The 115,343-nt window shown below is 58.9% G+C and carries 95 protein-coding genes and 1 riboswitch (2 of these 96 running past the window's edge); of the genes, 76 read left to right on the plus strand and 19 right to left on the minus strand.

Features of this window, described 5'->3' with window-relative positions:
• Window positions 1–171 carry the start of an Rne/Rng family ribonuclease gene (locus ACRRNM_RS01640; protein ID WP_435626511.1) on the minus strand. Its footprint begins 2,370 nt before the window's first position, so only the first 171 of its 2,541 coding nucleotides appear in the window; its start codon is at window positions 169–171; the stop codon falls past the left edge of the window.
• Window positions 172–628: 457 nt separating this feature from the next.
• On the opposite strand from ACRRNM_RS01640, the gene ACRRNM_RS01645 reads away from it, so the two are divergent.
• The 5 genes from ACRRNM_RS01645 (at window position 629) to ACRRNM_RS01665 (ending at window position 6,870) form a co-directional block, all read left to right on the plus strand.
• Window positions 629–1,570, plus strand: coding sequence for an RluA family pseudouridine synthase (locus ACRRNM_RS01645; RefSeq protein ID WP_435626512.1), 942 nt, complete (start codon window positions 629–631; stop codon window positions 1,568–1,570).
• A gap of 121 nt (window positions 1,571–1,691) precedes the next feature.
• Window positions 1,692–3,137 (plus strand): DEAD/DEAH box helicase, encoded by a 1,446-nt coding sequence (locus tag ACRRNM_RS01650; RefSeq protein WP_435626513.1) that lies wholly within the window; start codon window positions 1,692–1,694, stop codon window positions 3,135–3,137.
• A gap of 443 nt (window positions 3,138–3,580) precedes the next feature.
• Window positions 3,581–4,075, plus strand: coding sequence for a peptide-methionine (R)-S-oxide reductase MsrB (msrB, locus tag ACRRNM_RS01655; protein WP_435626514.1), 495 nt, complete (start codon window positions 3,581–3,583; stop codon window positions 4,073–4,075).
• Window positions 4,076–5,719: a cytochrome c biogenesis protein DipZ gene (locus tag ACRRNM_RS01660; protein ID WP_435626515.1), complete on the plus strand. Its 1,644-nt coding sequence runs from the start codon at window positions 4,076–4,078 to the stop codon at window positions 5,717–5,719.
• Between the two features lie 293 nt (window positions 5,720–6,012).
• Window positions 6,013–6,870 carry a putative phage abortive infection protein gene (locus ACRRNM_RS01665; RefSeq protein WP_435626516.1) on the plus strand — a complete coding sequence of 286 codons (858 nt, stop codon included), beginning with the start codon at window positions 6,013–6,015 and terminating at the stop codon, window positions 6,868–6,870.
• A 118-nt stretch (window positions 6,871–6,988) separates the two neighbouring features.
• On the opposite strand, the gene rlmM is transcribed toward ACRRNM_RS01665, so the two are convergent.
• Window positions 6,989–8,050, minus strand: a complete 1,062-nt coding sequence (gene rlmM, locus ACRRNM_RS01670; protein ID WP_435626517.1) for a 23S rRNA (cytidine(2498)-2'-O)-methyltransferase RlmM — start codon at window positions 8,048–8,050, stop codon at window positions 6,989–6,991.
• Between the two features lie 23 nt (window positions 8,051–8,073).
• On the opposite strand from rlmM, the gene ACRRNM_RS01675 reads away from it, so the two are divergent.
• Entirely contained in the window at window positions 8,074–8,211 is a 138-nt protein-coding gene (locus ACRRNM_RS01675; protein ID WP_435626518.1) for a hypothetical protein, read from the plus strand.
• A gap of 78 nt (window positions 8,212–8,289) precedes the next feature.
• On the opposite strand, the gene ACRRNM_RS01680 is transcribed toward ACRRNM_RS01675, so the two are convergent.
• On the minus strand, window positions 8,290–12,720 hold the full coding sequence (locus tag ACRRNM_RS01680; RefSeq protein ID WP_435626519.1) for an IPT/TIG domain-containing protein: 4,431 nt from the start codon (window positions 12,718–12,720) through the stop codon (window positions 8,290–8,292).
• Window positions 12,721–13,029: 309 nt separating this feature from the next.
• Here ACRRNM_RS01680 and ACRRNM_RS01685 point away from each other — a divergent pair, with 309 nt between their 5' ends.
• Together ACRRNM_RS01685 and ACRRNM_RS01690 are read left to right on the plus strand one after the other, a co-directional pair.
• Window positions 13,030–13,686 (plus strand): HAD-IIIA family hydrolase, encoded by a 657-nt coding sequence (locus ACRRNM_RS01685; protein WP_435626520.1) that lies wholly within the window; start codon window positions 13,030–13,032, stop codon window positions 13,684–13,686.
• A 21-nt stretch (window positions 13,687–13,707) separates the two neighbouring features.
• Complete coding sequence (locus ACRRNM_RS01690) at window positions 13,708–14,655, plus strand: S49 family peptidase (RefSeq protein ID WP_435626521.1); 948 nt, start codon at window positions 13,708–13,710, stop codon at window positions 14,653–14,655.
• Window positions 14,656–14,793: 138 nt separating this feature from the next.
• Here the strand turns inward: ACRRNM_RS01690 and ACRRNM_RS01695 are convergent, their stop codons facing one another.
• Together ACRRNM_RS01695 and ACRRNM_RS01700 are read right to left on the minus strand one after the other, a co-directional pair.
• Window positions 14,794–16,824, minus strand: coding sequence for a thioredoxin domain-containing protein (locus ACRRNM_RS01695; protein ID WP_435626522.1), 2,031 nt, complete (start codon window positions 16,822–16,824; stop codon window positions 14,794–14,796).
• A 25-nt stretch (window positions 16,825–16,849) separates the two neighbouring features.
• Window positions 16,850–17,461, minus strand: coding sequence for a GDSL-type esterase/lipase family protein (locus ACRRNM_RS01700; RefSeq protein WP_435626523.1), 612 nt, complete (start codon window positions 17,459–17,461; stop codon window positions 16,850–16,852).
• Between ACRRNM_RS01700 and ACRRNM_RS01705 the strand changes: the two genes are divergently transcribed.
• From ACRRNM_RS01705 to ACRRNM_RS01765, 13 genes are all read left to right on the plus strand, one after another.
• Window positions 17,460–18,125: an ABC transporter ATP-binding protein gene (locus tag ACRRNM_RS01705; RefSeq protein WP_435626524.1), complete on the plus strand. Its 666-nt coding sequence runs from the start codon at window positions 17,460–17,462 to the stop codon at window positions 18,123–18,125. The two genes, ACRRNM_RS01700 and ACRRNM_RS01705, sit on opposite strands and share 2 nt — an antisense overlap.
• 48 nt (window positions 18,126–18,173) lie before the next feature.
• Window positions 18,174–18,557 carry an endonuclease domain-containing protein gene (locus ACRRNM_RS01710; RefSeq protein WP_435626525.1) on the plus strand — a complete coding sequence of 128 codons (384 nt, stop codon included), beginning with the start codon at window positions 18,174–18,176 and terminating at the stop codon, window positions 18,555–18,557.
• Entirely contained in the window at window positions 18,554–21,034 is a 2,481-nt protein-coding gene (locus ACRRNM_RS01715) for an ABC transporter permease (RefSeq protein ID WP_435626526.1), read from the plus strand. Before ACRRNM_RS01710 ends, ACRRNM_RS01715 begins: the two co-directional genes overlap by 4 nt.
• A gap of 436 nt (window positions 21,035–21,470) precedes the next feature.
• Window positions 21,471–22,661, plus strand: a complete 1,191-nt coding sequence (locus ACRRNM_RS01720; RefSeq protein WP_435626527.1) for a type II secretion system F family protein — start codon at window positions 21,471–21,473, stop codon at window positions 22,659–22,661.
• Window positions 22,658–24,352, plus strand: a complete 1,695-nt coding sequence (locus ACRRNM_RS01725; protein WP_435626528.1) for a GspE/PulE family protein — start codon at window positions 22,658–22,660, stop codon at window positions 24,350–24,352. Before ACRRNM_RS01720 ends, ACRRNM_RS01725 begins: the two co-directional genes overlap by 4 nt.
• Complete coding sequence (locus tag ACRRNM_RS01730) at window positions 24,333–25,178, plus strand: hypothetical protein (RefSeq protein ID WP_435626529.1); 846 nt, start codon at window positions 24,333–24,335, stop codon at window positions 25,176–25,178. Before ACRRNM_RS01725 ends, ACRRNM_RS01730 begins: the two co-directional genes overlap by 20 nt.
• Before the next feature lie 4 nt (window positions 25,179–25,182).
• Window positions 25,183–25,701, plus strand: a complete 519-nt coding sequence (locus ACRRNM_RS01735) for a hypothetical protein (protein WP_435626530.1) — start codon at window positions 25,183–25,185, stop codon at window positions 25,699–25,701.
• Window positions 25,698–26,333 carry a GspMb/PilO family protein gene (locus ACRRNM_RS01740; RefSeq protein WP_435626531.1) on the plus strand — a complete coding sequence of 212 codons (636 nt, stop codon included), beginning with the start codon at window positions 25,698–25,700 and terminating at the stop codon, window positions 26,331–26,333. The genes ACRRNM_RS01735 and ACRRNM_RS01740 overlap by 4 nt, the downstream gene beginning before the upstream one ends.
• Window positions 26,330–26,905, plus strand: a complete 576-nt coding sequence (locus ACRRNM_RS01745) for a hypothetical protein (RefSeq protein WP_435626532.1) — start codon at window positions 26,330–26,332, stop codon at window positions 26,903–26,905. The genes ACRRNM_RS01740 and ACRRNM_RS01745 overlap by 4 nt, the downstream gene beginning before the upstream one ends.
• Window positions 26,902–29,250, plus strand: coding sequence for a secretin N-terminal domain-containing protein (locus tag ACRRNM_RS01750; protein WP_435626533.1), 2,349 nt, complete (start codon window positions 26,902–26,904; stop codon window positions 29,248–29,250). Before ACRRNM_RS01745 ends, ACRRNM_RS01750 begins: the two co-directional genes overlap by 4 nt.
• The gene (locus tag ACRRNM_RS01755; RefSeq protein ID WP_435626534.1) at window positions 29,247–29,729 is read left to right on the plus strand and encodes a type II secretion system protein; all 483 of its coding nucleotides are present in this window, start codon (window positions 29,247–29,249) and stop codon (window positions 29,727–29,729) included. Before ACRRNM_RS01750 ends, ACRRNM_RS01755 begins: the two co-directional genes overlap by 4 nt.
• A gap of 11 nt (window positions 29,730–29,740) precedes the next feature.
• A complete protein-coding gene (locus tag ACRRNM_RS01760) occupies window positions 29,741–30,121 on the plus strand; it encodes a type II secretion system protein (RefSeq protein WP_435626535.1) in 381 nt (126 codons plus the stop codon).
• Window positions 30,122–30,159: 38 nt separating this feature from the next.
• A complete protein-coding gene (locus ACRRNM_RS01765; protein ID WP_435626536.1) occupies window positions 30,160–30,657 on the plus strand; it encodes a type II secretion system protein in 498 nt (165 codons plus the stop codon).
• A gap of 38 nt (window positions 30,658–30,695) precedes the next feature.
• On the opposite strand, the gene ACRRNM_RS01770 is transcribed toward ACRRNM_RS01765, so the two are convergent.
• Window positions 30,696–31,811 (minus strand): hypothetical protein, encoded by a 1,116-nt coding sequence (locus ACRRNM_RS01770; RefSeq protein WP_435626537.1) that lies wholly within the window; start codon window positions 31,809–31,811, stop codon window positions 30,696–30,698.
• Between the two features lie 221 nt (window positions 31,812–32,032).
• Between ACRRNM_RS01770 and rpsB the strand changes: the two genes are divergently transcribed.
• The 17 genes from rpsB to ACRRNM_RS01855 all read left to right on the plus strand — a co-directional run bounded on the left by rpsB (window position 32,033) and on the right by ACRRNM_RS01855 (window position 49,605).
• On the plus strand, window positions 32,033–32,764 hold the full coding sequence (gene rpsB, locus ACRRNM_RS01775; RefSeq protein ID WP_435626538.1) for a 30S ribosomal protein S2: 732 nt from the start codon (window positions 32,033–32,035) through the stop codon (window positions 32,762–32,764).
• A gap of 89 nt (window positions 32,765–32,853) precedes the next feature.
• On the plus strand, window positions 32,854–33,753 hold the full coding sequence (gene tsf, locus ACRRNM_RS01780; RefSeq protein WP_435628622.1) for a translation elongation factor Ts: 900 nt from the start codon (window positions 32,854–32,856) through the stop codon (window positions 33,751–33,753).
• Window positions 33,754–33,758: 5 nt separating this feature from the next.
• Window positions 33,759–34,475 carry a UMP kinase gene (gene pyrH / locus ACRRNM_RS01785; RefSeq protein WP_435626539.1) on the plus strand — a complete coding sequence of 239 codons (717 nt, stop codon included), beginning with the start codon at window positions 33,759–33,761 and terminating at the stop codon, window positions 34,473–34,475.
• 50 nt (window positions 34,476–34,525) lie between these two features.
• Complete coding sequence (gene frr, locus ACRRNM_RS01790; RefSeq protein ID WP_435626540.1) at window positions 34,526–35,047, plus strand: ribosome recycling factor; 522 nt, start codon at window positions 34,526–34,528, stop codon at window positions 35,045–35,047.
• A 90-nt stretch (window positions 35,048–35,137) separates the two neighbouring features.
• Complete coding sequence (locus ACRRNM_RS01795) at window positions 35,138–35,908, plus strand: isoprenyl transferase (RefSeq protein ID WP_435626541.1); 771 nt, start codon at window positions 35,138–35,140, stop codon at window positions 35,906–35,908.
• Window positions 35,901–36,731, plus strand: a complete 831-nt coding sequence (locus ACRRNM_RS01800; RefSeq protein ID WP_435626542.1) for a phosphatidate cytidylyltransferase — start codon at window positions 35,901–35,903, stop codon at window positions 36,729–36,731. The genes ACRRNM_RS01795 and ACRRNM_RS01800 overlap by 8 nt, the downstream gene beginning before the upstream one ends.
• 155 nt (window positions 36,732–36,886) lie before the next feature.
• On the plus strand, window positions 36,887–38,062 hold the full coding sequence (gene ispC, locus ACRRNM_RS01805; RefSeq protein WP_435626543.1) for a 1-deoxy-D-xylulose-5-phosphate reductoisomerase: 1,176 nt from the start codon (window positions 36,887–36,889) through the stop codon (window positions 38,060–38,062).
• A complete protein-coding gene (gene rseP, locus ACRRNM_RS01810) occupies window positions 38,059–39,438 on the plus strand; it encodes an RIP metalloprotease RseP (RefSeq protein WP_435626544.1) in 1,380 nt (459 codons plus the stop codon). Before ispC ends, rseP begins: the two co-directional genes overlap by 4 nt.
• A 3-nt stretch (window positions 39,439–39,441) precedes the next feature.
• Window positions 39,442–41,715, plus strand: a complete 2,274-nt coding sequence (gene bamA, locus ACRRNM_RS01815; protein ID WP_435626545.1) for an outer membrane protein assembly factor BamA — start codon at window positions 39,442–39,444, stop codon at window positions 41,713–41,715.
• 93 nt (window positions 41,716–41,808) lie between these two features.
• Window positions 41,809–42,333: an OmpH family outer membrane protein gene (locus ACRRNM_RS01820; protein ID WP_435626546.1), complete on the plus strand. Its 525-nt coding sequence runs from the start codon at window positions 41,809–41,811 to the stop codon at window positions 42,331–42,333.
• Between the two features lie 17 nt (window positions 42,334–42,350).
• Window positions 42,351–43,397, plus strand: a complete 1,047-nt coding sequence (gene lpxD / locus ACRRNM_RS01825; RefSeq protein WP_435628623.1) for a UDP-3-O-(3-hydroxymyristoyl)glucosamine N-acyltransferase — start codon at window positions 42,351–42,353, stop codon at window positions 43,395–43,397.
• A gap of 13 nt (window positions 43,398–43,410) precedes the next feature.
• The gene (gene fabZ / locus ACRRNM_RS01830; RefSeq protein WP_435626547.1) at window positions 43,411–43,887 is read left to right on the plus strand and encodes a 3-hydroxyacyl-ACP dehydratase FabZ; all 477 of its coding nucleotides are present in this window, start codon (window positions 43,411–43,413) and stop codon (window positions 43,885–43,887) included.
• Window positions 43,888–43,909: 22 nt separating this feature from the next.
• On the plus strand, window positions 43,910–44,680 hold the full coding sequence (gene lpxA / locus ACRRNM_RS01835; protein ID WP_435626548.1) for an acyl-ACP--UDP-N-acetylglucosamine O-acyltransferase: 771 nt from the start codon (window positions 43,910–43,912) through the stop codon (window positions 44,678–44,680).
• Between the two features lie 38 nt (window positions 44,681–44,718).
• Window positions 44,719–45,870, plus strand: a complete 1,152-nt coding sequence (gene lpxB, locus ACRRNM_RS01840; protein ID WP_435626549.1) for a lipid-A-disaccharide synthase — start codon at window positions 44,719–44,721, stop codon at window positions 45,868–45,870.
• A complete protein-coding gene (rnhB, locus tag ACRRNM_RS01845; RefSeq protein WP_435626550.1) occupies window positions 45,867–46,436 on the plus strand; it encodes a ribonuclease HII in 570 nt (189 codons plus the stop codon). Before lpxB ends, rnhB begins: the two co-directional genes overlap by 4 nt.
• A 56-nt stretch (window positions 46,437–46,492) precedes the next feature.
• Window positions 46,493–46,948, plus strand: coding sequence for a DUF4149 domain-containing protein (locus ACRRNM_RS01850; protein ID WP_435626551.1), 456 nt, complete (start codon window positions 46,493–46,495; stop codon window positions 46,946–46,948).
• A 233-nt stretch (window positions 46,949–47,181) separates the two neighbouring features.
• Window positions 47,182–49,605 carry an alpha-amylase family glycosyl hydrolase gene (locus tag ACRRNM_RS01855; RefSeq protein WP_435626552.1) on the plus strand — a complete coding sequence of 808 codons (2,424 nt, stop codon included), beginning with the start codon at window positions 47,182–47,184 and terminating at the stop codon, window positions 49,603–49,605.
• A gap of 179 nt (window positions 49,606–49,784) precedes the next feature.
• On the opposite strand, the gene msrA is transcribed toward ACRRNM_RS01855, so the two are convergent.
• The 3 genes from msrA to smpB all read right to left on the minus strand — a co-directional run bounded on the left by msrA (window position 49,785) and on the right by smpB (window position 51,900).
• Entirely contained in the window at window positions 49,785–50,300 is a 516-nt protein-coding gene (gene msrA, locus ACRRNM_RS01860) for a peptide-methionine (S)-S-oxide reductase MsrA (protein WP_435626553.1), read from the minus strand.
• 140 nt (window positions 50,301–50,440) lie between these two features.
• The gene (locus tag ACRRNM_RS01865; RefSeq protein ID WP_435626554.1) at window positions 50,441–50,881 is read right to left on the minus strand and encodes a hypothetical protein; all 441 of its coding nucleotides are present in this window, start codon (window positions 50,879–50,881) and stop codon (window positions 50,441–50,443) included.
• A 569-nt stretch (window positions 50,882–51,450) separates the two neighbouring features.
• Window positions 51,451–51,900: an SsrA-binding protein SmpB gene (gene smpB, locus ACRRNM_RS01870; RefSeq protein ID WP_435626555.1), complete on the minus strand. Its 450-nt coding sequence runs from the start codon at window positions 51,898–51,900 to the stop codon at window positions 51,451–51,453.
• Between the two features lie 67 nt (window positions 51,901–51,967).
• Here smpB and ACRRNM_RS01875 point away from each other — a divergent pair, with 67 nt between their 5' ends.
• The 16 genes from ACRRNM_RS01875 to ACRRNM_RS01950 all read left to right on the plus strand — a co-directional run bounded on the left by ACRRNM_RS01875 (window position 51,968) and on the right by ACRRNM_RS01950 (window position 70,535).
• Window positions 51,968–52,405, plus strand: a complete 438-nt coding sequence (locus ACRRNM_RS01875; protein WP_435626556.1) for a type II toxin-antitoxin system RatA family toxin — start codon at window positions 51,968–51,970, stop codon at window positions 52,403–52,405.
• Complete coding sequence (locus ACRRNM_RS01880) at window positions 52,402–52,713, plus strand: RnfH family protein (protein WP_435626557.1); 312 nt, start codon at window positions 52,402–52,404, stop codon at window positions 52,711–52,713. The genes ACRRNM_RS01875 and ACRRNM_RS01880 overlap by 4 nt, the downstream gene beginning before the upstream one ends.
• Window positions 52,714–52,807: 94 nt before the next feature.
• Window positions 52,808–53,680: a 3',5'-nucleoside bisphosphate phosphatase gene (locus ACRRNM_RS01885; RefSeq protein WP_435626558.1), complete on the plus strand. Its 873-nt coding sequence runs from the start codon at window positions 52,808–52,810 to the stop codon at window positions 53,678–53,680.
• Window positions 53,680–54,309, plus strand: a complete 630-nt coding sequence (locus tag ACRRNM_RS01890) for an L-threonylcarbamoyladenylate synthase (RefSeq protein ID WP_435626559.1) — start codon at window positions 53,680–53,682, stop codon at window positions 54,307–54,309. Before ACRRNM_RS01885 ends, ACRRNM_RS01890 begins: the two co-directional genes overlap by 1 nt.
• A 166-nt stretch (window positions 54,310–54,475) precedes the next feature.
• Window positions 54,476–55,123: a site-2 protease family protein gene (locus ACRRNM_RS01895; RefSeq protein WP_435626560.1), complete on the plus strand. Its 648-nt coding sequence runs from the start codon at window positions 54,476–54,478 to the stop codon at window positions 55,121–55,123.
• A gap of 5 nt (window positions 55,124–55,128) precedes the next feature.
• A complete protein-coding gene (locus ACRRNM_RS01900) occupies window positions 55,129–56,331 on the plus strand; it encodes a tryptophan--tRNA ligase (protein WP_435626561.1) in 1,203 nt (400 codons plus the stop codon).
• Between the two features lie 6 nt (window positions 56,332–56,337).
• Window positions 56,338–57,144, plus strand: a complete 807-nt coding sequence (locus ACRRNM_RS01905; RefSeq protein WP_435626562.1) for a segregation and condensation protein A — start codon at window positions 56,338–56,340, stop codon at window positions 57,142–57,144.
• A 73-nt stretch (window positions 57,145–57,217) separates the two neighbouring features.
• On the plus strand, window positions 57,218–57,766 hold the full coding sequence (gene scpB / locus ACRRNM_RS01910) for an SMC-Scp complex subunit ScpB (RefSeq protein WP_435628624.1): 549 nt from the start codon (window positions 57,218–57,220) through the stop codon (window positions 57,764–57,766).
• 369 nt (window positions 57,767–58,135) lie between these two features.
• The gene (locus ACRRNM_RS01915; RefSeq protein WP_435626563.1) at window positions 58,136–59,383 is read left to right on the plus strand and encodes an ATP citrate lyase citrate-binding domain-containing protein; all 1,248 of its coding nucleotides are present in this window, start codon (window positions 58,136–58,138) and stop codon (window positions 59,381–59,383) included.
• Between the two features lie 103 nt (window positions 59,384–59,486).
• A complete protein-coding gene (locus ACRRNM_RS01920) occupies window positions 59,487–62,189 on the plus strand; it encodes a hypothetical protein (RefSeq protein ID WP_435626564.1) in 2,703 nt (900 codons plus the stop codon).
• Window positions 62,190–62,354: 165 nt separating this feature from the next.
• Window positions 62,355–64,295 (plus strand): aconitate hydratase, encoded by a 1,941-nt coding sequence (locus ACRRNM_RS01925; protein WP_435626565.1) that lies wholly within the window; start codon window positions 62,355–62,357, stop codon window positions 64,293–64,295.
• 82 nt (window positions 64,296–64,377) lie between these two features.
• On the plus strand, window positions 64,378–66,603 hold the full coding sequence (locus ACRRNM_RS01930; protein ID WP_435626566.1) for an NADP-dependent isocitrate dehydrogenase: 2,226 nt from the start codon (window positions 64,378–64,380) through the stop codon (window positions 66,601–66,603).
• Window positions 66,604–66,707: 104 nt separating this feature from the next.
• Window positions 66,708–67,868 carry an ADP-forming succinate--CoA ligase subunit beta gene (gene sucC, locus ACRRNM_RS01935; protein ID WP_435626567.1) on the plus strand — a complete coding sequence of 387 codons (1,161 nt, stop codon included), beginning with the start codon at window positions 66,708–66,710 and terminating at the stop codon, window positions 67,866–67,868.
• Between the two features lie 16 nt (window positions 67,869–67,884).
• Window positions 67,885–68,766, plus strand: coding sequence for a succinate--CoA ligase subunit alpha (gene sucD, locus ACRRNM_RS01940; RefSeq protein ID WP_435626568.1), 882 nt, complete (start codon window positions 67,885–67,887; stop codon window positions 68,764–68,766).
• A gap of 586 nt (window positions 68,767–69,352) precedes the next feature.
• On the plus strand, window positions 69,353–70,147 hold the full coding sequence (locus ACRRNM_RS01945; RefSeq protein ID WP_435626569.1) for a substrate-binding domain-containing protein: 795 nt from the start codon (window positions 69,353–69,355) through the stop codon (window positions 70,145–70,147).
• Between the two features lies 1 nt (window position 70,148).
• On the plus strand, window positions 70,149–70,535 hold the full coding sequence (locus ACRRNM_RS01950; RefSeq protein ID WP_435626570.1) for a c-type cytochrome: 387 nt from the start codon (window positions 70,149–70,151) through the stop codon (window positions 70,533–70,535).
• A gap of 156 nt (window positions 70,536–70,691) precedes the next feature.
• Here ACRRNM_RS01950 and ACRRNM_RS01955 read toward each other — a convergent pair whose 3' ends face one another.
• From ACRRNM_RS01955 to ACRRNM_RS01985, 7 genes are all read right to left on the minus strand, one after another.
• Window positions 70,692–72,338, minus strand: a complete 1,647-nt coding sequence (locus tag ACRRNM_RS01955; protein WP_435626571.1) for a hypothetical protein — start codon at window positions 72,336–72,338, stop codon at window positions 70,692–70,694.
• A 330-nt stretch (window positions 72,339–72,668) separates the two neighbouring features.
• Window positions 72,669–73,421: a metallophosphoesterase gene (locus ACRRNM_RS01960; protein WP_435626572.1), complete on the minus strand. Its 753-nt coding sequence runs from the start codon at window positions 73,419–73,421 to the stop codon at window positions 72,669–72,671.
• 76 nt (window positions 73,422–73,497) lie between these two features.
• Complete coding sequence (locus ACRRNM_RS01965; RefSeq protein ID WP_435626573.1) at window positions 73,498–74,094, minus strand: hypothetical protein; 597 nt, start codon at window positions 74,092–74,094, stop codon at window positions 73,498–73,500.
• Window positions 74,091–75,374 carry a Wadjet anti-phage system protein JetD domain-containing protein gene (locus ACRRNM_RS01970; protein ID WP_435626574.1) on the minus strand — a complete coding sequence of 428 codons (1,284 nt, stop codon included), beginning with the start codon at window positions 75,372–75,374 and terminating at the stop codon, window positions 74,091–74,093. Before ACRRNM_RS01970 ends, ACRRNM_RS01965 begins: the two co-directional genes overlap by 4 nt.
• Window positions 75,371–78,778 (minus strand): SbcC/MukB-like Walker B domain-containing protein, encoded by a 3,408-nt coding sequence (locus ACRRNM_RS01975; protein ID WP_435626575.1) that lies wholly within the window; start codon window positions 78,776–78,778, stop codon window positions 75,371–75,373. The genes ACRRNM_RS01970 and ACRRNM_RS01975 overlap by 4 nt, the downstream gene beginning before the upstream one ends.
• Window positions 78,765–79,421, minus strand: coding sequence for a DUF4194 domain-containing protein (locus ACRRNM_RS01980; protein ID WP_435626576.1), 657 nt, complete (start codon window positions 79,419–79,421; stop codon window positions 78,765–78,767). Before ACRRNM_RS01980 ends, ACRRNM_RS01975 begins: the two co-directional genes overlap by 14 nt.
• On the minus strand, window positions 79,411–80,844 hold the full coding sequence (locus ACRRNM_RS01985; protein ID WP_435626577.1) for a Wadjet anti-phage system protein JetA family protein: 1,434 nt from the start codon (window positions 80,842–80,844) through the stop codon (window positions 79,411–79,413). The genes ACRRNM_RS01980 and ACRRNM_RS01985 overlap by 11 nt, the downstream gene beginning before the upstream one ends.
• Before the next feature lie 76 nt (window positions 80,845–80,920).
• On the opposite strand from ACRRNM_RS01985, the gene ACRRNM_RS01990 reads away from it, so the two are divergent.
• The gene (locus ACRRNM_RS01990; protein ID WP_435626578.1) at window positions 80,921–81,742 is read left to right on the plus strand and encodes a WYL domain-containing protein; all 822 of its coding nucleotides are present in this window, start codon (window positions 80,921–80,923) and stop codon (window positions 81,740–81,742) included.
• 28 nt (window positions 81,743–81,770) lie between these two features.
• Here ACRRNM_RS01990 and ACRRNM_RS01995 read toward each other — a convergent pair whose 3' ends face one another.
• Window positions 81,771–82,889, minus strand: a complete 1,119-nt coding sequence (locus ACRRNM_RS01995; protein ID WP_435626579.1) for a DUF3800 domain-containing protein — start codon at window positions 82,887–82,889, stop codon at window positions 81,771–81,773.
• A 276-nt stretch (window positions 82,890–83,165) separates the two neighbouring features.
• On the opposite strand from ACRRNM_RS01995, the gene ACRRNM_RS02000 reads away from it, so the two are divergent.
• From ACRRNM_RS02000 to ACRRNM_RS02035, 8 genes are all read left to right on the plus strand, one after another.
• Window positions 83,166–83,381, plus strand: a complete 216-nt coding sequence (locus ACRRNM_RS02000) for a helix-turn-helix transcriptional regulator (RefSeq protein WP_435626580.1) — start codon at window positions 83,166–83,168, stop codon at window positions 83,379–83,381.
• Between the two features lie 341 nt (window positions 83,382–83,722).
• The gene (locus ACRRNM_RS02005; RefSeq protein ID WP_435626581.1) at window positions 83,723–86,368 is read left to right on the plus strand and encodes a Mu transposase C-terminal domain-containing protein; all 2,646 of its coding nucleotides are present in this window, start codon (window positions 83,723–83,725) and stop codon (window positions 86,366–86,368) included.
• Window positions 86,365–87,483, plus strand: coding sequence for an AAA family ATPase (locus tag ACRRNM_RS02010; protein ID WP_435626582.1), 1,119 nt, complete (start codon window positions 86,365–86,367; stop codon window positions 87,481–87,483). The genes ACRRNM_RS02005 and ACRRNM_RS02010 overlap by 4 nt, the downstream gene beginning before the upstream one ends.
• Window positions 87,480–88,853, plus strand: coding sequence for a TniQ family protein (locus tag ACRRNM_RS02015; RefSeq protein WP_435626583.1), 1,374 nt, complete (start codon window positions 87,480–87,482; stop codon window positions 88,851–88,853). Before ACRRNM_RS02010 ends, ACRRNM_RS02015 begins: the two co-directional genes overlap by 4 nt.
• A gap of 92 nt (window positions 88,854–88,945) precedes the next feature.
• Window positions 88,946–89,275, plus strand: a complete 330-nt coding sequence (locus ACRRNM_RS02020) for a DUF2604 domain-containing protein (protein WP_435626584.1) — start codon at window positions 88,946–88,948, stop codon at window positions 89,273–89,275.
• Complete coding sequence (locus ACRRNM_RS02025; protein ID WP_435626585.1) at window positions 89,272–89,838, plus strand: putative metal-binding protein; 567 nt, start codon at window positions 89,272–89,274, stop codon at window positions 89,836–89,838. Before ACRRNM_RS02020 ends, ACRRNM_RS02025 begins: the two co-directional genes overlap by 4 nt.
• A complete protein-coding gene (locus ACRRNM_RS02030) occupies window positions 89,835–90,335 on the plus strand; it encodes a Mov34/MPN/PAD-1 family protein (protein ID WP_435626586.1) in 501 nt (166 codons plus the stop codon). The genes ACRRNM_RS02025 and ACRRNM_RS02030 overlap by 4 nt, the downstream gene beginning before the upstream one ends.
• Window positions 90,322–91,863, plus strand: coding sequence for an E2 ligase fold family C protein (locus ACRRNM_RS02035; RefSeq protein ID WP_435626587.1), 1,542 nt, complete (start codon window positions 90,322–90,324; stop codon window positions 91,861–91,863). Before ACRRNM_RS02030 ends, ACRRNM_RS02035 begins: the two co-directional genes overlap by 14 nt.
• Before the next feature lie 346 nt (window positions 91,864–92,209).
• Here ACRRNM_RS02035 and ACRRNM_RS02040 read toward each other — a convergent pair whose 3' ends face one another.
• Entirely contained in the window at window positions 92,210–93,040 is an 831-nt protein-coding gene (locus ACRRNM_RS02040; RefSeq protein WP_435626588.1) for a hypothetical protein, read from the minus strand.
• A gap of 31 nt (window positions 93,041–93,071) precedes the next feature.
• Here ACRRNM_RS02040 and ACRRNM_RS02045 point away from each other — a divergent pair, with 31 nt between their 5' ends.
• The gene (locus ACRRNM_RS02045) at window positions 93,072–93,326 is read left to right on the plus strand and encodes a helix-turn-helix transcriptional regulator (protein ID WP_435626589.1); all 255 of its coding nucleotides are present in this window, start codon (window positions 93,072–93,074) and stop codon (window positions 93,324–93,326) included.
• Window positions 93,327–93,951: 625 nt separating this feature from the next.
• Here the strand turns inward: ACRRNM_RS02045 and ACRRNM_RS02050 are convergent.
• Window positions 93,952–95,178 (minus strand): IS256 family transposase, encoded by a 1,227-nt coding sequence (locus ACRRNM_RS02050; RefSeq protein WP_435626590.1) that lies wholly within the window; start codon window positions 95,176–95,178, stop codon window positions 93,952–93,954.
• A 164-nt stretch (window positions 95,179–95,342) separates the two neighbouring features.
• Here ACRRNM_RS02050 and ACRRNM_RS02055 point away from each other — a divergent pair, with 164 nt between their 5' ends.
• From ACRRNM_RS02055 to ACRRNM_RS02110, 12 genes are all read left to right on the plus strand, one after another.
• On the plus strand, window positions 95,343–97,187 hold the full coding sequence (locus tag ACRRNM_RS02055) for a peptidase domain-containing ABC transporter (protein ID WP_435626591.1): 1,845 nt from the start codon (window positions 95,343–95,345) through the stop codon (window positions 97,185–97,187).
• Window positions 97,188–97,451: 264 nt separating this feature from the next.
• Window positions 97,452–97,536, plus strand: a riboswitch (cyclic di-GMP riboswitch).
• A 193-nt stretch (window positions 97,537–97,729) separates the two neighbouring features.
• A complete protein-coding gene (locus ACRRNM_RS02060; RefSeq protein WP_435626592.1) occupies window positions 97,730–99,097 on the plus strand; it encodes an HlyD family type I secretion periplasmic adaptor subunit in 1,368 nt (455 codons plus the stop codon).
• 43 nt (window positions 99,098–99,140) lie between these two features.
• Entirely contained in the window at window positions 99,141–99,710 is a 570-nt protein-coding gene (locus tag ACRRNM_RS02065; protein ID WP_435626593.1) for a protein-lysine palmitoyltransferase, read from the plus strand.
• Window positions 99,711–99,732: 22 nt separating this feature from the next.
• Window positions 99,733–99,975, plus strand: coding sequence for an acyl carrier protein (locus ACRRNM_RS02070; RefSeq protein WP_435626594.1), 243 nt, complete (start codon window positions 99,733–99,735; stop codon window positions 99,973–99,975).
• Between the two features lie 6 nt (window positions 99,976–99,981).
• Window positions 99,982–101,226 (plus strand): beta-ketoacyl-[acyl-carrier-protein] synthase family protein, encoded by a 1,245-nt coding sequence (locus tag ACRRNM_RS02075; RefSeq protein WP_435626595.1) that lies wholly within the window; start codon window positions 99,982–99,984, stop codon window positions 101,224–101,226.
• A 17-nt stretch (window positions 101,227–101,243) separates the two neighbouring features.
• Window positions 101,244–101,750 carry an N-acetyltransferase family protein gene (locus ACRRNM_RS02080; protein WP_435626596.1) on the plus strand — a complete coding sequence of 169 codons (507 nt, stop codon included), beginning with the start codon at window positions 101,244–101,246 and terminating at the stop codon, window positions 101,748–101,750.
• Window positions 101,751–101,771: 21 nt separating this feature from the next.
• Complete coding sequence (locus tag ACRRNM_RS02085) at window positions 101,772–102,680, plus strand: transposase (protein ID WP_435626597.1); 909 nt, start codon at window positions 101,772–101,774, stop codon at window positions 102,678–102,680.
• A gap of 187 nt (window positions 102,681–102,867) precedes the next feature.
• Window positions 102,868–103,242 carry a cadherin-like domain-containing protein gene (locus ACRRNM_RS02090; RefSeq protein ID WP_435626598.1) on the plus strand — a complete coding sequence of 125 codons (375 nt, stop codon included), beginning with the start codon at window positions 102,868–102,870 and terminating at the stop codon, window positions 103,240–103,242.
• Window positions 103,239–103,817: a hypothetical protein gene (locus tag ACRRNM_RS02095; RefSeq protein WP_435626599.1), complete on the plus strand. Its 579-nt coding sequence runs from the start codon at window positions 103,239–103,241 to the stop codon at window positions 103,815–103,817. Before ACRRNM_RS02090 ends, ACRRNM_RS02095 begins: the two co-directional genes overlap by 4 nt.
• A 2,421-nt stretch (window positions 103,818–106,238) precedes the next feature.
• The gene (locus ACRRNM_RS02100) at window positions 106,239–106,964 is read left to right on the plus strand and encodes a cadherin-like domain-containing protein (RefSeq protein ID WP_435626600.1); all 726 of its coding nucleotides are present in this window, start codon (window positions 106,239–106,241) and stop codon (window positions 106,962–106,964) included.
• Window positions 106,961–107,857 (plus strand): hypothetical protein, encoded by an 897-nt coding sequence (locus ACRRNM_RS02105; RefSeq protein WP_435626601.1) that lies wholly within the window; start codon window positions 106,961–106,963, stop codon window positions 107,855–107,857. Before ACRRNM_RS02100 ends, ACRRNM_RS02105 begins: the two co-directional genes overlap by 4 nt.
• 1,087 nt (window positions 107,858–108,944) lie before the next feature.
• On the plus strand, window positions 108,945–115,343 hold the 5' portion of the coding sequence (locus ACRRNM_RS02110; RefSeq protein ID WP_435626602.1) for a beta strand repeat-containing protein. Its footprint extends 3,408 nt past the window's final position; only the first 6,399 of its 9,807 coding nucleotides appear in the window; the start codon lies at window positions 108,945–108,947; its stop codon lies off the right edge, out of view.

The raw sequence follows: 115,343 nt of genomic DNA on the forward strand, positions 1-115,343 counted from the left end.
GAAGCAGGCTTCGAGGCTGGGTTCGACGCGGGTGATGACCGCCTTGTAGATGTTGCTCTTACGCTGTTCCTTGCCGGCGGTTTCGATGTCGAGGTCGATGAGTTTCTGGCCGTCGACAATGGCGACGCGGAGTTCTTCCGGCTGCGTCGCATTGAATAGCATGCGTTTCATTTATAGTCTCCCGCGCTCTGACACGGGCGAGACCGGCTACACGCAATCAGGCGTGGGAGAGGAGCAATCGTGCAAACAGGTTGTGCAAACGGTTGGTCAAATCGGCTCTCTATCGGTAGCTAGTCTAAAAATCGTCTTCTGGAATTCCTGCATCGTCGGCGGGGGCATTGCCATACCGCACTGTTTCCGTTTCACCGGCCGTCGCAGAAGTTCCTCGGGTGAGGCAGCCAGGGCTGCATCACAAAATCCACAGGTGCTTTGAGCGCATAAATCAATTACTATCGCTGCTGGTTCCGGTGAGCGATATTAACCGGGCTGCGGCTGGAGGGGTGGCGGCGCATTGCGCCGTCGCTTGCGCCAGAAGTCTTCCTGGCGGGCCAGTTTCTATGGCGAAGGGACAATCAACATCCCGAACTTACCCAATTCCAAAACGCGCGAGTGACGAAGTATAAGCAAAATGAATGATTTAAGCAAAGGTTCTGTCGCTTTCCTTACGATAGACGAGAGCGGCGAGGACCAGCGCATCGATAATTTCCTGTTTCGCCACCTCAAGGGCGTGCCCAAGAGCCATGTCTACCGCATCCTGCGCGGCGGGGAAGTGCGGGTGAACAAAAAGCGCGTCGACCAGACCTACCGGCTGCAACTGGGCGACCAGTTGCGCATCCCGCCGATCCGCGTTGCGGAAAGACCGGAAGAGGCGTTCATCCCGGCGGTGGAATTCCCGGTGCTGTATGAGGACGACGCGCTGCTCGCGGTGAACAAGCCTTCCGGGGTGGCGGTGCACGGCGGCAGCGGGGTGAGCTTCGGCGTGATCGAGCAACTGCGCCGCGCCCGCCCGCAGGCCAAATTTCTGGAGCTGGTGCACCGCCTCGACCGCGAGACCTCCGGCGTGCTGCTGGTCGCGAAGAAACGCTCGGCGCTCACGGGGTTGCACGAGATCATGCGCGAGGGCAACAGCGACAAGCGTTACTTTGCGCTGGTGCTGGGGCAGTGGAGGAACGCGCGCCAGCACGTCAAGCTGCCGCTACACAAGTTCGATACCCCGCAGGGCGAGAAGCGCGTGATGGTCAGGGAGGACGGCCAGGCCGCGCATACCATCTTCACCCTGCAAAAAAGCTGGCCAGAATTTTCCTTACTGGAGGCTGAACTCAAGACCGGCCGCACCCATCAAATCCGCGTGCACCTCGCGCACTTGGGCTTCCCGATCGCCGGGGACGACAAATATGGCGACTTCGCGCGCAACAAGGAGTTGATGAAGCGGGGACTGAAGCGCATGTTCCTGCATGCGCATTCGATTTCGTTCAATCATCCGCTGACCGGCGAACCGCTGCAGATCACCGCACCGCTGCCGCCGGAACTGGAGAAGTTCATCGCGCGGCTGGATGGAGGTAAAGCTTAAACCCTCAAACTAACCACGAAGAGCACGAAGAAAAACAGTGTGTTACCTTCTTCGTGGCCTTCGTGTCTTCGTGGTGAGATGTTTTTGGGATGAATCAGGATTACCCGGCTAATGGGGTATAATGCCCGAGCTAAAACATGGGTTATTCACGTTTGTTTATTGTCATAGAGTAAAGATATTGAGCACTGTCAGTTTCACCGATCTGAACCTGGCGCCTGAAATCCTCAGGGCGCTGACCGAAGCCGGTTACACCACTCCCACCCCCATCCAGGCACAGGCCATCCCGATCGTGCTGGAAGGCCGCGACCTCATGGCCGGTGCGCAGACCGGCACCGGTAAGACTGCGGCCTTCGCGCTGCCCACGCTGCAGAAGCTGCTGCCGTTCGCCAGCACCAGCGCCTCGCCCGCGCGCCATCCGGTGCGCGCGCTGGTGCTCGCGCCGACGCGCGAGCTCGCGATCCAGGTGGAGGAAAACATCAAGGCCTATGCCAAGCACAGCCGCCTGCGCTCGCTGGTGGTATACGGCGGGGTGGACATCAAGACGCAGACGCCGCAACTGCGGGCGGGCGTGGAGATCCTGGTTGCGACACCGGGCCGCCTGCTCGATCACGTCGAGCAGAAATCGGTGCTGCTGAATCAGGTGCAGGTGCTGGTGCTGGATGAAGCGGACCGCATGCTCGACATGGGCTTCATGCCCGACCTGAAGCGTATCCTCGCGCTGCTGCCGAAACAGCGCCAGAGCCTGATGTTCTCGGCGACGTTCTCGGAAGAGATCAAGAAACTGGCGGCGGAATTCCTGTCCCACCCCCAACTCATCCAGGTCGCGCGCAGCAACGCCACCGCCGAGACCGTCACGCAGAAGGTCTATATGGTCGAGCAGGCGGACAAGCATGCCCTGCTCGCGCAACTGCTGCGCGGCAGCGATGCGCCGCAGGTGCTGGTGTTCACCAAAACCAAAATCACTGCCGGCCGTCTCGCGCGGCAATTGCAGCGCGACGGCTTTGCCGCCGATGCGATCCATGGCGACAAGAGCCAGCAGGAGCGCATCCAGGCGCTCGATGCCTTCAAGCAGGGCAGGGTCACCGTCCTGATTGGCACTGACGTGGCCGCACGCGGTTTGGACATCGACCAGTTGCCGATGGTCATCAACTACGAAATTCCCACCGCGCCCGAGGACTACGTCCACCGCATCGGCCGCACCGGCCGCGCGGGCGCTTCCGGTATCGCGATCTCGCTGGTGTCGCCGGAAGAGGAGAGGCACCTCAAGGAAATCGAGAAGCTGATCAAGCACGACATCCAGAAAGAAAATGCGGCCGTGCCGCATCGCGCGGCGAGATCGCCGAGAGCGCCGCGCGAGGAACATCGGGAGCGTGCGCCGCGCGGCGAACACCATGAACGTAGCCATGCGCCACGTACTGCCGCGCCGAAAAAAGCGAGCCACGATCCGTGGTTCGACAAGCCCTACGAACCGTCCGTCAGCGCTCTTCCTAAAGACAGCCAGCCGGAGCAGCCCGCCGACAAGCCGAAAAAGCAGGTCGCGGCGCTCCTGATGCGCCGCCCGGTCTAGGGAATCGAGGAATAAGTCCGTTCGCCCTGAGCTTGTCGAAGGGTGACTCGCATCCACGATGACACCGTGCTAACCCGCATATTTCATTGCTTTTCGTGGAATTCGACGAAAGCCTTGTGGATATTGGGATGTGCGCCTGTGACGTGAAATCCAATTTGGATTGCAGCCAAAATGGAAACGGATCGAACGTAGGAGCGCAACTTGTTGCGCGATAAGACTTCCGGGCAAATCGCTCGGCGAGCCGGGCTCCTACATGGAATGCCCCATGAAATATGCGGGCTAAGTCACTTGGAAACACCTCTTTGAGCAAGTCGTTGGGTTGCGCGGCAAGCCGCTGATCCAACCTGCGGCACTCCGATTCCTCTACAGTCTTCCCCCCAGATTCTTTATCCACCGCGAAGCCTATAATGGCCTCCTTCATTCAGCAGGATGGGAGGTGTGGCATGGACAGGCGCGCATTCATCACGCTGGCGGCTGGCAGTGCGGGGGCGCTGGCGATGTCGAGATTCCTCATGCCGGGGCAGGCCTTCGCCGCCGGACGCATCGACAAGATCGTCAGGAGCGATGCGGAATGGAAGAGGCTGCTCACCCCCGAGCAATACTACGTGCTGCGCCAGGAAGGCACCGAGCGGCCGCATTCCAGTCCGCTCGACCGCGAGAAGCGTAGCGGCATGTATCTTTGCGCCGGCTGCGACCTGCCGCTATTCCCCTCCAGATTCAAGTTCGACAGCGGCACCGGCTGGCCGAGTTTCTACGATGTGCTGCCCGGCGCCGTCGAGACCAGCATCGACTACCGGCTGGTCCTGCCGCGCACCGAATACCACTGCGCACGCTGCCACGGCCATCACGGCCACCTGTTCAACGACGGCCCGAAACCCACGGGGATGCGCTACTGCAACAACGGCGTGGCGCTGAAGTTCGTCCCGGACAAGGCCTGAATGAACGCGCTCGACGTGGGCCTCGCGTTCCTCGAAGGCCTCGCGCTGATCGTCTCGCCCTGCATCCTGCCGGTGCTGCCGCTGGTGCTGGCCACCTCGGCGGGTGGCGGCAGACGCAGGCCGTACGGCATCATCCTCGGTTTCGTGCTCGCGTTCACCCTGTTCGCCATCGTTGCGCGCAAGCTGGTTTCGCTGCTGGGTATCGATCTCGACCTCGTCAAGGACGCCTCGCTCGTGATGCTCGCGCTGCTCGGCCTGGTGCTGCTGTCATCTAGGCTCTCGGAAAAATTCGGCACGTTGACGCAGGGCATGGCGAGCTTTGGCAACGAGCTCGCCGCGAGGCAGGGCGAGGGCCTGCTCAACGGCATCTTCATCGGCGCGCTGATCGGCCTCGTGTGGACGCCCTGCGCGGGGCCGATCCTCGCCGCGGTGCTGGTGCAGGCGATCCGCCAGGAAGCGGATTTCGCGGGCAACCTCGTGATCTTCGCGTTCGGCATCGGCGCGGGCGTGCCGATGCTCCTCATCGCGCTGACCGGGAGAAAACTCATGGGCAAACTGGGATTCTTCGTCCGCCACACCGAGGCGGTGCGCCGCGGCTTCGGCGTGCTGATCCTGCTGTCGGTCGCATGGATCGCATCTGGCGCGAACATCGAGGCACTGTTCATGCCGAAGGCCAGGCCCGAGGTGTTGCGCGGCGAACTGGCGCTACGGGAAGGGCTGGGCAGGCCTTACCCCGCACCGGAATTCGCCGAGATCGAGACCTGGCTCAACTCGACGCCGCTCACGATGCAGGGGCTCAGGGGCAAGGTCGTGCTGATCGACTTCTGGACCTACTCCTGCATCAACTGCATCCGCACCCTGCCTTACCTCACCGACTGGGACCGCAAGTACCGCGACATGGGGCTGGTGATCGTCGGCGTGCATTCGCCGGAATTCGAGTTCGAGAAGAAGACCGACAACGTCGGGGCCGCGATCGCGCAGCACGGCATCCGCTATCCCGTCGCGCAGGACAACCGGCTCTCTACCTGGCTGAACTTCAACAACCGCTACTGGCCCGCGCACTACCTCATCGACCGGCAGGGGCAGGTGGTTTACACGCACTTCGGCGAGGGTAAGTACGACGTGACCGAGAACAACATCCGCTACCTGCTCGGCCTGAAGGAGAAGGGCCAGACCATAGCGGTGGAAGGCCCGACCTTCGCGCTCGGCCAGACGCCCGAGACCTACCTCGGCTACCTGCGCGCGGACAGCTTCGGCGGCAGGGAGCGCGTGGCGCGCGATGCGGAAGGCAGCTACCGCTTCCCCGCGTTCCTGCCGGAGCACCAGTGGGCGCTGAGCGGCAAGTGGAAGGTGGAGCGCGAGAGGATCGTCAGCGGAAAGGGTGGGGCGCTGCGCCTCAACTTCAAGGCGCGCAAGGCGTTCCTCGTGCTCGGTAGCGCCAGCGGCAAGCCGCTGCACGCGACCGTCACGCTTAACGGCGAGCCGGTGGGGAGCAATGCAGGCAAGGATGCGCCCGGCGGCGCGCTCACCGTCGAGCGCAACACGCTCTATGAACTGATCGACCAGAAGACGCCGAAGAACGGCCTGATCGAGATTCGCAGCGAGGAGCCGGGGCTGGAGGCGTATGCGTTTACGTTTGGATAAGAAGCTGCAAGAACTCTCGTGGTGATTAGGAGATAGCATGTTTATCAATAGGTCGGAATGTATAGATAATTCGGTCTATTGATTTGAGTGGGATGCTCGGGTAGGGTGCGTGGACTGCCAAACGACGTTCAACCAATGATAGTTTTCCGTCTAGGCTACTTCACGTTAGATGCACAAATATGCATATGTCACTCATTCACAAAAAACAGTCAGCTAAAAGCCCTACGCAAGCAAAGGGATGGTTTCATGAGCATTGGATTGAGATACTGATTCTTGCCGTCGGATTAATAGCGATGAACCTGATCTTCATCGCAGAGGCTTTTAGAGCTACTGATACAGTTAACCCGGAGGGTGCCGGGCAACTTGGTGATTTCGTAGGGGGCTATGTCGGTACCTTCTTCGCGTTGGCCAGTGTAGTGCTTTTGACATCAACACTTCGAAATCAACGCCGCTCTGCGCAGGTTCTCAACTTCGAAGCAAAGTACTTTGAGCTACTTCGTCTCCACCGCGATAACGTCGCAGAGTTGGAGGTTCAGGGCGTTGCTGGCCGCAAATTGTTCGTGGTTCTCGTACGTGAATTTCGATCAGCACTGGAGATAGTGAAGCAGATTTCAGGCAAAAACTCTCTACCGTTATCTCAGAAACAGCTTATGCACATTACCTACAACTGCTTGTTCTTCGGGACTGGCCCTAATTCAAGTCGCATGCTGAATCAATCCCTCTCTGACTTTCCATCCGGCTTTGCCTCAGACCTTATAACGAAACTGGATAGCCTAACAGTGAAACAATCCATTCAAAACGAAAAGAAACTGGCCTATGTTCCATTTGAGGGTCACCAGTCGCGTCTCGGCCATTACTACAGGCATCTGTATCAAGCTGTACGCTATGTCGATCAGCAGACCATAGATATCGATAAGTATCAGTACGTAAAAACCATCCGTGCTCAGCTATCAAACCACGAGCAGGCACTACTGCTTCTCAACTCGTTAACTCCAATTGGTAGTAACTGGTGGAGACAAGGATTTATAGAAAAATACAGAATGGTCCAGAACATCCCCAAAGACTTTTTTGATCCGAAGACAGAGCTTGATGTGTCGTCGCTCTTCCAAAGTGGTTACTTTGAGTGGGAGGAGAACGAAAGTGCAACCTAACTTGTGCTTTTAAGGGGGATGCGTCGTCGGCAAGCTCTGCATGCTGCCTCCGCACTTCTCAAGCTTTACGTTGTGCCTCTTGGTAGAGCTCGCAGGATAGGTTGAGCCACGCAAACCGTCATTTCTTAGTCCGTACCAGAAACACCGTTACTTCCTCGCGGTCGTGGTAGAGCTGTTTCGCACGCATCCGGTAGCTGATGCCTTCTTCGTCGAGCCTTGTGCGGATGCCGTTCAGCGCGGCATCAAGCGCGGCGAGGCGCTGTTTCATCGGCAGCTTGAGGTTGAAGATCGCGTGCCGCGTGAATCCCGCAACGAACCATGAGGCGATCAGGTCGGCGACCCTCGAAGGCTTCTCCACCATGTCGCACACCAGCCAGTCCACCGCCTTGCGCGGTGTGTATTTGAAACCGTCCTGCCGGAGGTGCTGCACCAGCGGGTGATTCGCGAGCACGCCCTTCATCGGGCCGTTGTCCACCGCGGCCACGCGCAGGCCGCGCTTCACCAGTTGCCAAGTCCAGCCGCCGGGTGCCGCGCCGAGATCGACCGCAGTCATGCCCTGTCGCAGCAGGCGCGACTGTTCGCTCTTGTCCATGAACACCTCGATGGCTTCGGCGAGTTTCAGCGTGGAGCGGCTCGGCGCTTCGGCGGGCATGCTTTGTCTCAGGATGCCCATCGGCCAGGGCGCGCCGTTGTATGGGTCGCTGCGGCCGATCAGCGCGGTGGATTTGTCGGGGAAAAAAATATGCAGACGGGCAGAGCGCGGATCATCCTGCAACAATTCCCGTTCGCGCAGCGCTTCCTCCAGCAGCGGCTGGAAGCGGCGCGTGAAGGCGGAGAGGGTCTTGCCCTCGTTGGTGTCCGGCACTTCCAGCCACAGCGCGCCGAAGGGGCCGGGCAGGCCGGCGAGGGCGTCGAGGATGGGCGTGAGGCGGTCGCGCTCCGGCAGTTCCTCGATGATGTAGTCCAGCCGGATCAACTGGCGCGCGAAGATCAGTTCGCGATAGCTTAATTGCTGTTCGTTCAGCGCGACCACGATGTAGCCGCTGTCGGCGACGATGGCGGGCTGTTCGGCGATGACAGGCTTCTGCTGGCGGGCCTGGCGCAGGGCTTCCTGCGCGCAATCCTGTTCGAAGCCGGGGCGGCAATAGAGCAGCCAATGAGTGAGCGGGATCGTTTGCATGACGGTGTTTTTTCAATCCAGGCATGAGCCTGGGCCAGGGCGATATTGCGGGTTGGTTGGGCTTTGGATCGGCAAAAGGGCTTTATCCGGGCCTCGCCGATGTGCTGGGCATTATCGCCGCATTCGGCAGCAATTGCACCCAGTGCCTCCTTGTTTTATGACCCTTCTTTAATAAATCGGGGCCGGGATATTCTCCCGGCCCCGATATTCGCATCATGGCTCCTTGTGCGGCCTGCTTCCTAGTGCTTCGGCATCGTGATGATGTTCCTGATCGCCGGAATCATCAGGATATTCGGCTGCGGGACCAGCACTTCATAGGCTCCCATCTCTGCAAACCCGTCAGCCACTATACGGCGGCTGTATTCCAGGTCGCGGAAGGGCGCGGATACCAGCGGCACTTTGTTGGATGCCGGCGAGCCACGGGTCAGATGCCAGTTGTAAACCATCGGGTTTGCGAATGCGGGATCGGCATTCATGTTCCCGGTGCGTGCAGCATAGCTGCCATCCGAGAGGTTGTTGTACTCGACCTTCGTGAAGCTCTCGGAGTTGTTCTGGCTGGCCCATTCCCCCTGGACCGCGGGGTTGTCCACATGCAGGTTGTCTTGGGTCCAGACATAATTCACGCCCATCAGATAGTTCTGGCCCGCGAACTCCTTGTTACGCCTGTGGTCGAGGCTGTAGTCAAGGCGCCAGTTGTTCCAGATGATGTTGTTGTAGACTTTTACATCGCTGAATGCGGGGTTCAGGTTCATATACTCGTGGCCGTGGCGCTCGGCGTCTATGGCGCCACCCCGCGGTTTGTTGGTGCCGGCCGCTACATTGCCCACGATGGTGTTGCTGTAGACCTCTGCCCTGAGCGTGTCATCGAAGGCAAGGGCGCCGCCGCGGGCGGTGTTTTCTCCCATGTCGTCGGCGATGTTCTCGGCAAAGAGGTTGTTGTATACCTTCACTGTCGAGGTGTTGTCGCCCACGTCTTCGAAGCTCACCGCGCCGCCGTCGTCTGCGGCGTAGTTGTGCATGAAGAGGTTGCCGGAGAGGTCTACCGCGCCACAGTCTTCGAAGAAGATGCCGCCGCCGTGGTCGTACGATTTGTTCTCCATGATTACGTTTCCGATTACATTCAGCATGTCTTTGGCCTCGTACAGCGACATGCCGCCACCGTAATCAGGAGATACGTTGTAGATGACAAGGTTGTTGTAGATATTGTAGGCAGTCTTGAGCGGCGGATTTGCATCGTCCATCACATGCTCGTTCGCGCCGTAGGGGATGGCTGGCCCGTACACGGGCTCGTCGTTGACGCTGATGCCGCCGCCGTATCCGCCTACTGCACCGTTGGCCGCGATGACGTTCGACCATATCCTGACTGCGTGGTTGGACTTGTGCAGCCAGATGCCGCCGCCATACTCGCCGCTGTTCCGGGTAATGATGGAGGTGTTGATGTCGAGGTTGGCGTTTCCGTAATCCCCGAAGATGCCGCCGCCGCTCTTGCCCTTGGTGGAACCGCCTTCGATGGTAAAGCCGCTGACCGTTACCCTGGATACTGCCCCAAGTTTCCCGCCGCGGCCGATGAAGACGACCGGGCCGCCGCGGCTCACTCCCTTGGGTGAAATCGTCAGGGGTCCGCTGCCATTGATGATGGTTTCGTGGGCTCCGTAGCCGATCAGGTTCACATCGTTCTTCCTGATCTGTATCCTTTCGTTGTAGGTTCCGGGGCGCACGAACACATATTTGGGACCTGTCACCACGGGCAGCTTGGCAAGTGCTTCGTTGATGGTGCGGTAAGGACTTCCCTGGCTGCCATTGCCCCCGCCAGTCGCTGCGGCATCGACAAATACCGATCTGACGCTCATGTTTTGCGTCATTTTTGCGCTATAGACGAGATCCGGGTACATCGCGTTCGAGATGCCGGTGGAGGTCGAGACTACAAGCGCTCCCATTATCGAATCGGCCGGGATGGTTACGACTATGGCGGTGTTGCTCCACGACTTGACTACAAGCTTCACGCCGGAGAGAGTCACTGTGGAGTAGCGCTGCTTGTCGCCGAAATTCATGCCGTCGATTCTCATAACCACCCCGGCAGGCGCAGTAGCTGTGGTAGTCGCAGCCAGGGCCAGCTGGATGCTTCCGGCATCTGTCATTGTTGCCGTATTGTTCAGGGCGAGCATGTTGAAGTAACCGCCTTGCACGACCGGCGCGGCCGGCGGCGGCGATAACGGCGTGATGCTGACGATCACAGGCTGGTTCTGCGGCGTGATCAGGTCGTTGCCGAGAGGCCCGCCCGGCATGGCCCCGCCGTCCAGCATGGCCATCGCAGTCGGGATGAGCGACCAGTCGGCCTCGAACTTGTTCTTGCCCTGGCCGAAGCTATAGGTCCAGGGAAGCGGGTCGAATTCGGGCCGGTAGCCGTTGTTCGGGAAAGCGGGGTCGTTGCCGACGAAGATATGCGTTCCCGGAGCCACGCGTATGCCGACCTCGGGCGTCTGCACGGGACAGCCGGGGGTTACGCCAGGCGTGCCGCAGGGGCATATCGTCGAACCGGCGTAGCACAACGGGCCGCCCATCTTCGCGGAACCGAGGAAGTAGCCGAGGTGGTCGTAGACGCCCAGCGGCGCGCCTTCGATGACGGCTTTCTCGTCGAACCAGATGCTCAGTGGGTTCGGGTCGAGGTTGAGGTCGTCGAATATGCCTCCCTCGATCTCTCCGGCCAGCGGCGCCTCGGTCTTGATGCCGAGGTCCGCCCTTGCGGAACTGCCGCCGGCCAATGCCACCGGTTTCACCCCGCCGGGCTCGACCGCCGAGAATCCGGCGGGCAGCACGGCCCTTACCTGGTAGCTTCCGGGGGCGAGTCCCCGGAACTCGTACTGGCCGGTCGTTTTGCCCATGAAGACCCCGCCAAATTCATCGACTGGCCATGTGTAGGGCTGCAGCCAGCCTTGTGCGATGAGATCGGCCTTGTCTATGCCGCCTGTCACCGTCGACGCCACAACGGTGCCGGCAGCATCGAGAAGCTCCACCGTTACCCCGCTGAAAGTCTTTTCTTCATTCTCGTCGTACAGCCCGTCGGCGCGCCACACCATCTTCCCCGACGCGTCGGGCTTGAGTTCCAGGTTGTCGTTGTGGACAAAGCCCCTTATGACCCCTTCGGTCGGGAGAATCGGCTGGAGCAGAAGGTCGGCCCGGTAATTCGCCGTATACCACTGCACGGTGCTCGAACTCATGTCGTAGCTTTGGTTTACCGGCCACATCATGAAGGCCCGGTATCCCGGAGGAGGCTCGACGCTCACCACGCCGAGCACCTCCACTTCAGGAAGCCTGTCAAAGGAATAGTTTCCGTTCGCATCCGTGACGGTCTCCTTCCAGACGCTGCCGTCCTCGATCCTCAGGGTGACTTTCGCACCGGGCACCGTAAGCCCGGTGGCCACATCGTAGACGGCGCCGGACAGCCTGGCGAACCAGCGCGGCAGATAGATATCCGCTCCGGTTACGGCTGCGCCGGGCGTCACAGTCGCCTGCGTTTCCTGCCAGATGTAGTCGAGCGGAAGGTCTATCGCGTATATCCGGTAGTTGCCCGGCGGGACGTTCGAGAAGGTGTATTCGCCTGTCACCGGGTCGGCCTCAGTCGTGGCGATCGGCTTTACGACACCGACGGTCTGGATGTTCGGGTAGAGCACCAGCAGCCCTTTGGGCACATAGAGATTCGGCGTGACGAATTGATCCTGCGGAGGCGGCGGATTGAAAGGCTCGATCAGGGGGAACCACGGACCGTCGGCGTCGAAGAGTCTTCCGGAAATCGAGCCGGCGTCGGCGCCGGCCGGAAGCGGCTGCTGCTTGTCGACGAACGCGAACCATGTCCAGTAGCCGCCGGCAGTTGTGCCGGGGTCGCCGGGATAAAGTGTTACCTCTTCAACGTTCGTTCCTTCCGTCGAAGATATCTGGTACCACTGAGTGCCGCCGGGTGCATTCACGAGCGTGCCTGTGGTCGGGTCGCTTATCTGTATCGGCCCCATCGTATCCACCGTCACCTCATAGTTCCCTGGTTCGAGGTTTCTGAAGTAATAGAGCCCGTTTATGTCCGGCCCCGCCCCGGCGGGCATATCCGCCATTGTCTGAGAGCCGCTTATGCCTTCTGCGACGACCACCCCCTTCTCGTTTTTAACGATGAACTTTACGCCCTTGAGGGCATAGTCCATCGGGTAGTCGTCTTCGCTGTTGACGTAATGATCCTTGAAGGCGTAGAGCAAAAGATTGGCCTTGGGAAGCGGCGCGGGCGGAAGATAGGCCTCCTGCGCTACCGCGACACCGTCGGAGGGGACATGGTATTCGCGGCTGGTTACGTCATGGCCGTCCGCCATGAACATGGCCAGATAGTTGCCAGGCCCCGGGACTGTCGCTGACCAGGTGTTGGCGCCCGGCGCGACCATTCCGTAAGCGACAAAGTCGCCGGTATCCAGATCCTGGACCATGACTTTGACCTGCCTCACCCCATCGTTGATTATCGGGGCGTTCCCGACCATCTTCGGGCTGCCATTCGGCAATCGTGCGCCGGTCCAGATGCCGCCGCCGATCGTGGAGGCGGCGAAGGCTGCTCCTGAAACCGCAATCATGAAGAAGACCGCGATAATCGAAAGCAGTCGAACCGCGCTGTTGGATAAAGCCATGGTATTTTTCATCGCATCCTCCCTACTTAAGGAATTGCCACAGGAATTCGGAAATTCATGGTCCATTTCTGACAAAAGACGGAACTTCCGGGGGATGGATTGTTAAACAATTGGCCGAGCGAATCAGTTGGGTGACAACCTTAAAGTGCTGAAGATTTCGCCTTTATTTTTGCAGTAAAGACGTAGCCGATCCGCATCGAAACCGTACAGGCTTACGGAACCCGCCGGTAGCGGGTTTTACGGTTACTGTTTCTTTTTACAATGAAAATGGCGAAGAGGATGGCGTGGTAATATCCGCGCCTCGTTTTTTTGGTGGCAGGCATGGCAAGGCGTTATGATCTGATCGTGTTCGACTGGGACGGCACGCTGATGAATTCGACGGCGGTGATCGCCGGTTCGATCCAGGCGGCGTGCCGCGACCTGGGGCTGACGGTTCCCGGCGACGAGGCGGCGCGCCACGTGATCGGACTCGGGCTGGAGCAGGCATTGCGCCATGCGGTGCCGGATGCGCCGGAGTCGATGTACGGGCCGCTGGTGGAGCGTTACCGCCATCATTTTCTGGCGCAGGATCGGACGATACCCTTGTTCGAGGGCGCGCGCGAGACGCTCGCGGAGCTGCACGAGGCGGGCTACCGGCTCGCGGTGGCGACCGGCAAGAGCCGTATGGGGCTGGAGCGGGTGCTGGAAGCCACCGGACTGGAAAAATACTTTCACGCCACGCGCACCGCGGACCAGACTTTCTCCAAGCCCCATCCGGCGATGCTGCTGGAACTGCTGGAGGAACTCGCGGTCGATGCCGGGCGCGCGCTGATGATCGGCGACACCACGCACGACATGCAGATGGCGCAGAATGCCGGGGTGGACGCGGTGGCGGTGGAATACGGCGCACACCCGCCGGAGCAGCTGCGGGAACTGAAGCCGCTCGCGCAGGTGAAGGATTTCGCGGAATTGCGCGCGTGGCTGAGGGCCAACGCTTAACAACTTATTGAAGGAAATGTAATGTCGGATCAAAACAACAACTGGGAACGCGGCGTGCTGGAGAAGCTCGCGATGTCGGCCGTTCAGGAGCAGCGCCGCGCGCGGCACTGGGGCATCTTCTTCAAGACGCTGACCTTCGGCTATCTGTTTCTCGTCCTGTTCCTGGTGATGGGCTGGGTCGGCAACTCGGAAAAGGCGCTGAGCACCGGCAAGCACACCGCGCTGGTCGACATGCAGGGCGTGATCTCGGTGGACAGCGCGGCGAGCGCCGACAACCTGATCCCCAGCCTGCAGGATGCGTTCGAGGACAAGAACACCCAGGGCGTGATCCTGCGCATCAACAGCCCCGGCGGCAGCCCGGTGCAGGCCGGGCAGATCAACGATGAAATCCGCCGCCTGCGCGCGAAACACCCGCAGATTCCGCTGTACGCGGTGGTCGAGGACATCTGCGCCTCCGGCGGCTACTACGTCGCGGTCGCGGCGGACAAAATCTACGTGGACAAGGCGAGCCTGATCGGCTCGGTCGGCGTGCTCATGGACGGTTTCGGCTTCACCGGCACGATGGAGAAGCTCGGCGTGGAGCGCCGCCTCATCACCGCCGGCGCCAACAAGGGCTTCCTCGACCCGTTCTCGCCCGCCAATCCGGCGCACCAGGCCTACGCCAAACAGATGATCGAGGAAATCCACCAGCAGTTCATCGACGTGGTGAAACAGGGCCGTGGCAAGCGCCTCAAGGAAACGCCGGACACCTTCAGCGGCCTCGTGTGGAACGGTCAGCGCGGCATCGAGATGGGGCTTGCGGACGGCATGGGCAGCGTGGAGTCGGTCGCGCGCGACGTCATCAAGGCGGAAAAAATCGTGGACTTCACGATGAAGGAAAACTTCGCCGACCGCCTGGCGAAGCGCTTCGGTGCGGGGGTCGCGAGTGCGATCGGGTTCTCGGCGCAGGGCGGCGCTTCGCTACGCTAATGTAGGTTGGGTTAGCGGCTTTATTGCGTAACCCAACAATCTACTGAAAGCAGCGCACTGGCGGATAAGGCGCGCCAACGTGTTGGGTTACGGTGCAGAAAACCGCGCCTAACCTGATCTACATCATCCTGGCATTCTTCAACGACCTGCCAGCTGATCAATCAACTCATCTAACTCCGTGATCGGTGGCAGGCATTGCGTGCCGCGGCACAGCCAAGCGGTGGTCTGCTCGGTGTGCGGCTTGTCGAGCGCCTCGGGCAGGCCGGCAACCTCCTCGCTTAGCGCCACAACCAGCATGTCAGGCAGATAGCGCGTCCGCAGCGCCGCCTGCCACGCCGCGGCCTCCTTGCCGCGCAGTACCAGCAGGCCGGGCGGTTGCAGGTACTCCGCAAGCGCGGCGCACAGGCTGCAGTGGTAACTCACGGCCTCGCGTATCGCCGGGAAAAACAGCATCAGGCAGCGCTCCGCCGCCGTGCGGTATTCTTCTTTTCCGGTCAGCAGCGCGAGGCGCAACAGAACCTGAGCGGCAATGCCGTTGCCGGAAGGCGTGGCGTCGTCCTGCCCCGTCTTGCTGCGCTGGATGAGCGCCTCGTGGTCGTGGCTGGTGAAGAAGAAGCCGCCGCGTTCCTTGTCCTCGAAGCGCGCCAGCAGCGCGTCGGCGAGCTGCGTCGCGAAGGCCAGTTCGCTGCTGCGAAACTCGGCCTGCAGCAATTCCAGTGCGGCGTTCAGCAGGAAGGCATGGTCGTCGAGGTAGGCGTTGAGGTGCGCCTTGCCGTCCTTGTATGTCGCCAGCAATTTTCCGTCGCGCCACAGGGTGTTGCGCACGAAATCCATCGCGTGCTGCGCCGAGTGCAGCCAGTCTTCGCGGCCGAACACGCGCGCGGCGCGCGCCATACCGGCGATCATCAGTCCGTTCCACGAGCTGAGGATTTTTTCGTCGCGGCCAGGGCGCACGCGCTTCTCGCGCGCGGCGAAAAGTTTTTCGCGCACGCTTGCGATCAGCGCCTCCGCCTGCTCGGTGGAGAGATGCAGGCGCTGCGCGATTGCCTCCAGCGGCTCCGCGACGCGCAAATGCCAGGCGTGCTGCTCGAAGTTGGGCGGGCCATCCAGTCCATAACGGGACGCGGCGACGGCGTACTCCTCGGCGCTCAGCAGGCCGCGGATTTTGTCGCGCCGCCACACGTAGAACTTGCCTTCCTCGTGTTCCGAGTCGGCATCGAGTGACGAGTAGTAGCCGCCTTCGGGTGACTGCATCTCGCGCATGGCCCAGGCAGCGGTCTGCTCCACCACCCGCGCGAACAACGGCTCGCGGTATTCCTGCCACGCGGCACTGTACAGGGCCAGCATCAGGCCGTTGTCGTAGAGCATCTTCTCGAAGTGCGGGATACTCCACTCGGCATCGACGCTGTAACGGCAGAAGCCGCCGCCGAGCTGGTCGTACACTCCGCCGTGCGCCATCTTCTGCAGCGTGTGGCGCACCATGTGCCGTGCGAACTCGTCGCCGCTCTCGTGCCCATTGCGCAGCAGCAGGTCGAGTTCCGCCGGGTGCAGGAACTTGGGCGCGTCGCCGAAGCCGCCGTTGATCTTGTCGAACTCTTCGCCGAGCTGGCTCAGCGCCTGTTCGATGGGGTCGCCGTTCAGCGGCGTTTCTCCGCCGCGTGCGGGCTGGAGGCTGGCGAGAGCCGCCGCGAGTTGCTTGCCCTGCGCCGCGAGTTCCGCGCGCTTGTCGCGGTATATCTGCGCGACGCGGCGCAGCACGTCGGCGAAGGAGGGCAGGTTGTAGCGCGCCTGTTTCGGGAAATAGGTGCCGCCGAAGAACGGCGTGCCGTCGGGCGCGAGGAACATGGTCAGCGGCCAGCCGCCGCCGCGCTGCATCAGCAGGTAGTGCGCATTCTGGTAAATCTGGTCGAGGTCGGGGCGCTCCTCGCGGTCCACCTTGATATTGACGAAGTGCTCGTTCATCAGCGCGGCCACCTCGGGGTCCTCGAACGACTCGTGCGCCATGACGTGGCACCAGTGGCAGGCCGAGTAGCCGATCGACAGCAGGATGGGCTTGTCCCGCTCGCGCGCGAGGCGCATCGTTTCCGGGTTCCACGCATGCCAGTCCACCGGATTGTTGGCGTGCTGCTGCAGATAGGGGCTGGTTTCAAGTGCCAACTGATTGCTCATCGGTTGCACCTCTCGGGTTGGTGGGTCAGCGTAGCAGCGGCTTGAGCTCCTTCAGCACGCTGCGCATCAACTGCGGCTGCGCTTCCTTCGTGGGGTGCAGATTGTCGGCCTGGAATTGCTGCGGCGCAATGCCCTCGAACAGGAACGGCAGCAGCCGGGTGCGGTATTTCTTCGCGAGCCTCGGGTACATCTTCGCGAACTGCGCGACATAGGGCTCGCCGTAGTTCGGCGGCAGCCTCATGCCGACCAGCAGCACCTTTGCGCGGGCGGCGCGCGCAGCTTCTATGATCCTGCCGAGGTTGGCCTCGATGTCCGCAATGCGGTAGCCGCGCAGCCCGTCGTTCGCGCCGAGCTCCGCGATCACGATGGCCGGGTGGTGCTCGCGCAGCGCTGCGGCGATGCGCTGCCGCCCGCCCTCAGTGGTCTCGCCGCTGATGCTCGCGTTCACCACGCGGTATTCCGGATGGCTGCGCGCCAGTTCCTCCTGCAAGAGGGCGGGCCAACTTTCCGCTACTGCGATGCCGTATCCGGCTGATAAACTGTCGCCGAACACCAGAATGTTTTTTGCGGCCTGGGCGGGAAGCGGCAGCCACAGCGCGGCAACCAGCAGAATAACTTTCAGGAATGGATTCTTCATGGCAGCGATTGTGCAGGCAGTTGAACTAACCAAGCAAGTGCTGAGCGGCGACCAGCCGCTGGTCATCCTGCGCGACGTGAGCTTTGCGGTCGAGGCGGGCGAGAGCCTCGCGATCGTAGGCAGCTCCGGCTCCGGCAAGTCTACGCTGCTCGGCCTGCTCGCCGGGCTGGACATGCCGAGCAGCGGCGGCGTGCGCCTCGGCGGCAAGGACTTGTTCGCGCTCGACGAGGACGGACGCGCGCGGCTGCGCGGCGAACTCGCGGGCTTCGTGTTCCAGTCCTTCCAGTTGCTGCCCGCGCTCAACGCGCTGGAGAACGTCATGCTGCCGCTGGAACTGCAGGGCAGGAGCGATGCGCGCGAACGCGCCGAGGTGTCGCTGCAGCAGGTCGGACTCTCCGCCCGCGCGCACCACCTGCCCAAGCACCTCTCCGGCGGCGAACAGCAGCGCGTCGCGCTCGCGCGCGCCTTTGTCACCCGACCGAAGGTGCTGTTCGCCGACGAACCCACCGGCAACCTCGACGCCGCCACCGGCGCGCAGGTTATAGCACTCATGCTGAAGCTCAACCGCGCGCAGGGCACGACCCTGATCCTCGTCACCCACGACGAGGCACTGGCGCGGCGCTGCGGGAGGCAGTTGCGGCTGGAGGCGGGGAGGGTGGTGTAATAATTTTCCCCTCTCACACTTGTGGGAGAGGGGCAGGGGAGAGGGTCGATGAGCCTGCTGGACAATGCAAAATCATTACGCCGCAACCTGACCGATGCCGAGCAGAGGCTCTGGTATCACCTGCGCGCGCATCGCTTCATGGGGCTGAAGTTCAAGCGGCAGAAGCCCATTGGCCGTTACGTGGTTGATTTTGTCTGTATCGAAAAAAAGCTGGTGATCGAACTGGATGGCGGACAGCATGCAGATTCGCTGAAGGCTGACGGAGAGCGGGATGCGTGGTTGCGCGGCCAGGGATATACGGTGCTGAGATTTTGGAACAACGAGTTGATGAATGAAATGGAGGGTGTGCTGGAGCGGATACGGCTGGCGCTCTTCAACGAAACCCTCTCCCCCATCCCCTCTCCCGTAAACGGGAGAGGGGAGCCAATATGAACCTCCTTCGCCTCTCCCTCAGCCTCCTGCGCCGCGACTGGCGCGCGGGGGAGTGGCGCGTGCTCTTGCTCGCGCTGGTGCTCGCGGTGGGCAGCCTCGCGACCGTGGGGCTGTTCGCCGACCGCGTGCGGCTCGCGTTGCAGCAGGAAGCGACCAGCCTGATCGGGGCGGACTTGCGCATCGTCTCGGCGCGCCCGTTGCCGCCCGCCTATCGCGCGATGGCCGAGACGCGCGGGCTGCGCACGACGGAGAGCCGTGCGTTCCTGAGCATGGTGGCGCATGGCGACGAGACGCTGCTCTCCGAGATCCAGGCGGTGGGAGCGGGTTATCCGCTGCGCGGCAGGATCGAGATCGACGACAGCAGCATGCATGTCGCGCAGGGTATTCCCGCGCGCGGCACGGTGTGGGTGGACGGCCGCCTGCTGCGCCGGCTCGACCTGCGCGTCGGCGACGAGGTCGGTATCGGCGCACAGCGCTTCACGGTGGCGGCGCGCATCGTGCGCGACATCGACCGCGCGGTTGGTTTCTACAGCTTCGCGCCGCGCGTGCTGATGAACGGTGACGACCTCGCCGCGACGGGTTTGCTGCAGGAAGGCAGCCGCATCACCTACCGCCTGCTGATCGCGGGCGACGCGCGGCAGGTCGAGGCCTTGCATGACGAGCTGAAGCCGAAACTTGCGAACGGCGAGAAGCTGGAAGGTGTGCGCGACGCGCGCCCCGAAATCCGCAGCGCGCTGGAGCGCGCCGAGAATTTCCTCGGCCTTGCCGCGCTGACAGCGGCGATCCTCGCGGGCGCGGCGATGGCGCTGGCGTCGCGGCGCTTCGTGCTGCGCCACCTGGACACCTGCGCGATGCTGCGCTGCCTCGGCGCAGAGCAGGGGCAGGTGCTGCGCCTGTTCCTGTTCCAGTTCCTGCTGCTAGGTCTCGTCGCGGTGCTGCTCGGCTGCGCGCTGGGCTATGTCACGCAGGCGGTGCTGATTTCCTTCATCGAGGCGATGCGCGATACGGAGCTGCCGCAGCCTTCGGTGCTGCCCGCGCTCAAGAGCGCGGCGAGCGGCTTCGCGCTGCTGCTCGGCTTCGCCTTCCTGCCGCTGCTGCAACTGCGCAGGGTGTCGCCGCTGCGCGTGCTGCGCCGCGAACTCGGCGCGCCGCAGGCGAATGCCTTGCTGGCCTACGGCCTCGCCGTGCTGGTGCTGGCGGGCTTGTTCCTGTGGCATTCCGGCTCGATCAAGCTGGGGTTCACCATGCTGGGCGGGCTGCTCGTGGGGCTGCTGTGCTTCGGCGTGCTGGCCTGGCTGCTGCTGCACGGGCTTGCGCGCTATTCGCTGCGCCTTCACGCGCAGTTGCGCCATGCGCTCAACAACCTCGCGCGGCACGGGCGCGACTCCGCGCTGCAGGTGGTGGCGCTCGGCCTGGGCGGCATGGCGCTGCTGCTGCTGACGCTGGTGCGCGGCGACCTGCTGCAGAGCTGGCAGGGCAATCTGCCGCCGGACGCACCGAACCGCTTCATCGTGAACATGCAGCCGGACCAGCGGCAGGCGGTGCAGGCGTTCTTCGCGCGCGCGCAATTGCCGCAGCCGCTGCTGCTGCCGATGGTGCGCGGCCGGCTGGTCGCGATCAACGCTGCACCCATCAGCGGCGACAGCTATCCCGACCCGCGCGCGCGCGACCTGGTGGAGCGCGAATTCAACCTCTCCTGGGCCGAGCAGATGCCGGAGTGGAACGAGCTGGTGAGCGGCAGCTGGTGGAGCGGTTCCGAATCGGGGCGGATGCAGCTTTCGGTCGAGGAGGGCATCGCCGAGCGGCTCGGCATCCGCCTCGGCGACGAGCTCACCTATGACGTGGCGGGAAGCCGCTTTACCGCACGCGTGGCCAACCTGCGCAAGGTGGAATGGGATTCGATGAAGGTGAATTTCTTTGTGATCGCCACGCCGGAGTTGTTGAAAAATTACCCGGCGAGCTACATCACCAGCTTCCATCTGCCGCCGGACAAGGTGCGCGTGGGCGACCAGCTTGCGCGCGAGTTTCCCAACCTGCTGGTGATCGACACCGGCGCGATGATCGATCAGGTGCGCGGCATCATGGGGCAGATTGCGCAGACCGCGAGCGTGATCTTCCTCTTCACCCTGCTGAGCGGCCTCGCGGTGCTGTATGCCGCGCTGCTTTCCACTCAGGACGAGCGTACCCACGAGGCGGCGATCCTGCGCACGCTGGGCGCGGACAGCCGCTACCTGCGCCGCTTGCACCTCGCGGAATTCGCCGCGCTGGGGCTGTTGAGCGGCCTCTTGGCCTCCGCAGGCGCGGTGCTGCTCGGCTGGGTGTTGGCGCGCTTCGTGCTGGAAATCCCCTATCACGCGAGCGTTGCCATCTGGCCGATCGGCTGCCTCGGCGGGATGCTGGCCGTGATGCTGCCGGGGTGGCTCGCGGTGCGGAAGCTCGCGCAGTTGCCACCGGCGAGAATATTGCTGAACGAGTAAGCCGCCAGCAATCGTTTCCGAAGCACGCAACGCCTCAGATACTCTCCGCAGCAATTTTCAAGACCGTTCCCCGGTAATTCCGGCTTCACCACGCAGGAAACCGATACACGCTTTCATCCGTCGAAAAAATACAGTCTTGCCCGCATCCGCAAATACAGTTGGCTGCCCAGAGTAAGCCTGCGCGCAAGGCGTTAAGGTAAGAACAGTTCTCAAATCTGAAATAAAAAAATGGATATTTACCCTGAGTTCAATCTGCGCCGTAATACCTTTGGCGCGCTCCTTCCTGCTCGAGCTGCCGATGGCAGCGGGGAGTATGGTCTCGCCTCGTGCGGGAGTGGCGGGGAACCGGCTAAAGTGTGGCCGGCATTGGACAATCCGCGGCGGTTGGCAAACCGGCAGCCGATTGAACGGCGGATGGCTCAATGGCGGGGTGTTTATGCAATATGAACTCAAGGTGTTGCGCGGCAACGCGGGGCTGATGGCGATCATGCTGGAAGCGGCGGATGCCGGCGATGCCGAAGCGCAGGCCAGAGCCCAGGGGTATACGGTCATTGCGGCCAGGGCAAGGCAGCGCTGGTTGTCGTTGTTGCCTTGGCAAAGGTCCGGTTTCCCCTTGGTGTTGTTCAGCCAGGAACTGGTGGCGCTGCTCGATGCCGGCCTGTCCCTGGTCGAATCGCTGGAGACCCTGACCGAGAAGGAAGTGCAGCCGGATATCAAGAAAACGCTGACGCAAATAATCTCGTCCCTGTATGAGGGGCATAGCCTGTCGTATGCACTGGAGCAGTCGCCGAAGGATTTTCCCGCGCTTTACGTGGCAACCGTGCGCGCCAGCGAAAAAACCGGCTCTCTCGCCGAAGTGCTGTCGCGCTATGTCGTTTACCAGAACCAGATGGAGGGGGTGAGGCGCAAGGTCGTCACCTCCTCGATTTATCCGGTAATCCTGGCTGCCGTGGGGGGGCTGGTGATGCTGTTTCTGATGGTGTTCGTCGTGCCCCGCTTCAGCCATATCTACGAAGATCTCGGCAGCGACCTGCCGTTCATGTCGCAGTTGCTGATGCTTTGGGGGCATTTCCTGGACGAGCATTGGAAGTTCTTCCTGGCGGCCGCAATCGCCCTGCCGGGCGGACTTCTCTTTGCCGCTACCCGCCCTGCCTTCAGGCAGTGGGCCGGGCGGAAGCTGTGGCAGCTCCCCGCGCTGGGCAAGCGGCTGCACCTTTACCAGATGGCACGTTTTTACCGCTCGCTCGGGATGCTGCTGCAGGGCGGGATGCCGATCATGGCGTCATTGCAACTGGTGGGCGGTCTTCTGCAGACGACGATGCGCGAACAACTGGCGCTGGCCTCGACGAGCATCAGGGAGGGCAGCTCCATCTCCCAAACCATGGATAAATACGGCCTGGCCACCCCCTTGGCGTCGCGCCTGCTGCGCGTGGGCGAGCGCACCGGCCGGATGGGCGAGATGATGGAGCGCATCGCGGCCTTTTATGAGGACGATACGGCACGCTGGGTCGAGCGGTTCGTCAAGATGTTCGAGCCTTTGCTGATGGCGTTCGTCGGGCTGGTCATCGGGGGCATCGTGGTGCTGATGTATTTCCCGATTTTTGAACTGGCGGGGAGCATTAAATGAACCAGGCTGCCTCATGCGATGCCGGACAGATATTCTCGCCGCAACGGGTGCGTGAAGCGCGCGCTGTTGCCGCGCAGGGCAGGCGCAGCATCGTGGAAGTACTGGAAGAACAGACCGGGCTGGACTCGCGGGGCTTTGCCTGGGCGCTGGGCAAAGCCCTCCATTACCCGGTATTCGGCATGGACGACCTGGGCAGGCTGGAGCCCGCATTCGATGCGCTGCCCTTTGCCGAGGCGCTGGAACGGGGATGCATCGCATTGCGCAGCGGCGAGGGGCGGCTGTTCGTCATCATGGGCGATCCGTTCAATGCTGGCCTGCAGGCATGGGCGGAGCAGCGCTTCCCCGCGAATTTCGTCTGGGGGCTTGCACATGGCGCGGACATCGCCGCATACCTCGCGCATTACGAGGAATCGCTGCATGCAATGGACAGCCTGCAGGCCGTGGCAGGAAAGATGGCGGCATTTGACGATAGCGTGGAGGAATTGTCGTTCAAGACCATCAGCGAGGACGTCAGCCCGGTCGTCAAGCTGGTTCACTCGACGGTGTACGACGCGCTGAAGGCCGAGGCCAGCGATATCCACCTGGAGACCGGCGCAGCGGGGCTCAACATCAAGTACCGCATCGACGGGGTGCTGACAGCGGTAGGCTCGGTGGCTGGGCTGGACATGGCCGAGCAGGTGATCTCGCGCATCAAGGTCATCTCCGGTCTCGATATCGCCGAACGGCGCATTCCGCAGGATGGCCGTTTCAAGGTGTCGATGCACCGGCGCGAGGTGGATCTGCGCGTTTCCATCATGCCCAGTATCTTCGGCGAGGATGCCGTGCTGCGCATCCTGGACAAGCAGACGCTGTCCGACCAGATGAAGGGCCTGCGCCTCGACTATCTGGGATTTGACGCGCCATCCATGGTCACGCTGCGCCGGCTCTCTAACGAACCCTACGGCATGGTGCTGGTCACCGGCCCGACCGGCAGCGGCAAGACGACGACGCTGTATGCCGCGATCTCGGAGATCAACCAGGGGCAGGACAAGATCATCACCATCGAGGACCCGGTCGAATACCAGTTGCCCGGCGTCCTGCAGATTCCCGTCAACGAGAAAAAAGGGCTCACCTTCGAGCGCGGCCTGCGTTCCATCCTGCGGCACGACCCGGACAAAATCATGGTCGGCGAAATACGCGATCCGGAAACCGCACAGATCGCCGTGCAATCGGCGCTGACCGGCCACCTGGTGTTTACCACCGTGCACGCCAACAACGTCTTCGACGTCATCGGCCGCTTCATGCACATGGGGGTCGATCCCTACAGTTTCGTCTCCGCCCTGAACGGCATCCTGGCCCAGCGCCTGGTGCGCGTGAACTGTGCGCACTGCGTGGCGGACGACCATCCGGACGAGGAGCTGATCAGGGAGTCTGGGGTCGGCCTGGCGGATGCAAAAAACGCGACATTTCGCGCCGGGCGCGGCTGCGGGCTGTGCCGCGGCACCGGCTATAAGGGGCGCAAAGCCATCGCCGAGATACTCTACCTGAACGATGAAATCCGCGAACTCATCATTGCCAGGCAGCCGATCCGGCTGGTGCGCGAGGCGGCCAGGCGAAACGGCACGCGCTTCCTGCGCGATGGCGCGCTGGGTATGGTGTTCAGGGGCGAAACAACATTGCAGGAGATCAACCGTGTCACTTTCGTTGCGTGACGAGTGCCGCATCGTGCTGCATCCGGACTGCGTGGTCCTGGCGCGGTTGCGGCGCGAGCTTACGCGCCTGGGGCTGAAGCGCCATGTGCTGGCGCAGCAGGTGGTTTCATGCAGTCCGCCGGGCGATGAGAATATTCCCTGGGGCGGTGCGCTCAAGGCCCTGGAGGCGGCTTTACCCGGATTTGCGGGTAACAAATCGTATGCCAAGGTGATCCTCTCCAATCACTTCATGCGCTATACCCTGGTGCCGTGGAGCGATGTCCTGAGCGATGAAACGGAGGAAATCGCCTATGCGCGGCATTCGTTCAATGAAATGTACGGCTGCGATGCCGGCGAATGGGAGCTGCGTATCAGCTCCGGCAGTTACGGAATGCCGCAATTGGCCTGTGCAGTTGATGCGCGGCTGCCGGAATCCCTGCGCAACTTGTTCGGGCGGGTGGGGATTGGGTTGAAGTCTATCCAGCCGCATTTAATGGTGGCATACAACGCCTGTCATGCCTCGCTCCATGACAAGTCCGCATGGCTGGCACTCGTGGAGGAGGGAAACCTGTGCCTGGCATTGTTGCAAAAAGGCAAATGGGCGTGGGTGCGGTCGATGAGAATAGGTCCGCATTGGCACAAGGAATTGCCATTTTTGCTGAATCGCGAGGCGCTGGTCTCCGACGTCGAAAGCAGCACGAACGAAGTGTTTCTCTGGGCTCCGGACTGCCGGGATGTATCGATTGCTTCAGGCGGGTGGTGGCAGATTCAGCCTATGCAGCCCGCGCGCATGCCCAGCATCGAACCGGCGCTCGACAGCTGCTTTGCCATGTATATGAGCGGGTGATGCGATGACCATGCTCCGCCTCGATTATCAGCAGAACCTGCCGTTCCCCTGGGTGGGGCCGGCATTGCTGGCGCTGACGCTGGTGGTCCTGACGCTGACGGTTGCCTATTACGTTGAATTGAACGGCAAGGCGATCAGCTGGGAAGACCGGCTGGATCAAATCGAGCGTGGCCAGGGCCGGTTATCACCGTCCGGCGGCCGCGAGGACGTGGTGCAGGAGGTGAAGCGCGCCAATGAGGTGTTGCGGCAACTCACCTTGCCGTGGGATGAACTGTTCAGGGCAGTGGATTCGGCTGCGGGCAAGGAGGTTGTGCTGCTGGCGATGGAGCCGGATGCGGAAAAACACATGGTAAAAATCAGCGGTGAAGCCAAGAACCTGGCGGCGCTGCTGAAGTACATCATGCAACTTGAGGAGCAGAGTGTATTCGGCCCGGTCTACCTGCAGAGCCATCAGGTTCAGCAGCAGAATCCGGACAGGCCTGTGCGCTTTTCGCTGCTTGCCGTGTGGCGGGAGAAGCCATGAGAGGCCTCGCCGGAAAATGGCTGGGAGATGCCATCGGCCGATATGCGCAGCACTTCGGCATCTCATCGGCGGTGCCGCTACGGGGGCGCCTGCGCTGGGCATCCCGGCGTTGGCTGCGCATCCTGGGTAGGTCAGGAGTGCTGGCCATCGGCATGTTGGTCGTCTTTCCGCCTTTCTATTTTTCGGCAATTTCCCCGGCGCAGGAGCGCCTGGATGCGGCGCGCAGCAGCGAACTTTCCCTGCGCGAGCGGATACTGCATGCCGGCAAGTCGCTTGACGGCGGCTGGCGCACGCCGGCCGAGCAGCTTACGGAGTTCTACCGTTTTTTTCCGGAAGAGCGCCATTCGCCGCAGTGGCTTGAGAGGCTGGCTGCACTGGCCGAAAAAAACGGGCTCAGCCTCAACGAGGGCGAATACAAGGTGGCGCGGGGCAAGGCGGGGCGGCTGATGCGCTTTCAGATCATCCTGCCGGTGAAGGGGGAATATCCGCGCATACGCAGCTTCCTTGCGGCGCTGCCCGCGGAGACTCCGATCATCGCCCTGGAGCATGTGCAGTTCAGCCGCCAGAACATCGGCGATTCGGCCGTGGAAGCCAGGATCAGTCTGGCGCTCTACCTGGAGCAGGCATCGTGAGGCTGCTGCCACCGCGCAATGCCGGCCGGTGGGCAGTGCTCGGCATTGCCTTCACGGCCATCGTCACGGCTGCCGCACCCGAGAAAAGCAGCGGCGCAGCGAGAACGGCGCAACCTGCGGCGCCGCTTCGGGTTAATGCTGCATCTTCTTCACCGGCGCTCGCCAAACGGCGGCTGCCGGAAACGGTTCATGTGGAGCTGGAGCGCTTGGCCCGGCCTCAATCCAAGCCGGATGCGGGATCGGGAGCCGAGCCGGAGCCGGTGATCGGCAATGCCTTCGTGGCCACTTCCTGGTATGTGCCGCCGCCACCGCCACCGCCACCGCCACCGCCACCGCCTCCGCCGCCGCCGGTGCCGACCGCGCCGCCCATGCCGTTTACCTATCTCGGCCGCTATGAGGATGCGCCGACGCTGCAGGTGATCCTGCTCAAGGGCGAACGCATGTATGTCGCCGCCGAAGGAGACGTGATCGAGGATACCTATCGCATCGAGCACCTGGCGCCTGGCACGGTGGAACTGAACTATATCCCGCTGGGCATCAAACAATCTCTCAGCACCGGCGAGGCATTATGAGAAACGCGATGTATTTCTTCCACCTTTATGGGGCGCACAACATGCATGGATTCTGGCTCGGTTTCAGGCGCAATGCCGCATTCCTTCTGCTTGTCGCTGCAACATTGGCTGGCTGTGCGGGGCAAAAGCTGCACCGCGAAGGAATGGCACTCATGGAAGAGGGGCGTGCGGAAGAGGGCTTGGCAAAGCTGGAGGAGGCCAGCAAGGCCGACCCGGACAACCTGTCCTACCGCATGGCCTGGATGCGCCACCGCGAGCAGACCTCCAATCGTCTGTTGGCGGCGGCGAGCAGTGAACGCGCCGCGGGACGCCTGGATACGGCGCAGGCAATTTACGAGCGCATACTCCGGATCGATCCGGGCAACGGCAAAGCCAGGCTGGGACTTGATGAACTGGCGATGGACCGTCGCCACGATGCGATCGTCGAGGAAGCGCGCAGCCTGCTCAAGAATGGCGATCCGGATGCCGCGCGGTCCGCGCTCAAGCCATTGCTCGCCGAGAACCCGAAGCACGGGCAGGCCTTGCTTCTGCAGCGCCAGATCGACGAGCAGATAGCCAAGGGGCTGATGGCGGAGCCTTCCCTCAGGGCGAAGTTCAAGAAGCCGGTCACCATGCAATTCCGCGATGCCAGCGTAAAGATGGTATTCGAGGCGCTGTCGCGCACCAGCGGCATCAACGTGCTGCTGGACAAGGACGTCAAGCCGGATATCAAGGCCTCGATTTTTGTCAGGGATGTTTCGGTGGAGGATGCGATCGACCTGATCCTCATGCAGAGCCAGCTGGAGAAAAAGATCATCAGCGACAACACGGTATTCATCTACCCGAATACGCCGACGAAGATGAAGGAATACCAGGATCTCAAGATCAGGAGCTTTCATCTCACCAACGCCGATCCCAAGCAGATGCTGACCATGCTCAAGACGCTGCTGAAAACCAAGGATATCTTCGTCCACGAGAAGACCAATTCGCTGGTGATGCGGGACACGCCGGAGGCCATCCGCCTGGCCGAGAAAATGGTTGCGGACCAAGATATCCCCGACCCGGAAGTCATGCTGGAAGTCGAGGTGATGGAGATCAGCCGCTCGCGGCTGTCCGAAATCGGCATCAAATATCCCAGCCAGGTCACCTTCACGGCGCGGGGTGCGGCGGCAGGCGCCGATACGCCGACCGTCAGGGAGCTGCGCCAGCTTAACGGCGCCAGCATCGTCACCAGCCCGGCGCTGAGCGTCACGCTCAACATGCTGCTCCAGGACGGCGACAGCAACCTGCTGGCCAGCCCGCGCATCCGGGCGCGCAACCGCGAGAAGGCCAAGATTATGATCGGGGACCGCGTGCCGGTGATCACCAATGCCGTGACGCCGGTTTCGACGGGGACGCCGGTGATCACCGGCAGCGTCCAGTACCTGGACGTGGGGCTGAAGCTGGAGGTCGAGCCGGAGATACACATGGACAACGAGGTTTCCATCAAGGTCGGGCTGGAGGTCAGCTCCATCGTCAAGGAAGTGCTGAATGCCGTGTCCGGGACGCTGGCTTACCAGGTCGGCACGCGCAACACCTCGACTACCCTGCGCCTCAAGGACGGGGAAACGCAGATTCTCGCCGGCCTGATCAACGACGAGGACCGGAATACCGCTAACAAGGTGCCGGGGGTGGGGGATTTGCCCCTGCTCGGGCGGCTCTTTTCGAGCCACAGGGACAACGGTACCAAAACGGAAATCGTACTTTCCATCACGCCGCGGGTCGTGGGCAGTCACCGGCTCCCCGATGCGCGCGAAGTGGAGTACTGGTCGGGCACCGAAGCCAGCCTGCGCAGCAGCCAGATGGTGATGAAGCCGCTCGGCGCCGTCGCAGTCGGCAATTCGGCGAGCGCACCTCCAGGGGCTGTTGTGGCGCGCCCGCAGCCGGCAGTTGTTCCCGGCAATGCGGCCATGGCAAGCAAGCCGCTGGTGCTTTCCTGGCAAGGGCCCAGCCAGGCCAAGGTCGGCGACAAGATCAGCCTGACGCTCAATACCCAATCGCCGCAGGGCGTGAACAGCCTCGGCTTCCTGGTGGAGTTTGACCCGGCCGTGCTGAAGGCTGCCGATGTCGCCGAAGGGGATTTCATGAAACAGAATAATTCGCCGTCGAATTTCACCAAGGTGATAGATCAGGAAGGCGGCCAGGTGCAGGTCGACCTGAAGGGCTCCGGCAATGGCGGCGGCAGCGTCATCACCCTGATGTTTGAAGTGACTGCCGCCGCGCCCCAGTCCCCGGTCACGGTCAGCAGCATCAGCCTGGCCGGCGCGGGCGGAGAGGCGCTCGCGGTTACCCCGCCCACACCGCATGTCATCGCGGTCGCGCAATGAAAATCTCGGCCACCAGGGGCTTCACTCTCATCGAGCTGGTAATCACGGTGGCGATCGTCGGCTTGCTGGCGACGGCGGTATTGCCGATGGCCGAGCTGGAAGTGCAGCGCAGCAAGGAGCATGAGCTGCGCCGGGCGTTGCGGGAAATTCGCACCGGGCTGGATGTCTACAAACAGGCGGTGAGCGAGGGGCGCATCATTCGCCCGGCGATAAGGTCTGGGTATCCCGTGTCATTGAAAGTGCTGGTGGAAGGCGAGGCCGACGCCGGCAGCCCGGACGGCAAGGGTAGAATCTATTTTTTGCGGCGCATCCCGCGCGACCCGATGGCTGGCGATCCGGGGAAAACGGACGAGGAAACCTGGGGCAAGCGCAGCTATGAAAGCAGCGCCGATGCTCCCGAGGAGGGGGAGGATATTTTCGACGTGTATTCCCTGTCTTCCGGAATCGGGCTGAATGGCATTCCCTACCGGGATTGGTAAGGAGCGGCGGAATGGGCAGGCATACGGAAAGAGGTTTCACCCTCATCGAGCTGCTGGTGGTCATGGCGATCATCGCGACGCTGCTGACTATCGCGGTGCCGCGCTATTTCCACAGCGTGGAAAAATCGAAGGAGGCCGTGCTGCACCAGAACCTCGCGCTGGCGCGGGAGGCGCTGGATAAATATTATGGCGACAACGGCAAGTATCCCGACAGCCTGGATGAATTGGTGAGCAAAAAATATCTGCGCAACCTGCCTTCCGATCCCATCACCGGAAATTCCGCGACGTGGCTCATCGTCCCGCCCGATACCCCGGAAAAAGGCGGAGTCTTCGACATAAAAAGCGGTGCGCCCGGAAGCGCGCGGGACGGTTCCGCGTACAGGGACTGGTGATGCGGCTTGTCCCGGACAAAAATAGCGTGGGAGGGAGGATGCGCCTTAGGCGACATGGCCGGGAGCGCGGGTTTACCTATTTCGGCCTGCTGGTTGTCGTTGCCATCATGGGAGTGATGCTGGCCGCATCCGGGGAGGTGTGGCATATCGCGCAGAAGCGCGACAGGGAGCAGGAGCTGCTGTTCGTCGGAAACCAGTTCCGGCAAGCCATCACCGAGTATTACGAGCATACGCCGGCGCAGGAACAGCGCTACCCGGCGAATCTTGAGGACCTGCTCGGGGATCCGCGCTATCCGTCGACGCAGCGCTACCTGCGCAAGATTTACCGCGACCCCGTCGGCGGCAGCGGGAAGTGGGGCTTGATCAAGGGGCCGGGCGGAGAGATTTACGGGGTGCGCAGCCTGTCCGAGGAAGAGCCGGTAAAAAAAAGCAACTTCAGCCTCGCCGACAAAAATTTCGAAGGCAAGACGAAATATGCGGACTGGGTGTTCGTGCACGCCCAAAGCCAGCAGCCCGCTACTCCATCGCAGCACTGACCCGCAGACGCCCTCCGCAGAAGTTTTGAGGGCAGCTTCTAGACGATCAGGTCTATCTGCTGCAGCGCCCCTGCGCTGCCGTCCTCGCGCAAATAGATGCCGCTGCCGCGCACCTGCCCCTGCAGGTCGTTTGAAGAATTTTTCAGATCGAACGGCGTGGCGATGTTGCCGAGGTAGAGCGCACCGACGTTGCGTTGCGCCAAGGTGCTCAGAATGTCTTTGCCGGCGGCATCCTTGCTCCATACCAGCAGTCTTGAGTACACGGCATCGTTCTCGTCGATCCAGTTGTTTTTGTCGCCATCATAGGCGGACAGGTCGGCAAAGCCGTTGCCGCTTTGCGTGCCGAACAGCTCGGAACCGTTGTCGATGATGCCGTTGCCGTTCCTGTCCAGTGCCAGGAAGCCGCTTCCGCCGCCGACAAAGGACATTTTCTCGGCCTTGCCGTCGCTGTCGAGGTCGAAGCCGAATTTCGTATCGGTCAGTTGCGCGGCGCTGCCGCTGAAATTGACAACCAGCGGGTCTTTCCTCACGCCGTCGCCTTCGCGCACGGATACGTTGTTTTCCCTGAAGAAATCGCGCTTCATCTCCAGCGAGAGCTGGAACCGGATATCCTTGCCGTCGGAGGTCCTGATGACGCCTTCGGCGGCGAAGGCGGTCCGTTCGGATTCGCGAACTGTCTCGTGCCGGTCATATTCCACTCCCCAGCCCTGGCGCAGGTCTTGAGCCGATTGCGCAGCTTCGGCCGTTTTTTGCGAGTGCGCTTGCGCGGCATCGCCCGGCTTCAATTCATTCGGATTGAACAACCTGACTTTTTGCCCGGTCAGCGACTCGATCAGGTTGATGAGGAGCTGCATCTTCGGGTCATTGCCGGCATGATCGCTTGCACCTTCCGCTTCGGCGGTGGCCTGGGCATCGGCGGAGGACTGCGTGTTTGCGGCAGGATTGGCGATGGCAACAGCTTGGGCAGCCGCCTGTCGGGCGGCATCGGAGATCGTCGCCACGGTCAACCGCGGGGTAGACCGGTTTTGCGCGGCATGGCCTTCAAAATCGGGGCGTTGCGGGCCGACCCAGGCGCGCAACGATTCTTCGACCGTGACCTGTCTTGAGTTTGTATGCTGGCTGGCGAGGCCGATAGTTGAGCTTTCGATCTTCATCAGATTGTTTTTCAATTTGCTGGAGTGTTTTATCGGCTTGGCTCCGGTAACCTTTAGTGGAATCTGCAAGCCGGAGAAAGTTGAGTGAACCGGCGCATTAGTGCTAGAATGCGCGCCGCTTCGGAATAGGCCGGAGCAAATTTCCCGCTCGCGCAAGTTGGGGTGCCCATATGGGTCAGGCTGGCGAGTGGTAGTTTATAACCCTTACGATTGGAGTAATCATGGCTGTAACTATGCGTCAAATGCTGGAGGCCGGTGTTCATTTCGGCCATCAAACCCGTTTCTGGAATCCCAAGATGGCACCGTACATCTTCGGTCATCGCAACAAGATCCATATCATCAACCTGGAAAAAACCGTCACGATGTTCGCCGAGGCGGAAAACTTCGTGCGCAAGCTGTCGGCGAAGAAGGGCACCATCCTGTTTGTGGCGACCAAGCGCCAGGCGCGCGACATCATCCAGGAAGAGGCGGTGCGTGCGGATTCGCCGTTCGTCAACTATCGCTGGCTGGGCGGCATGCTGACCAACCACAAGACCGTGCAGCAATCCATCAAGCGCCTGCGCGAACTGGAGGCGATGACGGCCGATGGCGCATCCGAGAAGCTATCCAAGAAAGAAGCGCTGATGATGAAGCGCGAACTGGAAAAATTGAACCGCAGCCTGGGCGGCATCAAGGACATGAACGGCCTGCCGGCAGCTCTGTTCGTGATCGACGTGGGCTACCAGAAGGGTGCCATCGTCGAAGCACAGAAGCTTGGCATCCCGGTGATCGGCATCGTCGATACCAATAACTCCCCGCTCGGCGTGGACTACGTCATTCCCGGCAACGACGACTCGACGCAGGCGATCCGCCTGTACGCGCGCGGCATCGCCGACGCGGTGCTGGAAGGCCGTGCGCAAGCCCTGAACGAACTGGTCGAGCAGGTTGCCGGAACCGAAGAACAAGCCGCCTGAGTTTCAACAAGGCGCGCCCCGGGTTTCAATCAGGCGCATAAAGGGGCGCAAGCCCCTTTTTTTATAAGTTTTTTTTATGGAGTTTGATGATGGCGGAAATTACTGCAGGCATGGTCAAGGAACTGCGCGAGGCGACCGGCCTCGGCATGATGGAATGCAAAAAGGCACTGGTTGAATCCAACGGCGATTTCAAGGTTGCGGAAGAGCAATTGCGTATCAAGAGCGGTGCGAAGGCGAGCAAGGCCGCATCGCGCGTGACTGCCGAAGGCATGGTCAGCACCTTCATCGCGGCGGACGGCAAGACCGGCTCCGTGGCAGAAGTGAACTGCGAAACCGACTTCGTAGCCAAGAACGACGACTTCAAGGCATTCGCGAAGAACGTCGCCGAGACGGTGGCGAAGAATAATCCTGCCGATATCGAGGCCTTGTCCGGCATGGCGATCGCCAACGGCTCCGGTAGTGTGGAAGAGACCCGCAAGGCGCTGGTGATGAAGCTCGGCGAGAACATTACCGTACGCCGCTTCGAGCGTTATGCGACCACCACCGGCAAGCTGTCCAGCTACCTGCACGGCAGCAAGATCGGCGTGCTGCTGAATTTCACCGGCGGCGACGAAGCGCTGGGGCGCGACCTCTGTATGCACATCGCGGCGAGCAAGCCGAAGTCGATCGACGCTTCCGGTGTGAACCCGGAGGATATCGCCACGGAACGCCGCATCGCCATCGAGAAGGCCAAGGAATCCGGCAAGCCGGAAGCGATGCTGGAGAAGATCGCCGAGGGCACGGTGCAGAAATTCCTAAAGGAAGTGACGCTGCTGGGCCAGGTGTTCGTCAAGGCGGAAGATGGCAAGCAGACCATTGAGCAATTGCTGAAAGGCAAGGGCGCATCGGTGACCGCGTTCCAGATGTTCGTGGTCGGCGAGGGCATCGAGAAGAAGGTCGAGGACTACGCGGCTGAAGTGGCCGCCGCAGCGGCTGCCGCCAAGAGTTAAGCGCCATGAAGCCGGCCTATAAACGCATTCTCCTCAAGTTGTCCGGCGAAGCCCTGATGGGCGACGACAGCTACGGCATCAACCGCGAGGTGATCGAGCGCATCGTGGCCGAGATTGCGGAAGTGGCCGGGCTGGGCGTGGAAGTGGCGATTGTGATCGGCGGCGGCAACATCTTCCGCGGCGTGGCTCCGGCCGCCGCGGGGATGGATCGCGCGACAGCCGATTACATGGGCATGCTGGCCACGGTGATGAACGCGATGGCGCTGCAGGACGCGATGAAGCGCGCCGGGCTGGATTGCCGCGTGCAGTCTGCGCTGAGCCTGGAGCAGGTCGCCGAACCGTTCATCCGCGGCAAGGCGCTGCGCTATCTGGAAGACGGCAAGGTGGTGATTTTCGCGGCCGGTATCGGCAGCCCGTTCTTTACCACCGATACCGCCGCCGCGTTGCGCGGTGTGGAAATGTCCGCCGACGTGGTGATCAAGGCCACCAAGGTGGACGGCATCTATACCGCCGACCCCAAGAAAGAACCCGATGCGGTACGTTACCGGAGCCTGAGTTTCGACGAGGCAATCGGCAAGAATCTCAAGGTGATGGATGCGACGGCGCTGACGCTGTGCCGCGACCAGAAGCTGCCGATCATCGTATTCAGCATCTTCAAGGCAGGCGCATTGAAGCGCGTGGTGATGGGCGAGGGTGAAGGGACGCTCGTGCGCGTCGATTAATTCAGGAGGCAGCTGTGATTGCAGAGATCAGAAAAACGACTGAACAGAAAATGCAGAAGTCGCTGGAGGCACTGAAGGCGGATCTGGGCAAGGTGCGCACCGGGCGCGCGCATACCGGTTTGCTGGATCACGTGATGGTCGATTACTACGGCAATCCGACGCCGATCAACCAGATCGCCAACGTCACGCTGGTCGATGCTCGTACCATCGGCGTGCAGCCTTGGGAAAAGAACATGGTTGGCCCGGTGGAGCGCGCGATCCGCGACTCCGATCTCGGCTTGAATCCGGCGAGCCAGGGCGAACTGATCCGCGTGCCGATGCCGATGCTGACCGAAGAACGTCGCCGCGACCTGATCAAGGTGATCAAGTCCGAAGGCGAGAATACCAAGATCGCGGTGCGTAACATCCGCCGCGATGCCAACAACCACCTCAAGGATGCGCTCAAGAAGAAAGAAATTGCCGAAGACGAAGAGCGCCGCATGCAGGACGATATACAGAAACTGACCGACCGCTACGTCGCCGAAATCGACAAGGCGCTGGCAGTCAAGGAAACCGACCTGATGGCGATCTGATAAGGATTGAGGATCGAGGATTGAGGGAAACCAGACGCCACGCCTCGAATCTTCAGTCCCTATCCTCAATCCTCGATCTTCCATCCTAAAATGGCGCTATTCCAGAGTTCCACCCGCATCATCCCCGACGTCCCTGCCGTCCCGCGCCATATCGCCATCATCATGGACGGCAACGGGCGCTGGGCCAAACAGCGTTTTTTGCCGCGCGTGATGGGGCATCAGCGCGGTGTGGAAGCGCTGCGCGAGGTGGTGCGCACCTGCCGCGAACTGGGCGTGGAGTACCTGACAGTGTTCGCGTTCAGCAGTGAAAACTGGCGGCGTCCCGCCGACGAGGTTTCCTTCTTGATGTCGCTGTTTCTGAAGATGCTGGAGCGTGAGGTCGCCAATCTGCACGAAAACAACATCCGCCTGAAAATCATCGGCGACCGCAGCCGCTTCGACGACAAACTCAAACAGGCCATGCAGCATGCCGAGCAACTCACCGCCAACAACAACGGCCTGACCCTGACCATCGCCGCCAATTACGGTGGGCGCTGGGACATGATGCAGGCGGTGCAGGCCATGCTCAGGGAACATCCGCAACTCGCGCAAGGTTTCACGGAAGAGGATATGTCTCCCTATCTCTCGATGAGCGACGCGCCCGAGCCGGACCTGTTCATCCGCACCGGCGGCGAGCAACGCATCAGCAATTTTATGCTCTGGCAGCTGGCTTATGCCGAGCTGTACTTCACCGATGTGTTGTGGCCGGCGTTCGGGCGCAATGAGCTGGAGGCGGCAATCGCCTCGTACCGGAAGCGCGAGCGGCGTTTTGGCCGCACCAGCGAACAGTTGCAGGGCTGGCAGGGAAAAGCGGATGCTTAAATCCCGCGTGATCACCGCCGTCATTTTGCTGGCATTGCTGCTGGGGGCGTTGTTCGCGCTGCCGCCATTCGCATGGGCGGTGCTGATCGTGGCGATGGTCATGCAGGGAATCGTCGAGTGGTCGCGCCTGTCCGGCTTGAGCGGCAGGCAGGCAAAAGTCTACTGGGGACTGACCCTGCTGCTGATGCTGGGGCTGTTGTGGGTGGATGCCGGCGCTGCCGAAGCGCAACGGCTTTATCTCCACCTCACAATCTATGCCGTAGCGGCCCTGCTGTGGCTGATCATCGTGCCGGCCTGGCTGATGGCAGGCTGGAAAGTCAGACAACCGCTGCTCATGGCGCTGACCGGATGGGCGGTGCTGGTTCCGACCGGTTGGGCGATGCTGGACTTGCGTGAAACGGTTCCGAGTCCCTGGATTTTGCTGTTCGTGATGGGCTTGGTGTGGGTGGCGGACATCGCGGCCTATTTTACCGGACGCAGATTCGGCAAAAACAAACTTGCGCCCAGCATCAGCCCCGGCAAGACCTGGGAAGGCGTGGCGGGTGCGTTGCTGGGCGTATCGGCCTATGTGGTGCTGGTATGGGGCTTCAGCCCCTATTTTGAGCATCGCGAAGTGCAGCCGATCCTGCTGCTGGCCGCCTGGTGGTGGACGGGGCTCGCGGTGATCGGCGATTTGTTCGAATCGGCAGTCAAGCGCCAGGCAGGCGTCAAGGACAGCGGCGCGTTGCTGCCGGGGCACGGCGGCTTGCTGGACCGTATCGATGCACTGACCTCGACGCTGCCGCTTGCCGCGATGGCGATGCTGTTGCAGAAACTGGGCTAAAAATTGCTGTGAAGGGCGTCTGCGGCGTTGCGCGGTACTCGCAATCCTCATGTACTTTATGTACATTCCGGTTGCTGCGTTCCGTGCGCCTTGCATCCATCCCTCCACAGCAATTTTAGGTCGCTTAGAGGGTTTCACTTTTCACTATTTCGATAATGCAAAATCTGGTCATTCTTGGTTCCACCGGCAGCATCGGCACCAGCACACTGGACGTGGTAGCGCGCCATCCGGATCGATTCCGGGTCGTTGCGCTGACTGCCAACTGTCAGGCCGACTTGTTGTTCCGGCAATGCGTGCAGTTCAAACCGCGCTATGCGGTCATGCTGGATGAGGATGCCGCCACAGGGTTGCGCGAGCGTGTGCGCGAAGCGGGGCTGGCTATCGAGGTGTTGAGCGGCACAGCGGCACTGGAGCAGGTCTGCGTGTTGCCGGAAACCGACACGGTGATGGCGGCGATCGTCGGTGCGGCAGGCTTGCGCCCGACGCTGGCAGCGGCGCATGCCGGCAAGAAAATCCTGCTGGCGAACAAGGAAACGCTTGTGATGGCGGGCAACGTGTTCATGGATGCGGTGCGCGCCAGCGGCTCGGCGCTGTTGCCCATTGACAGCGAGCACAACGCGATCTTCCAGGCGCTGCCGGGCGGCTATGACGGCAACCTGGCGCGCAACGGCGTGCGCCGCATCCTGCTCACCGCTTCCGGCGGGCCGTTCCGCAACACGCCGCTCAACGATTTGCAGCATGTCACGCCGGAGCAGGCATGCGCGCATCCGAACTGGAGCATGGGCAAGAAGATTTCGGTCGATTCGGCAAGCATGATGAACAAGGGGCTGGAGGTCATCGAGGCGCACTGGCTGTTCAACGCAGGTGCCGACGACATCCAGGTGGTGGTGCATCCGCAGAGCGTGGTTCATTCGCTGGTCGAATATGTGGACGGTTCGGTGCTGGCGCAACTCGGCAATCCGGACATGCGCACGCCGATCGCATATGGCCTCGCCTGGCCGGAGCGCATCGATTCCGGTGTGGCGCCGCTCGACCTGTTCAAGGTCGCGACGATGAATTTCGAGGCACCCGACTTCGGACGTTTCCCCTGCCTGGCATTGGCCTATCAGGCATTGCGAGTGGGCGGCACCGCCCCGGCGATGCTGAATGCCGCGAACGAGGTGGCGGTGGCAGCCTTCCTCGATAAGCGGATTTCCTTCCTGGCTATCCCGCGTGTCATCGAGGCAGTGCTGGACGCGCTGCCGGCCGGCAACGTCGGCAGCATCGACGACGTGCTGGGCGCGGATGCCGAAGCGCGCCGGGCCGCGCAACGGCAAATCGGGACAGCATGATTACCCTGTTCGCGTTCGTCGGTGCGATCGCGCTGTTGGTGGTGTTCCACGAGTTCGGGCATTTCTGGGTGGCGCGCCGCTGCGGGGTGAAGGTGCTGCGCTTCTCGGTCGGCTTCGGCAAGGTGATTTACAGCAGGCGTTTCGCGGGCCGCGATACCGAGTGGGTGATCTCCGCGATTCCACTGGGCGGTTACGTCAAGATGGTGGACGAGCGCGAGGGCGAAGTCGCCCCGGAAGACCTGCCCTATGCGTTCAACCGTCAGCCGGTATTGCGGCGCATGGCGATCGTCGCCGCCGGCCCGCTGTCGAATATCCTGCTGGCCATCGTGCTGTACTGGGCGATGTTCGTTTATGGCGTGCCGGGACTGAAGCCGATGGTGGGCGAGGTGCCACCGGGTTCTCCGGCTGCCATCGCGCAGTTGCATGAGGGTGAAACCATCCTCGGCATCAACGGCAAGGCAATTCCGAACTGGGAGGAGTTGCGCTGGATGCTGCTGGAGCTGACCCTTCGGCAGGACCCGGGGCAGGCGGCACAGAACGGCGAAGTGAGAATCGAGGCGCAGGATGCCAGTGGCGCAAGGATGTTTCACCTGCTGGATATCAGCAGCCTGGAAGCGAAGGACCTGGACGGCGAGTTTCTCGACAAGCTCGGGCTGCACCCCTACCGGCCGCCCATCCTGCCGGTTATCGGCAAGGTTGCAGAAAACAGCGTGGCACAACGCGCCGGCCTGCAGGAGGGGGATCATATCCTGCAGGCCAATGGCGTTGCGATGCGGCGCTGGAACGAGGTGGTGGAAGTGGTGCGCATGTATCCCGGCAAGACAGTACAGTTCGAAATTGGGCGCGGCGAAAAAATCATGGGCATAACGGTGGTGCCCCAGGCCGTTGCCGAATCCGGCAAGATGGTGGGCAAAATCGGCGCGGCGCCGCAGGTGGATAAGGCGGCATGGCAGGCGCTGCTCACCGAGGTAAGCTACGGCCCGTTGGAGGCATTCGAACGGTCCCTGCGCAAGACATGGGAAACTACCATCATCAACCTGAAAATGATGGGCAAGATGGTGCTGGGCGAGGTGTCGATGAAGAACATTAGCGGCCCGATCACCATCGCCGACTATGCCGGCCAGTCAGCAGAAATGGGCATGGCGGCCTACCTCGGTTTTCTGGCCTTGATCAGCATAAGCCTCGGGGTGCTGAATTTGCTGCCTATCCCCTTATTGGATGGGGGGCACTTGCTGTATTATGTCGCCGAATTGATTAAGGGGGGGCCGGTTTCCGAAGGGGCTTGGGAAATCGGTCAGAAAATCGGTATCGCGCTGCTCGGCATGCTGATGGTCTTTGCCATTTATAACGATATTTATCGCCTTATCGCAGGTTAGAAAATGAAATTAAGAAAACTGGCAGGGTTGATTTCCCTGCTCTGCATGTCCTCCGCTTGGGCAATCGAACCGTTCACAGTCAAGGATATCCGCGTCGAGGGTGTACAGCGTACCGAAGCCGGCACGGTGTTCAGCTACCTGCCGGTCAAGGTCGGCGATACCATGGACGACCAGCAGGCCGCCGCGGCGATCCGCGCGCTGTATGCCACCGGCTTCTTCAAGGATGTGCGCCTGGAAGTCGAGCAGGGCGTGTTGATCGTGCTGGTGCGCGAGCGCCCCTCGATTGCCAGCATCGAACTCAACGGCATTAAGGACTTTCCCAAGGACCAGCTCAAGGACAACATGAAATATGCCGGGCTGGCCGAGGCGCGCATTTTCGACAAGGGCGCACTGGACAAGGCGGTCCAGGAGTTGAAGCGCCAGTATGTGGCGCGCGGCAAATACGGCGTGAGCGTGTCGACGACCGTCACCGATCTGGAGCGCAACCGCGTCGGCATCGTGTTCAACGTGGTGGAAGGGGAAGTCTCCAAGATCAGGCAGATCAACCTGGTCGGGAACCGTGCCTACCAGGAAGAGGATTTGCTGGATTTAATGAAGCTCAGCACGCCGGACTGGCTGAGCTGGTTCAACAACAGAGACCAGTATTCCAAACAGAAACTATCGGCCGACATGGAAGCCATCCGCTCGTTCTATATGGATAATGGCTATCTGGAGTTCAGCATTGACTCCACGCAGGTTTCGATCACGCCGGACAAGAAGGACATCTACATCACCATCAACATCACCGAAGGCGAAAAATACACCGTCTCCAGGACGGGAATAGCCGGCAATACTCTGATCGCAAAGGAGGAAGTTGAAAAACTTGTTCAGGTAAAAACGGGCGATACCTTTTCGCGCAAGGCATTGACTGAAACCAGCAAGAAGATCAGCGAACGGCTGGGGCAGGATGGCTATGCCTTCGCCAACGTGAATGCGGTGCCTGAACTGGACAAGGAAAAGCACCAGGTGGCGTTCACTTTCGCGATCGATCCCGGGCAGCGCGTGTACATACGCCGCATCAATATCGCCGGCAATGACAAGACGCGCGATGAGGTACTCCGCCGCGAATTCCGCCAGGTCGAAGGTGCGTGGTTCGACATGGAGAAGATCAAGAAGTCCAAACAGCGCGTGGACAAGCTGAACTTCTTCGAGGAGGTCAACGTGGAGACCCCTCCGGTGCAGGGCACCAACGACCAGATGGATGTGGATGTTTCGGTGAAGGAGAAATCCACGGGCAACTTTTCGGTGGGGGCGGGTTACTCGAATGGCGAAGGTGTAACGCTGTCAGCCGGTGTGACGCAGGCCAACCTGTTCGGCAGCGGCAACCATATCTCGACGCAAATCAACACCAGCAAGGTCAACCAGGTTTATTCGCTCTCGTACACCAATCCCTATTTCACTGACGACGGCGTGAGCCGCGGCTTCGATGTATACAGGCGCACTACCGATTCGAGCAGCACGGCAGTCAGCGAATATTCTTCGCGCACCCTCGGTGGCGGGGTGCGCTTCGGTGTGCCGATAGGCGAGGATGAGTCGATCAGTTATGGTCTGGCTATTGAGCAAACAAATCTCTCCCTGACTACGTTGAGTACGGCTAGGCTTGCAAAATATGTGACTGATTTTGGCTCATCGAATACCAACCTCATCGGCACGATAGGATGGGGGCGCGACAGTCGCGATAGCGCGATCTATACTACCGAAGGCACTGTGCAGCATGCTTTCGCGGAAATTGCCCTGCCGGTATTCGATATGCGCTACTACAAGCTGAATTACCAGCATCAAAAGTATTTTCCGGTGAGCAGCGATATTACGCTGCTGCTGAACGGCGAAGCGGGCATCGCGGGAGGCTACGGTGGCAAACCGATGCCCTTCTTCAAGAATTTTTATGCCGGCGGTACCGGATCGGTGCGTGGATATGATTCCTACTCGCTCGGGCCGCGCGATTTCAACAATCAATCGTTGGGCGGCACGAAGCGCGTGGTCGGCAATGCGGAGTTGTTGATGCCGATTCCGGGAGTCAAGGAAAAATCGGTGCGTCTGAGCGGATTTGTCGATGCGGGTGCAGTCTATGGCCCCGGTGACCTGCCAGGCAGCGCCGGAATGCGCTATTCTACTGGGGCGGCATTTACCTGGCTGTCTCCGGTAGGGCCGATCAAATTCAGTTATGCTGTGCCGCTCAACAAGCAGCCGGAGGATAAATTGCAGAAGTTCCAGTTTAACCTGGGCTCGATGTTCTGATAGAACTACTAAGTATTGGCTAAGCCGGTAAAGAACGCTGGTAAGCCTCTGCTTATGATGAAACCGCTGATTATGATGCATAAGGAGTGAGCGATGAAGATGATGATGAAAGCTTGCATGCTGGCGGTATTGCTGGGTGTGGGAGCAGCGCAGGCCGCTGATTTCAGGGTGGGTGTCGTGGATACCGAGCGCGTGTTGCGCGAATCCGCGCCGGCGGTGAAGGCGGAAAAAAAGATTGAGAAGGAATTTTCGGGGCGCGACCAGGAAATCAAGAAGCTGATGAAACAGGCGAAGGAACTGCAAGCCCTGCTGGAGAAGGATGGCGGCAAGCTCACGGATGCCGATCACCGCAACAAGGAGCGCGAATTGACCGCCATGAACGTGAACCTGCAGCGCATGCAGCGCGAATTCCGCGAGGATCTGAACCTGCGCAAGAACGAAGAATTGGCCGTCGTGCTGGAGCAGGCCAACAAGGCGATTCAGGCGATTGCCGAGGCAGAAAATTTCGACCTGGTCCTGCAGGAAGCGGTATATCGCAACCCCAGAATAGACATCACCGACAAGGTAATCAAGCATCTCGCCGTCGAGAAGGCAGACGGCGGCAAGGAAAGTAAGTAAGCGGCGGGCGGATGGCTATTTCCTATCGGTTGGCCGATATTGCGGCGCAACTCGGCGGGCGCGTGCTGGGGGGGGGCGATGTGCGCATTTCCCAGATTGCCACGCTGGAGAGGGCGCGGCCTGACCAGATCAGCTTTCTCACCAACAGCAAATACCGCATGCAGCTTGCCGGCACCAAGGCCGGCGCGGTAATCCTCGGCGAGGCGGATGCGGAGGCGACCAGCCTACCGCGCATCGTTTCGGATAATCCCTACGCCTATTTCGCCAAGGTCTCGGCCTTGCTCAATCCTTTGCCTGAAGCCAGGCCTGGCGTGCATCCCGATGCGGTCGTCGGTGAGAGCGCGCAGATCGACCCGACGGCCAGCATCGCCGCGATGGCGGTGATCGGCGCGGGTGCGACGATAGGCGCGCATTCGATAATCGGCGAGGGCTGCTGTATTGGCGTGAATACTGTCATCGGCAGCCATGCCCGGCTGTATCCGGGCGTGGTGGTCTACCACGACTGCGTGATCGGCGATAACCTGATCGCGCACTCCGGCGCGGTGATCGGCTCGGACGGTTTCGGCATCGCGATGGACGAAGGCCGCTGGATCAAGATTCCGCAGATCGGCCGCGTGGTGATCGGCAACAATGTTGAGATCGGCGCGAACACCACCATAGACCGCGGCGCGCTGGATGATACGGTGATCGAGGACGGCGTGAAGCTGGACAACCAGATCCAGGTCGCGCACAACGTGCGCATCGGCGCGCATACAGCGATTGCCGGATGTGCCGGAATCGCCGGCAGCGCGGTAATCGGGCGCTATTGCCTGATCGGCGGCGGCGCGCGCATCCTGGGGCATTTGCAACTGGCCGACCACGTCGAGATCGCCGCGCACACGCTGGTCGGGAAATCCATCCGCGAAGCCGGTTCCTACGCGGCCATTTTTCCATTTGCCAGGACCGATGACTGGCGCAGGAATGCGGTGCATCTGCGGCACCTCGACGATCTGGCGAAGCGCATCAAGGCACTGGAACAAGAGATTGAGTCTCTGAAATTGAAACAGCAAAACGGGCATCATTAAAAAGGAAAGATTCATGAGCACACAATCCGAAAAACTTTTGGCCGGGCACCCGATGGACATCCACGCCATCCTCGAACATCTCCCGCACCGCTATCCCTTCCTGCTGGTGGATCGCGTGCTGTCGATCGAGCCTGGCAAGGACATCGTCGCGCTGAAGAACGTCACCATCAACGAGCCGTTCTTCCCCGGCCATTATCCGCACCATCCGGTGATGCCCGGCGTGCTGATCATCGAGGCGATGGCGCAGGTCGCCGCCTTGCTGTCGTTCAAGTCGATGGGCAGCAAGCCGGACGACAAGTCGGTGTACTACTTCGCCGGCATCGACGGCGCGCGCTTCAAGCGCCCGGTCGGCCCCGGCGACCAGTTGATCATCAAGGTGGCGCTGACGCGCAGCATGCGCGGCGTGTTCAAGTTTTCCGCTACCGCCGAGGTGGACGGCCAGCTTGCCGCCGAGGCGGAACTGATGTGCACCATGAAGTCGGTGCCGTGATTTTGTATTTTCAGAGGTATTCATGATTCACCAGACCGCCATAGTCCACCCCAACGCGAAACTTGCCGACGACGTCGAGGTAGGCGCGTATTCCATCATCGGCGAGCATGTCGAGATCGGTGCGGGCACGGTGATCGGCCCGCATGTGGTGATCAACGGCCATACGCGCATCGGCAAGCACAATCACATCTTCCAGTTCTGCTCGCTGGGCGAAATTCCGCAGGACAAGAAGTACGCCAATGAGCCGACGCGCCTGGAAATCGGCGACCACAACACGATCCGCGAGTTCTGCACCTTCAATCTCGGCACCGCGCAGGACGTCGGCGTGACGCGCGTCGGCAACCACAACTGGATCATGGCTTATGTGCATCTGGCGCATGACTGCCAGGTCGGCAACCACACCATTTTCGCCAATAACGCGCAACTGGCCGGACACGTCGAGGTCGGTGATTACGCGATCCTCGGCGGCTTCACCGTGGTGCACCAGTTCGTCAAAATCGGCGCGCACATCATCACCGGCATGGGCACGATCCTGCTGCAGGATGTGCCTCCCTACGTGCTGGCTTCCGGTAATCCCTGCGCGCCGCACGGCATCAACGCCGAAGGACTGAAGCGGCGCGGTTTCTCCAGCGCGTCCATCATGGCGATCAAGCGTGCCTACAAGGCGCTGTACAAGTCCGGCCTGAGCCTGGCCGAGGCGAAGGCCGCGATCGAGTCGCAAGCGGCGGAGCACGCCGAGTTGCAGCCGCTGGCGGAGTTCATTGCCAAATCGGAGCGCGGCATCGTGCGCTGATCCGGTTGCTCCCTAACTGGTCAATCAAGGGTTTCTTCATGCAGCAGAAAAAAATCATAATCGGCATCGTCGCGGGCGAGGCCTCTGGCGACATGCTCGGCAGCCACCTGATGGCGGCGCTGAAGGAAGCGCGCCCCGATGTGCAATTTGTCGGCATCGGCGGCCCGAAGATGCAATCCGCTGGAATGGAGGTGCTGTTCCCGATGGAAAAACTCGCAGTGCGTGGCTACGTCGAAGTGTTGCGCCATTACTTCGAGATCGTCGGCATCCGCCGCAAGCTGAAAAATCATTTCCTGGCCAACCGTCCGGACCTGTTCATCGCGGTGGATGCGCCGGATTTCAACCTCGACCTGGAGCTTACGCTCAAGAACGCAGGAATCCCCACCATCCACTACGTCAGCCCGTCGATCTGGGCGTGGCGCGGCGAGCGCGTCCACAAGATCAAGCGTGCCGTGTCGCACATGCTCGCGCTGTTTCCGCATGAGCCGAAGATTTACCGGGAGGTCGGCGTGCCAGTCGATTACGTCGGGCATCCTCTGGCCGACATGCTGCCGGATCAACCCAGGCGCACCGAAATGCGCGAAACGATGCGCATTCCGCTGCAAGCCAGGGTGTTCGCTTTCCTGCCCGGCAGCCGCCAGAGCGAAGTGAAGCATCTCGCGCGCACCTACATCGAGACCGCCAAGCTGATCCTGCAGCAGGTACCCGATGCGCGCTTCCTCGTGCCGCTGGTCAGCCGCGAAACGCGCGGTATCTTCGACCAGGCGCTCTACGATTGCGATGCGCAGCAACTGCCGATGACGCTGCTGTTCGGTCACGCGCAGGATGCGATGATCGTCGCCGACGGCGTGCTGGTCGCCTCCGGCACGGCCACGCTGGAGTGCGCGCTGCTCAAGCGGCCGATGGTCATCACCTACCGGATGCCGGCATTCTCCTGGTGGATGATCAAGCGCAAACGCTACCAGCCGTACTTCGGCCTGCCCAATATCCTGAGTGAACGCTTCGTGGTGCCGGAACTGATCCAGGAAGACGCCACGCCGGAGAATCTCGCGCAGGCGCTGCTCAACTTGGTCAACGACAAGGATGCCGTTGTGCAGCTCGAAGAAACGTTCCGCGCGCTGCACCAGACGCTGCGCCAGAACACCGCGCAGAAGGCCGCGGCGGCCATCCTGCCTTACCTTCCTGCATGAGCGGCGCGATCCTCATCTGCGGTGTCGATGAAGCCGGGCGCGGCCCGCTGGCCGGGCCGGTGAGCGCGGCGGCGGTGATCCTCGACGACGCGAACCCCATCGCGGGCCTGGCCGATTCCAAGAAACTCTCCGAGAAGCAGCGCGATCTGCTCGCTCCCGTCATCCGCGAACGCGCCTTGGCTTGGGCGGTGGCTTATGCCGAAGTGGAGGAGATCGACAGCCTCAACATCCTGCAGGCCACGCTGCTCGCGATGCGCCGCGCCGTGCTGGCGCTGCAGGTAGCGCCGCAGCAGGTGCTGGTGGATGGCCTGTATTGCCCGCAGACCGGCATTCTCAGCCAAGCCATCGTCAAGGGCGACGGCAAGGTTGCGGCGATCTCCGCCGCGTCCATCCTGGCGAAGACCGCGCGCGACGAACTGATGCTGCGACTGCACGAGCAGTATCCGCATTACGGCTTCGCCGAGCACAAGGGCTACCCCACCGCCGCGCACCTCGCCGCCTTGCGCGAACACGGCGTGTCGGCGGTGCACCGCAAGAGTTTCAGGCCGGTGCGCGAGCTTCTGTAGGAGGGCGGGACGCTTTTGAGGTATCGTACCGCTTAACCAATAATCGGCTGATATCGATGACCCTGTTCAAGCTCATCCATTTGCTCGCCGTCCTGATCTGGGTGGGCGGCATGTTCTTCGCGCATATGGTGCTGCGCCCCGCCGCCGCGGAAGTGCTCGATCAGCCGCAGCGCCTCAGGCTGCTGGAGGCGGTGTTCCGCCGTTTCTTCAACTGGGTATGGGGCGCGAGCGGCGCGATCCTGGTCACGGGCTTCTACCTGATGTACCTCTACGGCGGCTACGGCCACTCGGCGCGCCACGTCCACATCATGCTGGCCCTGGGGCTGGCGATGATGGCGATCTTCGGTTATATGTTCTTCGCTTGCTACGTGCCGTTCAGCCTGCATGTCGCCAAGCAGCGCTGGAAGGAAGCGGGAGAGGTCCTGGCCAGAATCCGCCGGCTGGTCGCGCTGAACCTGGCGCTGGGGCTGCTGACCATCTGCGTGGTGGCGGTCGGCATGGCGCGCGGCTGAGGCCATTCCCCCAGGCCTTCTACCCGTTTTCCCCGGCGATTCTACCTAGTTACCCTAATTAACTTGCAGCAGATGCGGGTATCTAATTGGCCTGCGGGAGAGGCCATTCCGGCATCCGATAAAACTTTCCGTTAAGCGCTTCCAGCCCTTCGCATGGGCTGCTTTCATGAGTTTCACGCCTCACGTGCGCAACGTCCCTAGACAACCACACGATACATCCGAAGGAGACGATCATGCTGGCAAGAAAGACAGTGGAATTCCAGTTCATCACCGGCCTGAAGCGGAAAATGTTCCGCAACACCCGCCTGTGCGGCAGCTGGGACAGCGAAGGCAGGTATTCCGACATCTGGTCCGAAACCGCGATGCAGGAAGGCATCGGCAAGGACGGATGCCCCGTTTTCAAGGCTTCCGTCACACTCGATCTTGCCGACCAGGACAAGGTGTTCAAATGGGGCGTGGTGCTCGACGGACCGCAGGGCGCCAACTTCTGGGGGATGCCGACCGAGGTGCAGGATACAACTTCCGCCGACCGGCATCGCGAGTTCCGGCTCTCCGGCGGTGCGGCGCGCCAGATGGAAAGCTACTACCTGACATACGGCCGTCGCCTCGGGGCCAACAAACACTATGCAGCCGGAAGCGCTTCCCCCAGCCTGCGTTTCGGTGTCTGGGCGCCCAACGCGCAAAAAGTGGAAGTCGTCTTCGGCAAGCCGGCCAGCGGCTACATCGCCGACGACGGCACCGGGATCGATCCGTCGCGGCCCGTTGCCGTTCTTTCCCGCACGGAAGACGGCATCTGGGAGGGCAGCCCGCCGGGGGATTTTGAATCCTTCAAGGGCCTGCCTTACATGTACCGCATCCTCAACGCCCAGGGGCAGACCGTTTACCGCACCGACATCTTTTCGCGCGGCCAGATCGGCAAGGGCCATATCGACCCTGCCGATCCCAAAACAGGCAAGTGGGACGGTACGGCGGAGATGCTGGACGGCACGGTGAGCTGCAGTCTGGTCATCGATCCCGACGTGGTGCGCCGCGATTTTGCCTCCACGCCTGCCGGGAAAAAACCGGATCTCATTCCTGCGACCGAATTCTGGTCGATGGAATTCACGCCCGGCCTGCCGGTGCCGAACTTCGTCGAGGATCTTGCCATCTACGAGCTGCATGTCGGCTCGCTCGGCTTCGGCAAGCCGGGGCCGGGCGACCTTGGCGACGCGATGGCCTTCCTCGATCACCTCGTCGATCTTGGCGTGAACGCCGTCGAGCTGCTGCCCATGGCGGAGTTCTCGGGCAATGTCGCCTGGGGCTACGGCGACACGCACCACATGTGCATCGAGGCCAGCGCCGGCGGGCGTGACAAGTACCGCCACTTCGTGCGCGAGTGCCACCGCCGCGGCATCGCGGTGACCCAGGACGTGGTCTACAACCACTACGACCTCAAGGCGGAGCGCGCCCAGTGGCAGTACGACTCGACCGCTCCCGAGCAGAACATCTACTACTGGTACGAAGGGCGCTCCGGCGATTACGCGTCACCGGAGGGCGGCTATCTCGACAACGGCTCCTCGGGCTACACCCCGCGCTTCTGCGAAGAGACCGTGCGCCAGCAGTTCATCAGCAGCGCCGCCTTCCTCGTCGAGGAGATGCATGTCGATGGCCTGCGTGTGGATCTGACCCAGGCGATCCACCGCGACAACCGCCTGCATGCGGACGGGCGCACCATCGGCAGCGCGAACATCTTCGGGCAGAAGCTGTTGCGCGAATTGAGCCGCACCCTGCACATGGTGCGGCCCACGGTGATGATGATCGCCGAGGACTACACAGGATGGAATGCCGTGACCAAGCTGCCGGCGCAGGGCGGCCTGGGCTTCAACGCCCGATGGGGCGCCGAGTTCTATCACAACCTGATCGGCGACTCCGCCTCGGCGGGTGGCAAGGCGCGCCTGCTCAAGCAGGCCGGATACGGCGGCAACGAGCCGCTCGAAATGGACTGGTTTGCCGGCGCGCTCTACGGCAGCCGCTACAACCAGGTCGTGTATCACGAGTCCCACGACGAGGCCGGCAACGACAGCGGCACCGAACGCACCATGGTGACCGCGATCGGCGAGGCCACCCTCGATGAGACGCGGCGTCCCTGGGCGGAGGCGCGCTCCCGCGTGGCCTCCGGCCTCTCCATGCTCTCGGCCGGCACGCCGATGTTCTTCATGGGGGAGGAGGTCGGCGCGCAGAAATCGTTCCGCTACGACAACTTCCTGCAAAGCCGCGAGGACATCGTCGGCGAGCGCATGAACGGCGGCAAGGCGATCTTCCGCTTCTACCAGGACCTGCTCACCCTCAGGCACCGCATGCGCCCGCTGCACAGCCACAACATCGACATCCTGCACGAATCGAACTCCGACCGGGTCGTCGCCTTCAAGCGCTGGAGCGGGGACGAGGAAGTCATCGTCGCTGCGAGTCTCAATAACCAGCCGTTCGCCGACGGCTACACCGTCGCGAAGGACGAGATGGCGATTCCCGATGGCGAGTGGAAGGAGATTTTCAACAGCGACTCCGCCTTTTACGGTGGGCATAACCTGGGCAACGACGGCGGCACGCTCCATTCTTCGCATGGCCGCCTGAGCATGAAGATTCCCGCGAACGGATTCGTGGTGCTCGCGAGGCAGTGATGTGACACTCACCCTCTCCCCACGTAGGAGCGCAACTTGTTGCGCGATAAGGCTTCCGGGCAAATCGCCCGGCGAGCCGGGCTCCTACATGGAATGCCATGAAATATGCGTGCTGGCAGTAGGTCGGGTTTCAACCCGACATGCCCGCTCCTATCGAAGCAGTCGGGCTTAAGCCCGACCTACTCCCCCAGATTCATGCGCCGGATGTAGTGGCAGGTATATCCCCGTGGATGCTTGACCAGATACTTCTGGTGGTATTCCTCGGCGCGCCAGAACTCCCGGAACGGCGCGACCTCGGTGACGATCCGCGCCTTCCATTCCCCCGAGCCTTCCACGGTGCGGATGACCTCCTCGGCGGTGCGCTTCTGCTCCTCGCCGACGTAGAAAATCGCCGAGCGGTACTGCGTGCCGAAGTCGTTGCCCTGCCGGTTCTTCGTGGTCGGGTCGTGCATGCGGAAAAACTCGAACAGCAGGTGGCGATAGCTGAGTTTCTGCGGGTCGAACACGATCTTGAGCGACTCCGCATGCCCGGTGCGTCCGGTCTTCACCTGCTCGTAGGTCGCATCGGGCGTGTCGCCGCCGGTGTAGCCGACCTCGGTCTCCAGCACGCCGGGAATCCGGCGCACCAGTTCCTCCATGCCCCAGAAGCAGCCTCCGGCGAGGTAGGCGGTCTGTCGGGTTTCGGTTGTGGTCATGGGCGCTCCTTGGGCGAGGGTGGAGGCGGAGAATAGCGCGAGGAGGAGGAGGAAGAGGGGGAGGGGAGGCAATTTGCTTTGCTTAACATAGAAGTGAGCGGCCTGCGCGGTTTTTCGCGCAGGTCCGGTTGGCCGCTAGGTTAGGTTGCTGCTTCCACATATGCCAAGAGAGCCTTAGCCGACTCAGTTGCTTGAGGAAGGCCCAGTGCAATGGTCATTGAGTCGGCCAATACACCAACTATCTGAGCTACTTTTTCCCCGAGGGTGGATTCTTTGATTACCTGAGCGTACTTCGGGTCGAAATACGCATGGCCGAAGAGTACTTCTATGGAATCAAAAATTCCGGCGGAGCCTGTCAGTTTGTATTCCTCGATTGCATTGATTAACTTCCTGATGTTTCGTGACAACGCAACCCGTATTTCCTTATCTATATCTTCAGAAGCAAGCAGTAAGTCGAGAACTTCAGTCAGTCCAGTTTTAGCTCCGTTTAGCACATCCTCGTCAAGAGGCTTTAGCTTGGACTTAACCTGTAAAAGTCTCGAATGAATTTTTAGATAATTTATCGAGTGATGGTCGATCATGTTAATAAACGTAGACCATGTTTGGTTCAAAACTTGACCATTGAATCCAGCTTGAACTTGCGAAACCCAATGGGACCACGTGTCAGGCTCGTCTGGATATGTAAAACGAATAGCGGAGACAGTAAGCGAAGGTAGTTCCATGACCTTGCCTATTCGAACAAATAGTTCCGGGCTCTCGGGCCGAACATTAAGCAGTTTGGACCATGCCTGTCGACAGTTTAGGTTTTGGTCAAGTCGCTTTCCTTCCTCCAGAAGAGTCAGAAGTCTGTAGGCGGGGTTATCAAAATCCATATTGGCTCCACTAGCGAATAATGTGAGTGTGTTGCGCTGCAACCTAACGTAAATTGGATGGCGAACCCGCCGTATATACTGGAACTGTTTGACGTATAAGCTGCCGCATTGATCGCATCTCCCTGATTGTTTGAGCCGGGCAAAACATAACACGGCATGGCCAATTCTCAAAGGTGGCCTCGCATTAGGCTCGCTCGCTCTTTTGTGGCTACGGCCGCCCTTCGGGCTTAACCTATGCAAGCACAGGTTAGCCTGCGCCGCAAGCGCGCAACCTTATGCTACCGGCGTTCTTTCTTCATAGCCTGAGCGGCTTCACGCTTGGCATCCTTTTCCTTTTCCGTGGCGCGCTTGTCATGCATCTTCTTGCCTTTCGCAAGGCCGATCTCGAGCTTGATGCGGCTGCCCTTGTAGTGCATGTCGAGCGGCATCAGGGTGTAGCCGGCGCGCTGCACCTTGCCGATGAGTTTGTCGATCTCGTGGGCGTGCAGCAGGAGCTTGCGCGTGCGCACGGGGTCGGGATGGATGTGGGTGGAGGCGTTGGCCAGCGGGCTGATGTGCGAGCCGAACAGGTAGAGCGCGCCGTCCTTGACCGTGATATAGGCCTCCTTGAGCTGCGCGCGCCCGGCGCGGATGGCCTTGACTTCCCAGCCTTCCAGCATGATGCCGGCCTCGTATTTTTCCTCGATGAAGAAATCGTGGAAGGCCTTTTTGTTCTGGATGATGCTCATTAGCAGGTGAGTTTTGCGGTGTGTTCGGCTATTCTACCAGCCTTTGGTTTTTCGACTTTGTGAAGCGATGGCATTCGTAGAAAAAATCGTGTTGGTTCCGCACAGCGCGGAGCAGATGTTCAACCTCGTGGACCGGGTGGAGGAGTACCCGGATTTCCTGCCGTGGTGCGGCGGCTCCAGCGTCACCGAGCTGGAGGGGACGACGGTGCATGCGACGGTGCATATCGATTACCACCATATCAAGCAGCACTTCACCACCGAGAACACGCGCACGCCGCCGCACCAGATTGACATGAAGCTGCAGGACGGGCCGTTCCGGCATCTGGACGGGCGCTGGCGCTTCATCCCGCTGAACGAGGCGGCCTGCAAGATAGAATTCCGCCTGCACTACGAGTTTTCGAGCAGGCTGCTGGAGAAGCTGGTCGGGCCGGTGTTTCATTACATCGCCAACTCCTTCGTGGACGCCTTCATTCACCGCGCGGAAAAAGTCTACGCCACGCCATGAGCGGCACGATCAACATCGAGGTGGTGTACGCCCTGCCCGACGAGCAGATACTGTTCCGCCAGCAACTGCCGGAAGGGGCGACGGTCGCAGAGGCCGTCAGGCTTTGCGGCATCTTCGAGAAGTATCCCGAGATCGACCTGGCCGGCAACAAGCTGGGCATCTTCGGCAAGCTGGCCAAGGCCGACACCGTGCTGCGCGACAGGGACCGCATCGAAATCTACCGCCCGCTGATCGCCGACCCCAAGGAGGTGCGCCGCAAGCGCGCCGAGGAGGGGAAGGTCATGAAGAAGGGCGGCGGGGATATATGACGTACACTCTCTCTCTCTTTTCCGTTCGTGGTGAGCCCTTCGACAAGCTCAGGGCGAACGGCGTTGTTATAGTTTTTCGGAACCGACTTCATTCATGCTAGATCACGACCTGCATTGCCACTCCCGCATCTCCGACGGCACGCTCTCCCCGGCCGAGGTCGTGGCGCGCGCGGCCGAGCGCGGCGTGAAGGTGCTCGCGCTGACCGACCACGACGACCTGGACGGGCTGGACGAGGCGCGCGCCGCCGCCGCAGAGCACGGCATGACCTTCATCAACGGCGTGGAGATTTCCGTAACCTGGCGTACCCACACCGTGCATGTCGTCGGCCTCGGCATCGACCCGGCGTACCCACCGCTGGTATCAGGCTTGCGCAGCGTGCGCAGCGGGCGCGGCGAGCGCGCCGCGCGCATGGCCGATGCGCTGGCGAAGGCAGGCATCGGCGGGACGCTGCAGGGCGCGTACCGCTATGCGGGCAACCCCAACATGATCGGGCGCACCCACTTCGCGCGCTACCTCGTCGAGGCCGGGCATTTCAAGGATGTGAAGAGCGTGTTCAACCGCTATCTCGCGAACGGCAAAACGGGTTATGTGCCGCACCGCTGGGCGGAGCTTTCCGATGCGGTGGGCTGGATACGCGGCAGCGGCGGCGTGGCAGTGCTCGCGCATCCCGGCCGCTACATGGCCGGGCGCCACAAGATGGGCAGGAAGACCATGCACGAATTGCTGACCGAATTCGTCGCGCGCGGCGGGCAGGCGATCGAGGTGGTGAGCGGCAGCCACACGCCCGAGCAGCACGCCGAGTTCGCGCGCTATGCCGCCGAGTTCGACCTGCTGTGTTCGTGTGGTTCGGATTTCCACGGCCCGGACGAGAGCTGGCGCGACATGGGGCGGCTGCCGGACTTCCCGCTGGGCTGCAGGCCGGTGTGGCAGCTCTGGGAGCGCGACGCCGTATCGAAGGTGGTCTGATGGCGCAATTTTTCACCATCCACCCGGACAACCCCAATTTGCGCCTGATCCGTCAGGCGGCGGCGATGCTGCGCGACGGCGCGGTGGTTGTGTACCCAACCGATTCCGGATACGCGCTGGGCTGCCATCTGGACGACAAGGACGCGGTGGCGCGCATCCGCCAGATACGCGGGCTGGACGACAAGCACTTCCTGACGCTGGCGTGCCGCGACCTCTCGGAGATCGCACGCTATGCGCGCGTGGACAACAGCAAGTTCCGTCTGCTGAAGAGCAACACGCCGGGCAGCTACACCTTCATCCTGGAGGCGACCAAGGAAGTGCCGAAGCGCCTGCAGCACCCCAAGCGCAGCACCATCGGCATCCGCATCCCCGATCATCCGGTGGCGCTGGCGTTGCTGGCGGAACTGGACGAACCCTTGCTGAGTTCCACGCTGATCCTGCCGGATGCCCATCATCCGCTGACCGATGTGGAAGAAATACGTGAACGTCTCGAGCAACTGGTCGAGCTGGTAATCGAGGGCGGAGCTGTGGGGCTGGAGCCGACCACCGTGATCGACCTGACCGGCGACGCGCCGGCATTGATAAGACAAGGGAAGGGCAGTATCGCGCCTTTCGGAATCGAGGAATAAAGGAAATGCTGAATAAATCCGTTCGCCCTGAGCCTGTCGAAGGGCGGGTTTGCACCCCATTGATTCTACATCGACCTCCGTCCATGGTTCGACAAGCTCACCACGAACGGAGGGCTTGTTCAGTGTTCTTCGTGCCCTTCGTGGTTCAATTACTGTTTTTAAGATAATGCAAACTGATCAACTGATTCAGACCATCTCTCTCGCCGCGATCCCGGTGCTGTTCGCGATCACGCTGCACGAGGCGGCGCACGGCTACGTGGCGCGCCATTTCGGCGACATGACCGCGCACCAGCAGGGGCGCATCTCGTTGAACCCGCTGCGCCACATCGATCCGGTCGGCACGGTGCTGTTCCCGCTGCTGACCCTGTGGCTGGGCGGCATCCTGTTCGGCTGGGCCAGGCCGGTGCCGGTCAACTTTGCCGCCTTGCGCCGCCCCAAGCAGGACATGCTCTGGGTGGCGCTTGCCGGACCCGCCACGAATTTATTCATGGCGCTCGGCTGGGCATTTCTCTATAAAATGGCGTGGCTGTTTCCGGACAGTTATTTTGCCGAGCCGCTGCTGGGCATGGCCGAGTGGGGGATTAAAATCAACGTCGTGCTGATGGTGCTGAACCTGCTGCCGCTGCCGCCGTTGGATGGGGGACGCGTCGCGGTCAGCCTGCTGCCGCACCGTCAGGCGTTCCAATTGGCTAAAATCGAACCCTACGGCATGTTCATCCTGATTTTTCTGGCGGTCACGCCGGTGCTGAGTCTGGTACTCTCGCCGCTGGTGAACCTGATGTATAAATTGATTACGTTTTTATTCGGGCTTTAGAAGATATGTTTGCTGATCGTGTTTTATCGGGAATGCGCCCCACCGGAAGTCTGCATCTGGGGCATTATCACGGGGTGCTGAAAAACTGGGTGCGGATGCAGCACGAGTACGAGTGCCTGTTTTTCGTGGCCGACTGGCATGCGCTGACTACGCATTACGACACGCCGCAGATCATTGAGCAAAGCGTGTGGGACATGGTGGTTGACTGGCTCGCGGCGGGGGTCGATCCCGCGCACGCCACGCTGTTCATCCAGTCGCGCGTGCCTGAGCATGCTGAGCTGCACCTGCTGCTCTCGATGATCACCCCGCTGGGCTGGCTGGAGCGCATGCCGACCTATAAGGATCAGCAGGAAAAACTATCCGAGAAAGACCTCTCCACCTACGGTTTCCTCGGCTATCCATTGCTGATGAGCTCGGACATCCTGATCTACCGCGCCACCCAGGTGCCGGTGGGCGAAGACCAGATCCCACATGTCGAATTCACGCGCGAGATCGCGCGGCGCTTCAACCACATCTACGGGCGCGAGCCGGGCTTCGAGGAGAAGGCCGAAGCGGCGGTGAAGAAACTCGGCAGCAGGAAGGCCAGGCTGTATGCCGAGCTGCGCACGCGCTTCCAGGAGCAGGGCGACGACGAGGCGCTGGAGTCCGCCAAGGCGCTGCTGGACGAGCAGCAGAGCCTCTCGCACGGCGACCGCGAGCGCCTGTTCGGCTACCTCGAAGGTGGCGGTAAGATGATCCTCTCCGAGCCGGAGGCGATGCTCACCGCCGCGTCGAAGATGCCGGGGCTGGACGGGCACAAGATGTCCAAGTCCTACGACAACACCATCACCCTGCGCGAGGACGAGGCGAGCGTGACCAAAAAAATACGCACCATGCCGACCGACCCGGCGCGCGTGCGCCGCACCGATCCGGGTACGCCGGAAAAATGTCCGGTGTGGGCGCTGCATCTGGTGTATTCCGACGAGGATACCAGGCAGTGGGTGCAGAAGGGCTGCACCACCGCAGGCATCGGCTGCATCGAATGCAAGCAGCCGGTGATCGACGGGGTGCTCACGGAGCAGCGCCCGATGCGCGAACGCGCGCAGCAGTACCTGGACGACCCGGCGTTGGTGAAGAACATCATCGCCGACGGCTGCGAGAAGGCGCGCAAACTGGCCTCCGAGACCATGCGCGACGTGCGTGAGGCGATGGGGTTGAGCTACGGTTAACAGACGATGAGCGAAGCGCAATTATTGCTGCATCCCGTCGCGCGCATCCACGGCGAACCGCTGCTGGAACTGCCGCAGGATCTGTACATCCCGCCGGATGCGCTGGAGTTGGTGCTGGAAAATTTCCAGGGGCCGCTGGACCTGCTGCTCTACCTGATCCGCAAGCACAACCTGGACGTGCTGGACATCCCGATGGCGGAGCTGACCAAGCAATACATGGGCTACATCGAGATGATGCAGCAGCACCGCTTGGAGCTGGCCGCCGAATACCTGCTGATGGCGGCGGTGCTGATCGAGATCAAGTCGCGCATGCTGCTGCCGCGCCCGCCCAAGGCCAGCGAGGATGAGGCGGAGGATCCGCGCGCCGAACTGATGCGCCGCCTGCTGGAATACGAGCAGGTGAAACTGGCCGCGCAGAAGCTCAACGAGCTGCCGCAGGCCGGGCGCGATTTCGAGATCGTGCAGGTGCTGATCGAGCGCACAGTGAAGGATCGCCTGCCGGCGGTCAGCGTGGAAGACCTGCGCCAGGCCTGGCTGGGTGTGCTGGCGCGCGCCAAGCTTCACACGCACCACAAGGTGCGCCGCGAACAACTGTCGGTGCGCGAACAGATGACGCATGTGCTGCGCTGCCTGCAGAGCGGCGAGTACGTCGAGTTCGACAAGCTGTTCGACGTGCAGGACGGCGTGGCAAAACTGGTGGTCACCTTCATCGCCATCCTCGAACTGTCCAAGGAATACCTGGTGGAAATACAGCAAAGCGAAACATTCGGGAGCATCTATGTCAGAACAAGCCGAGCCATTACCGCAGAGTGAAGCAACAGTGCCCATCGAAGCCGGGGCGATGCCGGACGAGGGAGCGATTCCCATCGACCTGTTCGGCGGCAAGATGGATACCGCGCAATTCAAGCAGATACTGGAAGCCGCGCTGCTGACCACTACGGAGCCCTTGCCGGTTGCGGAGCTGAAGAAGCTCAGCGACGTGTCGCTGGACAACAAACAGATGGAAGCGCTGCTCGAAGAGCTCGCGCAGGACTGGCAGGGGCGCGGCGTGGAACTGGGCCGCGTGGCCAGCGGCTGGCGCTTCTGCGCCAAACCGGAAATGCAGCAGTACCTCGACCGGCTCAACCCGCAAAAGCCGCCGCGCTACTCGCGCGCCGTGCTGGAGACGCTCGCCATCATTGCCTACCACCAGCCGGTCACGCGCGGCGACATCGAGGAAATCCGCGGCGTCGCAGTCTCCTCGCAGGTATTGAAGACGCTGGAGGCACGCGGCTGGGTGGAAGTGGTCGGCACGCGCGACACGCCGGGCAAGCCAGAACTGTTCGCCACCACCAGACAGATGCTCGATGACCTGAACCTGCGCGCCCTGCAGGAGCTTCCGGCGCTGGAGGAAATCGGCGCACTGCTGGAGCAGGAAACCGCCCCAGGGGCGTGATTTGCCGCGCCCCAAAAGGAGGGGGTAATGAACTCACGTTGTAATTGTGCTGGCTCGTCAATATGTTACAAAAAACGAGCGCCCTCGCCGACGAACAGTTCTATAACAGCCACCGAAAACAAGATTCAATGCGGCCCGGGCAGGTGCGCCCGCTGAAATCCCGGCCAGGATTACGTCTGTGCCAAGGGGCCGGTCTATTCTTGGGCGGAGTTAAAAAATCTGCCCGGAGAGTATTAACAAAACCGCAATTCCTGCTATCCTTCGCATCTCGAAAAATTCTCTCCCGGCGAAAAACCAACCGGAATCCAATTTTTTAATAATAGAGGTAAGGTAATTATGAATGTCAGTGGAATGCTCCACGGAGCGCCCATGCTTAAGATCGTCGATTTTCCGGCCTCCGAGGTGCTCGGCCCGGAAGCCAGCGAACACGATATACATAGCCTGATCGAGAAGTGCGGCTCGGTCTTCGTCAAGCCGATCTTTCGCGGCGGCATCGGCAAGAAGGGCAAGTCCGGCCTGATCGGCCGCGCCAAAGACCTGAAGTCGGCGCTGGCCGAAAAAGAGCGTTTGTATTTTGCCGAATACAAGGTCGGCGATGTCGTTTACAAGTCGCGCGGCGTCACCTTCGAAGGTGCGGTCCCGGCCCAGCATGAAATCTACTTTTCGATCACCGACTCGACCCGCTATCGCGCACCGGTGATGACACTGACTCATCACGGCGGTATGGACATCGAAGAGCTGGACAAGACCCAGATCATCGAAGTCCCGTTCGACCCGCTGACCGGCCTCAAGTCCTTCATCGTTTCCAATGCGCTGACCGACCTCGGCGCTCCCAAGGAAATCATTTCGCCGCTGGTGCAGCACCTGCCCAAACTGTGGGACCTGTATCACCACTACGGCATGTCCACGCTGGAGCTCAACCCGATCCGTATGATGCCGGGCAAGTCCGGCTCGCTGATTCCGGTGGCCTGCGACTTCAAGTGCGGTTTCGACCGCGACGACCCCCGCGTGAATCGCCTGACCCTGCCCGATGACCTGTTCGTCACCGAAGCCAACGACTTCGAGCAGGAGATCAACGAGTTGCGCACCTACCAGGGGCAGAGCGACGTTTACGTGATCAACGACAAGGGCACCATCCTTGCCCCTACCTTCGGCGGCGGCGCAAATTCGCTGGTCACCGAAGTGCTGGGCAACGACGCCATCATCTCTTCCGACTTCGGCGGCAACCCGCCCTACGAGAAGATGTACGACGTGATGCGCATATCCCTCAAGTACTATCTCAAGCAGACGAATGTGCTGTTCATCATCGGCGGCAAGGCCAACAACACCGACATCTTCGTCACCTTCCGCGCGATGGCGGATGCGTTGCGTGATTACTTCAGCGAGCGCGGCCCAACACCGCTGTATGTGGTGATCGGACGTGGCGGCCCGCAGGTGATCCGCGGCATGGGTGCGTTCAAGGATGTGCTCGATTCCTTGCGCATCCCCTACAAGATATTCGGGTTCGATTCCGCGATGACCGACGTGGTGAACTACGCGCAGGAAGCGGATCGCTGGATGAAGAGCGGCGGGCGTGCCGAAGTGGCGAAGCTGCTTGGTCTGCCAGCCGACGCCTGACCTGGTCGAGAGCCCCTATACATACAAGCAGACGGCCGCCGTGCGATAAATCGCCCGGTGGCCGTTCGGACGAAAAGTAACGAGTAATGAAAAGGTGATTGCAATGAGAAAGCCTGGTATCAAAGACTTCAAGTACTACGTTGGCATCCGCTCGCTGGCCGACATCGCCACGCGCGAAGACCGCATCTGCGTGCTGAACATCACGGGCAACGAATCCCGTGCCGTGACCCCGGTCAGCCATGCCTATTCCGGCGGCAACGTCGTGTTCGGCACCTCGCCCGGACGCCGCGGCCAGGTCGTGGAAACGCCCGCGGGCAACATCCCGGTGTACAACAACGTGCGCGAAGGCATGGAAGCCGGCCACAAGTTCAATGTCGGCGTGGTCTACCTGCCGCCCTCCGCAGTGCGCGACGGTGTGGCCGAACTGATCCGCATCAATCCCGATGTCGAAAAAGTCGTCATCATCACTGAAAAAATATCGGTGCATGATTCGCGCGAAATCCGCGCGCTCGGCCAGCAGCGCGGCGTGGACATCTTCGGCGGCAACTGCCTCGGCGTGGCCGACTCCTGGAATCAGGTGCGCATCGGCGGCGCGCTGGGCGGCGACAACCCCGGCGAGACCCTGCGCAAGGGCTCGATCGCCATTTTCTCCAACTCCGGCAACTTCACCACCACCATCGCCAACTACCTGTCCATCGGCGGTTGGGGCACCACGACGCTGATCTCCAGCGGCAAGGACATCTACATCAATTACGCAGCGCCCGAATTCGCCTACGCGATGTCCAACGACGAGCGCACCAAGGCGGCGGTGATGTACTCCGAGCCGGGCGGCTATTACGAACACGATGTCGCGTTCGACAAGCCGGTGGTCGCCTGCGTGGTGGGCCGCTGGAAAGCCACCCTGACCCGCGCCGTGGGCCACGCCGGCGCCATCGCCGGATCGGGCGACGACGCGCGCGCGAAAGAAAAATGGTTCATGGACAAGTTCGGCGTGAACGACCTGTACACCCCCGGCAATCCGGTGTGCTCGAAAAAAGGTGCAGTCGTCACCAACATCGCCCACATCCCTGAAGCGCTGACTGCGGTGATGAAACTGAACGGCATCGAGAAAGATTTCAAGCCGGAAGGCAATCTGGAACTGAAACCGTGGTTCGGCGACAATCAGGGCCTGAAGCTGCCCGCTGCGCTCGATATCCCCGTGGTCAAGGCCCTGGCACCGTATGACCTGCAGATCGCCGAGTTGCTCAAGAACGTCGGCGCGATTTTCCCGCGCCAGTCCATGAAGGACTGTTCGGGTTCTTCGGTGATGGATCCGAAGACGCAAGTCACCAAGGTCAACAACATCTCCATCCTCGACTGTTCCAAGCAGCCGCTGGAATCCAACCTGTGCCTGGCGCTGGTGCGCGAGCTCAACGACGAGAACGACAACGCGCTGTATAACCTCGCGGTCGCCGCGCACGTCAATCTGCACAATGATCCCATGTTGGCCGCTGCCGAAGCCTCGCGCGAGGCGGGCAATGCGCCCAACACCGCGATCAGCGCCGCAGTCGCCTTGCTCGGGCCGAAGCGCGTGGATGCTGCGCGCGCTGCCGCCGACTCCCTGACGGAAATCTTCGCGCACTCCGGCCTGTTGAAGGGCGACGACGAAGCCGCCAAGGTCAATCCGGCCGCAGCCACCGCAGAGCAACTCGCGACTCTGGTCGGCGACAAGGCCGACGCCAAGGCCGATTCCATGCTCAAGGCATTCGACAAGCGCGGCGCCAAGTCGGTGTTCGTGAAGTATCTGCGCTCGCTCAAGGGCCATCCCACCGCCGACGCAGTGCTGGCCGCACTGACCACCACCGTTGCCTGGGAGCCGCTGATGCGCAAGCGCATCTCCAAGCTGACCGTGCACAACATGCCCTGGTACACCAAGCTGTTCGGCATGATCATCGGCGCATCCACCGAAGCCAAGCACCACGCAGCCGGCAGCTTCTGCGGCGTGGACAACCAAGAAATCCTTGACTCCTGGACCGTCACGCAACTGGCCTATATCTCGCTGCTGGGCGAACGCCCAACCGCGGCCAGCCTGCTGCCGCTGCAAGTCATCCTGGGGCTCATCATCTCCAATGGTGTCGGCACGATTTCGTCGCAAGGCTGCAAGGGCGCGGTATCCGCCGACGGCCCGGAATCTCCGGAGCGCGTGCAGATCAACAAGGGCATGATCGGATTCCTGACTCATACCGGTTTCGCCCACGGCGGCAACGGCTATGAAGGCATCCAGTTCCTGATCGAGAATTTCAAGGACACCAAGCTGGCCGATGCGGGTGCGGCTAACCACGGCATCGACCTGAAGAAGATCACCACGGACTTCGCCATCGCCTTCAACAAGGAGAAGAAGCAGAGCAAGGCGCTGGGCACCGGCGTGCGCAACATCCCCGGCGTGAACCACCCGGTGTTCAAGGGCCTGCCCGTCAACAAGGATCCGCGCGAGACTTTCATCTCCGAATTCTTTGCTGAGCGCGGCGAGAAGAACGTGTTCCACGACTTCTACAAGACGCTGGTGCAGTCGCTGTACGACAACGGTGTCACCGCGAACGTGTTCTGCGTGAACATCGATGCGGTCATCGCCGCATCGCTGCTCAAGCTGCTGTGGCCGCGCTACCGCAATGGCCAGTTCAGCGAGAACCTGATGGAGATGGCGGCATTCACCGCCTTCCTGTTCGGGCGCATGGCTGGCTGCGCGGGCGAGATCGACGACCACATCAACCGTGGCCGCAACATGGACACGCGCACTCCGGCTTCGGCGTGCACGCATGTTTCCTAGGAGCGACAGCCACCGGTTTCCAGTTTTTGCGCAATTTTCCCGGAGCAGAACGCAAGAGGGGCGGAGCTAGAGTGCGGAGCCCCATCATTCCTGTTCGACTATCTCCGATGGGTTGCGTTGTTTTGCCATGAATGATTTTTAATTTAGCAATTATGGAGAGTATTTATGACCGCACTTAACGTTGCACAGAAAATCCTCCTGGCCAATGCGGCCGGGGGATTGAAGCAGCTTCCGGAGCAGGGGAAGCCGCTGGAGATCCAGTTCACCCATACCCTCTACCAGGACGCCACCGGCACCGCCGCCGCTCTGGCCTTCGAGAAGATGGGCGTGGACCGCGTGAAGACCACCTCGGTCATTGTGATCGATCACAAGACCATGCAGATCGGTTATGTCGACGGCGACGACCATCGCTATCTGGAAACCTTCTCCAAGAAATACGGCTGCTGGTTCTCGCGCGGCGGCCTCGGCATTTGCCATAGCGTGTTCCTCGAGGACTTCGCGACTCCCGGCAAGTCGGTGATCGGTTCAGACTCGCACACCACCAACGCCGGCGGCATGGGCATGCTGGCGATGGGTGCGGGCGGCACGGACGTGAGCTTCGCGATGGCCGGCACTTCCTACAAGATCGAGATGCCGAAAGTGGTGCAGGTGAATCTTACCGGCGCGCTGCATCCGGGCGTGCTCGCCAAGGACGTGATCCTGAACGTGCTCAAGGTCATCGGCATCAAGGGTAACAAGGACATCTGCCTGGAGTATACCGGGCCGGGCCTGAAGAGTCTGAACGTCACCGACCGCGCCACCATTTGCAACATGGGCACCGAGGGCGGCGTCGCCTTCTCGATCTTCCCGTCGGACGAAATCACCAAGGCCTATCTGGAAGGCCGCAATCGTGCCAAAGACTGGCAGCCGCTGGCCGCCGATGCGGGCGCGACCTATTCGCGTACCGTCGAGATCAATCTGTCCGACCTTGAACCGACCATCGCGCTGTATCCGCGCCTGAAGGGCATGGAGCCGGTCTCCAAGCATGCCGGCATGCCTATCGACGCGGTATTCATCGGCAGCTGCACCAACTCCAACTACGAGAACCTGGCACGCGTCGGCGAGATGCTGCGCGGCAAAAAGGTCAAGGTCGACACCGCCATCGCCCCGGGTTCGCAAGCCATTGCGCGCCAGCTCGCAGCGGCAGGCTACCTGGAAATTTTCTACGCCGCCGGTGTGCGCGTCCTGGAAAATGCCTGCTCCGCCTGTATCGGCCAGGGTTTTTCGCCACCCAGCAATGGTGTGATGCTCTCCACGGCCAACCGCAACTTCGAAGGCCGTTCCGGCACCGAGACTGCCGCAGTGCATCTGGTCAGCCCGGTCACTGCGATAGCCGGCGCGATAACGGGTGTTGTTACCGATCCGCGCACGCTGCTCAGCGGTGATCTCACCATCAAGTATGTTCCGCCGGTAGTCGACATAGGCGCCTACATCGCACCGCTGCCGCCCGCGGAAGCCGCCAAGGTGGTGATGCGTTACGGCCCGGATATCGCACCACTGCCGACGCTCGCGCCGCTGCCGGCCAAGCTGTCCGGCGAAATCCTGCTCAAGCTCGGCAACGAGATCACGACCGACCACATCCAGCCTGCCGGCAAATACCTGTCGTTGCGTTCCAACGCGGACGAATACGCCAGGCAGGCGACCTTCGTCCAGGTGGACAAGACCTTCAGCACCCGCGCTGCGGCGCTGCGCGATGCGGGCGGTCACGGCTTCATCGTCGCGGGCGACGGCTACGGCATGGGCAGCTCGCGCGAGCATGCCGGCCTGTGCCCGCGCATCCTCGGCATACGCGCCATCGTGGCCAAGGGCTTCGAGCGCATCCACCTCGCGAACCTCGCCAACTTCGGCATCGTGGCGCTGACCTTCGAGAACCCGGCCGACCTCGACCGGATTACACAGGGCGCGAAGGTGTCTCTCGATATGTCCGGCTTGGAAAGCGGCCAGCTCAAGCTGGCGGTGGAAGGCGTCGGCGATATTCCTCTGAAGCTTGCGCAGGGCAAGGAAGACATTCCGATGATCCGCGCCGGCGGCGCACTGTCCCTGTTTGCGAGCCAGCAGCAGGCCTGAGCCAGGATTGGTAGGTCGGGCTTTAGCCCGACCCGTCGGGTTGAACCCGACCTACGCTACTTAACTTGAAGAGGAAAAAATCATGACGACACCAAAAATCATCTGGACGAAAATCGATGAGGCGCCGGCACTGGCGACCTACTCGCTGCTGCCCATCGTGCAGGCATTCACCAAGCCTGCCGGCATCGAAGTCGAGGCGCGGGACATCTCGCTCGCAGGCCGTATTATCGCGAACTTTCCCGAGAACCTGACCGATGCGCAACGCATTCCCGATGAACTCACGGCCTTGGGCGAACTCACGCTGAAGCCGGAGGCCAACATCATCAAGCTGCCGAACGTCAGCGCCTCGGTGCCGCAGCTCAAGGCGGCGATCAAGGAACTGCAATCGCATGGCTACAAGGTTCCGGACTATCCGGAAAACCCGCAGAACGACGCCGAGAAAGAGATCAAGACACGCTACGGCAAGATACTTGGTAGCGCAGTGAATCCTGTATTGCGCGAAGGTAACTCCGATCGCCGCGCCGCCCTGTCGGTAAAGAATTTTGCACGCAAGAACCCGCACCGCATGGGCAAATGGGCTCCTGACTCCAAGACCCACGTCGCGCACATGACCGGTGGCGATTTCTATGGCAGCGAAAAATCCGTTACCGTTTCCGAAGCCGGCCCAGTGCGTATCGAGTTCGTCAGCGCGGACGGCAAGACCACGGTGCTGAAGGAAAAAACCACGCTGAAGGCGGGCGAGGTGATCGATGCATCCGCGATGAACTGCCGCGCGTTGCGCAAGTTCTACGCGGAGCAGATCGAGGAAGCGAAGAAGGAGCCGAACGTGCTGCTGTCGCTGCACCTGAAAGCCACCATGATGAAGATATCCGATCCCATCATGTTCGGCCATGCCGTCACGGTGTACTTCAAGGACGTGTTCGACAAGCACGCCGCGACGCTGAAGGAGTTGAACGTCAACGTCAACAACGGCTTCGGCGACCTGCTGGCAAAAATTGCCACGCTGCCGGACGCCAAGCGTGCCGAGATCGAGGCCGACATCCAGGCCTGTTTCAAGAAACAGCCGCAACTGGCGATGGTGAATTCCGATAAGGGCATCACCAACCTGCACGTGCCTTCCGACGTGATTATCGACGCTTCCATGCCGCCGATGATCCGCGACGGCGGCAAGATGTGGGGCGCCGACGGCAAGCCGTACGATACCAAGGCGATGATCCCGGACCGCAACTACGCGGGCGTTTTCCAGGCCGTCATCGACGACTGCAAGAAGAACGGCGCGCTCGACCCGGTGACAATGGGCTCCGTGCCGAACGTCGGCCTGATGGCGCAGAAGGCCGAGGAATATGGCTCGCACGACAAGACCTTCGAGGCAACCGGCAACGGCACGATCCGCGTCGTTGACGCGGCGGGCAAGACGCTGCTGGAGCAGAAGGTCGAGCAGGGCGACATCTTCCGCATGTGCCAGACCAAGGATGCGCCGATCCAGGACTGGGTCAAGCTCGCGGTGACGCGCGCACGCCTGTCCAATACCCCGGCGATCTTCTGGCTCGACAAGAACCGCGCACACGATGCGCAGATCATCGCCAAGGTCGAGAAGTATCTCAAGGATCACGACACCAAGGGTCTCGACATCAGCATCATGGAACCGGCTGCTGCCTGCCGTGCCACGCTGGAGCGCGCCCGCAAAGGCCTGGACACGATTTCCGTCACCGGCAACGTGCTGCGCGATTACCTCACCGACCTGTTCCCGATCCTCGAGCTGAACACCAGCGCGAAAATGCTGTCCATCGTGCCGCTGATGAACGGCGGCGGCCTGTTCGAAACTGGGGCGGGCGGCTCGGCTCCGAAGCATGTCCAGCAGTTCCAGGAAGAAGGCTACCTGCGCTGGGATTCGCTCGGCGAATTCCTCGCGCTCGCGGTTTCGTTGGAGCATCTGGCGCAGACCTTCAAGAACGCGAAGGCGCAGGTGCTGGCGGACACGTTGGATCAGGCGAACGGCAAGATTCTGGACAACAACAAGTCGCCGGCGCGCAAGGTGGGCGAGATTGACAACCGCGGCAGCCACTTCTACCTCGCCCTGTACTGGGCGCAGGCCTTGGCTGCACAGACCAAGGACAAGGAGCTGCAGGCGAAGTTTGCCACGCTGGCCAAGGCGCTGACCGAGAACGAGGCGAAGATCAACGCCGAGCTGATCGGTGCCCAGGGCAAGCCGGTGGACATGGGCGGTTATTACCATCCCGACTTTGCCAAGACCTCTGAGGCGATGCGCCCCAGCGCGACCTTCAACGCAGCGCTGGCCGCTCTGTAAAACGGGAGGAGAGACGGGGGAAGAGGGAAGGGTGTGCAATTTACCCTTCCCGCTTTCACCTTCTTAACGTGTTTTCAAATCGACAACGAATTTAGGGAATTTCCATGAACTTGCATGAATATCAGGCCAAGCAGGTGCTGCGCAAATACGGCATTGCCACCCCGCGCGGCGTGGCGATAGACAGCGCTGGGCAGGCGGACGGCGCGATGGCGGAACTGGGCGGCAGCGCCTGGGTGGTGAAGGCGCAGATCCACGCCGGCGGGCGCGGCAAGGCCGGCGGCGTGAAGCTGGTGCGCTCGCCCGAGGCTGCGAAGGAAGCGGTGAACGCACTGCTCGGTAAAGTGCTGGTGACCTACCAGAACGCACCCGAAGGGCAGATGGTGTCGCGCCTGCTGATCGAGGAGACGCTGCCGATCAAGCGCGAGCTCTACATCAGCCTGACGGTTGATCGCGAGACCGAGCGCGTTGCGCTGGTCGCGTCGAGCGAGGGCGGCATGGAGATCGAGGAAGTCGCCGAACACTCCCCGGAAAAAATCCTCAAGGAATTCTGCGACCCGCTGCTCGGCCTGCAGGACTTCCAGTGCCGCGCGCTGGCCTTCGGCCTCGGTCTGGAAGGCACGCAGATCGGCGAATTCGGCAAACTCGCCAAGGGTCTCTACAAGCTGTTCATCGAGAACGACCTCGCGATGGCCGAGATCAACCCGCTGATCGTGACCGAGACGGGCAGCCTCGTGGCGCTCGACTGCAAGATCGGCGTGGACGACAACGCGGTGTTCCGCCACAAGGACCTCGCCGCGATGAACGACAACAGCCAGATCGATCCGAAGGAAGTCGCCGCGAAGGAATGCGAGATCAGCTACATCGCGCTGTCCGGCAACATCGGCTGCATGGTGAACGGCGCAGGCCTCGCGATGGCGACCATGGACCTCGTCAAGCTGCACGGCGGCCAGCCCGCCAACTTCCTCGACGTCGGCGGCGGCGCCACGGCGGAAGTAGTGGCCAAGGCGTTCAAGATCATCCTCTCCGACAGCAACGTCAAGGCGGTACTGGTCAACATCTTCGGCGGCATCATGCGCTGCGACATCATCGCCGAGGGCATCATCGCCGCGGTCAAGGACGTCGGCGTCAAGGTGCCGGTGATCGTGCGCCTCGAAGGCACCAACGTCGAGCTCGGGCAGAAGATGCTGGCCGAGAGCGGCGTCGGCGTGATCTCCGCAACCGACATGACCGATGCGGCCAAGCGTGCCGTCGCGGCGGTCCAGTGATACAGGAAAAGACATCATGAGCGTTCTCGTAAACAAAAATACCAAGGTCCTGTGCCAGGGCTTCACCGGCAAGCACGGTACTTTCCACTCCGAACAGGCGATCGCCTATGGCACCCAAATGGTCGGCGGCGTGACGCCGGGCAAGGGCGGCCAGACGCACCTCGGCCTGCCGATCTTCAACACCATGCGCGACGCGGTGCGCGAGACCGGGGCGGATGCCACGATGATCTATGTGCCGCCCGGCTTCGCCGCCGACGGCATCATGGAAGCGGCCGATGCGGGCGTGAAGGTCATCGTCTGCATCACCGAGGGCATTCCCGTACTGGACATGCTGAATGCCAAGGCGGCGCTCAAGGCCAATGACGCGATCCTGATCGGCCCGAACTGCCCCGGCGTGATTACCCCGGGCGAGTGCAAGATCGGCATCATGCCGGGCTTCATCCACAAGAAGGGCAAGGTCGGCGTGGTGTCGCGCTCCGGCACGCTCACCTACGAAGCCGTGTTCCAGACCACCCGCCTCGGCCTCGGCCAGTCCACCTGCATCGGCATCGGCGGCGACCCGATCAAGGGGCTGGATTTCATCGATTGCCTGGAGATGTTCCAGAACGACCCCGCGACCGAGGCGATCATCATGGTCGGCGAGATCGGCGGCAACCGCGAAGAAGCGGCGGCGGAATACATCAAGGCGCACGTCACCAAGCCGGTAGCCGGCTATATCGCCGGACAGACCGCGCCCAAGGGCAAGCGCATGGGCCATGCCGGTGCGATCATCGCCGGTGGCAAGGGCTTGGCATCGGACAAGATCGCCGCACTCGAAGCGGCCGGCGTGGTGGTGTCAAAATCGCCTGCAGGCCTGGGCGAAGCGGTGGCCGAGGCGATTGCCAGAAAAGCCAGGTAGTGGCACAGGGCACGGCTTCCTCCTTGCGGGGGAAGCCGGACTCTTCCCAATCAAAGGGGCGCGATTCATCGCGCCCCTTTGTTTTCCTGTTCCTGCCGGTCAGCACAGGAAATACCTGCCATATGCCTTTACCGAATACGGTGTGCTGATGCTGGGCAATGTGCTCAAGTTTGAGCGCGCGGTCGAACTCCTGATCTCCTCATATTCCCGACAAAATCTCCTCCCTGTCTGCTAGACTTCGCCCCGCTGTCGCAGTGGTTTCCGGTTGGTTCGCCGTAACGCCGTTTTTGTCTTCCTGTGGGAGGCGACGGGTCTGACGGCCAGCGTGAAGCTGACCCGATTCTGCCGCGGCGGAATGTACCGTATCAAAGCGCTGCCAGTGCGCAGGTCTGCAGATCATCGAGGTGCGAGCTCCCGCCGTTTTCCGCCCACTACGCATTAGTGGCCAGCGGAGCTTTCCATTGCGCCAATTCCTTCCGGAATTCCGCGTGCGCGTTCCCTCATGCCTGTCTTTCCTTCCGCGATTTCTGGCCATGCCTTTTTGTGTCGGCTGGGATCGGGATAAGTTTTTTAAACAGGGATGATTATGAAAAAGTTTATATTTGCTGCGACGCTGTTTTTGTCGGTCGTGCCCGCGCAGGGCGTGATGGCCGCAGAGGCCGTTACCATCATGGGTGACCCCTGCACGGTGCCTTTGGCTAAAAAACTCGGAGCGGCATTTGCCAGGAAGACCGGGAAGAGCGTGGAAGTTCAGGGATCATCCTGCGGCTCGGGCATTTACAAGGCCAGCCATGGGGAAGTCGATATCGGGGTGAGCACCCATGAGGTGGTGCTTGAGTATCTTCCTGTGGGGACCCGCAATACCGTCATTGCGAGGGCGCCGACGGTAGTGGTGGTCAACCGGAGCAACCCCGTCAATGACCTGAAGCTGCAGCAGCTCAAGGATATCCTCGCCGGCAAGATCAAGAACTGGAAAGAGGTCGGCGGCAGCGACCTCGAAATAAAAAATGTCCTCCTGCAACCCTGCACGACCACGATTTTTGCCAAGAGGACAGCCCCATTCGGCAAGGACATCAAGCGGCTGGCGCCCGAGAAGCCGGGCGACCCCGTGGAGGGAACCAACAAGCTGGTCGAGGCAAACGAAGGAGCCATGGGGCTGCAGATTTACGGCTACGAAAGCGCCAACGTGAAGGTGCTGACGATAGACGGGAACCTGCCGGACGGCAAAACCTTCCCCTCGAAGTACGATTTCTACCAGAACTACAACGTTGTCACGGGGAAAGATGCGAACGGCGACGCCAGGGCCTTCGTCGATTTTGCCCTGAGCCTGGAAGGGCAGGAGATCGTGGAGTCGCTGAAACACATAAGGGTGAAAAACTAGTATGAAAAAAGTCGTTGCCACCTTATTGCTGCTGTGCGGCGCGGCCGGCGCGCAGGCCTCTTCCTTTGCGGACAGCGACGTGTGTCCGCCGATAGTGTCGTCCGCGCCGCAGGCGAGCTTCGTTGTGGATTTTTCGGGTGGAGACCCCGAGGCCGGGGCGAGGCTGTTCGACGAGTATAAGTGCAGCGGTTGCCACATCGACAAGGTGGGCGGGGATGGCAGCGCGATCTTCACGCGTCCCGACCGTATGGCGACCAAACCGGAGGAGCTGGTCAAACAGATGACCCAGTGCTCCGGCATCCTCGGCAAGACGCTCACCCCGCAGGAGCAGCAGCACCTCGGCGCGTATCTCGACCGGCGTTACTACAGGTTCGGGCAATCGAAGTAGGGCTGCGGCCACCCTCTGATGGAACAACTAGCCATTCGACTAAGCCCGCAAAGCGGGCAAGTCGATGGTTATCTCGCACGCGGGAGAGGGGATGCCTGCTTCCCTCTCACACTTGTGGGAGAGGGGTAGGGGAGAGGGCGAGTGTCTGGTATCCAATCACGACGCGCGCGCAGGATTGAGCCACTCGAAGCTCACCCGCTCGTAGTCCTCGCCCTCGGCCAGCAGGCCGGTGAGTTTGATGTCGCGGCTCTTCTCTCCCATCATCATTTCGAAGATGTGGTCCGGCGCGTAGCTGCCGGATGCCATGAGCATGGTGGCGTGCGCGTAGGAGTTGTTGGCGTCGGGCAGCAGGATGACGGGCAGGTAGTCGTACTCGAATGAGCCGGAGCTGCTCTCCCAGTTGGAGACCCTTTCGACGCCCTTGCCGAGCGCGCGCAGCCACACGGCCAGGGGTTTCTTGGCGAGGATTTCGATCCCTACATGCACGACCCCCTTGGCGTCGGTGTGAAAGCGCCGGATCATGCCGACCCACCATAGCGGGCCGTTTTGCGACTTGAGGCCGCAGAGCGCGCCGATCTTCACCCACGCGCCGGCGTTCTTCGGCAGGATGCCGCCGATCCCGTCGACGCTGATGTCCGAGACGGTCCAGGATTCGGCGCTGTACTGGATGTCCTCGACCTCGGCGAGGCCGATGTTCGAGCGCTCCTTCAGCGCGGCAGCATCCTTTTCGGAAAGGTTGGCCATGCGGTCGATGTCGATGCGCGTGACGAGCTGGCTGACCGCCCTGAAGTCGTGCACCACCCCGATGACGGCACTGATGCCCTTGCGTTCCTGGTGCCGGTGCGGGTGGTCCTTACCCCAGTAGAGTTGCAGGTGCTTGAGCACGGTGAGCTTGCCCTGCGGCGTGAACTCGCTGCCGAAGCGCATCTCCTGCTGGATCAGGCCGTGCTCGTTCTGCTCGATGATGCCCTCCAGCTTGGGAACCGCCCTGAGCGCCCCGAAGAAGCGCATGTCCGGCGTCGCCCGGAGCTTGTCGTCGACATGGCCGGGAGCGCCGGGTCTGGCGAGGTCGATGAAATGCATGCAGTCGGGGTCGGGCTCCGGCTTTAAATCGAAGGAGCTCACGAGGCGCCCGGCGATGCGGTAGCTGACCTCGATCTGGTCCGGCGCGAGCGTGTCGGGGGAGGATACATGGAGCATCAGCGCGCGCAGTAGCTCGCGCTGCGGGCTGGTGTGGATGGTCTGCCCGGCATAGGCGCGGGTCATTGTTTCGGCAACCTGGTTGGCCTCGGCGAAGCGGTAGCCACTGCACAACCGGTCCCAGACCGGCTGCTCGATATCCACGTAGCGCATCAGTTCCAGCTTCATCTGCTCGGCGACGGCGCGCAGCAGCCGGATGCAGACAACCGGCAGATTTTCCCTCATGTCCCAGGGCTTCTTCTCCGCCTGCTCGTAGCCGGAAAGGCACACGGCGTAGGCTTCGGCGAGAGCCTTCACGAAACCGTGGATTCCCTGCCACTGGTGCAGACCCTGGAAGTCCTGCAGATGCGGTGTGGCGAGGTACTGGCGCAGCAGCTCGGCGTACCGCGGTTGCCCAGTCTCGTCCAGCAGCATGACGATTTCGGTGCGGATTTCGGTGCGGAAGTCGGGAGTGTCCTTGACCGAGGCGAGCCAGGAGGTGACTTCGTCCAGAGCCTTGAAGTCGTCGTCCTTGGGCAGGCCAGCGAGCAGCTTCCTCGCTTCCTGAACGTCGAACATGGGGTGGTCTGGCCTCCCCTCGAAGATGCCGTGCAGAGAAAACATGATCCGGTTAGACCTCCAATTTGATGAAGCCTGGATGATGCGTGGAAAGCCTGCGGCAAAGCCGAATGCCGCGTGGACGATGATAGCGGAACGGCCGCTTTTAGATAAGGTGCGCGTGTCCCGCGAACCATAACATTTACCGCCCTTGGAATCGTAATCTTGCCTCCAAATGAGTTTTTACAGCGTCTTTGGGATTTCAGGCATGTCGCCCCAGAAGTATAACTTTGCCGAACGTCCCATTTTGGTAACAAAACCTTGCCAACGTACGAACAAGACGCGAATCAGTTCAGATTAACGTCGCCGCGAAAATTCGCCCCATCACCGCCTTGCTCATATTTCGATTATTAATCCGGGCTTGAAATCAAAGTTTTCTTGGCAGTTGTAAGTCACATATCCACGCGGATTGCAGATTACGCGAGTGCCGTTCACTTCATAGTCCAGGTTGTCATGGGTGTGGCCATGTACCCATAGATTCATCTTGCCAAACAGGTAATCCAACTCGGACGCGAAGCAGGCGGACAACAGGGCATCCTTGAAACGATCCACCACCGATTGCCTGCTTGGCAGGTGATGCGTCACCACAACCGTTTTACCATCGAAAGGTTCATCCAGCTTGGTCTTAAGCCACGCCAGCGACTGCTTGTGAAGCTCAATGGATCGTGCAGGGGTGAAGAGTGTTTTTTCGCCCTCCCGAATTACACGGAAATCATTCAAGCATAACTGCCCGTCACTCATCGCCGTGCTTTTCTTCGCCTCGCCGAACAACAGAAAATCTGTCCACAAGGTGCAGCCCAGGAAGCGCACATTGCCGATTACCAGCTCATCTTCATCGAGAAAATGCACGCCGTTTTTTTGTGCCGCAATCCGCATTCCAGCCAGAGTCTCAGGGCGGCGGTAGCCATAAAATTCATGGTTGCCTGGCACGTACACAATTTCCTTGTTTGGGAATGCCTCACACGCCCAATCAAAACCATTGCTGTCCTTGCCGACGTCGCCAGCCAAGATGATTATGTCTGCATCCGTTGCTGGTGGCTCGAACGTCGAAAATTCAAGGTGTAAATCGCTCAGGATATGTAGTTTCATCAATGTTCAATCAGCGAACTTTTAAACAAACAACAGCCGCCCATAAATGTTCGCCTTTCTGAAGAGCAGGCCATCATTACTCGAAATTGAAGCTGCTATACAGCGTAGCTTTTTCTTCGATTGTTGGCATATGTGGGATGATTAAGAATTTGGTGCCAGAGACTCCTTGAGTAAGCTCGATAAAGCGCTTTGTCATTCGGAGCGGGTCAGCAAAATATGATAACTCATGCTCTACGAAAAATTGTTGAGCATAATAGGCAGGATATGGATAAGTGGCACAGATGGCCGCTAATATATCAGGACCTACATCGATGATTTCACGCCCACCACCGCGCGATTTAAATACTTTAATGGTCTCTTCTTCACTTAGACAGTAGGCGATGGCATCAAGCTTGTGTAGTTCATGGAGTTTAGGATTTTTGGTGCTCAAGGCTCCAGGATCGTATCTTCCAAAAAGAGTATCGCCACTTCTAATGATCGCAACAGAATCAGTTGCATACATTGCCTCCAACTTTTTGTTGGAGGCAATTCGTGCAGCAGTGGTTTTTCCATACCCCTGAATCATCCAATTGTGATTGTTGATCAGGAATAGGTCTGCATAATAGATATTTTCAGGAGTATCTGAGCGGACGAGATGACTAAGTGGATGGTCCGGCGGAAAAGTGTTGTTCATTCAGTACCCTCAAGGACGTGAGTGTGAGTGGATGACTTGTCCATCGGAATACAGTTGGAGTCGGGCCATTCCACAGGCAATGACTCCTGTTCGATTGCCACTTTATTTTGAGATGCCCACTGGTTCTCAAGTATCCATCCCCATTTTTCGCAAATTTTCTCAATAGAGATCACCTCATGCTCGGTTAGTTCTCGACGGATGGCTTCGTCACCCTGCAACTTTTCACAAGTCAACTGCATTTTGTGAAGCTGTAGAGTTTTCCCTTCCTCTAAGCAGCACTGGGCGAGATGGCTGGCAATTCGGAACCCTCCGGCATCGATATCACCCCAGTGGAAAACAGAAGCCTTGGGGGGTAGCGATTTCAACAGTAGCTTGTAGATTCGCTTCCACGATGGGCTTGGCATACCTCCAGTGTAAAGCAATATTTTATTTTTCCTAGATTCTGTAATTGCCGCCATTTCGTGAAACGTGGTCAGATTCTCCACTGTCAGGAGAACAATACAATTTTCTGATATGGCAAATCCGCTTATGGCCTCCGGGGACATTCCTAAGTATGGGCGAACAATCTCGATTTCGGCATGTTCACCACAAAACTCGCTCAGTACCCTTATGCTTCCAGCAATAAGAAGGGTCGGGGGGAATTTGATGAGTCCGATTTCGCCAAATACTTCTTCTGGACTACGTTGTGGAGCGCGCAGGTCTCCCTGTAGTAGGGCATCGATCAAATACCAGAGGCCTTCAACACGCTTGCTATCGAATGTCAGCATCGTACTAAGTCGCCTGACTGGAACATCTAGGCTATTACTTTCCATGCAATACTTAACTACTCGTATGGAATCGATCCAGTCATTTATATCTGCCGTTGATGTGCCGCGTGGCTTCATGCCTCGGCGCCACAAGTCGATTACTTCCCGTAGTAGCGGAAATTGGTCAAAATATTCCGATAGCTTGCTTTGGGCATCAGACACGGCATCCCAACGAGGAACCACTCCTAAAAATTTTGCCAATTTGGCAGGATCGAGCAAGGTGAGGCGTTCTATTTGCCGCTTCTCACCGGCTTGGCGCTCCCAGTCTATCTTGATTACCCCATCGCGCTCAGCAAGCTCAAGTTCACCATGGCATGCCAACCTCGTCGCATGGGTTTCCAGTGCTAGGTAACGCGGAAATGATTTGTCCGATAATTTTATGGTGATAGACCGCCCAGTCTGCTCTTTGGCTGAAGCGTTCTCTGCGCTTCGAAGCAGTTTTTCTAGTGCCAGTCGCGCGACCGTACTCATCATTGCAAGCTAAGCTGCTCAACCATTTTTTCAACCAGAGCAGGGTTTCGTTCCGGCATATCGCTTTCCATCAGTTTTTTTGCCTTCTCCTTAATCACTGTCTCTTCAAAGAATACATCTGCTCCATACCGATCTAAATCGTAGTAGGAGTCCAGTATTGGAGTTAGCTTTCCAACATCGGCATCAGGTGCTGCCATTAATAACTGCAATCCCAGAGATTGCAAGAATTTCGCGGTCACAAAAGTATTCAGCGCATCAAATCCATGGAAGGCCTCATCGATGAGCATTAATGGAGCACCATCATATGGTTCGTTGGATTTAAGCCGGTAGGCATTGGCCAATGATGCCCCTGCAATAACATAGAACGGAACCAAATGCTCCCCATTGGAGCCAACGCCTAGCCGTTTGCTCAATGTGTCTGCTGGCTTCCCTCCGACCCATATTTCCAGATCAAAATTGAACAAGAGTCTGTAATCCTCTAGCGGATTATTTGCCTTGCCCTCACCGGTTTCGCAAGCATCCAGGAAGTTCAATAAGGTTCGTTGCACATCGTCTGCTGCCTCGAATAGGGGAGCTGTGCCGGTATCCACAAAGGCGCTACTAAGGATTAGGTCATAAAGCCCCTTGTATGCAAGGGCGGGCTTAGCTACGAACTTGTATTTCTCGCCACCTGTAAATTCTGGGCAGTCTTCTAGTACCTTATTCAGGTCGTTTATGTCATGCTCCACACGTTTGATGGCTTCACGCATCCGATAAGCTACATCTGCCCTGAACGACTGGTTAGCCGCATCCCTTGCGGTTTCTGCTTCGTTCTGATAATCGGCAAGCGTTGAACTCGTGAGCTTTTGTACGTGGCTTTTGACCCACGTCGAGGCTTTGCGCCAGTCACTTCGCTCATCAACTAGATTGATCGACATTTCATTTATGTAAGAGGTAAATTCAGAGCGCGCACTCGATTCTGCACTTATCAAGCGCTTGTTTGCAGTATCTTGCTCATTCACAAGATACTGTAAAGCTACTTCTGGCCTATCCGTTTCAGCAAGACTTAATGCACGTTCATACATCATGACTGCACGCTCACTGTCATAATCAATATCATTGCAGGCATTGAGGTGGAGATTTTGAATTCTCTTGAGTGCAGTACTGGCATGCTCCAGTGCTTCTTTTTTTATGTCTAATTCCTGCTTCTTTTTAACACTCCTCTCAAAGGCAGTCATCCTTTCTGATTTGGCATCTTCTGCTGCCTGCTTCGCCGCCGCTACGCGTTCCTTAAGCTTTAAGAGATAATCCGGTAATGCGGCGTCGTCTATTTCCTCTGTAGTGCTTAACTTGGCTTTGGCGGAATCAAATTCAGACAGGGCCAAGTTGTACTGCTCGAGGGTTATGTTCTTCAGGGCGCGACGAAGCTTCTCATCAGCATCTTTGCTTAGATCAAACAGCTTCTTGGTTTTTTCCACATCTGTGTTGGCGACTATTACTCCCTCTCTGAGCAATTCTTTGTCAGCGTTAGATACTTGGACTCCAAGCGCCCATCGTTCTGGCGAAATCAGCTTGATGCGACGAGTCCCTCCATTTGCACTAAGCATTCCGTCAACTGTTAATGCCCGGTCATGGTCTCTTAGCTCGTCCTCGGTTTGAACTTGTCGCATACGCCCAAGTATTCTGCGTAAATATGTCAGTGCAACCGGATCCTCACTATTTAGTAATGCTGCGACAGACTGTAAATCAACTTCCCGTCCCATATCGTTCTTTAAGTGTGCGGGCTGCACGACGGTTACGTCATATAGTGGTATGTTGAGCTTTCGCAATAAACGCACGGCATCATTTTCCAAGCCGGGTTTTACTACTATGGCGGAGCGGTTTTTGCCTAGGAAGGATTCAATAGCGGGCTGCCATCTGATGTCCTTTACCTTAACCAAGCTAGCTACCGTCCGGCTTTCAATGCCGTTTTCGCTGAATAAAGCCATTGCAATTGCGACATCCTCGTCCAAAATACGCATGCCCTGATCAGCTGCCTTAACCTTTTCGATGGCGGCCTTCAGCTTGCTTTCAGCTTCTTGATGAGACTCGCTATTCTTTTTATGTGCGTCTAGGATCGTCTCTTTAGATGATGCCAAGATACCTAATACCTCTTTGAGCTCCAGTAAAGAAGGATATTTACCAGCCGCAGCCTGATCATCCCATGCTCGGGAGAGCTTCCTTATGATATCTGCCTCTTCTTTTTCGCACTGCTTGAGTAATTCTGCCACGGCCCCCAATGCATCGCGAACATCTAGAATTAAGCGCGCGACAGCTTTGTTTTTCTCATCAAGAGTGGCCTGATATGCCGTGCGGAGTTTGCGAGTCTCTTCTGGCGCTTTGGATGCAGGATTGGCGTTGTACTCAAGGAAGAGTTCTTGAGAAATGGCCTCATGAGCTTTTTCTGTGCCCGCCATAGCCTCTAGTGAGGTATCCAGTTCACCAATTTCTGACTCCAATTCATATATGGACTGGTTTAGATATGCAACTTTGTTGTCCTCATTCTCCATTTGTAGTTGCAGCCTGACTGCATCAGCAATTGAGCGTGTGCGGTAGAGATTTGCAACTAAGTTAAACTTGGTATCAATGTCGTTTAACTGAACGATTTGCTTCTTTATTTCCTCGATTTGCCTAACCAGTTCCCGAACAGTCCTGATGTGCTTTAATGTCCCTTGTTTGTCGATAGGTTGTGCATCCACAAGGTAGCCGCGCAGATAGTCATTTACGCTAGTGATATCTTTAAGCTTTAGGCTTTGCGCTAGTGCGCGCAGGAACTTGGCACGATCAATTGTCCGCCCCTTATGCTGTAAAGCGTGCAATAGCTCATCAAGATATGTTTCCGGTTTTGTCGTAATTGTTGGCGTCCGGCCTGCCTGTTTGGAAAGTCTTCGTACCAATGCATCGAAGGTCTGCCAATCAAGAGGAGCTTTGTCCTCATCCCCCAGTGCGCCTAGGTGGTCATCTAGTTTGAGTTTTACTCCCGGTAGAATGTAGAGGCCAAGTGTTCTGTGAGAACTCTCAGTAACCAACGAATGAATGCATATACCGGCACTCACGCAATCCTCAGGGTTATCTCCTTCAAATACCATCGTAATGTACGATAACGCCTCGTCACGCTTTCTCGAGATTACTCCTCGGTCGCCGGTTCCAGAACGCATCATGCCAAGGGCATAGTCCCTGACTGAGCGGTGATCTTTGTGCACTGACTGGGTGTTAAAGTGCATGTGGTTACCATGACCGCCAACAAGAGCAACCTGTATGGCGTCGACTACTGAAGTTTTGCCGGCTCCATTGGGGCCTAGGAAGGCTGTTCCGCCAGCTCTCAGATTGAAAGTTTCATATTCCCAGAATGAATACTGCACTAAATGAAGTGAACTAAGCGTTTTCATCTGTTGCCTCCTCGTGTTCGGACTCTCCATCAGTAGCAGGTATCTGCTGTATCAACTCTGATTTAAGTTGGGCACCAAAGCGATTGATGGCATGCTCACTTAAAATATCCGCGATGGCAGGGAGGATGGTTATGGCGAATGGCTGCGGATCGCCATCCGGTGTGTCTTGCATTTTGGCGAGCCCCTTTTTTGATGCTGCCCTTACTAGTCCTCGAATAATATTCCCTTTGGCTTCCAGCTCTTTTCCGGTCATTGATCTGTAAGTCGAAATCAGCTCATCGATACTGATAACAGCATCGCCTTCATTGGTAAGATCTCCAACGCTTCCTTTCATATGGTAGAGCTGGCGCAACACCAATAGGAAATAGGTTTCTTGGGTATCGAGCGGAGTGTCCTTGACGGTTTCAGGAACAACGTAGCAATACTCTAATCTGTCGTTAAACCTGAGTCTCAATCCCATGAGGGAAACTGCCTCTTCAAAATCATCTCGGTATTCCGAGATGATCCTGTAGGACGTGGCATGGTTATGCTGCCTTGAATATAGGCACTGGTGAGACACCAATTGATACATAGCCTGCTTGAAATTGTCTGGGATATAAATCCCATTCGTGCGATCTGCAATTGAGCTCCAATTACTTGGCATCTTTGATCCTCCTTGTGATCTTAAAATGCGGGGTATTGAAATAAACGCCATCAACGCGGGGTTCGTTAGTCAGTTCTGCATCAAAGCCAAGATTGTGCATCAATGGATTCTTCGATACCGATGAGGGGCGCTTGGTTATAGCGCTTGCAAACCGGAGAAGGACGAGATATGCAACTGCATCCTCGACTGTCTTAATTGGGAGGTTCTCGGCAGTAATGGTTTCTCCCGGCTTGATATGTGTTTCTATATATCGCTTCATGGCCGCAGGGCTTGTCTGTCGATGTTGGAGCATGGCTTTGCGCAATAGACGCTTGGCTTTTTCATGTACCGTCATCTCTCGTTTCTTTAGTGCAGTCCGCACGGGCTTGGGCGGTGGGGAGGCAGGCATTCTCAGCCGCTCCTCGCTAAACAATGGATCAGGGCTAAGCAATTTGCCATGTAGCGGAATTTCCCGTTCCTCTGCCTTGATTACTGCATTGATCGTATCCGCAATGACTTCCTCAATGCGTTCGGAGGCTTTTAAGCGATAACCCATGTAGGCAATCGCCCGTTGCGTTGCGCTGTCGACAACCTGATCCATGCGCTCCAGGAATTTCTCTACATCTAGCAACTTTCTGAATCGTCGCACGTCCCGCTCAAGGCTTTCCTCCTCCTCGCCAGAAATAGCTCCAGGTAGCTCCGCATAACCTGACAATAGGGCCATTCGTGAGCCTTCATTAGTGGTTAGCTCACTTACCATTTCTATAATTTCATAGCGCAGGCGCAAGGGGTGATTCTCCGTGCGAAGCTGCTTGAAGTCGCGGACATACAACTCGCCAATATGCTCGCTGAAAAATCGGCGCACGAAATTTGGAGTGGTATCTTCCTGGATTAATTCTTTCATGAGATCACGAGCCCGAAGGGTGGTGGCGCTAAGAGAGTTAATGAGCTGCGCGGAAAGGTGGGCAGCGCTTGCAAAACCGCTGGCCTGGGCTTTAGGGTCCTGTATTGCTCCTTTAAGCTGGTTGTAAATGAGCAGGATATTTCCCCCCAGAAGTTGGGGACCTTCATTGGTAAATTGGCGAAGTAGGTCGAACAGGTGCGCAACCGATGGTCGCATGCTGACAAAATTTTTCAGGCCAACACTTTCTTCGATTAACCAACCAGTCTCAACCAAACGGTTAAGCAGCTGGTTGGCTTGGATGACTAGGGGGGTTGCAAGTGGAGAAGCTTCTTCCGACTCGTTTTCCCAGCCTGCATCTAACAAGAATCGTTCGATTTCTTTTATGACCTTTTCATGCAAATAGCCCTCAGCGTAGTCTGGAACTGCATCGGGGCCGAAATACTGGTCATAAAGACGGACAATCAGATTCCATGCACGCCGGTTATTCTTCCCCGTGAGTGCACTGAAAAGCCCTATTGGAATGCGATCGAATAGATTCATGGTCATCCTTCGAGGTAATTTATACTCCAATATAACTTAACTTGCAATATAAATTATTCTGGTGGATAATTCTTATATGGCCATAACTCTTTCAGACAGAATCTCCGATTTGGAATGTATCCTCAGCTGGGAAGGGGAGATCGACAACCAACGTATTCGTGAATTGCTTGGTGTAAAGCCAGTCTGGGCTAGTCGCTTGCTTGCTGAATTGTCAAATCATATGGGTAAGCGAGCTACTCGGGATACTTCCCATTCGCCGTTGCGGCTTGCGGCAAGCAATTCACGAAAACTTGTTCGTCACACGTTGGACGATTATCTGCGCATTATTGGTACCCATTCATCGAGTGGTAATTTTGTCGAGGATGCCAGGCTAGATTTATCCATCTCGCCTCCCAATATCTTCATTGCAATGATGCAGGCCATTAAAAATAATAATGGCGTTAGCATTGCCTATCGCTCAATGAGCGATCCGAATGGATCAGAGCGTTTAATATTCCCACATGCGATTATCAGAGCGCCTAGGCGATGGCACGTCCGTGCATGGTGTTCCAAGAGAGAGGAATTCCGCGATTTCACGCTAGGTCGAATTGTCTCCTGCGAGAGAGTAGATATTGTCTCCACAAATACTAGGCGCGATGACGAGGCATGGAACGAGATCATAAAGTTTTATGTACTTGCTCATCCTAGACTTTCGCCGGCACAGCAGGAAATGATTGCTGCTGAATATTTTCCGGGTGCCAGCGCACGTCAGCTAAGTGTAAGGCGATGTCTAGCAGCTTATATTATCCAGGACCTGCGTTTGGCGATTGACGAGGAAAAGCAACTGCCGCCTGAATATCAACTATATGTACCGGAGGCCAAAAAGCTGAAGTTATTATTTGAAGATAATAGGAAATAGCGGCAACGCAGATCAATTTTAACGCTGCTCAGGGGATGAATCTGGGAGCATCCTGGTCATGCAGGAATGCATTGTTTTTGAATATACAGTCCAAAGGGGCAATGGTATGACAGAAGCCATCGCTTACCGCATCGGAACGGTCAATCAGCTCTCTAAGCATGGCAAGGTTATGCCGTTGTAATGCAGTGAAATCGCTCTTACGGGCTTTTAGCGTCGCAAGCGAATTGTCTTGAACATAGTTGAAGTGCTTACCCATAAGTCCGGCCACTATATCGGATAACTGCACGCACACATTGTCCTTGGAATCGACAAATCTATAGGCTACACGTCGTTGGCCATCAAGTACCTCAACTGACTGTAATATTTTCTCGATGTTCGTTTCATGGTCGAACGTGTGTGAGGCGCTCTTGAATACATACACGCTGCGTAGAAAATGCATGCTGAAGTCTCGGATGAGCTCTCCTGGCTCATTGTCGTGCAGAAACACTAATTCATTCAGCCCGATCGCCTGACGCAATGTATGCTTAAGAAGTATAGTACCGTCGTTTCGGTTTTCAGGTGAGTGGCGAACCAAAAAATCAGAAACAGCCCCGAGAAACGCGCTGATCTTACTGCGATCCACGTTGGGATAGGTATACGAGTGCAGTAGGGACATGAACTCGGCCGGACTGCGCGATACCACGTCGTAAAGTTCTGACTTCAGATGGGTATGATATTCATTGATACCGAAGGCGTTGCCCGGCATGAGGGACTCGACGATGTCTATCAGCGCCCAGTAAAGAACATTTAACTGGGAGTAATGAATCAAGATGCCTTCGTCCAAGAGCCAGGCAAGGAACGAGTTCAGTCCTCGGGATGCCAGAATTGCCTCATAATCGCCGTGAGCTACATGCTTAAACTTGATCTCAGGCGCGTTAGCCTGGATCCGTAATGTCGCTCGCAGCGTATCAATGTTCTCGAGGTGCTGGCCGGGGTGCAGAACAATTCCAGCGAGAATAAAATTCCTGTTCTCCGGTGAGTTCAAGCCGACTTCCGATAATGTTAGACGACGAATGTTGTTCGTCTCGTCATAGAACATGGAAAACGGTTTGTCCCAGTTTCGTAGTGGCATCATCTTCTGCCGCATTTCATCAGCTTGAATGGCCATTATCTCGAGTGCACACACTTTTTAAGTGAGCCTACTAATAAGTTGGTCTGTTTATCCACATCCCGCCATCGCTCTCAACTTCTATTCATCTAGTTATGCAATGCTATTTGCTAACCAAAGTTACATAACATGTTGTTATTAAAGCGTATTGTATATTGTGCATATTATATTTTTGTGATTAGATTCGTTACAACTTGGCTGCATCATTCCATGAATTGCCATTCTACGCATGACAGTGCATGAATTTGCATGGCTCGATAACAAGGAAATTAACTGATGGGAAATTTGGTAAGCGCCCAGGAATTTGCAAATCGTCTAGGAATTAGCTTACGCATGCTGGAGGAGCTGATCATCCAAGGCAAGGTTCCGCCATACATTAAGTTCGGCCGCCTTCGTCGTTGGCATCCTGAACAATTGGATAAATGGATTAATGAGCAATTTGCTCGTGCTGGTGAAGGAAGTATAGGTGAACAAAGAAGTGAGAACTGCTAAGTCGATATATTTTGAATCGACTTCCCAACAGTTAATTCAGAGAGGAGAGAAAAATGACCTGACGCAAATCAATGTAATTTGAGAGGTCAGAGACGCAAAAAGCTTGGGATTCCGGCCCCAAGCCTTTCACGAAAACTCAACATCAGATACAAGCCTGATGGTTGAATTTTCCGCGCCCTAGCGGCGGTTGTCAAGAGTGTTTAGGACAGCCGCCGGCCTCCTTACGCCCTCACGGGTATTTTCAATGCAACTTTATTACTTGGCGGCCTCGAGCCGCCTGGCAGCGTTCGCCTTATGCGAATGCAATTGCCCAGGAGTAGCAAAAGAAAAGGAGACAACAAATGCTTTTAGCAAACGAACTGTTACGCCTGTATATACAGCAGAACATCTCCCTCATTGGCCGTAAAGCCGTGGAATCAATTCGGGCATCCGAGCCATCAAGACGTGTCGGTGGTGGAACACATAATGTTGCAACCCGTTTCGCCAGTCGAAAGATGGGCTGCGTTATTCAGGCTGAGAGCCACAAGGGAGAGTTGCCAGCGGTATATTTCTGGGAACACGACCCTTGCACGTATGAGTTCTACGATCAGCCGAGTGTGATCAAGCTTGCCTACCAAAGTGCGGGCGGTAGGCGCATTACTCATCTTTCAACGCCGGACTATTTTCTCATTCAGGAAAACTGGATGGGGTGGGTGGAATGCAAGCCAGAGGAACAGCTCAAGGCATCTTGCGAAAGTGGCAACCAACGCTTCATCCCAGATGGAAATGGTGGATGGCGCTGTCCGCCCGGCGAGGAATTTGCCGCCCAGTTTGGGCTCGGGTTCAAGGTACGTTCGACGCGAGAAACCAACTGGATGCTCGTTCGGAATCTGGAATTCCTGTCCGATTACCTTCAAGCCAAGTGTCCGCAACCATCCCAAGAAACTTATTGCGCCATCGCTAAATATTTTGTCGGCGAACGCTGGTTGCTCTTGCAGGACTTGCTGGGGCAACCGGGAGTTTCAGCCGATACCGTTTTCAGTTTGATTGCCTACGGCTTTCTGATCGTTGATTTGGAACATGAACTTCTCTCCGAACCGGGTTTTACAAACGTTTGTGTAGACAGCCTCAGCGCGCAGATTTATCGGCATCAGAAACAGGGTTGCAGCAAGCAAGCCATCGTTCCGTTGCATACGATTCAGATGGCTTCTGGAACCGCTATCGTTTGGGACGGAAGCCCTTGGCGGATTTTGAACGTGGGTGCAAACGATGTTTTTCTGGAGGATGAAAATAGGAGCATTTCAAATCTCCGCCTTGAAGTTTTTCAAAGTCTTGTTGTAAGTGGGGCAATCGCCGGTCTGCCGGTGGGAGAAGACCGCCGCCATGAACTTGCGGCCAAGATCATGAAACGGGCAGCGCCGGTTGACCTAGAAAGTGCCATTCAGCGTGCCCGCCATCTTGATGCTGCAGGAGAAGGAGCTACTTTCGTGTCGGCGAGAACCCTGCGCTATTGGCGCAAGCGCGCAGGAGAGGGCGAGATTACCTTTGGCAATCGATTTGCTGGCCTTGTACCCAGAATTAGCGCTCGAGGCAACCGCTCCAGAAAAGTTAGTTCTGAAGTCGTCGTGGTAATGAACGACGTTATCGATACGGACGTGCTTGCCGCTTTCCAGCCCAAGGTTTCGATCTGCTATGGCAAGGTGCAGAATCTGTGCGCGGAGCGCGGGTTGCCGTCACCATCTGAAAAAACATTCCGGGCCGAGATCAAACGGCGCAAGGAAGAATCGGTTGTGCTGGCCCGGCAGGGGCGTCGCGCAGTCTACGGAATCACGGAATTTCAATGGCACGTGGATCAGGCCACTCCGCGTCACGGTGAACGTCCCTTCGAGATCGGCCATATCGACCACACCGAACTTGACGTTGAACTGGTAGACAGTCGTACCGGAGCCAATCTTGGACGGCCATGGCTGACTATTCTTTTAGATGCCCACACTCGGCTGGTCTTGGCATTCTTTCTCACGTTTGATCCACCAAGCTACCGGAGTTGCATGGCAGTGATCAGAAATTCTGTACGGCGGCATGGGCGAATTCCGAAAACTATCGTGGTAGACCAAGGGAGCGATTTCGAGAGTATGTACTTCGAGGCGCTCCTCGCAAGATTGGAAACTCACAAAAAATCACGGCCAGCAGCCAAGGGCAGATTCGGTTCCGTCATCGAACGCTTCTTCGGGGTGAACAATCAATCCTTCATCCACAACCTTCGAGGTAACAGTCAAGCCTTGCAGAGGCCCAGGAGTATGTCGCCGAGCCACGATCCTCGTACTCTTGCAGTCTGGACTTTGCCAGCATTGACCGATGCCTTTGAGGGGTTCATCGACACTGTTTATGCTTGCCTCAAACATCCTGCTCTGGGCATGTCTCCAAAGGATGCGATGGCTAGAGGGTTGGCTTTGACAGGCTGTCGCGATCACATCTTGATTCCTTATACCGAGGACTTTAACCGGCTGTGCATGCCAACGACTATTGCTGGCAAGGCAGTAGTGCGGACGGGGCGTGGCATCAAGATCAAGGGCATTTTCTACTGGCATCCGGTTTTTCGGGAGCCAACAGCCATTCGCACCAAGGTACACGTCGTCTACGACCCATTTGATGTCTCACGAGCCTACGCGCTTACCGAGGGGGAATGGGTGCTGTGCAGATCAGAACATCAAGCCCTTTTCGAGCGGCGCACGGAGCGCGAGATTGCAACGATCTCCCAAGAGATTCGTGCCTTGCACCACTTGGCTGATATCCGGCGAGCTATCAATGCCGGAGATATCGCAGCTTATGTCAGCAAAGCACGCGAATCCGAAACCGTCCTATTGCAACAACGGCGCGACGCGGAGCGGCAGGTCAACGAAGCTCCAACGTCTGTGCAACCAATCCCCGCGCTTGGCGACCAGCGTCCAAATACACATGACCTATGGTCCGGTCCTGTCATCTATGAACAATTTGGAGAACTGAAATGAACACATTGAATAAATTACCAGGTTCCAACAAAGAAAATTTATCGGCGTTTACTAATTACATCTTCAATCATCCAAACGCATCGGCTACTTATCGTGAACTCATGGCTGCACTTAGTGCCGAGGCATCACCCCGCGTAATCATCTTCACCGGCCCGACTGGAGTCGGTAAGAGTACGCTTGTGAAGGCCACGTGTAATCGGTTATTTCAGCATTATGAAAAGCAGATGGTGGCCGAAAAAGATTTTGTGCCGGTGGTGACAATCAGCGCGGTGCCTCCCAACGGCTCCGGTTTTAGTTGGAAGGATTTTTATATCCGGCTGCTGACTGGGCAACACGAACCGCTTGTAGATCGGAAACTCCTTCTTCCCAGGCAAACGTCGCTCCTGCCAGATCACGCGCTCGGTGAGCGTGCATTGGAGCATTCCGTTGCCGACGCTCTTCGGCGGGCCGTGGAGGAATATTGCCGCCGGCGGCAAACCAAGTATCTCATTATCGACGAGGCTCACCATATGCTGTTGGTTAACAACCGGCAGCGCCTCGAATGTCAGTTTGAGTGCTTGAAGTCTTTCACCATCCAGACGGGGGTTACAATTCTTCTGACTGGGACATATCGTCTGTTGGATATTCTGGAGCAGAGTGGGCAGCTTACTCGGCGTAGCCAGGTTGTCCACTTTCCACGCTATGACGCGCGCAGCAGCGAGGATCGTTTGAATTTCAGGAAAGTTCTTGGATTTCTGGAAACGGAACTATCGAAATATGTTCCGACTCGCCTAGTTGAGAATGCCGAGTATTTCTACCGAAAGTCGGCTGGTTGCAACGGGATTCTCAAGGATTGGCTGGCTCGCTGCCTGGAGCATGCGCTCGACGAGAAGGCGCCATTGATCGACGCAAAACTCGCGGACCGTTTTGCGCTGACGAATCGAGGGTTGCTCACCATTATCGAGGAGGCTTGTCTTGGCGAGGCGAAGCTGGCTGACGTTGGGGATGATCGGCTACTGGACCTGATCAACAACGGCGTGCTGTTGGATCGCGGCGATAAACCACTCGCTGCAAAATCGCGGCGGCCTGGACAGCGGAATCCGAAACGCGATCCGGTAGGGGATGCGCGGCTATGAACCACCATACCGATGTTGTGGAAATGGATTTCTCTTCGGAAATTGTTATGCCGGAAAGAAGTATGTTGTTTTCGCTTCAACCCTTCGGCGTCGGTACACCGCACCAGGAAAGCCTGCTTTCTTTTTTGGTGCGGATCAGTAATGCCCATGCCGTAAATCCGAGATTGCTGATCAGGGAGATATTCCCGCTGGCGGATGAAGCCATCGTGCAGCTGCCGTCAGCAGCATTTTTCCAGCGAGAGGCTAGAACAATCAACGGGCTCGGCCAATACGCAAAGATGATTGTGCCAGCAATGGAGAAGCTCACAGGGCAGCAGGACTTGAGTCGCCTTACCTTTCTGCCATGGCGAGATCTTTTACCCCATAACGGCCAAGGACTCTTGGCAAGACATCCGCGTTGGTGCCCTGTCTGTCTCGAGCAGCGACAGGAGGAGGGGGCAGTAGCCTTCCCTTTGACCTGGTCGCTGGAGACCTATCAGGTATGTGCAATCCATCTGGTGCCACTGGAGTATCGTTGCCGCTCTTGCGGAAAAATGCAGCCATGCATTCCATCCTACCCTGATCTTTCACTCTGCGCCCACTGCCGGAGGCCACTCGGAGGAGCTCGTGCTCCGTCGATACATCCGGATTTCAAGACTTGGGTGTCGGAGGCTGTCGGCGATATGGTGGCCTGTCAATCGATGCCGGCCATAGTGCCAACACGGGAACGGTTTCAGGAGTTCGTGCGTGAGCAAGTGATGTTGCACGCCGGGGGTAATCGGACTGCGTTCTGCCGAGCAATCGGTATCAATGATTTCGGGGTGAGCGGCTGGCTGAACAAGGGGCAAAGGCCGAGCATTACGCAGTTCCTGACTGTTTGTTATGGAACGAAGACGCAGCCGGTGGAGATTTTCCATGCATCAGGCCAACCAGCACAGATAGGCGACTTGAGAATACCCGCTGGAAAGTTAAAGGAGCGTGCTGCCCCGCCAAGGCTTGCACCGGCACGTCGCGTTGCTGTAAAGAAAATCCTTCAGGAGCATCTGAATAGTGGTGCTGGACAGTCTGTTTCACTCATCGCGAAGGAGCTTGGCGTTGGCCGCGCTTGCCTGCGTTACTGGTTTCCTGATTTGTGCAAATTGCTGTCGGAGCAGCATCGAACGATCGCAAAGAAGCAATCCGATGACCGTTACAGGCAGCAATGTATGCTGGTCGAGGAAGTCGTGAGCAAGGTTTATGCGGAAGGGAGTCAGCCGACAAAGCGGAAGGTTGATAAGTTGTTGCGAGCCAAAGGCGTATCGCTCTCTCAGCCACATCTGATAAGCACGTATCGAGAATGCCTTGCTTTCGACTTACGTCAGAAACAAGATTCGGCGAGCGAAAGCATATGAACACCTGCTTCCTCCTTATTAGAAAGCATTCAAGAAGATATTGTTGCCGTTACTCCATTAGTTGAGTATGGTTACTACTATGCATCGGCTAGATGACGCACACCGAGAGCATTAACACTGGGCTTGAATGCAAATTCTACAATGAGGAAAATATGAGCAAGGACAAAGACAAGGACATCAGCTTGAAAATCGTAGTTTCCGGCACCGAAATAACGCTGGAGGCAAATCCTCACCAGACGCTGGGCAGCCTTATAGAAAAGGTGCTCAAGAAAGCCGGCGAAGCAAGCCAGCCAGACCAGTGGGGATATTTCGTCCAGAAGGGCGGAGAAATGGTCCCAGTTGACTCGAACATGAAGGCGGAAGATGCCGCGAAACAGCATGGGCTCCTGTACCTCAACAAGAAGGCTGGCGCGGCGGGATGATTGCCGATCCGGCAGTGTCGAGGCTCAAATTCGAGCGGGAAGTGGCGACCGCCCGCGCGCACAAACCATTCCACGAGCAGGGGGTATGGATACTGCGTGCGGAATACCCGCTGGTCTTTGTCGCCCTAGTCACAACCGGAAAGGCGCCATTACTGCATGGTGTCCTGTGTGGGGTGCATATTGATTTCACGGATTACGACGTGCGCCCGCCGTCCGTAAAGTTTGTCGATCCATTGAATGAGTTGCCGCTCGACTTCAATACTTGCTGGAAATTCCCGAAGGTCAACAAAATCACGCCGACGCAGGGGGACGCCACGGCGGCGCAGCAATTGGATATGTCGACCTTTCTGCAGGCATTTAACCTGAACAAACCATTCCTGTGCCTGCCTGGCGTGCGCGAATACCATGAAACATCGGCTCATACTGGTGATTCGTGGTTTCTGCACCGCAAGAAAAACATGCTGGTGCATCTGCTTACCATACTCCAGAGTTACGGCTCTGCGATAGCGCAAGTGCAAATGCAATTGCAAATTCAACCAATTCTTGTCTCTAAAATAGCATGACCGGATTTCTTCACATTCAGGCGGTTATGGTGCCGCGCCAGGTAATCGAAGATGGCCAAGAATTCATGCGTGCAGCCGGAGGCATGGGGCGCGAGGGCATGGTCTTATGGGCGGGGCGCCCAGAGGGGCCGACTTTCCGCGTAACTGACCTTGTAATTCCACAGCAAAAGGGCGTTTCATCGAGGGATGGGGTTTGCGTCATTGTCGAGGGAGTAGAGCTTGCCAGGCTGAATATGGAACTCCACAAGAGGCAATTGCAGTTCATTGCTCAAGTGCACAGCCACCCGGGCGCCGCCTACCACTCGGAGATGGATGACGAATTTGCTGTGGCTACAAAGATAGGATGTTTTTCGCTGGTGGTTCCGGATTTCGCCAAGCGGCCTTTCTCATTCAATGAAACGGCGATTTATCGCATCAACAGTGCCGGAGAGTGGCTGGATGCGCCAAGGAGCCTGTTTCATATCGCCGGGGAGGGCGGATATTATGGCGCGTGCTGATTACTTCGATCGGGCGGTGCATGCTGCTTTCCACATCCTCAACCACTTCGACCAGCAGTCCTTTTTGGACAAGATAGATGCGCACCGGGTCGCGGTGGCATATGACGCAAAGGCGCTGACCCATGAAGGGATTGCCGCCATTGAACTCTCCATTCGGCTGCTTGCGAGGTTTTACCCGTGCATGTCCATCATTCCACTGGACGACAAGGCAAAATCCGCAAGGTCTAACTTCGTCAGCTTGGCCAAGCGCATCAACCCAAAGATATCCATTACTGCCAGCAATAAGGATGTCAGGGACGTGGTGGTGGTGGGTGAGACTATTCCGGGTGGAATGGATGGAGTAAACCGGTATTTCATCGGGTCAGACGGATGGATAGCGAAGTTCTCGCGCAAGAAGCCTATGGCCAGCTGCAAATCAAAGAATCCGTTTGGCGCAGGCGTTTCCGCGTGTCTTGCGGCGGCGAATATCTTCCGTCGAATCTTCACAGACGCGGAGTTGGACGGTGAATTGAAATTCTCCGTGCTCGACCTAGACACCCGGGCGAGGAAGACTCTCAAAAGCAAGAAATTCCAGAAGGTTGCGCTGGGCGACATCTACCTTGTCGGCGCCGGAGCGATCGGGCATGGGTTCATCTGGGCCTTATCTCGATATTTGAATGCCAAAGGAAGCATCACGCTCGTAGATCATGATGACATAGACCTGCTCAACATCCAGCGGTACATCCTGGCCGAGAGGAAGGACGATGGTGCATCGAAGGTCAATCTTGCTGCAGGATTTCTTTCGGCGCACAAAGGGCTGAAAGTCAGACAAGTGAAGGGGCGGTGGGAGGATTTCGTTAGCAGCCTGCCGGCCAAGGACTGGGTTTTCGAGCGAGTGGTTTTGGCCCTAGACTCGCCGATAGATCGGGTCGAACTGCAGGCTTCCCTGCCGAAATGGATCGTCAACGGCTGGACTGGGGACTGTGATGCTGGTGTGTCGCACCACGACTTCATTAATCACGCCTGCCTTGCCTGCCTCTATATGCCGACTGGACAAGTGAAGAGCGAAGACCTGCTGATTGCTGAGGCGCTTGAGTTGCCGTCGGACCAGCCAACCCTTCTGGACATACGAGTGCGACTGGAAGGAAACACACCATTGGACCGTGGCTTTCTTGAATCGCTTGCGAAGCGCAAGGGCATCCAGATAGAGAAACTGCTGCCATTCGAAGAAGGGCCGCTGCGCGCGCTGTACACGAAAGGGGTGTGCAGCGGAGCCGTCATGGAACTGGCCACCGGCTCCAAGGACGTTGCCCGCGCCGAGGTTCCCATGCCATTTCAGTCGGCCATGGCCGGGATATTGCAGGCTGCAATACTTGTCGCGCATGCGGCAGGAGAGTTGAAATTGTCCGGCTTTACCAGGCTCAACCTCATGAAGCCGTTCACCGGCAAGAATGGGAGCGTGACTACCTCGAAGAGCCAGAGGTGCTTCTGTAACGACGAAGACTACAAGCATGCCTACATCAAGAAATATTCACCATCTGGGATATAACCGTTCCGAGCGGAACATTTAAGCTTCACGAAACGTGAAGTTCGCTCCTTGATGTTAGGGAGTAGTTCAGGAAGCAGCTTTCCGTTATGGACGATGAGAGTCCTGAGCACGAGTTGTTGGAAGCATATATCTGCCGACATAATTTGGAAGCATAAGCTTGCCGAAGCGGCAAAGTTATACTTCCCGGGACAGCGCGCCGCAAGGTGCTGTGAATTGTGGTGGGCGGTACTGGGTTCGAACCAGTGACCCCTGCCGTGTGAATCGTAACTGATTGCTTTTTGTTAGAACACGTTAGCAAATACGACTAATAAATTCAATAGCCTATATTAGCTGCTCTTGTTTAATCTTAGCAGTTTTTAGGGTCTTCAATGGAGCAATTTTGGAGCAATTTGGCGCGTAACTGATCGAGGACTTGTAGTTTCGAAACATTGGGCGGCAGGTCTTTCAGTACCACTGGAACGTATCGATTCCTCTGTAGGCTCAATCCAGCGTCTTGATCCATCTGTTGTCGCTCTTGCTCGATCTCTGTGGCAATTTTCTCGACACTACTGAGCTTCCCAGTTCGCCGCTGTCGCTTGAAAATTCGCCGCATTACGGATCCAGCTGCCTCCAGATCGGCAGTTGATGAAACCGAGGAAACCGCTTGACTGGTACTCAGCCATCCTTTCTCCCAAGCGCTCACAATGGCAGCATGCAGGCGATCCGGTGGGACTGGTGCGCGTCCGTTTATCCAGCCGCGCAAATCTGGTGCATCCACAACTGGCTCTCCAACTTTTTCGGGAGGTGTGGTTTTCACGCCCCACAAGGCCACCGAAAGTTTCATGAGGCCTATCCCCTGCGTTTTGCAAGACGTGCAAAGATTTGTTCCTGGCTCGTAGTCTAGTTCAAGTGTTTTGTGGGAAGAGAGTGGGTATATCCCCGGCTCATAGTTAAGCTCTACAGTCTTCCAGACTTGGCAATCTTGGTTTTCGCAAATCAAATCAGCTTTACAAGCCTGGCGGCGAATGTGCCTAAGAATGCGCGCAGCCTCACCATCAATTGGCAAAATGTTGCGGGGTTTTGTGATTCCCCGTGCTATCCAGTCCTCCGCCGTTTCTCTTGCCAAACGCAGCCAATAAAACACGTTCGATTTCTCCCCTATCGATTGTAAGTCCCAATATTGCACATTGGCAGTCATCAGCCAACCTAAGCTAGAAAGAGACTACATAATGCGCGACTATAATTTGTTGGAACGTTTGACGCCACTTCCAGATGACATCTTGGTCGGTATTGAGGAGGTGGCGGCGCTCACTGGATTTGCGCATGTAACAATTCAGCAGCGCCGGATCAAGGAATTCCCTAATCCGCTGGCTGGTGTGCGTCGACTTAAATGGAGATTGGGAGATGTGCGTGCTTGGATTAGAACTCGCACACAGCAGCATGGGAATCACACCCAAAAGCAAAAAATGGGTGGTAAGGCATGAGTTATGCAATTCGCATCAAACGCAGGGCAACTTCAACGGTACCCGATGGCATTCTGGCCAATGAACGTTTGAGCTGCCGGCACGCGTAGTGCTCGGCGGGATGTTGGGAAGGGCGCAGCTTGCCAAAAATGGATACCCGAATCAATAAATGGACACTCGAATCCATAAATGGATAGTCGAGTCCATAAATGGATGCACTAACACCACAACGAACATCTTGGGAGCATCGTTCAATTTTCGTAGATGTCACCAAGATGTAGCGTTTTCATGTTGCCATTTATGGCAACGTTGGAGAGTCATTGCGAACGTCGTATCGATTTAATTCCGTTACTTCGGCAAGTAGTGGGAACGAAGTAACGTAGGGAGCCAATAAAAAGTTATGTTGCCGAATCGACTTCCGAAAACGGAAAAATGCTATGCCATCAAGGCAAGAGGTCTCTGCTCTCAAGCTGCCCGTGCGCGCGGCTACACATCCCCCAACACCGTTCCCATCACAACCGTTGTCGAGTACGTCATAAGCCGAAAGCCGGCGTATTCGCGCAACACCTGGAAGCAATACAAGAACGCACTACGCTTCCACGCCCAGCAAAGAGGGTGCCCCGAATTTTGTGTAAACGGGGTTTCTCTACTGTTGCGGCATCCGATCCTCGAACTGGATAGTAAACCGGTTTAGCGCAGCCTTCCAATCCCTGATGGGCATCGTCCATTTCTTGCTGATGTTATTCAGCGCCAGGTAGAACAGTTTCAGTAATGCCTCGTCGCTTGGGAATGAGCCCCGGTTCTTGGTGATCTTGCGCAGGCTCATGTTCACCGACTCGATCGCATTAGTGGTGTAGATCACTCGCCTGATCTCCGGCGGGTAGTCAAAGAACGGGATGATACGCGCCCAGTTGCGCCGCCATGACTGGATGATCGGCGGGTACGCCTCACCCCATTTTTCCTCGAGTTCGGCCAGCCGCAGCCCGGCATCCTCGACGGTGGCGGCGCTATAGATGGCGCGCAAGCCGGTTACGACCTCTTCACGCAACTTCCACGAGACATAGTTCAGGCTGTAGCGCACCAGATGCACGATGCATAACTGCACGTCGGTCTTGGGGAATACGGCCTCGATGGCTTCCGGGAATCCCTTCAAGCCATCGACACAGGCTATGAAGATGTCCTGCACGCCACGGTTCTTCAGTTCGGTCATCACCTGCAACCAGAACTTGGCGCCTTCGGTCTGGGCGATCCAGATGCCCAGCAGCTCCTTCTCGCCGGTCATGTTGATGCCCAACGCCAGGTAGACCGCCTTGGCGCGGACGGTGCCGGCATCCCTTACCTTTACGTGAATGCAGTCCAGATAGACGATGGGATACAGCGCATCCAGCGGGCGGGATTGCCATGTCTTCACCTCGTCGGTCACGGCATCGGTCACCGAGGAGGTCAGCGTCGGCGACACCTCCGTGCCATACATTTCTTCCAGGTGGGACTGGATCTCGCGCACGGTCATGCCACGGGCGTAGAGCGACAGAATCTTGTCGTCAAATCCAGTCCAGCGGGTCTGGTGCTTGGGGATGAGTTGCGGCTCGAAGCTGCCGTGGCGATCGCGAGGAATCTCGATGGGGAGCTCGCCGAATTCACCCTTGAGTGTCTTTTTGCTTTTGCCGTTGCGGGTGTTGCCCGCAGGATTGGTGACGGCTTCATTCTTGCCGTAACCAAGATGCGCTTCCATCTCGGCATTCAGCGCACGTTCGACCAATGCCTTGGTGAGCTGCTTGAGCAGGCCGTGCTCGCCTATCAGGTCTTCCGGTTTCTTGTAGTTAGCCAGCAGGCTGTCGATCAGTTCTTGCGGTAGTGCTTTCGCTACGGTCATGTCCTCTCCTTGCAAAGTGGCGGCAGTTTCCTGCCAAATGACCGTTTACACAAAAATTCTTACACCCTCAAACTGAGGCTGCTGTCCCGCATCCAGAAGGGCAGGAGGCTCCGCCGCCCAAACCAGCAACCCCCGCACTGCTCATCAAGGCCGACGAAGAGCGCGTGCTGTTCTTCCGCGCAGGAGCCGAGCAGCCCGAGACCGTGCCGCTCGCCGAATTCACCAGGCACTTCCGCAACGACATCCTGCTGGTCGCGCGCGACACCGCGCAGACCGCGGCCGACCTCGAAGAGGAGCAGACCGCCTCGGCCCCGCAGCCTCCCGCGCCCGGCCACACCCCGTTCGGCTTCCGCTGGTTCGTGCCGGAGTTGATGAAGCACAAGCGCGTCTGGCGCGACATCCTCATCGCCTCGCTCGCGATCCAGCTCGTCGGCCTCGTCACCCCGCTGTTCACCCAGGTCATAATCGACAAGGTCATCGTCCACCAGACACAGAGTACCCTCATCGCCATCGCCGTGGGGCTGGTCATGTTCATGCTGTTCAACAGCGCCATGACCTGGCTGCGCCAGTACTTCGTGCTGCACACCGGCAACCGCATTGATGCCGTGCTCGGCAGCCAGGTGTTCCGCCACCTCTTGCACCTGCCGCTGCCGTACTTCGAACACCGTCCCACCGGCACCCTGGTCGCGCGCCTGCACGGCGTCGAGACCGTGCGCGAATTCATCTCCGGCGCGGCGGTGAGCCTGTTGCTCGACCTGCCGTTCCTGCTCATCTTCGTCGCCGTGATGTTCTGGTACAGCTGGCAGCTCACCCTGATCGCGCTCCTGCTGCTGTCGCTGATCTGCGCCCTGAGCTTCGCCGTCACGCCCGCGTTGCGCGACAAGCTCAACCACCAGTTCCTGCTGGGCGCCAAGAGCCAGGCCTTCGTCACCGAATACGTCGCCGGCATGGAGACCGTCAAGTCACTGCAGATGGAACCGGTGCTGGAACAGAAATACGGCGACCTGCTCTCGAACTATCTCGCCGCCGGCTTCTCCACGCGCCAGCTCTCCAACAGCTACAACGTCGCGGCCAACGCGCTCGAACAGATCATGACCCTGTCCATCCTCGTGGTCGGCGCGCTGCTCGTGATGCGGAACGAAGGCTTCACCATCGGCATGCTGGTCGCATTCCAGATGTTCGCCGGGCGCATGAGCCAGCCGATGCTGCGCCTGGCCGGGCTGTGGCAGGAATTCCAGCAGGCCGACATCGCCGTCAAGCGCCTCGGCGACCTGATGGACGCGCCCGCCGAACCGCATGCGCTGGTTCCCGCGCGCGCACGCGGCGGGGCAGGGGGCAAGGTCGAGCTCAGGGAGGTCAGCTTTCGCTACAGCGACAAGCACCCCTACCTGTACCGCAGCCTCAACCTCACCCTGCCCGCGGGCAAGCTCACCGTGCTGATGGGGCCCTCGGGCTGCGGCAAGAGCACGCTCGCCAAGATGCTGCAGGGCTTCTACTGGCCGACCGACGGCAGCGTGCTGCTCGACGGCTACGACATCCGCCACCTCGCCGCGAACGAACTGCGCGCCAACTTCGGCGTCGTGCCGCAGGAGACGCGCCTGTTCTCAGGCACGCTCTACGACAACCTGCAACTGGCTAATCCGCACGCCGGCTTCGAGGAGATCGTGCATGCGTGCAAGATGGCCGAGATCCATGCGGTCATAGAGCAGCTCCCGCAGGGTTACCAGACACCGGTGGGTGAGAACGGTGTGGGACTTTCCGGTGGGCAGCGCCAGCGCATCGCCATCGCGCGCGCCCTGCTCAAGCGCCCGCGCGTGTTGATCTTCGACGAATCGGTGAGCAACCTCGATATGCAGACCGCTGAACACTTCGCCGGCACCATCAATAAGCTCAAGGGCAAGGTCACCATGCTGTTCATCACCCACCAGTTGCCCAAGGCGCTGCAAGTGGACGAGGTGATCGAGTTCGGCAAGCCGGAGGGGGCGGCAGCTGCGGCGGTGAGCCATTAGGCACGAAATCGCCGGATTGTCCCAAATGACTAGGCCGAAATATATATGCATTTCGGCATATTGTTTTATGCCTGTCCGCGGATTAACGTTACGCCCAAACAAAAATAATTAGGGAAGCGTGAATAAGTCCTCCGTTCGTAGTGAGCTTGTCGAACCATGAACGGAGCATGGAATGAAATCCGCAAGCCGTAAAGCCCGCCCTTCGACAGGCTCAGGGCAAACGTACTTGTTCAGTTTCCTTGCCACCGGATTTTTCCGGGGCACCAATGAAAAAGGCAAACCTGCCGAAAGGCAGGGACGCAAAGTTTCCGGTCTAAGGGGTAAAACCTATGATGGCGGGGCTGCCAATGGTAGTTTTCGGCAGCTCCTTTGTTTGTGGAGAGAGGGGCGTCATGTTGGTCAGGTCAGTTGCAGAAGTGCATCTCCCTTATCGCGGTGCGGTAAGCGGCATGTCAGACGTATTTCCTTCCGATACATCTCCCATAGCCTCTCCCCGGATCGAGCCCGGATTGATCCACCTAAAATCCTCCGGGAAGCAATAAATGCGCGCCAAGCGCTGGAAAAAACAACTCACGGGCGTCGATCCCCTCGACTTCTCCCCCGGCCTGCTGCGCATCCAGGCGCAACCGCCCGCGCCGTTTGCGCGCACCCTGCTGTATATCCTGCTCACCCTGCTGGGGCTTCTGTTCATCTGGTCCGCCCTCGGCAAGCTCGACGTCGTCGCCAGCGCCGAGGGCAAACTCATCCCGCAAAGCTACCTCAAGATCGTTCAGCCCTCCGAGCAGGGCGTCATCCGCGACATCCTCGTCGAAGAGGGGCAGCGGGTCAAAGCCGGGCAGGTGCTCATGCGCATGGACACCACCCTCTCCGGAACCGATGTCGCCACGCTGAACACGGATGCACAGAGCAAACGCCTCACCCTGCGCCGCATCGACGCCGAGCTTTCAGGTCGCCCCTTCGCCAAACAAGCCGGCGACCCCGCCGACCTCTACAGCCAGGCGCGCGCCCAGCACCAGGCCAACCGCCTCGCTTTTGATACCGCACTCGCTCAGGAGCGCAGCCTGCACGCCAAGGCGCAGAGCGACCTCGCCGCCGCCGAAGAGGTACGCACCAAGCTGCTCAAGACCCTGCCGCACTACCGCCAGCAGGACGAGGCCTACGAGAAGCTCGTCAAGGACGGCTTCGTCAGCCGCATCATGGCCAACGACAAGGCGCGCGAACGCATCGAAAAGGAACAGGGCCTCAAGTCGCAGGAATACCTCATCCAGAGCGCCCAGGCCAGCCTCGACCAATCCTCCCGCAGGCTCGCCCAGATCACCGCCGACTACCGGCGCAACCTGCAGAACGAACGCGCCGACATCGAAGACAAGCTCGACAAGTCCAAGGGCGAACTCGCCAAGCAGCAATACCGCCACGGCCTGCACGAACTCAGGGCCCCGCACGACGGCATCGTCAAGGACCTCGCCACCCACACCCCCGGCACCGTCATCAGCCCCGGCACCATCCTGATGACCCTCGTCCCAAACGACGAAATCCTGCGCGCCGAAGTCTGGGTCGGCAACCAGGACGTCGGCTTCATCCACACCGGCGAACCGGTCAAGATCAAGTTCGCCGCCTACCAGTTCCAGAAGTACGGCATGGTCGAGGGTGAGGTCGCGCACCTCTCCGCCGACGCCAGCGACAACAACCCGCAACAGCAGCCCAGCAACAAGACCGGCAGCAACCTGCCGTTCGCCTACCGCGCCCTGATCGACCTCAAGGCGCAACACCTCATCGCCGACGGCGTGCGCCACAGCCTCAGCCCCGGCATGCAGGTCACGGCGGAGATACACCTCGGCACGAGAACCATCCTCGAATACCTGCTCTCGCCGGTGCTGGGCGCGTTCCAGGAAGCGGCGAGGGAGCGGTGAGCATAGCCACGATATTTTTAACCGAAACAACGAAGGAAACAGCATGAACAAGAAAGTCAGCACAGCAGCCACCGACAAGCCCGGCCAGCCGAAAAAAAACGGCAAGGCAAAACAGGCTGCGACCGAAGCGCCGGGCCAGGCCGCACAAAACGAAAAAGCCCCTGCGACTGCGCAGCCCGCATTGAAGGAAGCGCAGAATTCGCTTGCCAAGCTGCCCATCATGGGGCCGGCGCTCTGGCTGTATGCGCGGGACCCGATGAAGAAATTCATGTTCGTGGGCGACATCGACTGGGCCATCCTGCCGCCCGTCATCCTCGACCAATGCCGCCTCTACACCAAAGACGGAATTCCGTTTGCCTTCTTCACCTGGGCGCTGGTGAATGACGCAATCGATCAGCGCCTGCGTTCGGGCACGCCGCGCATCGCGCCGAACGAATGGAAATCCGGCACACACCTCTGGCTGGTCGATGTCGTCACGCCGTTCGGCAAAACGGAAGAAATGATCGACGAATTGCGCAAGGCGCAGTTCCCCGGCCAGAAGATCAGCGCGCTGCTGCCCGATCCGCAACAGGGCAACCAGGTCAAGCTGCGCGAATGGGCGCCCGCCAACTGACCAATTGACATAGGGGTTTGCCATGACACCAACAATCGCCATTCTCCGGCGCCTGATCGAGGAGGATTTGGGGTTGCCTTGCGACCAACTGTCGCTGGAATCGCGCCTCGACGACATCGGAATCGATTCGCTCACATTCATGGAGCTGTCGTTTGGCCTTGAGAAGGAACTGAACATCAGCTTCCCTGGTGCAACACCCGCCATTCGCACCGTTGGCGATTTTGTTGCACTGGTCGACGGCCTGCGGGCTAAGGCCGGGAGATAGAGTCACATGGAAATCCGCAGAGTCGTCGTCACCGGAATAGGCATTGTCAGCCCCCTTGGTCATGACCCCAAGACCTTCTTCGACAATCTGGCCAATGCCAGATCCGGCGTGCGCCGCATCGACGATCGCTTCGACTCGCCTCTCGATGCTCCGGTGGCCGCCACGGTGGAAGGCTTCGATCCCGCTACGCACTTCCCGAAAACCCGGCTCCTCTCGCTCGACCGGGTCAGCCAGTTCGCCCTGGTCGCCGCTCGCCAGGCGATCGAGGATGCACAGCTTGAGCCGGCGCGGATTGGTGCGGAGCGCGTTGGCGTTTCCGTCGGAACCGGTATGGGTGGCGCAGGCACGCTGGACAGCGCCTACGATGAAATTTACGTGCGCCACGCGCGCCGGGTGCGCCCCCTGACGCTCATAGCCGCCATGAATAATGCCGCGACGGCCAACTTGTCCATCGAATTCGGAATGCAGGGCGCCAGCTTCACCCATTCGGCTGCATGTGCGTCATCGGCCATCGCGATCGGCGAAGCAGCCCGCCACATCCGCCATGGCTATGCCGATGCCATGCTGGCGGGCGGCGCCGAATCCCTGCTCACGCTTGGCGTCATCCGCGCTTGGGAAGCATTGCGCACTCTGGCCAATATGGACGAGAGACACCCCGAGACAAGCTGTCGCCCCTTTGCCGCCGACCGCAGCGGATTTGTCCTTGGCGAAGGCGCCGGATTTATCGTGCTCGAAGAGCTCTCCGCCGCCCTGCGGCGCGGCGCTAGGCCCTACGCCGAACTGTGCGGTTATGGCGCCAACAGCGATGCTCACCACCTCACCCAGCCCAATGCCGTCGGCCAGGCGGCCGCCATGCGCCAAGCGCTGGCCGACGCCGGAATGGAGCCGGATGAAATCGGTTACGTCAACGCGCACGGCACCGCCACCGCAGTGGGCGATGCGGCCGAGACGGCTGCCATCAAGGCCGTGTTTGGCGAGCGGGCGCATCGCCTGCCGGTCAGCTCCACCAAATCTATGCACGGTCACTTGCTGGGCGCTGCGGGCGCCGTTGAATTCATCGCCTCCCTGCTGGCCCTGAAAAATGAAACCCTGCCGCCTACCGCGCATCTGCAAGTCGCCGATCCGGAATGCGATCTCGATTATGTGCCGCTTCGCGCCCGGCCAGCGCCCGGCGTCCGCGCCGTCATGTCCAATTCATTCGCCTTCGGCGGCAGCAATGCGGCGCTGATCGCCCGCCGGCTTACACACTGACCTACCAAGAGAACATCATGAGCATACGCAAAGCCAAACCGGATGACATCGCAACCCTGATGGACTACTTCCGCGCCTTCCACCCGGAGAGCGTGTGGGGCCATCTTGCCCTCGACGAAACCAAGTTTGCCAACAACATGCGCCAGGTCATCCAGGACACCTCCGGCGCCTCCTGCTTCTTTGTCGCCGATGGCGAAGACGGCGTCGCGCACGGCGTCCTGGTCGGCCAGATCGACACCTATTATTTTTCCCGCGACCCGGTCGCCAAACTGGTTTTCTACTGGGTGCATCCGGATCACCGCTACAGCCCGGACAGCATCAAGCTCATGATGGCCTTCCGCCAGTGGGCGGAAAACCGCCAAGCGAGGGAAATGATGATCGGCGTCACCAGCGGCGAGAACATCGAACTTGCCGACCGCATGCTCAAGAAAATGGGCGCGCGTCCCATTGGCGGCAACTACTCCATCGTCCTGGGCGCAGGCATTACGTCGAACCATGAACAGGGCAAAAAACCGGTACTGTGAATAATTATTGGTGTATTTGAAATGCTGATATTGCTGATGGTCGAATGGTTGCGGTTCTGTGCCAGGTGTCTGTTGCGTTGGCTCTGTACGCCTGCACATTTCCGACATGGGCATAAATTCCCGCAACGGATTGATGCGAGCAAATACCGACATTCGCCCCGCAAACCCGAGTGGCTCAAGACCGAAATCCTCCGTCTCAAGGCGCTCATGCCGCAAGCCGGATGCCGCACCATCGCCGACATCTGCAACCGCCGCTTTGCCGCTTCCCGCCAGGTCAGCGTAGGCAAAACCTATGTCCACTACATCCTGCAACGTCACGATTACGAGATTCAGATATTGCGCCGCAAGCTCAAGCATGCCAAACCAATGCCCGTGGCACGCAACCTCATCTGGGCCATCGACCTCACAGGCAAGACCGATGCACATGGCAAGCTGCACTCCCTGTTAGGGATCATCGACCACGGCAGCCGCGCACTACTCCATCTGCAAGCCCTGCATGACAAGACCTCGCGCACCCTGATCGCCAGCATCGTCCGGGTCATCCGCGCCTACGGTAAACCGGGAATCATCCGCACCGACAACGAAGCGGTCTTCACCTCGAAAGAGTTCCGCCTCGGGCTCGAGCGACTCGGTATTCGCCATCAAAGAACTACACCCGGCTGCCCGTGGCAAAACGGCAGGATCGAGCGCCTATTCGGCACCCTCAAACAAAAGCTTGACCAGTGGCAAGTAGCAGGCATCGCGCAACTCAACCGCGACCTCGATACATTCCGCTATTGGTACAACCACATTAGGCCGCACCAAAATCTCAACGGCAAAACTCCGGCAGAGGCTTGGAGTGGAGACAATCCATACACGAGATCACCCAAGCAAGAGTACTGGTTCGAGGCATGGGGTGGACTGCTGATGGGATATGAATTGAAGCGTTAACCGAACCGTTCGCCCTGATGTATAGAAGGGCGAGCACTTGTAGGCGAAGGCACTGGAAGTGTCCGCGATGTAACGCCAGCGAGGCGGAAAAACGAGCGGATAAAGGATAAAAACGAGGAACACAGGCAAGGCAAGCGGGTAAGCAAAGCGAAAGATAGCGGCAATAACTGAACAGGGTGCAAAAAAAATGAAGAAATCACCACAAGAAATAGAGCGGCGGACATGCGGACGGGGCACCGTCCCCGAAGGCATCATCGTCCAGACCAGCAACGGCAAGGTCAGCCTCCTCGCCACCCGCATCGACGACAGGAGCGCCATCCAGGCCAACCGCGACGGCGTCACCAGCTATGAAGACACCGAACTCATCATCAGCGCCGCCGACCTCCTGGCGAACGACACCCTCGCGGGACTCTCCGGGCAGAACCTCAGCCTTACGGGCGTGTCCGGCTTCACGCATGGAGTGGGTTTTCTGGACGGGAACGGGTTTGTGCACTACACCCCGGAGGCGAACTACTTTGGGGCGGCGAATGATGCGGTGTTTGAGGGGAGGAGGGCGGCATGAAAAACATGTTGGAGCAGCCGCCTTTTTCTCCGGGTTTTTTTAACAAATGGCGGTGGCGTTTGTTTATCTTGCTGGGTTTTTTATTCATTGCTTACTGCATTCGTTTATACCAAGTAGAGTTTCATCGCGAAGGTAGCCAAGGCGGGTTTGCGCGGGTGCTGGGCGATGTCGAAAAAGAGCTAAAGCCAGCGGATATATGGCCGGATGGTATTGGATGTGCCTATTGGATAAAACTCAGGAACTGCATCGGTATAGAAATATTGAGCTCTGCGGTTCCTTCGGATATTTCAAACCAAATTGACAGAGTTGCCAATAATTTTTGCGATTTGGTGGAGAAAATATATCCGAAGGAAATATATAGGCTCCAGCCCATGGCTAATGGGGCTGTCCATACATTGGATGATTTAGCATTGGCACACGCTTATTTTACTTTCTTTGACTGTGACGAAACTAGAAAACCGATAGGAAATATCGTGGTTTATATCAATCCATCAGGTGTTCCTTATGACAAACCAGAGTGGGTATTAAGTCCGAAATTAACAAAAATCTATCCATTGAATGAAGGGGAAAAATAATGAGCCAGACATACTCGATAACACTCTTTGCGGATACGCGAATCCTCTCTTCAAATAATCCGGGTGCACCACAATTTGCATCGGTTATTCCTCATGGTTTTATCGGATTCAATACCCCTGATAAGGTATCGGAATACTATGGTTTTGGCCCTGCGCAAGGTTCAACTCCAGTAGGGGTTGGAGCAATTACTTCCCAAGTGGCGGGAGGCCTACTCCACGAATGGGACTACGCCCTGACTATTGATGTTAACAAGGTGCAGTTCGATGCTATTTACACCAAACATACGCAACTCCTACTTCAGCCGCCAGCATATGTTTTCCCGGTTTATGACTGCGTCAATGGTTACATCAAAGATTTGCTTTTTGCCGGCGCACAGGCAGACCCGGCAAATAGCGGGAAACTGCTTGGTATTACTGCTGCATTGTCTACACCAGTATATGGAGCCATTCCACAGTTTCTTGATTTAACGTTGCACACCTACAGTGCGCTCGGCCTTGGTCAAGGCACGACGCGAGCTTCCGAACTACCCGGTTTCAATACAAATCCGAATTTATCTATTCCCGATGCCCGATTTAATGGTGGCATAAGCCCAGGGCTAATGCCCATACCTGTTATGGGTAGCGATGGCAAAATCTCAGGGTTCACCTTTGAAGCACCCGTTGCGTCAAGCTCGCTTACCGATGGTGGAACAAGGTACACTTTTTTAAGTGGGGCGAGTTACGACGATTACACTGCCGCCGTCTCTGGGCCCGTGGGGCAGCCCGTTAACGTTTTTGCGTACCCTCAAATTTGGAATATTCCAAATTTGGATGGCGGTACAACGAAATTTTTGCTTGATTCCAAAAGTGGGAGCAGCATTCTCAAGAGCCTCGATCTATTCGGAAATGAGTTAAGTTCCAATAAATTCTTTTTTGATTACGGAGGTATTGATAGCGGTAGCTCTGGAGGTGCACAGGTTCCAACGGGATATACCCATGAAACCTATCAAAACGGTGTGAAGACAGGAACAACCGTTCAACAAATAATAAACGGCAAAGTTGTTAATGTTTCCTTCGGGGGTGACGGAAAAATATCATCCGTTAATTCGATCAACAATCAGGCGCCGACCGATCCTGTTATGGCAGCACAGGAACTGACAAAGCTCGGCGTCACGCAGGACATGCTGACAACCGGCACGACCGGTGACATGCAACAAAAGATCAGCACTGTCGTCTCATCTTTCGACGCCACCCATCCCACCGGCGCCCAAACCCTCCTCAACGCCATCGGCCAATACGGCGGCACCCTCATCGACGCCCTCACCCTCGTCAAAGCCATCCAGAGCGGCGACCCGCTGCCGGTCACCGTATCCGGTCTGCGGCTGGCGAACGATCTCACCTCGACAAATGGTGTGCCCGCCAGCTACTCGCTGTCCTGTGCGGCCAACGTCGGCAGCGGCATCCTGAGCATCATGAGTCTCGATGCCGCACTCCGGCGCGGCGACACATTGGGGGCCATCACTGCGGGAGCGCAAACGCTAAGCTTCGGCGCCAAGGCCTATATGGATTTTGCTACTGCCAGCCCCTACAGCATTACCACCGAAGTATCCAACAGCATATACAGCTCCCTCAATGCGCCGATGTTTGATGGGCTACCCGGTTCCAGCCCGCTCGCTGCGCTCAACCTCGTCAACAGCATCTCCCAAGGCGACGAAGTCGGCACCGCGATCAACACCCTCGCCATCGCTGTGCCGGAAATCGGCGTCCCGCTCTCGATCGCCTACACCGTCTTCAACATCGTCAGCTCCCTCTTCGGCGGCAGCGACGCCCCGCCCGAAGCCTGGGGCAACGCGAATGCGACATGGAGCGGCTTCAACGCCGTCGCCAACTCCACCGGCGCATACGGCGGGCTCGAGACCGCCACGCAGACCTACAACGGCGTCCTCACCTACCTCGACCAGCTCGCCGCGCAGGCTGAGGCCGTCAACCCCGGCAGCGCCATCGGCATCGTCGCCAACCGCATGCCCTCGCTCACCTACCGCAACTACACCGGCTACGGCATCACCGACATCGACCCGCTCACCGGCGAACAGCGCAACCCCGGCGTCCTCTACGACCTCACCGGCCGCCCCTACAACGCCCCGGCGGGCTCGGTGCAGGCCAGCCAGTCGCTCTCCGAACGCATGATTCGCGTCGCACTGGAGCGCGGCGCCATCGCCCCAATGTGGGAAGTCGAGACCGCCGCATTGCAGACCCAGGCGGGCGACCCGATGGCGGGGCTCACCGAAGAGGAAAGGGCGGGCAGGGCGGGGATGCTCGCACCCTCTCCCCCAGCCCTCCCCCGCGAGCGGGGGAGGGAGTCAGATATTCCGCCCCGTCGCCCTCGACCTCAACGGCGACGGCGTCCAGACCACGGGTGCGGCCAGGACCGTCGCCTTCAACGTGGACGACTCGGGCTACCTCAAGAACACCGCATGGCTCAACAACAGCGACGGCTTCCTCTTCCTCGACCGCAACCTAAACGGCCAGATCGACGGCGGCAAGGAACTCTTCAGCAACTCGACCGTGGCGCTATCCGGGCGCGGCCTCAACGGCATGCGCTGGATCGACAGCAACTACGACGGCAGCCTCAGCGCCCTCGACCCCGTGTGGAACGAACTCAAGGTCTGGCAGGACGCCAACGGCAACGGCGCGGCGGACGCAGGCGAAACCAGGACCCTCGCCCAGCTCGGCATCACCTCGCTCAACTACGCCATGGGCACCTTCGAGCGCAACGGCCAGGTCAGCGAACTCTCCAGCCCCGACCTCGTCGCCGACACCGAAGGCACCATCACCTACACCGTCCCCGAAGGCATCATCGTCCAGACCAGCAACGGCCAGATCAGCCTCCTCGCCACCCGCATCGACGACAGGAGCGCCATCCAGGCCAACCGCGACGGCGTCACCAGCTACGAAGACACCGAACTCATCATCAGCGCCGCCGACCTGCTGGCCAACGACACACTCGCGGGACTCGCGGGCCAGAACCTCAGCCTCACGGGTGTTTCCGGCTTCACGCATGGGACGGGTTTTCTGGACGGGAACGGGTTTGTGCACTACACGCCGGACGCGAACTACTTTGGTGCGGCGAATGATAGTGAGTGGTTCTGCGAAAGGAGAGCAGCATGAAATCGATGACAAAAATAAATCTGGCTATTTTTTTGATTTTGTCATTGTGCTTTTCGTTCAGAATAGTTCTGGCACATGCGGAAACAAACACCCCGGCACAAATCAAGGAAATTCCGTGGAGCGAGCGTTCATGGGAGGACAAAGTTTTTAAGTCAACCCACGACGACAATTACACCTTCCAGAATCGTGGCACCTATGTTTTAGACCCATACATCTGGGCATACACCAAAGAATTCGCCGAGCGCTTCCGCATGCCGGAGGAGTGGATAGAACCTGAACTCAAAGGAGCATATGCAGTGGCATGGCGCATGACCACGATAGGCGAAATCATGTGCGGTTATGGGGGTAAGGCAGACAACTGCTGGAAGCCGCTGAACTGCCAGATGGATATTTACTACGATAACCGGATTGATTTGTCGTGGGTGACAGACAGGGTACGCGACAACTTGATGAACGGGCTCTCATCGGGTCGTTTCTTGGGGCTTACTCCAGCCTCAAGGGAAAAACAGATCAGTCGCCTAAGTGTGATGAATTCAGGCGGAAGTGAATTGCGTTATGGCAAGTATAGGCAAGGTGGAGCGAGCCTAGCCTTATTTGACCGGGAATACGATCCGGGTATTGGCTTGCTCAGTTATATAGGTTCTGGCGTGTGCCCTCAATATATAGGGCCAGAGAAAGTGCAAATGATCTATGAAAATTCTCGAGACCTAGATCAATTCACGAAGGGGCATCTGAAAAGAAACGATGTTCGACCTATCCACATCATCGAGTTTCCGCAGCGATTCTTGCAGCGCGCGAACGCCGCATATAACGCGCAGAACAAACCAAATGAAGATGTAATGAATAACCTGATCCGAAGTTTTTTTGACAGCCGAAAAGGCAACACCAAATAGCACTGATTGCACCATATAACTCAACATCCACAAGGTTAAGGGGAGAATCATGGCCACATTTGTAAGTCTGCAAGATCAACAACTCGTTCAAACCGGGAGCACCATGGCGGTAGCGGCTTATGGAAGTACGCCGCCGCCGGGGTGGGTGCCGTTGAGAGACCCGACAACTGGCATTGACCTGATACCCAATGAGTCTAACGGTTTTCAGGCGCGCGCTTACATCAGTTCTGACCCCGGCGATAAACGAATATTTGTGGCTGTGGCTGGCACCAACGATGGCAAAGACGTGGCCTCGTGGAGTTCGGCTGTCACCGGATGGGATGCTGGTGCGCAGCAGTTCAAGGATGGTTTGGACTTTGCTGCGAAAATAGACAACATCGTAAAAAACAACCCGCAATACGCAGGTTATTCCATCTCGGCCTCTGGGCACTCCTTTGCCGAAGGATTCGTCCAAATGTTTACTTACACCTTTGGATGGGACGGTGTGGGATACGACGGCATAGGTGCGGGGGCAATTATTAGGTCTACTGGCTATACACAGTATTTGGCGAGTCAGAATATTACTCCTGTTGGCGGCACGAACTTCATCTCCTGCAATACCGCTGGTGTCGGTCCATTTGGCGGTGGAATAGTTGGATCAGCCGGTCCCAACATTGAGGGAACTCGCCAATGTACTGTGACACTGGAAAACAGCACAGCCTCAGGCGTTTTTAATGTCATGTCAACCATACTGGCGAGTAATCCTTTGCTGGGTTTTGTGCTTGGAAAACTGGTGACGGGCGTGAAGCTACATGATATGGACGGCATCGACCAAGCCATCCAGAATGGCAGTTACGAGGTTGCACCCGATTCGCAAACTGTGCCATCACCGGGCGTTGTTTTCCCTAGGCTCGACCCATTTGCCATCGACGATGGGCAAGGCAATATGTTGTCAACGTTGATCGATAGCAATGGCAATGTTGTCACCGATGGAAACGGCACCCCTATATTAAATTTGGAGATTGCTACAGGAGGTAATGCCAAGGCTGTTTATCACGTTAGTGATAATGGCACATCTCTAAACGCACCCAATGGCGCACAAGCGCTCTTGAATGCATTGACACCAATCGGCAATGCGATTCAGACCTATGCCCCTCCATTAATCGACGCCCTCTCCTTGGTCAAGGCCATCCAATCCGGCGAGCCCCTGCCGGTAGTGGCCTCCGGCCTGCGCTTGGCGAACACACTCAATACACTAAATGGCGGCGCACCCAACTACAACCTCTCCGGAGCCGCCAGCGTCGGCAGCGGCATATTGAGCATCATGAGTCTCGATGCCGCACTCAAGCGCGGCGACACCATGGGCGCCATCACGGCAGGGGCGCAGGCGTTGGGCGCTGGCGTCCAAGCCTACATAAGCTTTTCAGGGGGGGTGGCAGAGGTCAGCAACTCGGTGAACAACTTTAGCAACACCCTCAGCGGCACACCGGGCACCTACGGCCCCAGTGTCATCGGCGTCCTCAACCTCGTCAACGCCATCTCCAAAGGCGACGAAGTCGGCGCGGCAATGTCTGTCATCTCCATGACCCCCGCCGCCCCCATCGCCTACGCCTACTACGCCTTCCAGATGGTCAGATCACTCTTCGGCGGCAGCGACGCCCCGCCCGAAGCCTGGGGCAACGCATCCGCAACATGGAGCGGCTTCAACGCCGTCGCCAACGCCACCGGCGCATACGGCGGACTCGAGACCGCCACACAGACCTACAACAGCGTCCTCACCTACCTCGACCAGCTCGTTGCCGAACAACAAAGGGTCAACCCCGGCAGCGCCATCGGCATCGTCGCCAACCGCATGCCCTCGCTCACCTACCGCAACTACACCGGCTACGGCATCACCGACATCGACCCGCTCACCGGCGAACAACGCAACCCCGGCGTCCTCTACGACCTCACCGGCCGCCCCTACAACGCCCCGGCGGGCTCCGTGCAGGCCAGCCAGTCGCTCTCCGAACGCATGATCCGCGTCGCACTGGAGCGCGGCGCCATCGCCCCGATGTGGGAAGTCGAGACCGCCGCATTGCAGACGCAGGCGGGCGACCCGATGGCGGGGCTTACCGAAGAAGAGAGGGCGGGCAGGGCGGGATTGCTCGCACCCTCTCCAGCCGCCGGGGCCACGACACAAACCTTCCGCCCCGTCGCCCTCGACCTCAACGGCGACGGCGTCCAGACCACGGGTGCGGCCAGGACCGTCGCCTTCAACGTGGACGACTCGGGCTACCTCAAGAACACCGCATGGCTCAACAACAGCGACGGCTTCCTCTTCCTTGACCGCAACCTCAACGGGCAGATCGACGGCGGCAAGGAACTCTTCAGCAACTCGACCGTGGCGCTTTCCGGGCGCGGCCTCAACGGCATGCGCTGGGTGGACAGCAACTACGACGGCAGCCTCAGCGCCCTCGACCCCGTGTGGAACGAACTCAAGGTCTGGCAGGACGCCAACGGCAACGGCGCGGCGGACGCGGGCGAAACCAAGACCCTCGCCCAACTCAGCATCACCTCCCTCAACTACGCCATGGGCACCTTCGAGCGCAACGGCCAGATCAGCGAACTCTCCAGCCCCGACCTCGTCGCCGACACCGAAGGCACCATCACCTACACCGTCCCCGAAGGCATCATCGTCCAGACCAGCAACGGACAGGTCAGCCTGCTCGCCACTCGCATCGACGACAAGAGCGCCATCCAGGCCAACCGCGACGGCGTCACCAGCTATGAAGACACCGAACTCATCATCAGCGCCGCCGACCTCCTGGCCAACGATACGCTGGCGGGATTGTCGGGCAGCAATTTGAGCATCACGGGGGTGTCCGGTTTCACGCACGGGAGCGGTTTTCTGGATGGGAACGGGTTTGTGCACTACACCCCGGATGCGAACTACTTCGGCGCGGCGCAGTTTGACTACAGCATCAAGGCCGTCACCGGGCAAACTGCCACCGCCTCGGTGGATATCACCCTGCAAAACGTCAACGACGCGCCGACAGTGACGCTCGACCAGCATCTACGGCCGATCTATGGTTACGTCGGCAGCTTTCGCTGGCGCGATGGCGATCGCATGTTGACCGGCCTCGGTGTGCCGCACTATGAGCCGTACTACGGCTACGACGCATGGACCGATACTTATGGCGCGCACAACACCATCGTCAAATGGGAGGACACGGACGGCCCCAACAAGGCCACCGTCATCGTCAGTGACATCGACGATCCTACCGGGTCGTTAACCTTCGATGTGTCCGCACAGGCGCAGAAGGGCGAGGGCACCGTCGATGCCAGCGGCAATATCGGCTACGTCAACTGGTCCGGCCCGAACACACCGGGCACCGAACCGGATGGACAGCGATATAGGGGGCGCGATTCCTATGTCGATACATACTCGACGCAGGCCGACCCGTTCACCGTCCGCGTGACTGACCCGCAGGGTGCCAGCGCTACCATTCAGGTCGACACCGTCCACACCGGCGCCTACAACCCCAACCTGGGCAGCGGCGGGGGCGGCAAGCCCATCTCGATAGACCTGGACGGCAACGGCTTCCAGTTCACCAACGTGGACGACTCCAACGTCTTCTTCGACATCAACAACGACGGCTGGAAACACCGCATGGCCTGGGTGGCGCCGGGTGACGGCCTGCTCGCCTTCGACGCCGACGGCAACGGTCTCATCGACAACGGCAGCGAGATCAGCTTTGCGGGCTACCAGCCCGATGCGCAGACCGATCTGGAAGGGCTTGCTGCGTTCGACACCAACAACGACGGTTTCTTCTCCGCGCTCGATGCACAGTGGGGCAAGTTCGGCGTATGGCAGGACGCCGACCAGGACGGCATCACCGATGCGGGCGAATTCAAAACGCTGGACGAATTGGGCATCGCCTCCGTGAACCTGGCGAGCAACGGCCAATTCCAGGTCATCAACGGCCAGACCGTGCACGGCATCGGCCAGGTCACTAAGGCGGACGGCAGCACGCTCAACATGGCCGACGTCACCCTGCAATACAGCGACGAAGTGCTCGTGCATAACGCGGACGGCACTACCACCGTTGCGGTCAAGCCGCCGTTCGCCCCGCTCGAAACCATCACCGGCACCCCCGGCAAAGACCTGCTGCTGGGCAACAACGGCAACACCATCATCGAGGCACTGGAAGGCGACGACGTAGTGTTCTCCGACATCGGCAACGACGTGATCGACGCGGGGGCGGGCAACGACATCGTCTACGCGGGCGGCGGCAATGACCTCGTTATCGGCGCAGAGGGCGACGACGTGGTGTTCGCCGGGCTGGGCAACGACGTGGTGCTGGGCGGCGACGGCCACGATGCGCTGTTCGGCGAAGGCGGCAACGACGTCATCTTCGGCGGCGACGGCAACGACCTGGTCGCGGGCGGCGACGGCAACAACGTCCTGTCCGGCGACGCGGGCGACGACCAGGTCTACGGCGGCACCGGCAACGACGCGCTGTTCGGCGGCGCGGGCAACGACGAACTGGCCGGGATGGAAGGTTACGACCGGCTGGACGGCGGTGACGGCAACGACCTGCTCGACGGGGGCGCGCAGGACGATGCGCTGTTCGGCGGCGCGGGCGACGACATCCTGATCGGCGGTGCGGGCAACGACTCGCTGGACGGCGGCAGCGGCAACGACACCTATATGTTCGGGCGCGGCGCCGGGCAGGATACGATCAGCGATTACGATGCGGCGGCAGGCAATGTTGACATCGTCAGGCTGGGCGCGGGCATCTCGGCGGCTGACGTGAAGATCACACGCGATGTGGACAATCTCTACATCAGCATCAACGGCACTACCGATAAGTTGACGCTGGCGAACTGGTTTGCGGGCGAGGCGAACAGGATCGAGCAATTGGTGTTTGCCGACGGGGTAACGTGGGATGTGTCCGAACATGCGGCACTGCTGTCGATCCCGACCGAAGGCGACGACTTCCTGGTAGGAACTGCCGGGGACGATTTCATCGAGGCCTTTGGCGGGAACGATACGCTGGCGGGATTGGCGGGCAACGATTACCTGCAAGGCGGAAGCGGGAACGATACCTATCTGTTCGGGCGCGGCGCGGGGCAGGATTATGTCTATGAGTACGATACGGCGGCCGGCAATATCGACACCATCAAGGTCGCGGCAGATGTGAATCCGGCGGACGTGAAGGTGACGCGCGATGCCGACAACCTGTATCTCAGCATCAAGGGAACGACCGACAAGATCACCGTGCTGGACTGGTTCGCCAGCGATGCGGGCAAGGTTGAACGGGTGGAATTTGCCGACGGCACGGTGTGGGACGTGGCGGCGCTGGCGACCAAGGCTGCCGACAGTACGCTGACTGCAGACGGCGGCAGTAGCACGATCCTGGGCACGCCGGGCAACGATACCATGGTTGGCAATGCGCTCAACAACCTGCTGGATGGCGGCGTGGGCGGGGATACGATGATCGGCGGCGCTGGCGACGATACCTATGTCGTGGACAACGCGGGCGATCTGGTGATCGAGAATTTGAACGAGGGCAACGATTCCGTCCATGCGGGCATCAGCTATACGCTCACCAACAACGTCGAAAACCTTACGCTGACCGGCAGCGCGAACCTGCACGGGACGGGCAATGCACTGGACAATGTCATCACCGGCAATAACGGCAATAACCTGCTGGACGGGGGATACGGCGCAGACACGCTGAGCGGCGGGCGCGGCGACGACACCTACGTGGTGGACAGCACCGGCGACATCGTGATCGAAAACCCGAATGCGGGCAACGATACGGTGCTCTCCAGCATCGGCTACAAGTTGACGGCGAACGTCGAGAATCTGGTGCTGACCGGCTCGGGCAACATCGGCGGCACCGGCAATGCGCTGAACAACGTCATCACCGGCAATGCCGGCAACAACCGCATCGACGGCGGCGCGGGCGCCGACACCATGCAGGGCGGCGCGGGCAACGATGTCTATTTGGTGGACGATGCGGGCGACGTGGTCGTGGAAGAGGCCAACGCAGGCTTCGATACGGTGCAGGTCGGTTTCGACTATACACTGGGCGACAACGTCGAGAGTCTGTTGCTGACCGGGACGGGCAATATCAATGGCACGGGCAATGCGCTGAGCAATATGTTGACCGGCAATGCGGGCAACAACGTGCTGGACGGCGGTTTGGGCGCGGACGCGATGCTGGGCGGCGCGGGCGACGACACCTACATCGTGGATAATGCCGGCGACAGGATTCTGGAGGACGAGGGTGCCGGCATCGACACGGTGAGGTCCAGCGTCACTTATACCCTGGCGGCCGAAATCGAGAACATGGTGCTGACCGGTAGCCTGGACATCAATGGAACCGGCAATGAGCTCGACAACGTAATCACGGGGAACAGCGGCAACAACCGCATCGACGGCGGCCTTGGTGCAGACACGATGGCGGGCGGCGCGGGCAACGATACCTATGTGGTGGACGATGCGGGCGATGTAGTTGTCGAGGAGGCCAGCGCCGGCTTCGATACGGTGGAGGTCGGTTTCGACTACACGCTGGGCGGCAACGTCGAGGGCCTGACGTTGACCGGGACGGGCAATTTCAACGGCACCGGCAATGCGCTCGATAATGTGCTGAGCGGCAACGCGGGCAATAACGTGCTGGACGGCGGCCTGGGTGCGGACGCGATGGCCGGAGGCGCAGGCGACGACACCTACATCGTTGACAATGTGGCTGATATCGTCGCGGAGAATCCGGGCGAAGGAACCGACACTGTGCTTGCGTCGGTGAGCTACGGCCTGTCGGACAACGTCGAGAATCTGGTTCTCACCGGCGCAGATTCCATCGATGGCACGGGCAACGCGCTGGACAACCTGATGATCGGCAACGACGCGGCGAACGTCCTGCTTGGGTTGGATGGCAACGACACCCTGATCGCCAATGGCGGGAACGACCTGCTCGATGGGGGTGCCGGCGCAGACATCATGCAGGGCGGATCAGGCGATGATACTTATGTCGTGGAAAGTTCAGGCGACCTCGTTACTGAGGCGGCTGACTCCGGCATCGACACCGTCGAATCCAGCATCACCTACACGCTGACCGATAATGTCGAAAACCTGATTCTCACTGGCGCCGATGCCATCAACGGCACCGGCAACGAACTGGACAACCTGATCGTCGGCAACGATGCGGCAAACATCCTGTCCGGCCTGGGCGGCAACGACACCTTGATCGCCAACGGCGGGGATGACCGGCTGGACGGCGGGCTCGGGGCGGACACGATGCTGGGCGGTTCGGGCGACGACACTTATGTCGTGGAAAGCTCCGGCGACCTTGTTATCGAAGCTATCAACTCTGGCATCGATACCGCCGAATCCGGCATCACCTACACACTGACCGACAACGTAGAAAACCTGATTCTCACCGGCACTGATGCTATCAACGGCACCGGCAACGGGTTGGACAACATCATCATCGGCAACGACGCGGCAAATGTCCTG

Origin of the sequence: Ferrigenium straubiae (genome assembly GCF_051257895.1) — a bacterium.
In the GTDB taxonomy this organism is placed as follows: domain Bacteria; phylum Pseudomonadota; class Gammaproteobacteria; order Burkholderiales; family Gallionellaceae; genus Gallionella; species Gallionella straubiae.

Excerpts from the sequence above, each read along its gene's own strand:
- lpxA (WP_435626548.1), top strand. The coding sequence starts at position 43,910 with ATGATTCACCAGACCGCCATAGTCCACCCCAACGCGAAACTTGCCGAC.
- ACRRNM_RS02090 (WP_435626598.1), top strand. The coding sequence starts at position 102,868 with ATGAAGAAATCACCACAAGAAATAGAGCGGCGGACATGCGGACGGGGC.
- ACRRNM_RS01820 (WP_435626546.1), top strand. The coding sequence starts at position 41,809 with ATGAAGATGATGATGAAAGCTTGCATGCTGGCGGTATTGCTGGGTGTG.
- ACRRNM_RS01920 (WP_435626564.1), top strand. The coding sequence starts at position 59,487 with ATGAGAAAGCCTGGTATCAAAGACTTCAAGTACTACGTTGGCATCCGC.
- scpB (WP_435628624.1), top strand. The coding sequence starts at position 57,218 with ATGGATACCGCGCAATTCAAGCAGATACTGGAAGCCGCGCTGCTGACC.
- ACRRNM_RS01735 (WP_435626530.1), top strand. The coding sequence starts at position 25,183 with ATGACCATGCTCCGCCTCGATTATCAGCAGAACCTGCCGTTCCCCTGG.
- ACRRNM_RS02005 (WP_435626581.1), top strand. The coding sequence starts at position 83,723 with ATGCTTTTAGCAAACGAACTGTTACGCCTGTATATACAGCAGAACATC.
- ACRRNM_RS02080 (WP_435626596.1), top strand. The coding sequence starts at position 101,244 with ATGAGCATACGCAAAGCCAAACCGGATGACATCGCAACCCTGATGGAC.
- ACRRNM_RS01975 (WP_435626575.1), bottom strand. The coding sequence starts at position 78,778 with ATGAAAACGCTTAGTTCACTTCATTTAGTGCAGTATTCATTCTGGGAA.
- ACRRNM_RS01715 (WP_435626526.1), top strand. The coding sequence starts at position 18,554 with ATGAACCTCCTTCGCCTCTCCCTCAGCCTCCTGCGCCGCGACTGGCGC.
- ACRRNM_RS01760 (WP_435626535.1), top strand. The coding sequence starts at position 29,741 with ATGGGCAGGCATACGGAAAGAGGTTTCACCCTCATCGAGCTGCTGGTG.
- sucD (WP_435626568.1), top strand. The coding sequence starts at position 67,885 with ATGAGCGTTCTCGTAAACAAAAATACCAAGGTCCTGTGCCAGGGCTTC.
- ACRRNM_RS01685 (WP_435626520.1), top strand. The coding sequence starts at position 13,030 with ATGGCAAGGCGTTATGATCTGATCGTGTTCGACTGGGACGGCACGCTG.
- fabZ (WP_435626547.1), top strand. The coding sequence starts at position 43,411 with ATGAGCACACAATCCGAAAAACTTTTGGCCGGGCACCCGATGGACATC.
- rlmM (WP_435626517.1), bottom strand. The coding sequence starts at position 8,050 with ATGCAAACGATCCCGCTCACTCATTGGCTGCTCTATTGCCGCCCCGGC.
- ACRRNM_RS01900 (WP_435626561.1), top strand. The coding sequence starts at position 55,129 with ATGTTTGCTGATCGTGTTTTATCGGGAATGCGCCCCACCGGAAGTCTG.
- ACRRNM_RS01795 (WP_435626541.1), top strand. The coding sequence starts at position 35,138 with ATGGCGCTATTCCAGAGTTCCACCCGCATCATCCCCGACGTCCCTGCC.
- ACRRNM_RS01665 (WP_435626516.1), top strand. The coding sequence starts at position 6,013 with ATGAACCTGATCTTCATCGCAGAGGCTTTTAGAGCTACTGATACAGTT.
- ACRRNM_RS01740 (WP_435626531.1), top strand. The coding sequence starts at position 25,698 with ATGAGAGGCCTCGCCGGAAAATGGCTGGGAGATGCCATCGGCCGATAT.
- rpsB (WP_435626538.1), top strand. The coding sequence starts at position 32,033 with ATGGCTGTAACTATGCGTCAAATGCTGGAGGCCGGTGTTCATTTCGGC.
- msrA (WP_435626553.1), bottom strand. The coding sequence starts at position 50,300 with ATGACCACAACCGAAACCCGACAGACCGCCTACCTCGCCGGAGGCTGC.
- ACRRNM_RS01720 (WP_435626527.1), top strand. The coding sequence starts at position 21,471 with ATGCAATATGAACTCAAGGTGTTGCGCGGCAACGCGGGGCTGATGGCG.
- tsf (WP_435628622.1), top strand. The coding sequence starts at position 32,854 with ATGGCGGAAATTACTGCAGGCATGGTCAAGGAACTGCGCGAGGCGACC.
- ACRRNM_RS01875 (WP_435626556.1), top strand. The coding sequence starts at position 51,968 with ATGGCATTCGTAGAAAAAATCGTGTTGGTTCCGCACAGCGCGGAGCAG.
- ACRRNM_RS02000 (WP_435626580.1), top strand. The coding sequence starts at position 83,166 with ATGGGAAATTTGGTAAGCGCCCAGGAATTTGCAAATCGTCTAGGAATT.
- sucC (WP_435626567.1), top strand. The coding sequence starts at position 66,708 with ATGAACTTGCATGAATATCAGGCCAAGCAGGTGCTGCGCAAATACGGC.
- ACRRNM_RS01710 (WP_435626525.1), top strand. The coding sequence starts at position 18,174 with ATGAGCCTGCTGGACAATGCAAAATCATTACGCCGCAACCTGACCGAT.
- ACRRNM_RS01770 (WP_435626537.1), bottom strand. The coding sequence starts at position 31,811 with ATGAAGATCGAAAGCTCAACTATCGGCCTCGCCAGCCAGCATACAAAC.
- ACRRNM_RS01700 (WP_435626523.1), bottom strand. The coding sequence starts at position 17,461 with ATGAAGAATCCATTCCTGAAAGTTATTCTGCTGGTTGCCGCGCTGTGG.
- ACRRNM_RS01990 (WP_435626578.1), top strand. The coding sequence starts at position 80,921 with ATGGCCATAACTCTTTCAGACAGAATCTCCGATTTGGAATGTATCCTC.
- ACRRNM_RS02085 (WP_435626597.1), top strand. The coding sequence starts at position 101,772 with ATGCTGATATTGCTGATGGTCGAATGGTTGCGGTTCTGTGCCAGGTGT.
- ACRRNM_RS01925 (WP_435626565.1), top strand. The coding sequence starts at position 62,355 with ATGACCGCACTTAACGTTGCACAGAAAATCCTCCTGGCCAATGCGGCC.
- ACRRNM_RS01725 (WP_435626528.1), top strand. The coding sequence starts at position 22,658 with ATGAACCAGGCTGCCTCATGCGATGCCGGACAGATATTCTCGCCGCAA.
- ACRRNM_RS01800 (WP_435626542.1), top strand. The coding sequence starts at position 35,901 with ATGCTTAAATCCCGCGTGATCACCGCCGTCATTTTGCTGGCATTGCTG.
- rseP (WP_435626544.1), top strand. The coding sequence starts at position 38,059 with ATGATTACCCTGTTCGCGTTCGTCGGTGCGATCGCGCTGTTGGTGGTG.
- ACRRNM_RS01850 (WP_435626551.1), top strand. The coding sequence starts at position 46,493 with ATGACCCTGTTCAAGCTCATCCATTTGCTCGCCGTCCTGATCTGGGTG.
- ACRRNM_RS01855 (WP_435626552.1), top strand. The coding sequence starts at position 47,182 with ATGCTGGCAAGAAAGACAGTGGAATTCCAGTTCATCACCGGCCTGAAG.
- ACRRNM_RS02020 (WP_435626584.1), top strand. The coding sequence starts at position 88,946 with ATGACGCACACCGAGAGCATTAACACTGGGCTTGAATGCAAATTCTAC.
- ACRRNM_RS02015 (WP_435626583.1), top strand. The coding sequence starts at position 87,480 with ATGAACCACCATACCGATGTTGTGGAAATGGATTTCTCTTCGGAAATT.
- ACRRNM_RS02010 (WP_435626582.1), top strand. The coding sequence starts at position 86,365 with ATGAACACATTGAATAAATTACCAGGTTCCAACAAAGAAAATTTATCG.
- ACRRNM_RS01915 (WP_435626563.1), top strand. The coding sequence starts at position 58,136 with ATGCTTAAGATCGTCGATTTTCCGGCCTCCGAGGTGCTCGGCCCGGAA.
- smpB (WP_435626555.1), bottom strand. The coding sequence starts at position 51,900 with ATGAGCATCATCCAGAACAAAAAGGCCTTCCACGATTTCTTCATCGAG.
- ACRRNM_RS01980 (WP_435626576.1), bottom strand. The coding sequence starts at position 79,421 with ATGCCAAGTAATTGGAGCTCAATTGCAGATCGCACGAATGGGATTTAT.
- ACRRNM_RS01690 (WP_435626521.1), top strand. The coding sequence starts at position 13,708 with ATGTCGGATCAAAACAACAACTGGGAACGCGGCGTGCTGGAGAAGCTC.
- ACRRNM_RS01865 (WP_435626554.1), bottom strand. The coding sequence starts at position 50,881 with ATGATCGACCATCACTCGATAAATTATCTAAAAATTCATTCGAGACTT.
- ACRRNM_RS01680 (WP_435626519.1), bottom strand. The coding sequence starts at position 12,720 with ATGAAAAATACCATGGCTTTATCCAACAGCGCGGTTCGACTGCTTTCG.
- ACRRNM_RS02035 (WP_435626587.1), top strand. The coding sequence starts at position 90,322 with ATGGCGCGTGCTGATTACTTCGATCGGGCGGTGCATGCTGCTTTCCAC.
- ACRRNM_RS02070 (WP_435626594.1), top strand. The coding sequence starts at position 99,733 with ATGACACCAACAATCGCCATTCTCCGGCGCCTGATCGAGGAGGATTTG.
- pyrH (WP_435626539.1), top strand. The coding sequence starts at position 33,759 with ATGAAGCCGGCCTATAAACGCATTCTCCTCAAGTTGTCCGGCGAAGCC.
- ACRRNM_RS01660 (WP_435626515.1), top strand. The coding sequence starts at position 4,076 with ATGAACGCGCTCGACGTGGGCCTCGCGTTCCTCGAAGGCCTCGCGCTG.
- ispC (WP_435626543.1), top strand. The coding sequence starts at position 36,887 with ATGCAAAATCTGGTCATTCTTGGTTCCACCGGCAGCATCGGCACCAGC.
- ACRRNM_RS01695 (WP_435626522.1), bottom strand. The coding sequence starts at position 16,824 with ATGAGCAATCAGTTGGCACTTGAAACCAGCCCCTATCTGCAGCAGCAC.
- ACRRNM_RS01965 (WP_435626573.1), bottom strand. The coding sequence starts at position 74,094 with ATGAACAACACTTTTCCGCCGGACCATCCACTTAGTCATCTCGTCCGC.
- bamA (WP_435626545.1), top strand. The coding sequence starts at position 39,442 with ATGAAATTAAGAAAACTGGCAGGGTTGATTTCCCTGCTCTGCATGTCC.
- ACRRNM_RS02040 (WP_435626588.1), bottom strand. The coding sequence starts at position 93,040 with ATGACTGCCAATGTGCAATATTGGGACTTACAATCGATAGGGGAGAAA.
- ACRRNM_RS01995 (WP_435626579.1), bottom strand. The coding sequence starts at position 82,889 with ATGGCCATTCAAGCTGATGAAATGCGGCAGAAGATGATGCCACTACGA.
- ACRRNM_RS02105 (WP_435626601.1), top strand. The coding sequence starts at position 106,961 with ATGAAATCGATGACAAAAATAAATCTGGCTATTTTTTTGATTTTGTCA.
- ACRRNM_RS01950 (WP_435626570.1), top strand. The coding sequence starts at position 70,149 with ATGAAAAAAGTCGTTGCCACCTTATTGCTGCTGTGCGGCGCGGCCGGC.
- ACRRNM_RS01890 (WP_435626559.1), top strand. The coding sequence starts at position 53,680 with ATGGCGCAATTTTTCACCATCCACCCGGACAACCCCAATTTGCGCCTG.
- rnhB (WP_435626550.1), top strand. The coding sequence starts at position 45,867 with ATGAGCGGCGCGATCCTCATCTGCGGTGTCGATGAAGCCGGGCGCGGC.
- ACRRNM_RS01960 (WP_435626572.1), bottom strand. The coding sequence starts at position 73,421 with ATGAAACTACATATCCTGAGCGATTTACACCTTGAATTTTCGACGTTC.
- ACRRNM_RS01905 (WP_435626562.1), top strand. The coding sequence starts at position 56,338 with ATGAGCGAAGCGCAATTATTGCTGCATCCCGTCGCGCGCATCCACGGC.
- ACRRNM_RS01765 (WP_435626536.1), top strand. The coding sequence starts at position 30,160 with ATGCGCCTTAGGCGACATGGCCGGGAGCGCGGGTTTACCTATTTCGGC.
- ACRRNM_RS02060 (WP_435626592.1), top strand. The coding sequence starts at position 97,730 with ATGCGCGCCAAGCGCTGGAAAAAACAACTCACGGGCGTCGATCCCCTC.
- ACRRNM_RS01880 (WP_435626557.1), top strand. The coding sequence starts at position 52,402 with ATGAGCGGCACGATCAACATCGAGGTGGTGTACGCCCTGCCCGACGAG.
- ACRRNM_RS01750 (WP_435626533.1), top strand. The coding sequence starts at position 26,902 with ATGAGAAACGCGATGTATTTCTTCCACCTTTATGGGGCGCACAACATG.
- ACRRNM_RS01930 (WP_435626566.1), top strand. The coding sequence starts at position 64,378 with ATGACGACACCAAAAATCATCTGGACGAAAATCGATGAGGCGCCGGCA.
- ACRRNM_RS02025 (WP_435626585.1), top strand. The coding sequence starts at position 89,272 with ATGATTGCCGATCCGGCAGTGTCGAGGCTCAAATTCGAGCGGGAAGTG.
- ACRRNM_RS01985 (WP_435626577.1), bottom strand. The coding sequence starts at position 80,844 with ATGAATCTATTCGATCGCATTCCAATAGGGCTTTTCAGTGCACTCACG.
- ACRRNM_RS01705 (WP_435626524.1), top strand. The coding sequence starts at position 17,460 with ATGGCAGCGATTGTGCAGGCAGTTGAACTAACCAAGCAAGTGCTGAGC.
- ACRRNM_RS01755 (WP_435626534.1), top strand. The coding sequence starts at position 29,247 with ATGAAAATCTCGGCCACCAGGGGCTTCACTCTCATCGAGCTGGTAATC.
- ACRRNM_RS01895 (WP_435626560.1), top strand. The coding sequence starts at position 54,476 with ATGCAAACTGATCAACTGATTCAGACCATCTCTCTCGCCGCGATCCCG.
- ACRRNM_RS02045 (WP_435626589.1), top strand. The coding sequence starts at position 93,072 with ATGCGCGACTATAATTTGTTGGAACGTTTGACGCCACTTCCAGATGAC.
- frr (WP_435626540.1), top strand. The coding sequence starts at position 34,526 with ATGCAGAAGTCGCTGGAGGCACTGAAGGCGGATCTGGGCAAGGTGCGC.
- ACRRNM_RS02050 (WP_435626590.1), bottom strand. The coding sequence starts at position 95,178 with ATGACCGTAGCGAAAGCACTACCGCAAGAACTGATCGACAGCCTGCTG.
- ACRRNM_RS01970 (WP_435626574.1), bottom strand. The coding sequence starts at position 75,374 with ATGATGAGTACGGTCGCGCGACTGGCACTAGAAAAACTGCTTCGAAGC.
- ACRRNM_RS01650 (WP_435626513.1), top strand. The coding sequence starts at position 1,692 with ATGCCCGAGCTAAAACATGGGTTATTCACGTTTGTTTATTGTCATAGA.
- ACRRNM_RS01955 (WP_435626571.1), bottom strand. The coding sequence starts at position 72,338 with ATGTTTTCTCTGCACGGCATCTTCGAGGGGAGGCCAGACCACCCCATG.
- ACRRNM_RS02075 (WP_435626595.1), top strand. The coding sequence starts at position 99,982 with ATGGAAATCCGCAGAGTCGTCGTCACCGGAATAGGCATTGTCAGCCCC.
- ACRRNM_RS01945 (WP_435626569.1), top strand. The coding sequence starts at position 69,353 with ATGAAAAAGTTTATATTTGCTGCGACGCTGTTTTTGTCGGTCGTGCCC.
- ACRRNM_RS01885 (WP_435626558.1), top strand. The coding sequence starts at position 52,808 with ATGCTAGATCACGACCTGCATTGCCACTCCCGCATCTCCGACGGCACG.
- ACRRNM_RS02095 (WP_435626599.1), top strand. The coding sequence starts at position 103,239 with ATGAAAAACATGTTGGAGCAGCCGCCTTTTTCTCCGGGTTTTTTTAAC.
- msrB (WP_435626514.1), top strand. The coding sequence starts at position 3,581 with ATGGACAGGCGCGCATTCATCACGCTGGCGGCTGGCAGTGCGGGGGCG.
- ACRRNM_RS02065 (WP_435626593.1), top strand. The coding sequence starts at position 99,141 with ATGAACAAGAAAGTCAGCACAGCAGCCACCGACAAGCCCGGCCAGCCG.
- ACRRNM_RS02030 (WP_435626586.1), top strand. The coding sequence starts at position 89,835 with ATGACCGGATTTCTTCACATTCAGGCGGTTATGGTGCCGCGCCAGGTA.
- lpxB (WP_435626549.1), top strand. The coding sequence starts at position 44,719 with ATGCAGCAGAAAAAAATCATAATCGGCATCGTCGCGGGCGAGGCCTCT.
- ACRRNM_RS01645 (WP_435626512.1), top strand. The coding sequence starts at position 629 with ATGAATGATTTAAGCAAAGGTTCTGTCGCTTTCCTTACGATAGACGAG.
- ACRRNM_RS01675 (WP_435626518.1), top strand. The coding sequence starts at position 8,074 with ATGAGCCTGGGCCAGGGCGATATTGCGGGTTGGTTGGGCTTTGGATCG.